Source organism: Pseudomonas sp. ANT_H4, from assembly GCF_008369295.1.
Taxonomy (GTDB): domain Bacteria; phylum Pseudomonadota; class Gammaproteobacteria; order Pseudomonadales; family Pseudomonadaceae; genus Aquipseudomonas.
Genome location: NZ_VOBG01000008.1, coordinates 113,332 through 222,242, shown reverse-complemented (window position 1 = coordinate 222,242; position 108,911 = coordinate 113,332). Strand labels below are relative to the sequence as shown.

Below are 108,911 nucleotides of genomic sequence, written 5' to 3'. Positions count from 1 at the left end.
TCAACGCATAACCGACCATGGCCGGATTGAAAGGGTTCTGGCTGGCGCCATACACGTGTTTGCCCAACAGTAATGCACTGCTCACAGCCGCTACACATAGCCACCACGGACAATAAGGCGGTAGCGCCAGGGCCAGCAAGGTTGCGCTCACCAAGCCGCTGAGATCGCTGGCGGGAATGCCGAGGCGGCGACCGCGTAGGCGATGGACCCCGGCTTCTACCGTCAACGCACAAATGCAGGCCAGCAGCAGATTGATCAACACCCCCCAGCCGTACAGCCAGAACAGCACCAGCAAGCCGGGTACCGTTGCCAGCAGCACGCGTTTCATCGCTTGTTGCTGGCGGTCGTCGACGGTTTCAAGTGCTGACATGGGCGTCCACCAGCCGTTGGGCTTCGTCGAGGTGTTGCCGGGCGACCGCCAGCTCGGTTTCGCTGGTGGCAGGTTGGCGCTCCAGTTTGCTCAGGTCCGCACGGGCATAGGCCAGAGCGGTTTTCAACTGGCGAAGCTGGCTGTCGATAGGGCGCTTTTCGATCCGTTGCAAATCGGGTCGTGGCTGTTCGCTGCCTTCCTCTGCGTGGTGCAAGGCCTGTTCGGCGGCCGTCAGCGCGGCACTCAATGCGGCCAGCTGCTGGGCGTCGGCGTGGTTGTCCTGGGCCTTTTTCAATTCTGCGCGGCGCATTGCGAACTGGATTTTGGCGCGCTTGAGGTCTGGGTCCTTATGCGTTGCAGGTGCCGCAACGACTGGGATACTGACTTCGAGCGAGGACAATTCCTGTTCGGCGACTTCAAATTGCTGCTGCAGGATGATCAGTTGCGACTGCTGCTCAAATGTCGGCGGATGACCAAAGGCTTTCAGGGACTTGTTGAGCTGGGACCGGCTCATGGCCAGGTTGATCTTGGCCTTTTTCACCGCCGCGTCCATCGCCGCGGCTTTTTGTGCGCGAACCCGCTCAATGGCCGCCTGGACAGGGTTGCTGCTCACTTCATCCACAGGTGCAGGGCGTTTGGTGCGAGCCAGACGTTCAGCAAGCTTGTGCTCTTCTTCGCGCTGCAGGCGTGCATTGCGCTGTTCGAAGCGGCGTCGGGTGTGGTCGCGCTTGGTGCTTCGGGCCTGACGCTCCTCGGCGGTGGTCGCCAGGTCGCCGACAACCGGCAGTACCGTGGCCAGGTGCAGCGGCTGCATTTCGATACAGTCAACCGGGCAGGGCGCGACACACAGGTCGCAGCCGGTGCACTCGTCGATGATCACCGTATGCATCAGCTTGGCGGCGCCGACGATGGCATCTATCGGGCAGGCCTGGATGCACTTGGTGCAGCCGATACACTCCGCTTCGCGGATAAAGGCGATCTGCGCCGGCGCTTGGCCTCGGGAACTGTCCAGTTCCAGCACGGCCACGTTTAACAACTGCGCCAGCCCTGCGATGGTTTCCTGTCCACCTGGCGGGCACTTGTTGATGGCTTCGCCCTGGGCGATGCCTTCGGCGTAGGGTTTGCAGCCGGGGTGTCCGCATTTGCCGCACTGGGTCTGCGGCAGCAAAGCGTCGATACGTTGGATCAGGCTCATGGTTTGATCATTGCGTTGAAACCCAGAAAGGCCACGGCCATCAGCCCCGCGCTGATCAGTTCGACCGGCAAGCCCCGAAAGGGCAGCGGGATATCGTTGCTGACTATGCGCTGGCGCAGGTCATTGAACAGGCTCAGCACCAGCCAGAAACCCAGGCCGGCGCCCAGGCTCAGGGCGCTCATGTGCGCCAGGCCTTTATCGTCCTCGGTACCCAGCAACACCACGCCCAATACCCCGGCATTCCCCAGCAGCAACGGCCACAGGCCATCGAACGACAGCTTGGGTAGCTGGTGGGATAGCACGCTCAGCAGCGGCTTGATCAACAACACCGTGACCGGTAAAAAAATAAACAGTCGCAGGGATGTCAGCGCCAGTGGCTGCAAAAGATAGTGATCAAGCAGATAGCCCAGAATGCCACTTAGCAGCATCAGCACGGTCGTGGCCACGCCCAGGGCATGCACTCGCTTGAGTGAATCCGCACTGGAGGCCAGCACCGGATCGACAGCCAGCGGCATCTGCAACACGAAGTTGCTGATCAGGGCCGTGCTGACAAGGGTGAGAAGCATATCGGTCATGGTCATGCCGGGCTAAGCAAGCAGAATCCGATTATCCGGCAAGCGAGAAGGGGGCACTAGCCCTGTGGCGAGCGGGCTTGCCCGCTCGCCACAGATGGTTTTACTTGATGCGTTGGCCAGGCTTGGCGCCACTGTCCGGGCTGAGCAGGTAGATTTCTTCACCACCAGGGCCGGCCGCCATCACCATGCCTTCGGAAATGCCGAAGCGCATTTTCCGTGGCTTGAGGTTGGCGATCATCATGGTCAGGCGACCTTCCAGCCTGGCCGGGTCCGGGTAGGCACTCTTGATTCCGGAGAATACATTGCGCTGCTCGTCACCGATGTCCAGGGTTAGGCGCAGCAGCTTGTCTGCGCCTTCAACGGCTTCGGCCTTGAGGATCAGCGCGACGCGCAGGTCGACGGCGGCAAAGGCGTCGAAGTCGATCTCTGCCGACAGCGGATCTTTCGCCAGCTCACCGTTGCCTTTTGGGGCTGTCTCGCCGGTATCGGTCTGGCTGGCCGCAAGGTCTTCTTTCGAAGCGTCGGACATGGCCTGGACCTTGACCGGATCGATGCGGGTCATCAGCGGCTTGAACTCATTTAGCTGATGGTCGCTGAGCAGGGTGGCGTGGTCATTCCAGGTCAGCGGCGCGACGTTGAGGAACGCCTCGGCATCGGCAGCCAGCAACGGCAGCACCGGCTTGAGGAAGATCACCAGTTGGCGGAACAGGTTGACGCCTGTGGCGCAGATCGCCTGGACTTCAGCCTGCTTACCTTCCTGTTTGTTCAGCGACCACGGCGCCTTGTCGGCGATCCAGGCGTTGGCGCGGTCGGCCAGTCCCATGATCTCGCGCATGGCGCGGGCAAAGTCACGGGCTTCATAGGCTTCAGCGATGCTCGGTGCGGCGGCCAGGAATGCATCGGTCAGTTCTGGTGCGGCATTCTCTGCCACCAGCACACCGGCATTGCCCTTGTGGATAAAACCGGCGCAACGGCTGGCGATATTGACAACCTTGCCCACCAGGTCCGAGTTGACCTTCTGTACGAAGTCTTCCAGGTTCAGGTCCAGGTCATCGACGCCACGGCCCAGCTTGGAGGCGTAGTAATAGCGCAGGTATTCCGGCGACAGGTGGTCCAGGTAGGTCCGTGCCTTGATAAAGGTGCCACGGGACTTGGACATCTTCTGGCCGTTGACCGTCAGGTAGCCGTGGACATTGATGGCGGTCGGCTTGCGGTAGCCCGAGCCTTCGAGCATCGCCGGCCAGAACAGGGCGTGGAAGTTGATGATGTCCTTGCCGATGAAGTGATACAGCTCGGCGGTGGAGTCCTTGCCCCAGAACGCGTCGAAATCCAGTTCAGGACGACGGGCGCAGAGGTTCTTGAAGCTAGCCATGTAGCCGATGGGTGCGTCCAGCCAGACGTAGAAGTATTTACCGGGCTCATCGGGGATTTCGAAACCGAAGTACGGCGCATCGCGGGAGATGTCCCACTGTTGCAGGCCGGCATCCAGCCATTCGGCGATCTTGTTGGCCACGGCGTCCTGCAAGGTGCCGCTGCGGGTCCAGGTTTGCAGCATTTGCTGGAAATCCGGGAGCTTGAAGAAGAAGTGCTGGGAATCCTTGAGCACCGGAGTGGCGCCAGAGATCGCCGACTTCGGATCTTTCAGGTCGGTAGGCGCGTAGGTGGCGCCACATTTTTCGCAGTTGTCGCCGTACTGGTCTTCGGTGCCGCACTTCGGGCAGGTGCCCTTGATGAAGCGGTCGGCCAGGAACATTTTCTTTTCCGGGTCGAAATACTGGGTAATCGAGCGCGTGGCAATGTGCCCGGCGTCCCGCAACCGCAGGTAGATCTGGCTCGACAACTCACGGTTTTCTTCGGCGTGGGTCGAGTGGAAGTTGTCGAAGTCCACCAGGAACTCGGCAAAGTCGGCGCTGTGTTCAGCCTGCACATTGGCGATCAGTTGTTCCGGGGTAATGCCTTCCTTCTCGGCGCGCAACATGATGGCCGAACCGTGGGCGTCGTCCGCGCAGACATAAATGCATTCATTACCGCGATGCTTCTGGAAGCGCACCCACATATCGGTCTGGATGTACTCAAGCATATGGCCAAGATGGATAGAACCATTGGCATAGGGCAGGGCGCTGGTGACGAGGATCTTGCGTGGCTCGGACATGGGGCTCGGCTATTTGATGAAACGGAGGTCGGCCACTATAAAGCGCTGGGCAATTTATTTCACCCCGTGGCGTTGTTTCAGCGTTTTCCATCACCGCGAAAGCAACCCGCTCAAGGGGTAGAACGGTTAGGATAACCACCTGTTTTAGTCTGTCTTTTTCGGGAGTAGCTCATGAGCGCCGTCAATCGCGCAGCGGTGGAAGCCGTTCTTCGCCTGTACACCGACCCCTACCTGAACCAGGACCCGGTCAGCGCCGGCTGTGTCCGCGCCATCGACGTCCAGGGCGATCAGGTCACGGTCCAGCTTGAGCTGGGTTACGCCGCAGGCCTATTCAAGAGTGGCTGGGCGCAGATGCTGCAAATGGCTATTGAAGGCATGGACGGTGTTCGCACGGCCAGGGTCGATATCCAGTGCGTGATCGCCCCGCACAAGGCCCAGGCGCAGATTCCGGGCCTGGCCAACGTCAAGAACGTGGTGGCCGTGGCTTCCGGCAAGGGTGGTGTGGGCAAATCCACCACGGCCGCCAACCTGGCCCTGGCCCTGGCCCGTGAAGGCGCACGGGTGGGGATTCTCGACGCCGATATCTATGGGCCCAGCCAGGGCGTGATGTTCGGCATCGCCGAAGGCACCCGGCCGAAGATCAAGGACCAGAAGTGGTTCGTGCCGATCGAGTCCCACGGTGTGGAAGTGATGTCCATGGCTTTCTTGACCGACGACAACACGCCGATGGTCTGGCGCGGGCCGATGGTGTCCGGCGCCCTGTTGCAACTGGTCACGCAGACCGCCTGGGGCGACCTGGACTACCTGGTGGTCGACATGCCGCCGGGTACCGGTGATATCCAGCTGACCCTGGCGCAAAAGGTGCCTGTTGCCGGTTCGGTGATCGTTACCACGCCCCAGGACCTGGCGTTGCTGGATGCCAGGAAAGGCGTGGAAATGTTCCGCAAGGTCAACATTCCGGTGCTCGGCGTTGTGGAGAACATGGCGGTGCACATCTGCTCCAACTGCGGCCATGCCGAACATCTGTTCGGTGAAGGCGGCGGTGAAAAGCTCGCCACCCAGTATGGTGTTGAGCTGCTGGCCTCGCTGCCGCTGTCCATGGGCATTCGTGAGCAGGCCGATGGCGGTAAGCCTACCGTGGTTGCCGAACCGGATGGCCCGATCGCCATGGTTTATCAGGAACTGGCCCGGCACGTGGGCGCGCGGATCGTCTTGCAGGAAGCAGGCGCCCAAGCGATGCCGACCATCACTGTCAGCGACGACTGATTCACATGAAGGTAAAAAAGCCTCGACTGTGTCGGGGCTTTTTCTTGCCTGTGTCATGCACTGGGTGGAGTTTGCATAGTTGTTGGTGTAAGCATTCACTTACTTTTTCGTAAGCGTTTGGTTTTTTTACCAGGGATGGATGGCTTTAATGATTTTGTTTGGTTTTTATCTTGTTGAAAAATAACAACTATTTATTCTGATCTTGATCGGCTGGCCGGTAGTTCAGCCGGTTGCATACCGTTGAACTTCATCGGGAACTCTCTAATATCAGCCCTGTGTCCACGGATTGACACGGTCATCAAGGAATGATGATTCAAGGAACATCGCAGGATGCGATTCATCAGGATGATGAAAAGGAACACAGGGACTAGGGAAAAAATGTGGGCGGGTCAAACCGCCCCTTTTTTTTGCCCGCAGAAAAGTAACAGCCTGTTCCTGAAATGCAAAAAGGCCCGCAAGGGGCCTTTTGGGGGGCTGCGACGCTATCAGCGTTCGAGATCTTTGATCTTGCCTTTCACGCCATCCCACTCTTCTGCATCGGGCAGGGATTCTTTCTTTTCAGTGATGTTCGGCCAGACTTCCGCCAACTCGACGTTCAACTGAATAAATTCCTGCATGCTTTCCGGGACTTCGTCCTCGGAGAAAATCGCGACGGCCGGGCATTCTGGTTCACACAGGGCGCAGTCAATGCACTCATCCGGGTGGATTACCAGGAAGTTCGGGCCTTCGTAAAAGCAGTCCACCGGACAGACTTCTACGCAGTCGGTGTACTTGCATTTGATGCAGTTGTCGGTGACGACGAAGGTCATTTCTAATTTTCTCCTCAGGCGGCGGCAGCGAAGCCCCTTGCAGCAGGGCTCGCGAGGTTTGAGAGCGATAGTCTGCAGACCAGGCTAAAAGCCCGCAGCATCCCAAACCGCGCGAGATTCTATCAGTTTGCAAGCGTCTGCGTTAGACCCGTGTCTTCAGTGCATAGAGCATTTCCAGTGCTTTTCGCGGACTCAAGTCATCTAGATCAAGCTTTGCCAGCTCATCCAACACCGGATGGGGCAGGCTGGCGAACATGTCGCTCTGTTGCGGAATCCCAGGCTTGTTTGCCGCCTTTGTCGGACTGGCCACGGCAATCTCGTGGGGTAGGGCGGCGGCTTCCAGGCGGCTCAAGTGCTCGCGGGCACGGGTGATGACTTCGCTCGGCACCCCGGCCAGTTGAGCTACCGCCAGGCCGTAACTCTGGCTCGCCGGCCCTGGCAATACATGGTGCAGGAACACGATGCGCTCGTTGTGCTCGGTCGCATTGAGGTGCACGTTGGCCACCAGTGGTTCGTTTTCCGGCAGCACCGTCAGTTCGAAGTAATGGGTGGCAAACAACGTATAAGCCCGTAAATGTGCCAGCCGCTCGGCCGCTGCCCACGCCAGGGACAAGCCGTCGAAGGTGCTGGTGCCGCGCCCCACTTCGTCCATCAGCACCAGGCTGCGGTCGGTGGCGTTGTGCAGGATGTTGGCGGTTTCGCTCATTTCCACCATAAAGGTCGAACGGCCACCGGCCAGGTCATCGCTGGAACCGATCCGGGTGAAGATCCGGTCTACCAGAGACAACTCGCAACTGGCCGCCGGCACGAAGCTGCCGATATGGGCCAGCAACACGATCAATGCGGTCTGGCGCATGTAGGTGGATTTACCGCCCATGTTCGGACCTGTGATCACCAGCATGCGGGTATCGTCGTCCAGCGACAGGTCGTTGGCGACGAACGGCGTGGTCAGCACTTGCTCAACCACCGGGTGACGCCCCTGGACAATGCGCATGCACGGCTCGCTGACAAAACGCGGGCAGTTCAGGTCTAGGTTCAGCGCACGCTCGGCCAGGTTGCTCAGCACATCCAGTTCCGCTAGGGCGGCGGCGGTGTCCTGCAGCGGTGGCAGCCGGCCAATCATGTCTTCGAGCAACGCTTCATAGAGCATCTTTTCCCGGGCCAGGGCGCGGCTCTTGGCCGACAGCGCCTTGTCTTCAAAGGCCTTGAGTTCCGGGGTGATGAAGCGCTCTGCACCTTTAAGGGTCTGGCGCCGGATATAGTCAGCCGGGGCCTGCTCGGCCTGTTTGCTGGGCAACTCGATAAAATAGCCGTGGATGCGGTTGTAGCCGACCTTCAGATTGGCCAGGCCGGTGCGGGCTTTTTCGCGCGTTTCCAGGTCGATCAGGAACTGCCCGGCGTTTTCGCTTAGCGATTGCAGTTCGTCCAGCTCGCTGTCGTAACCGGTTTTCAGCACTCCACCGTCGCGGATCACTGCGGGCGGGTTGTCGTTGATGGCGGTTTCCAGCAGTGCAGCCAGCTCCGGATAAGTGCTGGTGGTCACGGCCAGTTGCCTGAGGTGCGGCGCGTCCAGGTCTGTCATCGCCACTTGCAGCTCAGGCAGGGCGCCAAGGGCGTCACGCAGGCGTGCCAAGTCACGAGGGCGGGCGTTACGCAAGCCAATCCGTGCCAGGATTCGTTCGATATCGCCGATTTCCTTGAGCTGCGGTTGCAGCTTTTCAAAACCATAGCCGTCCAGCAGGCAGGTAATGGAGGACTGGCGCGCTTGCAGCACGGTCAAATCCCGCAGCGGACGGTTCAACCAGCGGGTCAGCAGACGGCTGCCCATGGCGGTCTGGCAACGGTCGACGACCGATTGCAGCGTGTTATCACGACCACCGGCCAGGTTGGTGTCCAGTTCCAGGTTGCGACGGCTGGCGCCATCGAGCACAACGGTCTCGTCCAGGCGCTCATGGCGCAGCCTGCGCAGGTGCGGCAGGGCGGTACGCTGGGTTTCCTTGGCATAGCTGAGCAGGCAACCTGCGGCACCGATGGCCAGGGTCAGGTTTTCGCAACCAAAGCCCTTGAGGTCTTGCACGGAGAACTGCTGGCACAGACTTTTCAATGCTGAGTCGCGCTCAAAATCCCACGGCGCACGACGCTTGGTCCCACGGCGTTTTTCCGCCGGCAGGTCTTTGGGCCAGTCATCCGGAATCATCAGTTCCACCGGGTTGACGCGCTCCAACTCCGCCAGCAGGTTTTCCCAGCCCTTGATCTCCAGTACGGTGAAGTTGCCGCTGGTGATATCCAGCACGGCCAGACCGAACAGCCGCTCGTCCCCTAGCACCGCTGCGATCAGGTTGTCCCGGCGCTCATCCAGCAGCGCCTCATCGCTCACCGTCCCCGGTGTAATGATGCGCACCACCTGACGATCCACCGGCCCCTTGCTGGTCGCCGGGTCGCCGACCTGCTCACAGATCACCACCGACTCACCCAGCTTGACCAACTTCGCCAGGTAGCCTTCCGCGGCATGGTAAGGAATCCCACACATCGGAATCGCTTGCCCGGCCGACTGCCCGCGCGCCGTCAGGGTAATGTCCAGCAACTTGGCGGCCTTCTTCGCGTCTTCGTAGAAGATCTCGTAGAAATCGCCCATGCGATAGAACATCAACTGATCAGGGTGCTGGTTTTTCAGGCGCCAGTACTGCTGCATCATTGGGGTGTGGCTGGAGAGGTCGGTCATACGGGGCTTTCAGCTCTGCCTGTCTATTTGACGATTAACATCTGTCTAATACTACAGGGATTTTTTCGGCATTGTCGGCGGTAGCCCGACGTTGACTTTCCTCAAGCGAAGATAACGTTGAGTCATCTTGGCGTCTGTGTGTCCACCCAGTTTTTGTGCGTCGTTCCCCTGGTCATCGGTGTCCGAAAGGGACTTTGCTCGCAGGTCGTGAAGGCTCGCATCCTCGACGCCAGCCTTCCTACAGCTGATGGCGAACGCATCCTTGACTGAGCTGTAGTTCACCGGCTTGCCGCCGCGCGGAGAACAGAAGAGGGTGAGCCCGCGAATCTTCCGAGGCAGGGCCTTGACCCTTGCAATCAGCGCCTCCAAGTCTGGCGTCATCTGCACCAACAACCTGGCACTGGTCTTTTCCTGCTTGAAAGCGATCCCTTCGGCGCCGATGTCTGCCAGGCGGATAGCCAAAACATCACCGATGCGCTGACCGGTTAGGTAGCACATCTCATAGATCACTCGCATATTGTCGCTTGAGTTGGCACAGATCGCCTGGAACTCGCCGTGGGTGATGTAGCGGTCTCGCTTGTGCTCCAGATGACGGCGTACGCCAATGCATGGGTTTGAATCCACGATCTGCTGCTCTAGCGCGTAGGTAAACACCGCGCGCAGAACAGAAATGATCCGATTCGACATGTTCGGTGTGTCGGCCATGTGTAGCTTTAGTGCTACAACGTGACGCTGTAGCACCTCTCTCGGCTCAAAGTCAGCGAAGTTTTCCTTCAGTCGCTCGCATGCAGACTCGTATTGCTTGAGTGTGTTGGGCTTGAGCGGCGGCTTGGTTCTGGTGCGCATATACTCAAGCGCATCGTCTATCAACTTTGGCATACCGCCCTGACTGCCCTTGTCCAGCAGCTTGGCGTACTCAGCCAGAGACGCCTGAAAGTCTGTGCCTAGGCGCTTCCACTTGCCCTTTCGGACAAGGTAGTAAGCGCCATGTTTCTCGTACATACAGGCTGGTAGGTGCCGGTCTTTTTTGCGAGGACGCATTGCTTTTCACCTCATGCCAGCCGCAGTTCCGGCCCCTTCCTTGATTGAATACCGCCCAGCCTTCCAATGACAACCTGGCGTAACACCTTCGGTTGCCCATCACCACCTACCGCGAATCCATATTTTTCAGCGGTCAGCCACTTTATCTGCGCCCCTGGCTTTTTGTAACCAGTCAGGTCGGCGACTTCCTCTGCTGTTAGAAACATGCCTACCTCCCGCCGCCCTATGGCCGCGCTGTCTTGATGATGTGAACGATCGTGCTGAAGGTCAGGCACAGCCAGGTGATGCAGCCGGCAAAGGCTCCCACCAGTGTCTGGACGCTACCGATGAGAATCAGCTCCGGTGCCAGCCAAAGGAACCAAGCGCCGGTAAATGCCAGGTACAGCGCTACCCCCATGAGGAGCAGGAAGAGTTTCGTTGCGAACATGTGGTGTCCTTGCCGCGCTGGGCGGCAGAAGGTGGGTTAGCGGGTGGCTTTGGCGATTACCGCTTCGGCGTGGGCAAGGGCTGCGTGGTACTTGTCGAGCCTGGCGGCCCCGAGTTTCGCCAGTCCGACCAAGTTGGATAGGCTTTCGAGCAGCTCTTCCTGCATCGCACGTTCCTCCCGGCCGATGTCCCAGAAGCGCTGGCCCCAGTGATCTGCCGGTGGCGGGTTGGTGTTTTGTGCGCCGAAGGCCAGGGCCCCGAAAATCGAGTCGCACAGATCGCGCTTGTAGGCGTTGTCGCCGTGTATGCTCAAGCCGCGGCGACGCAGGACACTGAGCACCTCGTTTGTATCCAGGCCCTGATCCTCGAAGACAATGTCCATTTCCGGCTTGCCCGGGGTGCAGATCACCAAGACGAGCTTGCTGCCTGGTGGGCAGTGCTCGCTGAGGTTGACCAGGGCATCGTTGGCGGTCTGGTGGAAGCGCTGAAGAATTGCAGACATAGGAATACCTCGCCCGCCGCTCACCGGCAGGCATGTAGGGGGATTGGGGTTAGGCTGCTGGGTGTTGCACTGTGTCGCGGAAGACATCCATCTGCGCCGCGCCGTCGAGCCAGGCGGCCGCGATCCGGCGTTCAGCCATTGCGGCATATTCCGGGTTCAGTTCGCACAGGATCGATTTTCGGCCTTCTTGCATGGCGACCACCGCCGTCGTACCGGCACCGCCGAACGGGTCAAGCACGACGCCGCCCAGTGGTGCGCCGGCCAGAATGCAAGGTCTGATCAGGTCAGGCGGGAAAGTGGCGAAGTGCGCACCCTTGAAACCTTGCGTCGGCACCGTCCACACACTGCGCTTGTTTCGAGTGTCCAAGGGCCAGGCGCTTTCCTCTCGATCTGGCCGGTGTGTTCCCAGTGATTGCCCAGGGATAGCTTGCTCTCGCTTTGAATCATCGCGCTTGAAACTATCCCGCTTGCTGCGCACAGCTTTCATTGGGCCGTTCGACTTTCCGGGCACTCGATCACTGCCTCGCTGTTGCTCGATATCCTGAGCCATTCGTGTGATCGAACTCAGCGCTACAGGCTCCTTGATCGCATCCTGGTCATAGTAATAGCGTGGTGACTTGCTCAAGAGAAACAGGTACTCGTGCGCCTTTGTGCACCGGTCCCTGATGGATTCAGGCATCGGATTCGGCTTGTGCCAAATGATGTCTTGGCGCAGGTACCAGCCATCATCTTGAAGGGCGAAGGCGAGGCGCCAGGGGATGCCCATGAGGTCTTTCGGCTTGATGCCGGCCGGATCTCGAGGGCGAACGCTCATTGTGCGAGCGTCCAGCTTTTCATCTGCGCCGCGAGTAGTCCTGCCCCCATTGGCATAGCTATCGCCCATGTTCACCCATGCCGTGCCATCATCGCGCAACACCCGTCGGACCTCCCGAAATACGTCCACCAGGCGCGCCACGAATTCCGCAGGAGTTTCCTCAAGGCCGATCTGACCGGCCATGCCGTAATCGCGCAGGCCGTAGTAGGGCGGAGACGTGACACAGGTGCTCACTGATTGGTCTGGCAGCGTCCGCATCGACTCAATGCAGTCGCCGATCAAAACGCGATGCTGTTTCATGGCCTTGGCCCCTTGTAGATGAACACGTAGGCGAACCAGAGGGTGGCGATCATGGCGTCACCGCCTGCCAGTAGGTCGTTTGCGTCTCTGAAGTTTTCACGAGGCCTTTGCGCTTTAGGCGCTGGCACGCTTTGCTGACCTCCTCGCGGGTTGCACCTACTGAGCCGTGCATAGCCCAGGCTGTAGAGCCTTGATGAGCGCGCAGGTAGTTCAGTACCCGCGTATCAAGCGCGATTCGACCGTTCATTACTCCGCTTGGGCCCTTCATGGTGTCACCTCGCGGCGTGCCCACCAGCAGACCGGGCCATCGTCAGTGTCACCAATCGAAAGGCAGAACCAGCCGTCACCATCAGGCTTTGCCGGTTCCCAGTAACTGCAATCAGGGTCGCCCGATTCAAAATAACGATCAGCGATCGCCTCTTCGGCGTACTCGATGCTCGCAGTCTTCACGACCAGACCCTGATCAGCGATCCACTGCTTGCTCTTTTCTCCGTCTCCCTCTTCGAACGATGGGAGATTGGGGTGCCAGAACATGCCCTCGGCATTGCGAACGACTGGGACAGGCTGGATCAGTTTGATTTCTTCAGGCATGACTTCGTCCTTGCCGCTATAGCGGCTGACTTTGAAGGGGGAGGGGTTACAGAGAGGGGTTGAGGCGTTTCAGCTCGTCGAGGCAGGCGTTCCAGCCATCTGCATGGCCTTCAGCGTAGTTTCCGCCCATGTCATGACCCCATGCGCGGGCCTCTGGCTTTTCGCCTGGCAGCACCACCGCTACCGGCGCGGGCTGCTCGGCCAGTTTGGCCCGTGCGTGCCATGCTTCAATTGCTGCTGCCTGCCCATCCATGCGGCCTACCGCTTCGCCTTCTTTGTTCCAGGCCCAGTCATTGAATGCCTGCTGCTCTTTGTAGTCTGCTGCTCGGCTCTGAGCGTTGGTGATCTGAGCGGCCGGCTTGCAGTCTGGGCAGTTCATGGCCTGCGTGCCGACAGGCCTGAGATTGTCGATCCATCCGCTGCCATTGCAGGCGCCGCACACAGGCGCATCCATCAGGGCGCGCAGCTTTTCAACGGCAGTAAGCCGTCCACCCCTTTCGATATCAGAGATAATTTCTTGAATGCGCGCACGCGGCACGCCGTCAATCGTTTGGTTGGTGGTCATGGCTTCACCGATTTCAGTTCAAGGCGCGCAAGACGCTCACGCAGGCTATTGATCTCGTCCTGGTACTGGTCGGCCAAGGCTGTCAGGTCGTTGAAGCTGACCCAGTTGCCATGCTTTTCCGGCACGCGGATTACACTGCCTTTTTCATCCTCACCGCCCCGCCAGAAGTTGAAGCGTGGCAGTTCGTGTACTTTGTCCCACAGGTCATAGCCTTCGCGGGTTTGGATGTTCCGCATAAATCACCTCAGCAAATCAGTTGTGCCAGTGCCAGCAGGCACCAGCAGTAGGCGGGGAGTTGGGATTTCATTGCTGGTCATCCGATGGCTCTTTTCCCGTGCCGTTGCACGCGCCACATCCTTCGTCGGCGCCATCTGGATTGGAACGAAACCCCCAGCCCTTGCAGAACTCGCAGGAGTCGGCGCCGACCTCTGCTGGCTTGAGTGCGGCGCGCATACGGGCACGCAACCTCAGTACAGCGTCCAAGTCCAGGGGCTCACGCCCCACAGCGTCTAGCACTTCGCCAATCAACCCATCCAGCACATCCACCCGCTCATCCGCTGCGGTCAGGCGCTGTTGCAGGGCAAGTGCAATCTTGTCGGTCTTGTCGAGATTGAATGTCACTGCGCCGAGCGACGTTTTCAGGGCGTCACGCTCGACGGTGACCTGGTCGAAGTCTTCCGCCGGAACAACCCAAGGCTGGAACAGTGCTTTCGAAACGCCTTCTACTCCCGGAATAAAGCCTTTCAGCTTCCATCGCATTACTTCGGACACAGTTATTTCCTTGCCGGGCCATGCCCGGCGGTGGAGTGCTAGGATGGCCCCTTCCTATAAATAGGCAGGACCATGACCAAGCACGATATTTATGACGAAATTGAAGGGTTTCAGGTCTGGAACTACATGGAGTGCGACAAGGACGAGGAAGGCCGGGAGACCTGGCGCATCAACGTCGAGATAAAGCGTGGTGGTGAGGTCGTGGTGCCGGTGGTTGCTGGAGATCGCACGTATGTCGATCGCGCCCTGGCGCAGAAGGCTGGGCGTGAAGTTGGAGCCGTGCTTATTGCTGGGCGCTCAGCTTAGTTACCGCGACAGCTCCTTGGCCTGCTTCTTTGACCAACTCAGCACATCCGCAATGACGTTCTTCTTGAACATGCTTCGCTGTCGGTAGTAATCAACGGCGTTGCGGGAGACCGAGAAGCAGATACCGGCTTGGAATCCCTGCTTTATCAGCTCCTCATGGACGTTCTTTTCAATGAACTCATGAGGGGTCATAGGGCCACCCATTCGTTCTTGTCGTCGTAGTAGCCGCGCCATTGGCCCAGGCTGAACGTCAGGGTTCCAGGCGTGCATAGCCAGGCCCTGGTGATCGGCCCGCCAGTTAGGTGATAGCTCTTTTTCAGGGCTCGCAGTACGCGCCGACGAATGCGTGGGCGCGACAGGTCGATCCGCTTGATGCGGGGGGGGTAGACATTTCATGCCTCCAGGTGCGCGCCTGCCTCGCCGGCTGGCGTGATTCGTTGATTTGGGGTATTACGGGTGACCGGCATGGAGCTGGATCAGGCGTTGTCGCCGTCGTCTTCGGCGTTCATTTGGAGCGATTCGGCAAATCCTGCTTGCCGTAATTTGCGCGCCACGTTTTCAGTTATCTCAAAACCGTGGCGCTTAATTTCGAAGAGCGGGGCGGACTTCTCGGCGCCCAGCGAGTGGGCGTGCGCGATCAGCCGCCGGATGGTCGCCCGGTCCTTCGTCTCGCCCAGTTCGGCGGTGAGCGCTTCCAGCCGGTCACGCATTCCCTGGCGGAAGTAGTGGCGGATGATGTCGGACGGTCCTTTGACCTTCGGCGGGGCTGGCGGCAGATCCTCGGCATTGCCATTGATCACCAGCAGCTGCACCGCCTCGCCAATTTCTCGAATCTCATGCCAGAGCATCAGCTCTGCAAGCATCAGCTGGGTTCCGTACGGGACCGTGTGCCGCAATTCCTGCTCGCCCAGTTCTTGCCGTTTCTCGGCAAGCTTGGCTGTGCGCTCCTTCTGTTCGGCAGCCATGGCCTACCTCTTCTATTCCGCTGGCCTGCAGTGCCAGCCAGGTTTGACGTTTGCGTTGCTGGATGCGGGCTATGCGACGCATCGAGCTGCTCTCCGAACCAGCTTTGGATAGTCGATCCCGTGCGCCGCGATAATCCTCTCGAAGGCCTTATAGCCGATTGCGAGCTTGCCGCAGCACTGCCGGCGGGTAATACCCAACTCCATGAATGCCCTGATCCGTTCGGCGAGTTGCGTATCCTTGGCTTCATCCACCTGTTTTGGCACCAGATTCCCGGTGCCGCCACGAGTTGGAGCTCTGAAGGTGATCCCGAACTCTTTGCCGATCTTGGAGACCGTTCGCCGGTCGATGCCGAGTTCTGCCGCGACCTCAACCTTTGGGTGATTGGCGGCCAGGCTCCGAACGCGTTCAACCAGCTTCAGGCGCTCCTGGTCACGGACATCGGATCTCGCCAAGGGCAGCGGAGCCGCCTCAACCTTCCGCCGAACAAACGGCTTGGGCGTCGGCGGCATCTGGTTGCTGTAGGTGATGGGCTTGGGCTTATAGCCGATGGGCGCCGCTTCTTCGATCTGGCCGCCATGGGCCAGGTACTTGGCGACCTGGGCCGCCAGTGCATCCGAGGCCGGGCGCAGTGCCTCGACCATGCTGAGGTGGTTGCTGATCATGCTGCGATCCCCAGGACTTGGTTCATGCGCTCATCGAGGATTTCGTAGAAGGTCTTAACCCGCTCAGTCAGCTTGCGGATCATTGCCTCGTCGCGATATGCACGCTTGATGAAAAGCGGCATTCCTGGCCAGTAGCAAACAAAGTCGATCCACTCGCGCTCGGAGACCCACAGACCGCCCTGGCACTGAGCTACGTGCTCCTTGGGGATTTCGCCTGAAAGGATCACTTCGACCTGGAATTTCGGGAGCTTGGTTTTGATTTCCGTCAGACCTTTCGCCCCCACAAGCGAGTCTGGCGAGTAGCCGGCGCCGTGGTTTAGGATGATTGCCACCTGGGTCGTTTCAACCTCCTCGCGCTCCTCGTAGAGCTTGCGGGCGACGGCTTCCAGCTCATGGCCGCGCTCAGTGTGTCGATTACCCTGGAATGGGTCGGCCGCCTCGCCGGTGATGCGCTCACCGATTAGTGTGTTCATGTAGGTGAAGGCGCCGACGCCGAAGCCTGACTCGCCCTTACCGTTTACCAGCAGGCATTCCAGTTCGGAGCAGGTGACGATGCCCAGGCGCAGGGCCAGCCACTCAGGCGATCCCTGTTCAATCTCAGTGATGATTTGCATAACTTACTCCTGAGGGCGATTGGCAGACTTGGTGATGCGGGCCGACACCGCGTCAAACTCAGACTTGTAAACGTTGGCTGCGCAGCCGTATTTGGCGGTGAAGTTCTCTTGTAGCGCCGGAGTACATTTTTTCAGAAGTGCGTCGAGTTGGGCTGCCTGGCCTGCGGTTATGACTGGCTCTGGCGGAGGATCTTGAGGGCTGTTCGCACCTTGTCCGTCGTCGTCTTCATTGGTCATTACCACGTTGAAGATCATCATCGTCAGGTAGCGGCGGGCGTAGCTGAAGGTCGATCCGCTTGCGTGGACACCTGTTTTATTCACGCTGCCCTTGATGCCGACGGAGTCAATGGGAAGGTCGATGTGATACTGCTTGGTGTGGCCGCCTTCGTGCATGCAGTCGCAAACGGTGCGGATGTGGCCTACCAACGAGCTATCGGCGGTTCCGAACGATAAGGAAAAGCCGTAGGCGGTGTAAACCGGGGATATCTTCTTATCGATCGATTCAAGTGCCGCGTAGGAGCTGCTGGTTTGCGTATTGATTTTGTCGCGGAATACCGGACCAATCTGAGCCTGGGCGCGGACCATTGCGGCATTGAAAGCTGCTGCTGCCGTGCGATCCGTATGGCGCTCGTACATCTCCATCATCTTCTGCATCTTGTCGGCATCAAATGCCGGGTCAGTCGCCGCGCGCTGAATCATTGTCAGCATCGCAGTAGATTCATTAGTGGCCACAGGGTTGGCTACCTGCTGGGTTTCGGCCTGTTCGGCCAACGCTAAATTGCTCATGGCGACCTCAGTATTGGATAGACATGGAAGGGATGAGACCGCTCGCAACCAGCTTCACAGCGAGTCGCGCGCATTCTTCCGTCATGCCGTGCTGGATGAATGCTTCCTTGGCGGCTTTGTAGATCGCGCCCTTGTGGGCCTTGTCCGCCTCGCGCGCCTGTTGCTGGCGCAGGATTTCGTCTGCCGCTGCGTTGGCTCGGGCGACCTCATCCAGTCGAGCCCGCTCTACGGCTTCTTCCTGGCGGCGTATGGAGGCAAGACGCTCCTGCTCGGCGCGCTGCTCGGCTGCCAACTGGTCGGCCTTGGCCTGGGCGGCATGGCGCTCTGCCTGTTCCGCCTGCAGCTCCAGTTGCAGGCGCTGGCGTTCGGCGGCGGCCTCTGCATCACGGGCGGCCTGTTCGGTTGCCCGCTGCGCTGCTGCGGCCTGGTCCAGCAACTCCTGTTCGCGGCGCGCCGCTGCGTCACGCTCGGCCTGGGCCCGTTGCTCGGCTTGAATTCGTGCCTGCTCAGCCGCTACCCGGGCAATCTCTGCATCGCGGTCTCGCTGGGCCTGCGCTTCTGCTTCGGCGCGCTGCCTGACCAGTTCGGCCTGCTCAGCCTCGTACTGGGTGCGCTCGGCCAGAATTCCGCGCAGCTTGGCCAGGGTCTGATCCTTCACCTGGGCGGCCTCGGCCAAGAACTCTTCCCAGGTGTCGTTGATCGCTATCAGCTCCAAGTCGGCGATGATCTGGGCGACCTGGGCGGCGCTCGGGGCAGCTTCGAAAATCAAAAAGTCTTTCATGGCCTGGATGCCATCGACGTGCTTGTCTTTGCGGGCCTGTTCAGCCTCTTCCCACTCCGTCAGCGGCTGGCGGGTGGTATCGCGCAGGTTGTCCATTTTGGTCACGAAGTCGAGCAGCTCAGCTTCCACCACCTTTGGCATTTCCTTGAGGCGGCGCAGGTAGTCACGCCCGGGCTTCTCAACAGCTGCTTTCGATTTGCTGACAGTGGCGGCCAGGGAGGCGATACGCTCGCGACCCTTACGGGTGGTCAGGTCGGGCACTTCGCCGGTAACTTCGGCCTTCACCGCGTCGAAGAACTGGCCCAGGCCACCGGCAACGTAAATGGCCGGCGCGTTGTCGGCGCTGATGTCGTCGATGGTGATTACTTGCTGTTCTGCGAGCATGAGGATTCCTTGCCGCGATGCACGCAGCGTTCGAAATTGGTTGAGTTACTTCGGTGCGATCAGATCGGCCAGGGCTATCAGAGCCAGCCAGCCGGACCAGCCGAGGAGGGAGGTTGCGGCGCCGCGCCAAATGAGGTGGCGGCGTTTGAGTTGGCGGGTGGTCATGGCGATTCATCTTCAAGGTAGAAGCTGTCCCAGTCATGAATCACCTGGGCGTCGTCACGCACATAGGACCAATCATCGAAGTGGCAGCGCTGCTGCTGGCCGCACACGTCAATTCGCATCAGGCCGGTTTGTACGTCGATTTCGATCACCGGCCACCACCAGTCCTTGCCGTCTTCGCTTACCCACAATGGCTGGGGCAGCGAGTTGATTAACTCCATGTTGAGTAGATCGCTCACGGCGCCACCTGTTTGCGGTAGCCGGCGTCGTAAAGCACTCCAGCTTTTTCACGCAGAAGCGGTCGACTTGGGTCCTTGTCCATGACCACGCAAATGTCCGTGATCGCAAGCTCCCGCTCATCCGCAGCGATCTGCTCTGGCGTGCGGATTGGTCGGAATTGCATATCGCCCAGGTAGTAATGTTGCTCACCATCACTGGCTTTCAAGATCACGTATACGCTGCCGATGTAGAGTGCCATCCCGACCTTCCAGGCGTGATCGTCATATCTCCATTCAAGCTCAATACCAACAGGCGGCAGGCCTTCGCCGGTCCAGGGGTCTGGCTGGGCAATCTCAAGGTAAGAGTTGCTCATGCACCCGAAACCCATTTCCCACTCACCATCCTTGAAGAACTGATAGCTTCCAGAGTTTCCGCCGAAGCACTTAACCCAAAGGCCAGAATGCGGATTGATGTGGGTGGCGCCATCAGGTTTTTTGGTCAGATCAATCTTCATACGCTCACCTTGCAAGTCCAGCGGCCCGCACACTTGCAAGGCTGCTCGATCCATTTCACGTCTACCAGAAACAAGAAACCCTGATTTCTCAGGGCTTCGGCGATGCCTTTGAATGATCCGGCGGTGATGGTCATGCAGCCTCCTTGCGCCTGGAGACGATCTTGTTGAGGCGCCCGCAGTAGTGGTTGAACTCTTCGATGGTGATCACATTGCCCTTGAGCATGTTGATGATCATCCGCTGTACGACTGCCTCGGCGCCGGGCTCGCTGGCAGGATGCGCCAGGGCCTCCAGCGCCTCATCGATCAGGATGTGCGGGCTCATAGGTCGGTATCCACATCGTCTTCGGCCTCTTCCCGTTCTGCTGCCACTGCATCGGCGGCGTAGGGCCTCAACAGATCAATGGCGACCTTCTCGGCGGCTTCGATGGGGCGGGGCTGGCCGATCAGGTCAGCAGCGTGACCGCGCGAGTCGGCCTGGCTGCCCAGGATCGAAGACAGGAACAGCCTGGCGAATGAATCGCGCTGGTCCAGGTCGTCGATCTGGCGCTGGTTCAGGTGGCCTTGCAACACCGTACAGAACCGGTCGAACGTCACCACCTGCGGCTGGCCGAAGCGGCGCTTCCACTTGATGTCCATGCCGCACACCAACTGTTCCGCCGAGTGTTCCAGCCACTCCTGTTCCGGGTTCGCCTCGCTGACCTCTGGAGGCAACTGAGCGTCGAAACGCTCCTGGCATATCTTCAATGCTGCGTTCATAGTCGCCTCCAGGGTGGCGGGTTAGTCGTAGTAGTCCTGATCGGCCAGGTACTCGGAATGCTCATTCACAAGCCACTCTTCCATCGAGGCGATCTCAGATTCAGTCATGAAGCTGGTGTCGTCTTTCGATTCCCACTCGATTTCGCAGTGCCCGTGATACTCATCGGGATCAGCGGCCTGCGAGCTGAAGTTGCCTTTCGAGGCCGAGAAAGAGATAACGGTCAGGTTGACGGCAATGTCCTCGCCATCCTTGACCGTCCAATATTCGTAAGTGCGGGCCATAGATGCCTCCACAGTGGCGTTATTCGGTGGGCGGGGCGGGGAGTGGCTGCCAGTGGGTTACTTTTTTAATGCATTCCCGGATAGCGAACTTTTGAACCTGTCCAAGCTGGTAGAACACACCAGCGCCGCGCCAGATTCCGTCCGGGTGAAGAATTGCCAAGCCCGTATCCAGGCATGGCTCGCCATCAGCGTCGGAGTGGTAAGCCACGATTACCTCAATCGGGAAACCCGGCAGCCTGTCACTGCATTTGATCCAGCCAGAAACAGGCTTTACTGAATCGCGGACCACGGCCGCGAGTTCGTCCAGCTTGCGCTGTGATTCGCGCAATGCTTTGAGGGTTGCCATGGCGACCTCCAGTGTTTGGGGTTAGGCGGAACGGGCGGCGAGCATGGCGTCGGCTTGGCGATATGCCCATTCAGCAACGTTTTTAATCGACGAATCATTAGGCAGCGGGTTTGCCGTCCACCCCTGCATTGCCTTGGCAGCGAAGTAGTCGCGCAGGCTCATCCCGGACAGATCACGCTTCGTTTCGGAAACAGTCGCTGGCTGAAAAACCATGTGGTCGTATTCAGCGACCGGGAAGGCTGGGCCTCCGTCTTGAATGCTCATGACTCTCTCCATTCGTTGGTTCACCCGGTTAGGCGGTGGCTATGACGGCTTCACGAAAGCGCGAAGGGCTCCAGTCGCAAACCTCATCAGCAGGGATATGGCCGAACATCAACGTGCAGCGTCGGCAATGCACGCAGTCGCCGCAGGTTTTGCCCTCGGGCAGGTTCATCTGGTCAGAGTTGTCCGCCGACCGTGGATATGGCTTTCGTTGCTCGCTCATGAATGACTCCGTTCGTTGGTTCGCCCGGTTAGGCGGCGACAGGCTGATTCATCAGTTCGGCGTAGGCGCTGAGTGCTTCTTCGCGGGTATCGCCGAATGCGTAATTTGCGGACGACTGCAGGTCTTCAAACCCTTCGCCGGTAACGCACCACGCGCTGCCGTCTTTCATCACGCGGATGGCCCACCACGGTTTCTGGAATCCGTCAGTGCGGCAGGTGTTGCAGGCCCAGGTGCCGCCGTAGACGAAGCCGCTTTGCTTGCAGTGGCCGTGCGGGAACGGGTGGATGAAGTAGATCTGACCGGTGCGCACCAGCTCGTCCGCTTTGTCCCAGCCCTGCCCACGCTCAAAGCGCGACGGGCCATCAGCCGCGGCATGGCGCTCAACACCATGCACTCGGGAATTGAAACCGCCGAGGAAGTTGCCACTGAGCATGCTTGCGTCGAAAATTTCATTAGCCATACGGATACGGTTCGTTTGCTGTTTCATGGTCAACTCCGATTTTTGGTTCACCTGTATTCGTCAATACTCATGCCTCCCGCTGGTTGCCGATGGGCGCGGGGGAGGAGTGCTGACGGGTAGAGGCGGGGGAAAGGTGCCGGTTACGCTGTCCGGCTCCAGCGCTGACGTCGCGATAAACGACCTGGCCAACTGGACGAGGTGATGCAGAAGGCCGGACGCTACCCCGACAGCTGGCTTGGCGTGGACCCATCCAGCGGCGCAATTCGTTTACCCCCTGTATCGAGGGAAGGGACGGCCACAGGTACTTCGTTAACCGCGCCCATTGAAGCTGGGCGCCACTTCTGTATCGGTCTGCACTCAGGTCGGGATTCGAACCCGGCATGGCTCCCACTCAAGGCGCTCTTCCTTGCTGAGCTATCGCTGAGTGCAGACCGATACAGCCTGCGCTTCGGCACGCAGGTGACCGGGCAGTTAGCGACAGGCTGTCGTTGGCGTTGGTTGTCACATCAAGCGTTCAAGGTTTTCAGCTATTTGCTGCTCAACCATGTCGCCAATCTTGAATGTGTCGTCTATTGAGAAGTGCGGGTTGCATTCTGAGCAGTGCCCGGCAACCTCGATCTCGACGGCGTGCCGGACAAGTTCTTGATCTCGGAAGCAGGAAGGGCAGCGAACGGTTTCAATACCGCGCGCCTTGACCTTCCCGATGCAGCATTTTTCAGCGTCTTCCTCGTCATCGTGCGATTCCTCACAAACGTCGCAGAGCCAGACCTCGTTGACCTGGGGCCTACAACAGTCTTCCGCCGATGATTCGTACTCGTGAACCTCGTTGCAGGCATCGCACTCATAGGCCCGTTTCGGCATATCAAGCACCTCTTGGTTGTCATCCCAAAGCCCACTCAATGAATGGGCTTCAGTGATGCTTTCCGCCGTGACCCGCGAGATAAGCGGCGTCGGTCACTGGCTTGAATCAAATGTCGTGTTGACCGATGCGTCGGCATGCCGGGCGTATCAGTTCAAAGGGGAGGGGCTGTAGGGGAGGTAAGAGTGAGGAAAATCTACATCTGGTCTTCGGCATAAATGGCGGCACTGATGATCGCCCCGCCAACCCGACGCTTGCCGTAGCAGAGCGGTACCGGGTTACCGGATGCCGTGGTGTTCTTGGCGCTACCAAAGGCGTAGCCGGGGGTGTTCTCCGGTGCGGCGCTGGTCTTGAGTCCGCTGGCCTGAGGGCTCAGCATTTGGATTACGCCGCCGGCGACAAGGCCGATACCCACAGGCATTAACACTTGAAACCCAGGGATGAATGACACAGCAATCAAAATTGCCCCGACGATGGTCTGTAAAAGACCAGCTCTCTTGCTTCCGGTTACCACCGGAACGACTCTGATGACGCCCCGGCCTTGAAACCCCAGCTCGCCCTCACCAATATTTTTCTTTCCGCGAAAGACTGCGAACTCAAGTCCTCGCGACTTCGCGTTCGACAGAAAGCGCTCGAAGCCTGGGATCTGAACGCAGAGTGCTTTAATGGCCTCTGCCGGACTACGAATGGAAAGCCTGTATTCTTTTCCAAATTGCCGCAGCAGGCCGCCTAGCCGTATTGTTTCGAGCGGCGAATATTCAATAGTCAATGCTGACATTGCTTTTCTCCAGATGTAAAAAAACCGCCCGTAGGCGGCTCTGTGCCGTTAAGCAATTTACAAGCAACTATTAAACGATCGCCTCAAGTCGCCGCGCCCGACCTGTTGCCACGCCATGCGCTGATAGAGCTTTACGGCGCTGCCGGTGGAGCTCAGCTTGATATCAAGCACGTCGTCTGTCTGACCATTCATTTCGCTCCCCGCAACGACTCGATAGCCGTCGGCCGTCTCGCTCATGATTGAGCTGGAGCGATAATCCTGCCATGCAGGGAACACACATAATGCATAGGCCTTCGGGCTCTTCTTGGTAGTCGCCGAAAGCTCTGGCGCGCCACTCAAAAGATCAGAAGGCGTTGTGCATCCCGATAACAATGCTACTGCCAATCCTAAAGCCGCGATCCTCATAGCAATCCCTCCATGTCAAAGGAGGGATCGTATCATTGACAGCTTGCAGCATTAAGCAGTCATGGCTCCAGGGGCAAACCCGAGCGCCGTCATGACATCTCTTTTTATGTTGAAGGTTCGACAGATGAACAGCATGTTGTTTCCATGCTTGGAATCATCAAGCATTTCCTTCACCTCTTTAGCTACGACAGATCTAGAGACAATCAGGTTGATTTGAACATCGCAGCCTTCAACGGTCGAAGCATCATCCCATCCGGCCCCGCCGTGGTCCTGGGTCACCGTAGCCCTCATCTGCTTGCCTTGATAATCAACAACGAGAACTTCGGTCCCATTGCGATGCGGAGACTTTGCGCGACTACTTACTGGTTTCATTGCTTTCTCCTGTGGATCATCAGATTCGCTGCTTTCCGCAAAACCCTTCTCAAGGCTTTCTGGAGAGCGTCCTGCCCATTGGTAACGGGCAGGCAATCTCTACTCCTTGCACAGGCCAACGGTCGCTTTCCCGTTGATGTCTTTCGGCGCGACAAGGGGTCAAGGCCCCATAAGCCATACGCCTACTCACCACCACGCAGCTTCACCAGCTACGCCCTCCGAATGAGGTCTCCTATGCCCAGCGCCGACATGAGGTCGAATCGCTGCGTACCGTTGCGCGGTACGTCCGCTGGCTATGCATCGGCCAGCTCGGCGTCCATCAAGTTTTTAAAGAGCGGGTCGCAGTAGTGGTTCGCTGCGATGGGTCAAATATAGGGCAGCCTTTATTTATAGTCAACAGGAATACCTTTATTTTTGAGTTTAAGTGCGCAAATAAAGGCATGGCATCTTCTCGCGTAAATGAGGCGCAAAAAAACCCGCACTAGGCGGGCTTCGGTGGCGACGGATGGATTAGTTAGAAAACTTCACCTCAGTGGCCAGGGCTTCTTTCGCTGCTTGGTATGCAGATTTGGCTTGCTGGTCTGTGGTGCGATAGGGGCTCATGGTGGTTAGGTAAGCCGACCATTTCGCATACAGGTCCTTGCTCAACTCCGCTTGCTTGGCCGGCACCTTAGCTGCCTTGAGGCGATTCACAGCATCGTCGCCCTGCGCTCTGGCATGCTTGAAGCATTCGATTAGCGAGTTACTGTACTCGGCAATCATTGGGCGATTGCTATACCGAACCGCATAGCTACCGGTCGTTGCCTCAAGGTCACATTGCCACGCCGGAAGATCTAACTGGCGAGAGAAGTTGATGGCCTCCGGAGACTTCGGGTCATACTTGAAATCAATGGGCTTGAACGCGTGGGGCGCCTTGGCAGCGGTCGCAGCGGTCGGCGTCTTTTGTTGTGGTGCTACGCAGCCTGCCAAAGTCAACGTCAAAGCAGCAAGCAGAGTGCAGGTTTTCAAGCGCATGGTATCCCTCCCGTAATTGAGTCCGCACTTTACCATTCGTGGCGTACAGCCACCATTGGCGGGGTAGGGAAGGGCAGAAACAAGAAGCCCGGCGCTGGGCCGGGCTTCTTGTGATGGTTGGTTTTTTAAGCCGCCATCGCTACTGATTCTTTCCAGGTATCGCCATCTTTCTCAAAGGCTGCGCCTTCGTGTGCCTCGGCATTTGGCTCGAACAGAATCGGTCCGAAGTTAGCGTGAATGAATGCCGAGTAAAAGGCTCGCATTGCCACATCGGGAGGTCCGGGGATCTCCTCCACGCCACGCTTCTCCCAGTTAGCAATCGTCTGAACGTCCACCCGAAAAATTGCTGCGGCTTCTTCTTGGATCAGGTCTTGTTCTTTTCGCAAAAAGCGAAATTGGTGGCCCGTCATTGGGGTTCTTTGGCGAATGACGTCCCGCGCAATGGCGCGGTGTAGTCCGTCTACGTCATCGATTCGCACGCCTGGACCGTACGACGTCTGAACAATCGTATATCCATTTTTCAGGAAGATGCCATCCAGGCCGCTACCTGTGTACTTGTACATTTTCATACCTCCCATACCGTGATAGCGAACAGCTCGCCAGGCTCAGGACTTGGATTTACGGCCACAACCATGCAGACGATATCGCGCGGAGGCGGCTCGCTCATCCTAAACTCAAAATTCTTGTGTTTTTTGTCATACGTGGGACCCCTGGTAATGGATCCTCGACGCAAGCAGCGCAATGCTTCAGTGACAGTGACGCCGCGCTGGGAAAGTCGTTCCATGCAATGCTCACGAAACACCACCCTGTTCGAATCCTGCGCCAAGACGTGCACAAGATCTTCTAGCTGCTGCCTTGTCCATAGCGGCTTTTTACTCATCATGAATACCTATAAATCTTATAGGTGACACCATAGTATGGTGCCAACGCAGCGACGTAAATAACGATTATTTATTTGAATCTTGCAAGCGGCTATTTCCGCGGCCCCTAATGCGAGCCGTCCGACCGGCGGCATCATAATCAGGTTGACGAGCCTCTACAAACTCTAAAATTGCCGCGCATTCATTGAATTATGGTGATTGCCCAGTAAAATTTCTGCGGCGCCTGCACGACCGCAGCGGCACGGCTTTCCCTACCGGGCGTACATGCCCCACCAGAAAACGTGCCCAAGGATGGCTATCTGCTGATCCTGCATCTGCTGGAAGCTGTAATCCTCATCTGGATGCTCATCGCGATTGAAGCTGCGCAGTCTGATCCCGGTAGGTAGCCTAAATAGCTGCTTAACCCGCAACTGCCCGTTGTGGTTTATTGCGTACAGATCGCCGTCAATGATGTCGCCGAGGCCCGTCTTGCCGAGATCTACGCCCACGGTTGCGCCGTCGCGTAGCACGGGAGTCATGCTGTTGCCGCGAACGGTTACGCACTTCGCCTGATTAAATTGAACGTTGTTATCTCTAAGGTTCTTCTTGCGAAAGCGAAGGCTTTCGCCCTCATCCTCCCGAATAACGAACCGTCCAGATCCGGCGTCCAGCTCCACCTCCCGAAGAAACGGAACCTCTACCTCATCGTCATCGAGGGGCGTTTTTTCGTCCCATCCATCAATTGACCTAAGGGCGCTGGCGTTTGACTCTATGCCGGGAGGTTTTTCCAGTTGTGGCTGCACTCCTCCCGTCACCGCCTTCCATTGCGCATCAGGAAAGCGAGTGCCCTCCGACAGCCACACAGGGTCGACATTGCATATCTGAGCCAATCGAACCAGGTGACTGCTCGACCTGGTCAGCCCTCGTTCAATTTCGGAAATAGAGGCTTGCTTTATACCGGCGCGCTCGGCCAGCTCAGCCTGGGTAAGGCCAGCATGCTTTCGTGCTTGCTTGAGACGATCTTTTAATTCCATAGGTAGATAAGTTAAAGGTTGTCCTTTGAAGTTGCAAAAAGGTATACCTTTGCCATAAGATAAAGGCATCCCTTTATATGGGCGGAGAATCATGAAAAAACCTTTTGAGAAGCTCGTCGAGCATTTCGGCTCGCAATCCGCGACCGCGGCTGCGCTTGGCGTAAAGCAGGGCACTGTCAGCGGGTGGGTTCGCGGCCTTCACGGCTGCGCAGCCGAAGTCGCAATGCGCGCCGAGATCATCACGCATGGGGCAATCAAGGCTCGTGATCTGCGTCCAACCATACCCCTGGCAGCCGCCTGACACCCCAGTCCGCCGATCCATTGAAGCCATCTTGAACGCAACCGAGCCAAGGAAAAACTAGACGATGAAGTCGCCAGTGCTAGAAACCCGCAGGGCAGCAGTGATTGCTGCCGCCAATGCCGTCTCAGGCGGTCTTCCTTGCGCCGCAGCATTTCTTGGCGAGGAAGATTTCAAGCGTTTCAAGAATCGGATTTATGAGTCGGCAGGGGTCAAGCGGCTGACTGATGACGAAGTCTGCGTGCTCGAAACCCAAGCCCAAACCACATTCCTCCCCGACTACATCTGCGCCATGTACGGCGGCGTGTTCGTGAAGATCCCGGAAGCGGGGGAGCTGGACAACGTCGATCTATATCAGCGCTCGCTGGCTGCATCGGCGCAGCGTGGTGCCCTTGACCAGATGGTCGCTTCCGCCCTGGAAGACGGCGAGATCAACGCGACCGAAGCAAAGAAAATCCGCGCCCTGCACGCCAAGTACATGTCGGCGAGCCTTGAGGCTGTGGCGGCGGTGATTGAGTTGCACAAGGCAAGAGCTTGAAACCATGCCGCGCCACGTTTTCACGCTTTACAAAACGTGGCGCAAAACCCCAACCGCAAATTGCGGGCGCAAAAAAAGCCAGGTTCGTGGCCTGGCTGATTGCGTAACGAAAGGAAAATCTACATGAGCAATTTAACCCAAAACGCCATCAACGTAAACGGTCCAGCAATTACCGTCGAGCAGGTGACGCCCGAGATCGCCCGCGCCTGGCTTGAGCGGAACACCGGGAACCGGGCGGCAAGCATGGCGCACGTCGCGAAGCTCGAAAAAGCGATCCGAGAGGGCGGATGGAAGATGACCGGCGACCCCATCCGCTTCTCAAAGGGGGGCAGCTTGTTGGATGGTCAGCACCGCCTACATGCCATTCTTCAATCTGGTATCACCGTCACTTGCGTCGTAATGCGAGGCTTTGACGAAAGCATTTTCGACGTACTCGACAGCGGCAAAGGTCGCCAGAAGTCGGATGTGTTGTTTGTCCAGCTAGGCCTCCCTGTTGAGACCTGCAAGATGCTGGCGACCGCCACCACCTGGGTGATTGATTACGAGAAGGAGCAATTTGGATTTCCCGGCAAAGCCGAGAAGACCGATGTCCTGGAATTCGTGAAACGCAACCCGCTGCTGATCGCCGCCGCCGAGTACGGCCAAACCCTACCTCGGCAATCGCCCGTTCCGCGCTCAATCGCTGCAATGTTTTACTTCTACGCAAGTCAGCGCAACCAAGCTTTGGCTGAGCGATTCCTAGAGCGCTTCATGGTAGGCGCCGTCGAAGGGGTCAACGACAACCTTCTGTACCTGCGTAATCGCTGCTTTGCCGCATCAGTGGATCGTCGCCCGATCCACCGCAGCCAAGTCATCGGCGCGCTGATTCGCACATGGAACGCAGAGCTGCGTGGCAAGCCTATTAAGCACGCGACCAACGTTATGCGAGTCGACGACACCTTCCCGACCTTCATCTAAATAGGATGGGGGCGGGAAACCGTCCCCTGTCAAAAAATGGCCGATCAAATCATTCAGTGCCAGGCATCCCTGATCAAGGTCGCGAATCGATTCCGCAAGGACTTCGGCGACATTGAAAGCCTGGCCGCAAGCATTTCAGAGATTGGGCTCTTGCAGCCAATCGGCATCGACTCCGGGTATCGCCTCGTTTTTGGTGAGCGCCGCCTGCGCGCCTGCCTGTCCATCGGTTGGGAAAAGATTCCAGTCCGCACCGTTCACCTCGATTCAATCTTGCAAGGCGAACTGGCCGAGAATGAATTCCGCAAGGACTTCACGCCGTCCGAGCGCGTTGCCATTGGCGAGGCCATTGAGCGCGAGCTTGGTGATCGGGTTGGTCGTCCATCCGACAAAACGGTGGAAAATTTTCCACCATTGTCAGAATCCGGAAAGACTCGTGACATTGCAGCAAAAGCTGCAGGATTCGGTAACGGCAAAACCTACGAGCAAGCAAAGCGTGTCGCTAACGAAGCGGCTCCTGAGCTTGTCCAGGCAATGGATGAAGGGCGCGCCTCGGTATCGGGCGCCTTGGCGTTGCTGGTGCTGCCAAAGGATCAGCAGGCATCTGTTGCGGCCGGAGACAAGAAGTCTATTCAGCAGGCCTCTAAGGCGGCCAAGGCACCTCCTAAGGAGCAAGCTCGCGCATCTGACCTAATCCTTAGCGTCATCACTCAGGTAGAGCTGATAGGGCGCTACGTGGAGCGTAGCGAGGTTGGCGTGCCTAGCTTTGCTGGTCAGTTTCTTTCTGACCTGATCGAGGCAGACGCGACCATTCAGGCGCGACTTTCCGCCATTCTCCCAGTACTGCAAGGCCTCTCAGATATCGCTAGCGCGGTGGAGGCCTAACATGCAGTTCACGCTATCTATCAACCAAGTGAAGTCTCTTGAGTGGGGTCTGAACTCGCAGCAAGCGCTCTTGTTCGCTTTCATCTACTCATGCCCAAGCTGGACGACTCCAGTAAAGACAGAGAACGGCATCTTCTTTGCGCTCAGTAAAGCGAAGATCGTAGAAGAGTTGCCTCTGCTAACCGACAAGCCTGACACCGCTTACCGCATGCTGAAAGCGCTTGAGGAGGCCGGTTTAATTGACCTGTCCAGCACAGCAAACATCACGCTTTTCCGTCTGACCAAAAAGGCAGCCGAGTGGAACAAGAAAGAAGACGGGTCGGAAAAATATCCGACCCCGCCAGCCTCAAAGGTTCGGAAAAATATCCGATCTACCTCGGAGAAATCTCCGAGCAAGGTCGGAAAAAAATCCGAGCAAGGGTCGGATAAATCTCCGACAAATCAAGATACCAGTAATCAGGATACCAATCAGGGTACCAGTCACAGCTTGCCGGAAGGCTCGGACAAGCCGACCCAGCCCGGTGTGTTGGTGCTGGTGGCTGATCAACCCGAAGCGCCCCGCGTTGAAATCCCAGCCGACATGCCAGGGCCGAAAGACCAAACGTGCAAAACGTTCAAGGCCTGGGCGAACTACGCCATGGCCTACAGCAAGCGCTACCAGTGCTGGCCGGTGTGGAACGCAGCAGCCGGTGGAATCCTCGGCAAGCTGGTTGACCGCCTGGGTGTCGAAGTCGCCCATAGCGTGGCTGCGTACTACCTCACGATCAACGACGCCCGCATTGTCAACGACTGCCACAGCCTGAACAACCTGATTGCCAAAGCCGAGGCATACCACACCCAGTGGGCCACCGGCCGCCAGATGAATTCTCGCACTGCCCGCCAGATCGAAGACACCCAAGCCAACATGAACGCCGCGCAGGAAGCCGCCCGGCTCATTCTCGATGGGGAGAAACGCAATGCTTTCCTCTGAAAACCTTGCCGAGTTGGCGGCAGGCATCTGCGCCACCGCCGAAACTCTGGGCCAGACCATCAGCGCCACCGCCGCCCGGTTGATGGCCGAAGACTTGGCTGCATTCCCGCCGCAGGACATCCGCAAGGCCCTGCAATCCTGCCGCCGGGAGCTGACCGGAAAGTTCACCCTTGGCGCGATCATGCAGCGTATCCAGGCCGAGGACGGTCGCCCAGGCAAGGATGAAGCATGGGCGATCGCCATGACCACCAACGACGAATTCGAAACCGTGGTGCTGACCGACGAAATCCAGATCGCCTTGGGCGCGGCAAAGCCGGTTCTCGATGCCGGCGACAAGGTCGGTGCGCGAATGGCCTTCATCAGCACTTACGAGCGACTGGTTTCCCAGGCTCGGGATGATGTGAAGCCGGTGAACTGGCACGTCTCGGTGGGCTTCGATGCCAATCGCCGTGTCGAGGCCATCACCAAGGCTGTGCAGATGCAGCGAATCCCACAAGAGCACGGGCAGAGGTACCTGGCTGATCTGCGGGTAGTGCCGGTTACCGAAGACGGTCGCGCCTTGGCGGGACTGATTACCGGCGAAGTGACCCGGCAAACACCAGCAGTGCGCGAAAAGCTCAAGGGCGTGAAGGACTCGATGATGGAGATGCGAACGGCCTCTGCCGCAAGGAAGGACGAGATGCGTATCGACGCTGCCAATGAATTGGCTGAGCGCCGGGCGCTGCTGATCAAGCAGGCCGAAGAATTGGAATTGAAGAGGGCGGCGCAATGACCGAATTCGTGGAAGTGAAGACAAGCGATCTGACTGGTGCGGCGCTGGATTGGGCTGTGGCAAAGGCTGAGGGTTTGCCAGCGCTTATTTACCCGAGCGAGCCGCCATACATCTACATCGATCTGCCTGGCCGTGGCTGCGGGCCTTATCACCCTTCGCACAACTGGAGCCAGGGCGGCCCACTGATCGAATCCGAAGAGCTAACCGTTGAGCCGAGCGCTTGGGACTGGAATGGCGCTTGTGTTCTTTGGCGTGCGCATCAGGAAGGCGAGAGTGCCTATTTCGAGCATACAAACCTTCTCGTTGCGGCCATGCGTGCAATTGCTCACGCCAAGCTTGGCGACACCGTAAGCGTGCCAAAGGAGCTGCTGTCATGACTGACATGATCTGCCGAAAATCAATGTCCCGCTGCCAGACGCCGGGCATGTGCTCGCCGCATGGCGGCTGCCAACCAGAAGACTCGCACATGCGCGCCATCCGCTCGCTTCGCGGTGACTGCGCAGACCTGATTGCCGAGCGCGACCGGCTCAAGGCCGAGAACGAGCGCCTGAAGACGTTGCGAAGCAAAACCGAACGTGAGCTTGCGCAAGAGCTTGAGGTTTGGCGGCACGGCCCGTCCTGCTGGAATTGCGGAGATACCGGTGACGTGCATGACATGCTCGGCGAATGGCGCGGCCAATGCGATTGCAATGCAGCCAAGTTGATTGATGTTGCCAGCGAGCGTGACGCCCTCAAAGCCGAAATCGCCGGCCTCAAGACCGGCTACGCAGCCTACGAGCGGGTGAATGAAGAGCTGAAGGTTGAGGTATCAAAGTGGAAGAGCGAGAGCGTGGGTGACAGCCAGGAAATCTACAGCCTGTCCTGCGCCCTCGCTCAGCGTACCGGCGAAGTGCGGGAGCTGGCTGCGATAGTGGACGACTTGTGCGCACTGACGAAGCAATTCGCCCAGAGCCTCCGCAAAGCCGCTCCGGGCAACGACCTACCAGAAAAAGCACTGGACTACTTGAGGCGTAAAGGCTTGCAAGGTAGCCCGATGCGCAATCGCGTAGCCGCTGCTGACACTCCTGTCGACGCTGCCATTGGCAAGGGAGAGCAGTCATGAGCGCTGAAAAACTTATGTGCTGGCTGTTCGGGATAGGTTTTTGGGGGATGTTTGTGTTGATGAACGTGGCGATCAGTCAGCGTGATGATGCCGGTGAATTCAAAACCACGATCGGCGGCTCTGAACTGGTATGCAGGGTGGTGAAGCCATGACCAGCCTCCAGATCCGCAATGAATCAGACCGCAACAAGGCCATTGGCTACATCGCTGGCATGGACATCACCAAGCCCAAGAAGCTGGCCATCACCGAAGTGGATCGCAGCGGCGAGCAGAACAAGGCCCTGCACGCGGCGCTGGCCGATATCGCCGCCCAAGTCGATCACGCCGGTCGCAAGTGGGACGTCCTGATCTGGAAGCGCCTGCTGACGGCTGCCTGGCTGCGCGAGACCGGCGACAAGCCGCAGATGATCCCTGCGGTAGACGGCAACGGCTTCGACGTCATCTACGAGCGCACAAGCAAGCTCACCGTGAAGCAATGCGCCGAGTTGATTGAGTGGGTTTTCGCGTTCGGCGCCGAGCACCAGGTGCGGTGGACGCAGAAGGACAACTGGGGAGGGCGTTATTGATGAGCCACGACAACGGACACGGAAAGCCTTGCCCTGACTGCGGCGAGCCAATGACCAACCTACCCAGCCTAAACATGCGTCAGTGCGCTACAGGCTGCAAAGAGAAGTTCGACTGGAAGCTGGCCGAGGGTCAGACGCCATTGCTCACGGATAGCCGGGATAGGGGGATGCAGGCATGAGTGCAGCAGAACAGTTCTGGGTCGTGATTTTCCTCGCGCTCGTTACCGTCCTGATCGCAGGCCACTTCATTGATCGGCGCCGCAAGCGCTCCATCGAGGAGTTCGAGCAGAAGCGCCGCGAACGGAAGACAGAAGTAGAGCGGGCAGCGAGAAAAGCGCTATGACGATCGAGCGCAAACAACCCAAGCCAAAGACCTGCAAGAACCCAGCATGCAGGGCCACATTCGTCCCGCAGCGCCTCGGGCAGGCCGTGTGCAGTCCGAAGTGCGGCCTGGCCATCAAGGACGTTAACCAAACCAAAGCCCGCAAGGCCCTGGCGGATGTTGGGCGCCGGGACATCGAGGTTCGTAAGGAAGCCCTCAAGACCAGGTCGGACCACATGAAGGACGCAGAGAAGGCCGTGCGCGACTACCGGCGCACCTACGAGCTGAGCATCGGCAGCGGCTGCATCAGTTGCGGCGAATCGCAGGAATCGATCATTGCGGCCCAAGGCTGGAAGACCGGCGGCGCATTTGATGCAGGGCACTTCATGGGGAAGGGCGCCCGGCCAGAGTTAAGGCTGGTGCCCAGCAATATTTGGTTGCAGTGCAAGAGCTGTAATGCCGGTTCGTCCAAGTACGCCCGAAAGGGCCAAACGGTTTCGCAGGCGTTCCGGGAAGGGCTGATCGGCCGCATCGGCCTGGAGGCTGTAGAGGCGCTGGAAGCCGACCACGCGCCGCGCAAGGAGACCATAGAGCAACTGAAAACCATCACCGCCGAGTGCCGGGCAAAGACCAGAGAACTGAAAAAGGGGCAGGTAGCATGATTTATTCGAGCGTATCAGGAGCGGTCGTTGCAGCGCTTGCCGCTGGTGAGAAGGGCGCATCTAAGGGGCAGGCATGGCAGAAGCTCTACAACCCCAGCGAAGCGGATGGCGGCTGCCTTGCATCACTCTCTTCTGGTAGCGGTGATTTGGACCGAGCCCAGGTTGACTATTGGCTGGCTGCTCGACTGCACCACATGCTCAAGCCTCGCCACTGGGACGTGCTGGGGGCTAAGTACAGCACTGGCCGTGCCAGGCGGTTGCAGGCGATCACCGGCATCATCCCTCTGGTGCCTAGCCCCGCACCAGCGCTGTTCGTACATAAGGCCGTCACCACTTGGTCGATCCCGAAGATGAAAGGAGCAAAGCGGAAAGGGCCAACATCGGTAACGGTGGAAATCCCTCTTGAGGTCGATGACTCTCGCCGCGATAAATTGATCGGCGCAGCGATTGCAGCCGGGAAGTCGGAGCGCGCAAGGCTTGAGGCGCTGGATCAGGATCTGATCGTCCTGCCTGACAGCTTTTACGACATGAATACTTGGGATATCGATGCGGCGCCCGAGTCAACCCGATATCGCTGGAGAGACGGAATCAAGAAAGAGCTCAACTTGATGGTCAAGGAAGCGCTCGCAGAGGTTCGGTTGATTCTTGAAGAGGAAGGCCTTTTAGTTCAGGACGCGGCATAGCTATTGACAACAGTGAGAAAGTGAGAGAAATTATACCCATCCTGTCATTCCTGCGTGTGTAGGACTGACTAAAAAGAAACCGGCCACTGCGCCGGGTTTTTATTGCCTTGAATCCAACCTTCTGGAGGTGTACGTGAAGCTGAAAGCCAAAGGCAATCTGCTGGAGCGCGCCAGAACGGCTTGGGAGGCGGTAGCACGCCAGGTTGGTGAGACCGACTTCTCGCGTAACCCACAAACTGGCGAATACCTACATCCTGGTGTAGCCATGGGCTGGCGCATCCACAAGAAGAATCTGTAGATTTACCTGCAGCCAGGGCAGCCCTCGGGAGGCCTGGACGCTGATAAGCCGGTAGTGCAGCGCTACGGAAAAACACCGGCAGCCCGCGCGCCCTGACCTCACTGTGCTTCCAGGGTGGCGCGAGACAGGAGCAGCGAGATCGATGCACTTGGGTGTCGACGCCGGGAAGGTCTTTGGCTGGCAGCGTGGGAAGACACGCGCACCTATTCAGGGCCTCGACATTGATCGGGGCCTTCTTGTTTTCGGCCCCGCCACACCCTTCGCTCTGAGCTGGGAGTGCCGCCGGGGCTGATCTATTCATGATGGAGTATCCAATGGCAGAACCAACGAGCACTGCCGCCGGCGTATTGCTGGTGAAGTACGGCATGGTCATGGCTGCTTTCATCGGTTCCATCCTGTCCCTTGGTTTTCTGAAAGACCTTACCCGGGGCCAGGCGGCAACCGCTGTAGCCACTGGCTTCGGGTTTTCGGTATACCTGACGCAGCCAGTGACGTTATGGCTTGCCCCCAAGCTCGACCTTGCTGTGAATGATGACCTGTTGTGTGGCGTGGCATTCGTGCTCGGCCTGACAGCGATGAACATCATTCCAGCCATGAAGGCAGCAATGGGCGCGTTCGTAACGGCGCGAGGTGCATAACATGAACAGCATTCTTGTATCTGCGCTGGGCTTGCTTGATGCGGCTCTGTGCCTCGTCGTCGCTCTTGCCGCCTGCGACTACCTGCGGCGGTTGCGACCGATCGATCAGCCATTGCTCAGTGCTGCGTTCTACCTGGTCGCCATCGGCGCCTTCGGTTCATTCGTCACCTCCATGCAAGGCCACTGGGTAAGCCCCATGAGCGCGATGCTCCACGCCGGGATGGTGGCTTATGCCTGGGCTCGTCGTGGGCATGTGTGTGAGATCAGGCCGTAACGCGCGACACGTTTCGCGCATCAGCAAATTGTGTCGCGACACTGGAGCCAGAATGACGACCATTGCCTACAAAGACGGCGTGATCGCCTATGACTCTCGGATCACTCGCGATACCGAAATTGTGTACGACGATTTCCAGAAGTGCCACGAAGAGAAGGGGGTTAAGTTCATCTTCGCCGGCAAGACGAGTCACTACCCGAGATTGGTTGCCGCTTACTTCGGGGCCCCTGAGTCGCGCGATCTGCAGTGCTCGGCCATCGTCGTTGACGCGGACGGGTTGTGGTACGCAGGTAACGATGCAGATGACGGATTCTGGAAAAGCCAGCTGATTGGTGGAAAACCTTACGCAATCGGCAGTGGAGGTCTTCATGCACTCACTGCGATGGACATGGGCGCAACTGCTGCTGAAGCCGTAGAGATGGCAAAGAAGCGGGATACTTGCACCGGCGGACTGGTGAGGACGCTGATCATCAACGAGGGGATGGCTGATGCAAAGACCAATGCCTCAGGCGTCACTGCTTGAGCTGTCAGACCTCTCCGACTTCGGTATCCGCCTGACCCCGGCTCCCGAAGTGTGGGAATGGCTTCAAGCCGAGATCCTTGCCGACACCGGCAGCATTCACAACGAAGACCATGCCCATCTACTGGATGCAGACATCCGGGTCATGTGGGCCTCGTCGAGCTTCGAGAAGCAGGGCCGCACAGTCCTGGGCCAGGCCGAACAGGTAGCGTTCCGCGCTGGCGGCTGGCAGAAAGCACGGATGGAGCAGCAGATGCGTGATTGGTTCGGCGATGTGCCGGCCTTTATCATCACTCTGGCTGCCGACTACTGCGCCCAGTGCAGTGATCTTGAGTTCTGCGCCCTGATCGAACACGAGCTGTATCACCTGGCTCATGCGACCGACAAGTTCGGTCAACCAGCATTCACCCAAGACGGGGCACCGAAGATCAAGCTGCAGGGTCACGACGTCGAAGAGTTCGTCGGTGTGGTCCGCCGCTACGGTGCAAGCCCTGACGTTCAAGCGTTGGTGGATGCTGCAAACAGTCCTGCCGAGGTGGGAAAATTGAACATTGCGAGGGCCTGCGGAACCTGTCTGCTCAGATCGGCCTGATTCTTGACAGGCTCTAGACGGATGAGAATTTATGGCAGTCCTGAAAAATGAGGTGAAGAGCTTCATCGTTCAGGCGCTGGCGTGCTTTGACACCCCCTCCCAAGTGGTGGAAGCCGTCAAGAACGAATACGGGGTTGTGGTAAGTCGCCAGCAGGTCGAGACGCATGACCCGACAAAGTCGGCCGGAAAGGGGCTTGCTGTGAAGTGGGCGACCCTGTTTCACGATACCCGCAAGCGATTCCGAGAAGAGACCGCTGAGATTCCGATCGCCAACCGCGCCTATCGGCTTCGTGGCCTGGGGCGAATGGCTGAGAAGGCCGAGAGCATGCGCAACCTGGCGCTGACCGCTCAGTTGTACGAGCAGGCCGCCAAAGAGGTGGGCGATGTCTACGTGAATCGCCGCCTCGAACCTGAGAAACCTCTGGGCTCCCAAGCGGACCAGCAGCACGCCGTTGCTGAGTACACCCTGGAGCCTGATGAGAATGTCCCCGCTACCCCGTACCTTTGACCCGCCGGTAAAGCTGACGCCCAAGCAGGCCAACATTTACTGCTGGGGGTTCCAGCCTGAGGCCCGTTTCCGCGATGCGGTGTGTGGCCGCCGGTTCGGCAAGACGTTCCTGGGCAAGGCCGAAATGCGCCGTGCTGCCCGTCTGGCTGCTGAGTGGGGCGTGAGTGTTGAGGACGAGATCTGGTATGGCGCACCGACGTTCAAACAGGCCAAGCGCGTGTTCTGGCGTCGACTCAAACAAGCCATCCCTGAGGCGTGGCGTGCGCACCGCCCGAACGAGACGGAATGCTCAATCACGCTCAAATCAGGCCACGTCATGCGCGTGGTGGGGCTCGACAACTACGACAACCTGCGTGGTTCCGGCCTGTTCTTCGTCTTGGTGGATGAATGGGCAGACTGCCCGTGGGCGGCGTGGGAAGAAGTTCTTCGCCCGATGCTCTCGACCTGTCAGTACCAGATCCCTGGCGTCGGGATGCGCAAGGGCGGCCATGCGCTGCGAATTGGCACGCCGAAAGGCTTCAACCACTGCTACGACACTTATCTGGACGGCAAGCCAGGCGGCGAGCCTGATCACAAGAGTTGGCAGTACACATCTTTGCAGGGCGGCAACGTTCCCCCTGAAGAGCTGGAGGCTGCTCGCAGGAAGATGGACCCACGCACCTTCCGGCAAGAGTACGAGGCTGGCTTCGAAAACTACGCCGGTGTCGTTTACTACACGTTCAATCGTGACGAATGCCGAACCAGCGAACGAATCAAACCGGGCGAAGCGCTTCACATCGGCATGGACTTCAACGTCATGAAGATGGCAGCCGTCGTCTATGTAGTGCGTGACAACCTTCCGATGGCCCTGGATGAGTTTCACGGCGTGCGGGACACGCCTGAAATGATCGAGAAGATCCAGGCCCGGTTCCCTGGTCACTCGGTGGCGGTATATCCCGACGCCAGCGGGCAGAACACCAGCAGCAAAAACGCGAGCGAGTCCGACCTTTCGTTACTGAAGAAAGCGAAGTTCACAGTGATCGTCGACTCTACAAACCCGGGCGTGAAAGACCGTGTGAACTCGGTGAACGCTATGTTCCTGAACGCCTACGGCGAGCGTCGCCTGAAGGTCAACATCGATCAATGCCCTCAGCTCACCCTGTGTCTTGAGCGACAGACCTACACCGACAAGGGTGAGCCGGACAAAGATCCGAAAAAGGGTCACGACCACATGAACGACGCTGCTGGTTATTTCATTGCCAAGCGTTATCCGATCAAAGCGATCGTCACCTCTATCAAAATGGGATACGCCCGATGAGCAACGACGTCTCCTTCAAGCGGGCGGAATACATCGAAGCGCTGGGCCGTTGGGCTACCGTTCGCGACGTCTGTGCCGGTCAGCACCGGGTTGTCGATCGGCTCCCGTACATCAACGCGCACGATAAGTCGCCGGAGAACGAAGACAGGAACCGGGCTTACCGCGAGCGGGCGGTGTTCAAGAACGCTACCGGGCACACCCGAAACGGGTTGCTGGGCCTAGCCTTCCACAAAGATCCGACGCTCACGGCGCCGAAGAAACTGGAATACCTGCAGGACAACGCCAACGGTTCTGGCGTCAGCATCTACCAGCACTCCCAGGGCACGCTTGAAAAGGTGCTTGAGGCTGGTCGGCATGGTCTGTACGTCGACTATCACCAGGACGACAGCATCGGCGGGCACTCGGTGATCCTGTCCTACTGTGCCGATGACATCATCAACTGGCGCACGGGAATGGTTAACGGCCATAGCGTGTTGACCCTGGTGGTGCTGCGCGAGTCGCCCGAGATACCTGAAGGCTTTGGTTTCAAGACGGTTGAGCAGTACCGGGAACTGGCGCTGGAAGACGACGGTTTCGTTTGCCGCGTTTGGCGCCGGTCTGGGCCGAAAGGTGGTGGGCCACTGGCAGTCATCGACGAGTTCAAGCCCGAGGGTATAACCGGTCGCCTCAAGGAGATCCCGTTCACCTTCGTCGGCGCACAGAACAACGATCCAAGCATCGACGAGTCGCCGCTCTACGACATCGCCATGATCAACCTGGGCCATTACCGGAACAGTGCCGACTACGAAGATAGCGTTTTCTGGTGTGGGCAGGCCCAGCCGTGGATCAGTGGCTTGGATGAGCAGTGGCGCGACTGGATGGAGAAGAACGGCGTCTATGTCGGCTCCAGGGCGCCAATGATGCTGCCGGCCGGTGGTCAGTTCGGCTACGCGCAGCCATTGCCCAACACACTGGTCAAGGAGGCCATGGCCGACAAAAACCAGATGATGATCGAACTGGGCGCCCGGATGGTGGTGGCGTCTCTTGCTACCAAGACTGCTACGGAGTCCCGCGGCGATCAGTCTGCTTCCACTTCGGTGCTGGCCGGCTGCGTGGCAAACGTCAGCGAGGCTTACACCCGAGCAATCATGTGGTGTTGCGCTTACATGGGCATCGCTGACAAGAAGGTTGCCTACCAGGTGAATCAGGAGTTCGTCGAGCTGACTGCTGATCCGCAGATGATCACGGCCCTGGTCGGCTTGTGGCAGAACGGCGGATTCGCGAAGGCTGACCTTCGGGCCTACCTGCGGAAGCTGGGCCTGATCGCGCCAGAGCGCACTGACCTGCAGATCGACGGCGAATTGCAGGAGCAGGGCGACGGCCTGGGCCTGGACAACGAGGACACACCAAATGGCGGCAAACCAAGCAATCCATGACGCCACCATCCGGCACGCGGTCTTCCTCGAAAAGCTGAAGGCGGGGGAGGTGGGCAAGTTCGCCCCCTTCCTCAAGGAGATCGATCGCTCGATCCGCGACCGGCTGACCCAGTCGGACCTGACCGAGTACAACGTCAAACGCCTTGAGGCGCTGCTGAAAGAGGTGGATAGCCTGCTGCTGGGGATATTCGACCGCTACAGCGCTCAACTCAACCTCGACCTGGTGGACATTGCCAATTACGAGGCTGAGTTCGAGGCGACCAGTCTTGCCAGGTCAGCACCGGTTGGGGTTTCGCTGGACGTGGTCGCCCCGGCGGCTGCGACAATCCGAACCGCAGTGCTGACGAATCCACTCAGCGTGCGCGGCACCGGCGGCGGGAAGCTGCTGAAGTCCTTCATCAAGGGTTGGACCGGCGCCGAGCGAGAGCGCGTCACCGGCACGATTCGGCAGGGTTTCTTCGAGGGGCAGACGAACTTCCAGATCATCCGCAACATTCGCGGCACTAAGGCGGCAGGCTACAAAGACGGCATCCTGGCGACCACCAATCGCAACGCCAGCACTGTCGTGCACACCGCGATTCAGCATGTGTCGTCCCAGGCGCGCATGGAGGTGGCCAAGGCCAACACTGACATCGTGGAAGAAATCCAGATGGTGGCCACGCTGGACAGCAAAACCAGTCAGCTTTGCCGCTCTATGGACAAGCGCAAGTTTCCGGTGGATTCCGGCCCAAGGCCGCCATTCCACCCGAACTGCCGCACTACCTTCATTCTCCTGACCAAGCTCAGCGCGATGTTCGCCAAGGGCGCAACGCGTGCCTCGGTGGGCGCAGACGGCGGCCAGCAGGTCAGTGCTGACATCGATTACTACCACTGGCTCCAGCAGCAGCCGGCTGCGTTCCAGGACGTTGCTATCGGCCCAGTCCGGGCCAAGCTGTTCCGGGAGGGTGGGCTGACCATGGAGCGATTTGCAGAGCTGCAGCTTGATCGCAACTTCGCGCCGCTGACCTTGGTGCAGATGAAAGGACTAGAGCCGCTGGCTTTTGAGCGAGCAGGCATAAATTAACCAGGAGATACCCATGACTCAGCTCTTTATCGGAACCAAAATTATTCTGGCCTTGGCGATGACTCGTCTCGCTTACAACGAGTATCGAGGCTGGACATTGCCTGCTGACGAGAACGGCGCAGACGACGGCTATCTGGTTGAGTACACCGACGGTGGCGCATCCAACCACCCAGACCATGCGGGTTACATCAGTTGGTCACCCAAGGCTCAGTTCGATAACGCCTATCGTCCGACTGCCGGCATGAGCTTCGGTCTTGCGGTTGAAGCCTTGAAGCTGGGCAAGCGCGTTTCGCGTGTCGGCTGGAATGGCAAGGGCATGTGGTTGAAACTTGTTCCGGCAGACCTTGCTGACACAGTTTCGTTTCAGCATGAAGCGCTGCGCCCTCTCCCGTGGATTGGCATGAAAACAGCCGATCAGTGCTTTGTTCCATGGCTTGCCTCGCAAACCGATGTGCTCGCCGATGACTGGCAATTGATCGACTGATTGAACTGAATTCACCAAGCCGGCCCTGAGCCGGTTTTTTATTGCCTGCAAAGCGGGCGAAACATACCCAAGGGGTGCATCAACGTGGCAGAAGAAAACGAAATCGACCTGGAAAACCCGGCAATCAAGGCCGCTATCGCGACTGCCGTTGAAGCATCCGTTTCCGGACTGAAAACCAAGAACTCGGAACTGCTGGGCAAGCTGAAGGAAACCTCCGGCAAGCTGACCCAGTTCGAAACCCAGTTCGAAGGCATCGACATCGACGCCGTCAAAGGCCTGCTCAGCCGCGCCGGACAGGATGAAGAAACCAAGCTGCTGACCGAGGGCAAGGTTGACGAGGTGTTCAATAAGCGCACCGAGCGCTTGCGTGGTGAGCACGACAAGCAACTGAAGACGCTCGCCGGTCGCGCTGAGAAGGCTGAAGCCTTCGCCGCCAAGTTCCAGGGCAAAGTCCTGGGCGACTCGGTGCGTGGTGCAGCACTGAAGGCCGGCGCACTGCCGGAAGCCACCGACGACATCATCTTGCGCGCCAAAGGCGTGTTCTCTCTGAACGAAGAGGGCGAAGCGGTCGCTGTCGATGAGCATGGCCAGACCATCCTCGGCAAAGACGGCAAGACCCCTCTGACTCCGCTCGAATGGGCCGAGTCTCTGCGCGAAAGCGCACCCCACCTGTGGCCAAGGGCTTCAGGGACACATGCCCCGGGCGGGGGCGGCGGCCAGGCTGCATCCAAGCGCTCCGAAATGACCTCCGAGCAGAAGCGCGATTTCCAGCGCAAGCACGGCCAAACCGCATATCTCGCATTGCCCAAGTAAGGGGAAATACCCATGGCTACAACTGTCAACAGCGACCTGATCATCTACAACGATGAGGCGCAAACTGCATACCTGGAGCGCATTCAGGACAACTTGGACGTGTTTAACGCTTCGTCCAACGGCGCAATCGTCCTCGACAACGAACTGATCCAAGGCGACTTCCGCAAGCGCGCGTTCTACAAGCTCGGGGGTGGCCTGGAACACCGCGATGTGAACTCCGACGGCAAGGTCACCGCCAAGAAAATCGGCGCTGGCGAAGCTGTAGGCGTCAAGGCTCCATGGAAATACGGCCCGTACCAAACCACCGAAGAGGCGTTCAAGCGTCGCGGTCGTGCGGTAGATGAGTTCTCCCAAATCATCGGCGCCGACGTCGCTGACGCTACCATCGAAGGCTTCATTGAGTACGCCACCGGCGCGCTCAAGGCTGCCATCGGTTCCAACGCCGCAATGGTGGTGTCTGCCAACATCGAAACCGACGGCAAGAAGACGCTGACCCGTGGCATGCGCAAATTCGGTGACAAGTTCGGTCGCATCGCGCTGTGGGTCATGCACTCGTCGGCCTACTTCGACATCGTTGATGAAGCGATTGCGAACAAAGTCTACGAAGAAGCGGGCGTCGTTATCTACGGCGGCCTGCCTGGCACCCTGGGTAAGCCGGTGCTGGTGACCGACAAGGCGCCAGTGGATGCGATCTTCGGCCTGCTGCCGAATGCCGTGGTCATCACCGAATCACAGGCCCCGGGTTTCCGCTCGTACGACGTGAACGACGAGGAAAACCTGGCTATCGGTTACCGCGCCGAGGGTACCGTCAACATCGATGTGTTGGGTTACAGCTGGAAGGAAACCACCGGCGGCACCAACCCAACCCTGGCGGCCGTCGGCTCCGCGGCGAACTGGGTCAAGCACTCGGACAGCAACAAGGTCACCGCCGGCGTGATGATCAACCTCACCACCACGCCACCAGTCGGCGTCTGATAACCACCCCAGGAAGCGGCCAGCGATGGCCGCCACGGAGATTCCGATGGAACTCGTTTATACAAACCAGCTTGACGGCTTTGAGCCTGGCAAGCGTTACCGCGTCCCGGGCCTATTCCGCAGTATTGAGCGCAATGCAACGGCAGTGACCGTGGTAGGTGACTATCCCGAAATCGTCACGGCATACGAAGATGCTGGCGTCGATGTTGGGGTGGTTGCGTTGCCAGAGCCTGTTGTTGTCGGCACGCAGGCGGCGGTATCTGGAGGACTGTCTAAGTTGCTTGCCGCTCTGCAAGACGAGAGTGGCGCAATGGTTCTGCTGGTCGACGGCCTGGAGGCTGGCGAAATCCACCGTCCAGAGTCTGGGGAACTGGCGTTACGCCTGTTTGATGTGCTGGGCACCATTCATGCTTCGGTTGGTGAGTTGACCACTGAACGTGACGGCCTGGCCTTGACTGTCGACGCGCTGCGCGCCGAGGTTGAAGCGCTGAAGAAGTCTGCTCTCACGCCGCCAGCTGATGAGGCCGGTGAAATCTCGGCGCTGAAAGCAAAGCTCGACGAAGCCAAGATTCAGTATCGGGGCAACGCCTCCAAAGAATCCCTGGAAAAGCTCGTCGCCGAGCTGACCAAGGAGTAATACTGCTGGCTGTCGGTCACCCGGCGGCCAATCTACAAACCATTCCAGCGAGTTGACGCATGACACTCATCATCGAGGACGGTACCGGCAAGCCTGACGCCGAAAGCTACGCGAGCGCCGAGGACCTGGCCCTGTATGCCGTGAAATTCGGCACGGTCATCCCCGCAAGTGTTCCCGAGCAGGAAGCGCTGCTGCGCCGGGCTGCCTTGGCGATGGATGGCAAGACTTGGAAAGGCCGCAAGATGAGCAGCGAGCAAGCCCTGTCCTGGCCGCGTCGGGGGGTTGAGCTGGACTGCCAGATCAAGCCAGACAACTACCTGCCGGCGCGAATCCAGTACGGCCAGATGGCCCTGGCCGCAGAGATCCATCAGGACGACATCGACCCAATCGACAAGCGCAAAGGTGCTGTAACGCTGGAGCGTGTCGAAGGCGCGGTAACACGCGAGTACGCCACGATTTCCAACACCAGCGGTCGACTGTTGCCGGCGGCGCCGGATCGACCGAGCGCTACCCAGTTTGCCGACTACCTACAAAAGCGCGGGCTGTTCGCAATCCGCGCATAGCAGCAACGGAGACCACTATGGCCACCTTCTACGACGAAATGGCCGTGATGGCTCTGGAGATGATCACAGAGTTCGGCCAGCCCGTGACCATCAGCAAGACGGAGTCGGGCGAGTACGACCCTGAGACGGGCGGGGATGCGCCGGGGGCAACTGTCGAACAGATCGCCCAAGGCATCCTGCTCGACTTCACCGGCCAAGAATTCCAGAACAACAGCCTCATCAAACAGGGCGACAAGAAGCTCAAGATCGCCGCGCAGGGATTGGCGTGGGTGCCTGGCCTGCTCGACAAAGTGGTTGCTCAGGGTCGTACCTGGTCAATCGTGCCGCCGCTGAAAGAGGTCAACCCTGCCGGTACGCCGATCCTGTATGAGTTGCAGGTGCGGTCATGACGAACAAGTACGCGAGCATGAACGGTAGCTTCGCCGAGAACATTCGCGACTTCGCCGAGCGCGCGAAGGGTGGTATCGACGCGACCATCCGAGAGATCGTCATCGAGATCGGCAGCAGCGTTATCCGCATGTCACCGGTGGGCAATCCTGAAATATGGGCCGCGAACGTAGCTCACCGCGAGACCAACGCCCGCGCAGCCGACGACTACGACTTCAAGGTCGCAGTCCGCAACACGATCATCAACCTCAACGAGTCGAATTTCACGAAGGCAGGCAAACTGCGGCGCGGCGTGAAATATGCCAAACCCCTGACAAAGACAGAGCGCGACCAGAACTTCAATGTGAATGGCCTGGTAGCGGGCAAGGATTACGTCGGCGGGAGGTTTCGCGGGAATTGGCAGTTTTCCATCGGCACACCCGCAGAAGGCACGATTGATCAGGTCGACCCTGCCGGCGGTGTAACGCTGGCCAAGCTTAAGCTGCAGGTGGAGTCGCTCACAGCAGGACAAACTGCCTATATCGTGAACAACTTGCCCTACGCGATCCCGCTGGAGTTCGGCCATTCAACCCAGGCCCCCGGCGGCATGGTTCGGGTAACCGTGGCTCGCTTTCAGCAGATCGTGCTGGAGGCCATCAGGAACAACCAGGTATGAAGTTCGAAGACGTGCCGGTTCGCCCGGTGATGCGCTACACGCTATGCGAGTGCGGCGGAAGGCTGGTGCAAGTCGAAAGCGCCCCGGTACTGCTGTCGTTTCCTGCGCAGTATCTGCACCAGTGCGCCCTCTGCGGTCGACAGCAAAGCTTGCGTGGCGTATCGCCTGCGCTTGTGTACGAGGTGGCCTGATGTCGCACGCAATCATAGCCTCGATCTACGAGGCCAAGCTCATCGCCTGGAACGCTGCCAGGTCGGACAAGCTCAAGATAGTTTTCGAGAACACGGCCTACTCGCCAGCGGCAGGCGAGACCTACCTGCGGGCTTTCACTATCCCGGGCGACACCGCGAGCAACACGCTCGGCGGCGATCACCGGCTGTTCACCGGCGTGTTCCAGGTCAGCATCATCGCGCCGGCGGGCACCGGCAAGACCAAGACGAATCCGATAGCAGCAGAGTTGATCGCACTGTTTCCGCTGTACGCCAGAGACACGAAGGGGGCGCTCACCGTGGTGACCATGTTGCCTGTTGACCCAGGACCGGGCATTACCGGTGATTCCACGTACACCGTACCGGTTTCGTTCTCGTACCGATCCGACACCGACTGATCCCGCCCATTGGGCAAAACCACGAACCCGCCATCGAGCGGGTTTTTTCATATCTGCAAAGAGGAAATACCAATGGCTGGCATTCAAATGCCCAACGGCGCAACGTTCGAAATTGCTTCCGCTTACGGTACGGCAATCCCGTTCACCACGCTGAGCAACGCGAACCCGGCGGTGGCCTCAGCTTTGGCGCATGGCCTGGCCGAAGGTGACATCATCGCCGTGAACTCCGGCTGGACCCGTCTCGACGGTCGCGCTGTTCGGGTGGCGGACATTGCCAGCGGCACTTTCGCACTGGGCGGCGTGAACACCACCAACGTGCAGCAATACCCAGCAGGCTCAGGCGTCGGTTCTGCGCGCGAAGTGACCTCGTTCACCGAGATCTCGCAGATCACCGAACTGAACTCCACCGGTGGCGATCAGCAGTTCCTGACTTACGGTTTCATGGCTGACGATGATGATCGGCAGATGCCGACCACCAAGAACCCGATCACGCTTTCCATCACGGTCGCGGACGATCCTTCCAAGCCCTATGTCGATGCCTGCGAAGCTGCGGACGATGATAAACAGCCCCGCGTTCTGCGCCTGAACCTGCCGGGCGGCAGCAGCATCGTTTACAACGGATACGTGTCGATTACGTCGACTCCGACCATGTCGCGTAACAACTTGATGACTCGCGTTATCAGCATTGCACTGACCGGTCGTCCAGCCCGCTACGCAGCGGTGGTGTAACCCATGGCCAAGTTCAAAATCGCCCAAAACCCCACGTTCAAAGCAGTCGTAGATATTCCGCGTGTCGGCGGCGCGGTGATCCAGGTGCCGTTTGAGTTCAAGTACCGGAACCGCAAGGAGTTGGCAGCTCTGTTTGCTGGCTGGCAGGAGAAAGTTAAGGAAGATCAGGAGGCTTTCAAAGCAAAAGCGGACGACCTGACGCTGATCGACATCACCGATGCCGACATTGAGCGACAAGTAGAGCAGGTCGAAGCGCTTGTTGAGAGCTGGGGGTTTGACGACAAGCTTTCTCAAGACTCCATTCGTGCATTGGTGCAGACATCGGCCGGTGCCGGGGAGGCAATTGTGGCCGCTTATCAAGCTGCTTACGCGCCGGTCCGCTCGGGAAACTGACCAGGGTCGCACGCCTGATGTATCAGCGAGGACCGTCAGATGCAGATCTCGCGGTCTTCGGCTTGATGGCTTCCGACATTCCTGAAGAGGACTGCGATGTGCTGGCTGACAACTGGCCATCCTTCGTTCTCTTCAATGCCATGTACACCCAATGGCGCACCGGAATGGGTGGGGCGTGCGGCCTCGACTACACGGCGCTACAAGACGTTGCCGAGCTCATCGGCATGAAGAAAAAACAACTCAGAGAGATCTTCCCCGACCTTCAAGTAATGGAGGCCGAGGCGTTGCTCGTCATGTCTGAGCAATCGAAATAATGGAGCACTCATGTCTACGATCGCTGAGCTTGGCATTGCGGTAAATTCAGGCGAAGCGGTCAAGGCCACCTCCGACCTGGAGAATCTCGCGCAGGCCGGCGCCAAGGCTGAGAAAGCGGCTGATGGTGTGTCTGCCGGCTTCGACAAGGCCGCGACCGCAACGGCGGACTTGTCGGCGTCTGAGCGCAAGCTTTCCGAGACGCTCGACGAGGCCAAGGCTCGCCTTCTGGCAACGGCGAAGGCCTCCCTGGAGTCGAGCGAGTATTACCAGCGCCTGACCACCAGCGTAAATACCAATGCTTCCGCTATGGAGTCGTCGGGATCGTCGGTAAGCAGCCTGGCAGCGCTTCAGAGGCGCTTGCAGGCTGAATCGGATGCGCTTGTCGGCTCGACTGATCGTCAGGCCGAAGCAACAAGGGGTGCAGCGGCGGCAACGGGCGTTCAAGCCGAGGGCTTGCAAGCGCTCCTCGCCAAGATCAATCCGACCGTAGCTGCTTACGAAAAGCTCGATCAGCAGCAGGAACTTCTAAAGCAGCACTTGAAAGCTGGGAACATCGATTCCGACCAGTTCAAGTCTTACTCGCGAGACATTGAGACTACTCGTAATAGCCTCAAGGGGTTCGACGACGGGCTAGGCAAGACGGGCGCTTCCGCGAAGCAGACCCGGGAAGCACTGCGTCAGCTCCCTTCGCAGTTCACCGACATCTTCACCAGCCTGGCCGCCGGCCAGAACCCGCTGTTGGTGCTGATCCAGCAAGGCGGGCAGATCAAGGATTCGTTCGGCGGCATTGGCCCGACGATGGATGCGCTCAAGGACAAGTTCCGTTCTTTGTTCTCCGGTGGTGCTGGTGCGGCCGTGCTGGGGGAATCCCTGGCGGGTATTGCCTCTGGTGCGAAAGACACGGCTGAAAGTGCAGGTGAGGCGAGCGAAAGCCTGTCTGATCTGGCTGAAAGCTCGAACACAGCAGCGGAGGCCGCTGAGAACGCACAGAAAGCATATGGTGCACTCCCGCCGTCCGTTACCGGTGCATCCATAAGCATCATGGGCATGGTCGCGGCAGTTGCTGCGGCCGCTGCTGTCGTAGGCGTTCTGATTTATGGCTACAACAAAGGCAGCCAGGAGGCTGATGAATTCAATAAGGCGCTGATCCTGACCGGCAACTATGCCGGCACATCAGCCAGCCAGCTGGCGAATCTAGCCCAGCAAGTCGCGGCAACGAATGGCACCACTGGCGAGGCTGCCGCATCTCTGGCCAAGCTTGCCGGGAGCGGTGTAATCGCCGGTGAAAGCTTTGGAACTATCGCCGAAGCCGCGGCTGCCATGGAGGACGCCACCGGTAAATCGGTCGATGCCACTATTGCTGAGTTCGTCAAGATCGCCAAGGATCCGGTGGCGGCCGCAAAGGAACTGAACAATCAGTACCACTTTCTGACGGCTTCGGTTTACGAGCAGATTGTTGCACTGAAGGATCAGGGCAACGAGATCGGCGCGACCAAGTTACTCACCGACACCTATGCGGAAACAGTTAAAAACCGCTCAGCCGAAATAACGCAGAACTTGGGCTACATAGAGCGCGCATGGAGGGGGGTAAAGGACGGGGCTGCCGGCGCGCTGGATGCAACACTGAGCATAGGGCGCCAGATCACTCTCGCGCAGCAGGCTCAGAATCTCGAAAGGAAGCTTGCAAACCCCAGTTCGTACTCCTCGCTCCCGATTATGGGAGAAGACAATCCAGACATGATGGAGGTCGGCAATACCCGCGAGGAGGATGAGAAAAGGCTAGAGCTTCTCAAGACCTACATGGAGATCGAGAAGAGGCAAGGTGCTTACCTCAGTGATATCCGGAAGTCAGAAGAAGCTGCTGCGGATGGTATGGACCTTATCCGCCGCGAGTCATTGTCTGCTCAGTCTCAAGTTGAGAAGCTTCAGAAAAAACTGGTGGATCTCGACAAGGCCCGCCAAAAGAATATCGACAACAACAGTTATTCGCCTGAGCTTCAAAAACAGTATGAAAGCGCAACTACTGGCGTTAACAAGCAAATTGCTGACGCCAAGAAAAAGGCGGGCGGTTCCGCCGGCGCAGTAGATCTAACCGCCTTCAATGATGCCCAAAACGCGCTTAAGGGTATTCAGGGCGAGTACGCCAACACCTTCAAGCAGTTGGACGCGGCGCAGAAGGCCGGACTGATTTCGCAGGCTGATTACGCTACACAGCGTGCAGTTCTGATCAGAGCTGAAAAGGACGAGGTAACCTCTGCCTACGAGGCCGAGATTTCCGCACTGGAGGCGGCCAAGTCCAAGAAAAGCACCACGGGCGAGCAGCAGATCCAGCTGGACCAGAAGATCGCTGATGCGCGTACCAATATGGTCAAGGCGCAGAAGGATGCCGACAGTCAGCTTGAGGTGCTGGCAATCGCCGAGAAAGGGCGAGTCGACAAGCAAACGTTAAACATCAATCGGTATATCGAGGCGCTCGGCGAGCAACAGAAAGCCTTGGCGCTTGCCGGTCAGCGTGCAGTTGTCGGTGTAGGGCAGGGGGATCGACAGAACGCGCTGTATGGCGAACTGAACGGCCAGCAGGACAACTATGCCAAGCAGGTTCGCGAGCTTGAAAGCCAGCAGTCTGACCCATCACGGAAGATGGACCCCGAAGAGTTCAATCGAAAATCTCAGGCCCTCGCAGACGCGAACAAAAAGGCCACCGACCAGATCCGGCAGAACTACGCGGACGTGGAAGCGGCGCAGGGTGATTGGACGAAAGGTGCTACATCGGCCTGGGCCAACTATCTGGATTCGGCGCAGAACGTTGCCGGCCAGACCAAGGCCTTGTTCGGCAACGCCTTCAGCTCTATGGAGGATGCGGTCGTCAACTTCGCCATGACTGGAAAGCTGTCGTTTGCTGACTTCACCAAGTCGATCCTGGCAGACATGGCGCGCATTGCTACTCGGCAGGCAGCCTCCGGGATTCTCAGCTCCCTGGTCGGGCTCGGAGTTTCGGCGGCGGGGGCGTACTTCGGAAGCGCGCCCACGTCAGCTGGCTCAACATCGGCGGGCTACAGTCCCGAAGCTTTGGCCGGTTGGTCTGGTGTTACCCAGGCCAAAGGTGGCGCCTGGTCTGGTGGTGTGCAGATGTTCGCCGACGGCGGCGCCTTCACCAATTCGGTTGTGAGCAAGCCCACTGCATTCGGTATTGCTAATGGCAAGACCGGCGTTATGGGCGAGGCAGGGGATGAGGCAATCATGCCGCTGACCCGCACCGCCAACGGCAAGCTGGGCGTCATGTCCGTCGGCGGCGCCGGTGGCGGGACTTCGGTAAGCCTCAGCATGCCGATCATGGTTATGACGGACGAAGAATCGGGCAAGCCAGACGGCGCCGAACTCGACACGGAGCTCTTCCAGCGAAACATGCAAGAGCGGATGCGCACCGTTGCAAAAGAAGAGATCGCCAAGTCTTGGCGCCAAGGCGGCGTGAGCAGCCGAAACGTAAAAGGATGATTTATGGCAATCGAGCGATTTACCTGGGCCACTGAAAAGGGCGTCGAGGGTGATATCAAGCAGCGTGTGCGCACCAAGCAGTTTGCCGACGGCTACGCGCAGTCGACCGAGGACGGGATCAACAACAAGTCCCAGTCCTGGCCGGTCACCTTCACCGGCATGAAGGATCGGATCAAGGAGATCATGGGCTTCATCGACCGGCACAAGGGTGCAAAGGGCTTCCTCTGGGAGCCCCCCCTGGGCGACCTGGGCCTCTACAAGTGCAACGGCTACAAGCCAGTTCACCGTGGCGGCTCGGTCTACGCCATCACCGCGACCTTCGAACAAACCTTTCACCCCTGAGATAACCCCATATGGCACTGATCGCGGACATCCAGAAACTGGAGCCCGGCGCCGAGATTCGCCTGTTCGAAATTGACGGGACCGAGTACGGCGCGGATTACCTGCGCTTCCACGGACACGCCATTCCGCATACGCCGGAAGAACTGCTGGCCTACGAGCATTCGGAAGAGGATCTGCCGGCCAAGTCGATTTGGTGGCAGGGCGAGGAATACGCGGCTTGGCCCGTACAGATCGAAGGTATCGCCTCTGGCAGCGACGGTACGGCCACGAGACCGACGTTCGCCGCCGGCAACATCAATGGGCGCGTCACGGCGCTGTGCCTGGCCTTTGAGGACATGCTCAAGTTCAAGCTGACGGTTCGCGAGACCCTGGCCCAGTACCTGGACGCGGCCAACTTCCCCGACGGCAACCCGACTGCAGACCCGACGCAGGAAGCGCTGGAGATCTGGTACATCGACCAGAAAACCAGTGAGGACAGTGAGTCTGTGGTTTGGGAGCTGTCTTCCCCGGGCGAGATCGACAACCACGGGTTGCCCGGCCGCCAAATGACGACGTTTTGCCACTGGAGCATGACAAACGGCTACCGGGGGCCGGACTGTGGCTATACCGGCGCGGCCATGTTCGATGACGAGGACAACCCCACGGATGACCCTGCCAAGGATCAGTGCAAAGGCTGCCTGTCGTCCTGCAAGTTGCGCTTCGGCGAGAACGAAGAATTGGGATTCGGGGGATTTCCTGCAGTGAGCCTCGTGTCCAGATCGTAGTAGAATATCCTTGTGGCTAGGGCATGCAACCCGAAAAGTCGGCACCTAACCGACCTGCCACTCCTATCCAGTTAGGTCTCACGCTTTAGGGGTGTGATTTGAAGATGAAATACCCAAAAAATTTGGTAGGCTTGCAGTTCGGCAGGCTCACGGTGATCAGCGAAGCGCCAAATGATAGGCCCTATAGGGTCAGTCTTTGGAACTGCCAGTGTGTATGCGGCAATTCTCGAGTCGTCCAAAGATCTGCGCTCGTATGTGGCGTGCAGGTGTCTTGCGGCTGCTTCATGAGGATGCGCGTAAAGGAAACACACACCACCCACGGGCTACATAGGCACTCCGCCTACGGCACATGGAAGGCGATGATTGATCGCTGCTACAACTCCAACTCCAAAGATTTCAAGGATTATGGAGGCCGGGGCATTCAAGTCTGTGATGAATGGCGAGACTTGGCTGGTTTCGTTGCAGGTATGGGGCCGAAGGCAAAAGGCCAGAGCATCGACCGGCTTGATGAGAATGGCGATTACGAGCCAGGAAACTGCCGATGGACTGATGCGCTCGGCCAGGGCGAGCACAAGCGGAATAATGCCATTGTCACGCGCCTTGGTAGTCAGAGGCATATCGCTAGTGTTTGGCGTGAGGCCGGCATAAAAGAATCAACGTTCTACAACCGCCTCAATGCCGGAATGACGCCTGATGAGGCTGCCTCAAAGCCAGTTCGCGCACATAACGCAACGCTGTTTATCGATGGCGAAGAGAGAACTCTAGTTGAGTGGGCGAAGATCGCCGGCGTGACGCAGGCGACGATGCGCAACAGGGTGAAGTCTGGAGTTGTTGGTGGTGCGCTACTGGCACCTCCTCGATCCAGAAAATTATCAGCTTAACCAAGGGCGCCACGGCGCCCTTTTTAGTGGGCGCGAATAATGCGAAAACACATCATCACTGCCATCCAGGCGCACGCGGCAGCGGATTATCCCCGTGAGTGCTGCGGGCTGTTGTTGGCCACAGGGCGCGCGCAGAAGTACTTCCCATGCCGGAACATCGCCACGGAGCCAAACGAAGAGTTTCGGCTCGATCCCGAGGATTACGCTGCGGCGGAAGATTTGGGCGAGGTGATCGGGATCGTTCACTCGCACCCTGACGCCACCAGCAGGCCATCGCCGCATGACTTGGCGATGTGCGAGGCCACGGCCTTGCCCTGGCACATTCTGTCCTGGCCCGAGGGCGACATGCGCACGATCACGCCAACTGGCAGCACGCCGCTGCTCAATCGCCCATTTGTTCATGGGGTTTGGGACTGTTGGGGTATTTGTGCCGAGTGGTACCAGCGCGAATGGGGTCTGGAATTCGAAGCCTTCCAGCGCACAGATGGCTGGTGGGAGAGTGCCGAGAACGCCAGCCTGTACGAGGCGAACTACGAGGCTGCCGGCTTTGTACGCGTCGACCGACCGCAGCGCGGCGATCTGATCGTTATGCATGTGGGCCGGACAGTTCACCCGAACCACGCTGGGGTTTACCTCGGCACAGATCCGGCATTGCCTGGTGAAGATTCGGGCGCTTTCGGCCCCGGCCCGTTCCTGCTGCACCACCTTTACGGCAGGCCGTCGGAAATCATTGTCTTCGGCGGGCCTTGGGCACTGCGCACCAGATACATATTGCGCCATGAAAAGGCTGTATAATTATCCAGGTGGCTAGACTGGCCAGTCGAAAAGCACTTACCTCCGTGCCTGCCGCGCTTCCATACGGGGGGATCGGATAGAGGTGTTCGATATGCCAGCAAAACTTGATTTGTCCGGTCATAGATTTGGCCGGCTAGTGGTAACAACAGAGGCGGCACGTACTGGTGCGTCTAGCAAGTGGTCTTGTGTATGCGATTGTGGTGGCGTGGTCGATGTGATCACCCCCAGCCTTAGGAATGGCAACACATCCTCATGCGGATGTATCAAGCGCGAGATGTTGGCCGCCAGAAACGCTGATGCCGCGCCACACAAGGTCAAGAAAAATCCCCTGTACAAGACTTGGTCGTCCATGAAGGCTAGATGTCTAAATCCTGCTGACGTCGAATATTCAAACTACGGCGGTCGCGGAATTCGGTTTTGCGATAGATGGTCTGACTTTTTGAATTTTATTGAGGATATGGGTGAGCGGCCGGCTGGAACTACGCTTGATCGGCGAGATGTTGATGGCGACTACTGCAAGGATAATTGTCGCTGGGCTACACCGCTTGAGCAGGCAAGAAATAAGCGCACAAACAGAGTGATGACACACCTTGGAGAATCGCTCTGTATCTCCGAATGGGCAGAGCGCACGGGCATCAACAAAACGACGCTTCTGGACAGAGTTAATGCTGGGTGGTCGCCACAAGAAGCGCTGATGGTTACGCCAGGCGCGAAAAGAGCCTGATTATTCGCTGCCATGATGCAGGGTGATACAGTCGCCACTTTCAGGACGAGGATCGATCATGCGGATTTTGATAGCGGCGGTAGCGGTGGCGATGCTGGCGGGGTGTGCCTCATCTGCGATTTCAGTGAGGGATGCGAAGCCGGTGCCGTCGGATGAGGTTTATGCCTTCCAGACAAAGCCGGCCGGTGAAAGCGGGAAGGTCACGGTTGTGCGCGACTCCGGTGCTGTTGGTTCAGGCTGCGATATCGTCGTCTATGTAGACGGGCGCAAGGCTGCGAAAATTGGCCCCGGTCAGCGGGCTACCTTTTACCTTCCGCCAGGCTCACCAAGCCTCGGCGCCGGCCTTGCCGGATCAGGTCTGTGCGCAGGCGCTGCAATTCGCACCATCGCAGCCGCGGTGCAGCCCGGCAAAGAAAGCCTATACCGCATCAGCGGCGACATGGCCGGCTTCTACATTGGTCCCTACGTCGACTACAACTGAAAAACGAAAATCATAAAGCCGCCTCCGGGCGGCTTTTTCATGCCAGGAGAAAATGATGCAGGCTTCAGCGATCAACTACCAACCGATGACAACGATTCGCCTGTATGGGCAACTCCGCCAGTTCGGGAAAACTTTCAGGCTTGCGGTGAATTCACCGGCTGAGGCCATCAAGGCGCTCTGCGTCCAGATCCCGGGCTTCGAGCGCTTCCTTTCGAACGCTAAGTCACGAGGGCTTGAATTCGCAGTTTTTCGCGATAAGCGCAACATCGGCGAGAAGGAACTGACCTACAACGGTGCCGGTGATATTCGCATTGCGCCAGTGGTGGTGGGCAGCAAGCGGGGGGGAGTCCTTCAAACGATCGTCGGCGCGATCCTGATAGTCGTCGGTGTCATTTTTTCAGCAACGCCGTTCGGCACTCCGCTCATTGGCGCCGGTATTGGCCTTGTCGCCGGCGGCGTCATCCAGATGCTCAGCCCCCAAGCTGGCGGCCTCAAAACCAGTGCCGCGCCAGAGAACACGCCTGGCTATGCCTTCGGCAGCGCTAAGAACACCACGGCATCCGGTAACCCGGTACCGCTCTGCTACGGCAAGCGGCGGGTGGGTGGGGCGATCATCAGTGCCGCCATCTATGCCGAAGACCAGATGTAACCCAACTAAATCAGCGGCATTGCCGCAGGAGACACAAATGACCAAAGTTATCAAAGTTACGCATTTCCGCACCGAGCGCTTTTCACTCACCAAGGATGAGCTGATCGCGGCCCTGCGCAATAAATATGGAGACGAGACGATCTTCGACGCTGGTGCAATCGACATGGTTTGCCATCAAGGCGTGATCGGTGCCACAGATGAGACTCAGATTTACTTCAAGGTTGACCAGGCCTAGACCTGGTCGCGCCATTTACTGCGGAATGTCGATATTGGCTGTCCGCAGCGCCTGCTCTAACTTCTTCACGCGCTGCTCAAGATTGTTGAGCACGATCTTGAACGATTGAGTCACATCGTACAGTTCGTGAGGGAGTTTTCCGCTTGGCGTTTTGTCGGCGATGCTTTGCAGGTGCCTGCCGAGATCCGCCCAGGCTTTTTCATCGTTCAAAATTAACCTCCTGTTTCATTTACGCCCAAGTCCATGGGCTTGCGGTCAACGGACTGCGGCAGTTCGTTGGAGGCGCAACGCTACTACTCCGGCATCCAATGGCGCTACTGGAGTTTCATCCACGCTGTACAGATACCCATACCGTCCACGAGGCGGTTTTTTATTGCCTGGAGGAAAGCATGGGCGCAGCACGCAAAATCGACATCCACGGTGCCAAGGGCGGCGAAGAGAAACCAAAAACGCCAACGGAAGCCCCCGACAGCCTGCGCTCGGTCGCTATCGCCAAGATGCTGATCGCCATCGGGGAGGGTGAGTTCGAAGGCACGCCCACCGCGCGCGACATCTACCTCGACAACACCCCCCTGCAAGACCCCCAGGGCAATATGAACTTCCCGAACGTGAAGTGGGAGTGGCGCACCGGGGCGGTAGATCAGACCTATATCCAGGGCATCCCCTCGATCGAGAACGAAACCACCATCAGTACCGAGCTGCGCAGCGGCACACCGTGGGTTCGGGCAATCACCAACATCCAGCTTTCGGCTGTGCGCGTGCGTTTTGCTTGGCCGGCGCTCCAGTCTGTGGATGCCAGCGGCAACATCAACGGTTACCGGATCGTGTACAAAGTTGAGCTAGCCACTGACGGCGGTGCCTACCAGCAGGTGTTGAGTGAGGCGGTCGACGGCAAGACCACCAGCCTTTACGAGCGCACCCGCCGTATCGATTTGCCCAGGGCCACCACCGGCTGGCTGATGCGTATTACCCGGGTGACCATAAACCAGAACAACAACAAAATCTCGGACACGATGCAGATCGCTGGCTTCACTGAGGTGATTGACGCCAAGATCCGCTATCCGAACACCGCGCTGCTCTACATCGAATTTTCGGCCGAGCAGTTCCGCAGCATTCCGGCCGTGACTGTCGAGACTAAGCTGAAGAAGATGCAGGTGCCGAGCAACTACGACCCTGTGTCGCGCTCGTATACCGGGATCTGGGACGGCACCTTCAAACAGGCTTGGACTGACAACGCTGTTTGGATGACCTACGACATCACCACGGCCGACCGCTTCGGCCTGGGCCGTCGCATCAAACCGTGGATGGTAGACAAGTGGGAGCTCTACAGGATCTCTCAGTACTGCGACCAACTGGTGCCGGACGGGAAGGGCGGCCAGGAGCCGCGCTTTATCTGCAACCTGAACCTGCAGAGCAAGGCTGATGCCTGGTCGCTGCTACGCGACATCTCGGCGATCTACCGGGGCATGACCTACTGGGCCCAGGGCCAGGTGTTCACGCTGTCGGACATGCCGCGCGCCACTGATTTCGACTTCGCCTACACCCGGGCGAACGTGATCGACGGCAAGTTCACCTACTCGAGTGCGTCGGAGCGCACCCGGTACAGCCGCGCGCTGATCAGCTACGACAACCCGGCGAACAACTACGACACCGACGTCACTGCCGTTACGGATGCCAAGCTTCAGCGCCGCTACGGCGACAACCCGCTGGAAATCAGCGCCATCGGCTGCACCCGAGAATCCGAGGCGCAGCGCCGCGGTAAGTGGGCACTGCTCACCAACTCCAAGGACCGGGCCGTTACCTTCAAGGTCGGCCTCGACGGGCGTATCCCGCTGCCTGGCTACGTGATCCCGATCGCCGACGAACTCCTGGCCGGTCGGCCGGTGGGCGGGCGTATCTCGGCGGTGAACGGCAAGGTCATCACACTGGACCGTGATACCCAGGCCAAGCCCGGCGACCGGCTGATCCTCAATCTGCCCGACGGCAAGTGTGAGGGGCGCACCGTGCAATTGGTCAGCGGCCGCCAGGTCACCGTGACCGTTGCCTATTCGGTTATGCCCGAACCAGAACTGGTGTGGGCATTGGATGCCGACGATCTGGCGATCCCGCTGTACCGCGTGGTAAGCGTGGCCCGGCCGGAGCCTGGCGTGTTCGAGATCTCGGCCGTGCAGTACGACCCAAGCAAATTCGCGCACATCGACACCGGCGCGCGCCTGGAAGAACGCCCAATCAGCGTTGTGCCGATCACCGTCGTACCGGCGCCGGCGAGCGTAGACATTACGTCGAATTACTCCGTGGACCAGGGGCTGGCGATCAGCACCATGAACATCTCGTGGCCCGCTGTGACCGGCGCGGTCGCCTATGACGTGGAGTGGCGTAAGGACAGTGGCAACTGGATCAAGGTGCAGCGCACCGGTTCGACCAGCGTCGACGTCACTGGCATTTACTCGGGCGCCTACGTGGCCCGGGTTCGGTCAGTGAGCGCCTTCGAGATCTCGTCGATCTGGAAGAGCTCCAACCTGACCAATCTTGAAGGGAAGGTCGGCCTGCCGCCGGCGGTGGCGTTCCTGACCACCAGCAGCGAGCTGTTCGGCATCGGCATCAAGTGGGGCTTTCCACCAGGTGCAGAGGATACCCAGCGCACCGAGCTTTGGTATGGCCCGGCGAACGATCTGGGGGCGGCGACCAAGCTGGCCGACCTGGCGTATCCGCAAGCTGACTACCGCATGCAGTCGCTCTCGGCGGGCGCTCAGTTCTTCTTCTGGGCGCGCCTGGTGGATCGTACCGGCAACGTTGGGCCTTTCTTCCCCATTCCTGGGGCAGTCAATGGCCGGGCGAGTTCGGATCAGACCGAGTACGACAAGTACTTTGCGGACAAAATCGGGAAGGGGGCGCTGTACCAAAGCCTGCGCGAAGAGATCGACCTGATCACCGGCGACGGTCCTGGCTCGGTTAACGATCGTCTGGAACAGGCCAAGCAGGAGCTGGAAGACCTGATCTCGGAAGTAGTCGACGCTCTGGAGTATGTGCCCACAAAGACCTACGCCAAGGGCGACATGGTGCGAGTAGGGCAGCAACTGTTCCAGGCCACCACCGCGGTACCGATCAACACCACACCGCCAAATGCCAACTACTGGTTCAACTTGGGCACCATCGCCGAAACCAACGCGGCCATGGCTCTGGAGATCAGCAAGAACAAGGCCTCTATCGAGGAAGTGGATGGCAAGGTCACGGCTACCGCTGAGAAGCTGGACGGGGTTTATGCGTTGGTGAAATCTGACTCTGCGGGTTCAGAGGAGGGCAGCGCGGGCGACAGCACTTCATCTGCAGGAGCCTGGTCTTTGATGTCTGCTATTGCAGAGCGCGACTTTGCACAGTCCGTCAGGTCCGACGGGCTGGAAGCCAAGGTAGGGCAGAACGCCGCGAGCATTCTCGACGTGTCCACGGCCTCTGCAACAGCCACCTCGGCCTTGGCTGAAAGGGTCACGACGATGGGGGCCAAGGTTACCAGCAATGAAGCGGCCTTCAAGTCTGAAACGACTGCGTTGGCCAATGCGGATAAGGCTTTGGCTGAAAAGGTTGAAACTGTTCAGGCAACCTCAGGCCAAAACACGGCAGCGATCCAGGAGACCAACCGAGTCCTGACCGAGACCGACGGCAAGGTCACGGCCATGAAAACGCTCAAAGTCGAAACCACTTCCGGCGGCAAGAAGGTGATGGCTGGGCTTTCTCTGGGCTCCGACGGCGACACATCGGAGATCATCGCGTTCGCTCAACGCTTCGCCATTGTCGATGAGGTGAGCGGCCAACTGATCACCCCGTTTGTGGTAAGCGGCGGACAGGTCTTCATCAATCAGGCAGTGATCAACACGGCGTTCATTCAGGAAATAATCCTGGGGATGACGTTGCGGTCTGAGGCCGTGGATTCAAAAGGCCGCCCTCTGCTGGAGATCAACGTGAAGGCAGGCACATTCACGCTTCGCAGTGCTGGTACCGGCGGGTCGTCACTACTCAACAACGATGGTCTTGCCGTGTACGACGGCAATGAAGTTAGGCGAGTCCTGGTGGGGAGACTTTCGTAATGATCTATGGCGCAAGAACATGGAGCCCAGCAGCGGCTCTACAGCTGGATACAGATAGTTTTACTTACCAGGTTATGCATAACGCGCTGTACCAGCTTTCGGCCGGGAGCGTCATAACCGTCCCAATTGCGGGTTTCAATCCATCTAATTGCGTGGCTGTGATTCTTCCCACTCAACCTGCTGCCAATAATTACGCCAACAGCGCAATGCCTTTTCAGTCTGTCGCAGTAGGCTCCGTTACGGTTAGATCAAGAAATCCGAGAGAGGCAGATAATATCGGCTCGACCATACAGTTTCGGCTGTTGGTGATGAGGTATAAAAATTGACATATGGTCTTATCGCTAATAATGATAATTCGTACGTTCAAATCGACTCGGACACGCCCAGGCTCTGCGCTATTTATAGCGGGAGTTATACGCCGTCGGGAAGATTTGCTTACGTTAATTTCCCGGCGCCGATAACAACGGCTGAGCCACCCTGTATTTTCATCAGGAACTCACCTGATAGGCCTAATGATTTATATGACAGCGCTACAATAAATGGCTCTGCCGGCAACTGGACAGGGTTTTCACTCAGCGTAAATAATGTGAGTGATAGGCCTACAGGAAAGTGGTTTGCGGCTGTATTCGCAGCGAAGACGAGCGAGGATTATGGAATAAGAATGTGGGATGGGAGTAGTGCTGTAATTTATGACTCCGGCACTGTTCCTGTGTTGTTCACGAAAGCTAGCCATAGTTGGTCGTATCAGGGCCAGGTAATTGTTAATGGTACTGCGCAGGCATATTACTGGCGCAACGCATTAACCGCGACATTGCTTATTGATGAATACTTCATGATCAACCCATTTTCCCGAGGCTTGCTGCAGTCACACTTGAACTGGATGACATCAGGTGTCAGGTTTAACTACGCGCAGAACTGTCTTCAGGTCTACGGCATTTCCGCTATATCTGCGTGGATAGACATCGGCTCGATGGGCGCAGTTTTCGCACGGTTGCCTGGCACTTAAGGCATCCCTCGACATTTTTAACCCCGCCCTGAGCGGTTTTTTTCGTCTGGAGAACAGCATGGCAAGACAAGAAATTATACTGGGTACTCCACCGCTGGGCCTTGGTGGTGATCCGCCGCGTACGGCAAGCATGAAGATCAATGCGATGACGACTGAGCTTTATGCTGCGACAGAGGGGCTGGTTAAAGTTACTTCCACCAACGACAACGTACCAGGCCGGGTAATGGTGACCGGGTACTTGGGGCTGGGTGTAGGCTTAAGTGCCCGGTCAGTATCCTCTCTTGAAACTCCCGTTGACCGTAACACCGGAGTGTCCTTCGATTTTCTCCAAGGAGCTGGAGCCCCCGCTGGGGTTAGTGATGGGGCGTTAATGTCCCTCTCGCACTCTAACGAATACTCCTTTCAGATGATGGGGGATTGGCGTACTGGGGATATATGGTCAAACCCTAAAGCCCGTGCGGGCGAGGGGCAAGGACGTGGATGGATACGACATTACAACTCTAGGAACGCTACGCTAGACCCCCAGTATATGGGAGGACTACTATTTCGCACTATTGTCGGTAACTTTGCCATTAGTAAGTTTGCGAATGGGTTGATGATAGTAAACGGTAGTGTCACCACCCCTACCGCTGTTCTAGCGGCAGACTCTTGGTCTGAGATAAACTTCACATTACCAGTGGGGTTTCCCGACGCATCCTTTACATCCGCTACTATTAACATTCTGGAGCCCGCCACAACTCACCACTACTTTGGGTTTACTACTGCGGTCATGAGTACTGATACCAACCTAGTAACCTTTTTCCGCAATGGACCAACAGCACAAACTCTCAATAACATGCGAATCTGCGTCTTGGGGCATTGGAAATGAAAATTAAACTATCCCCGTTCCTGACTGACTGGCCGCTTGAAGCCTCAGTCAACGGTGACATTCTCACCCTCAACGGTGAAGTAATTGACCTGTCCCTGTTACCAGAGGGTCACCGTCTGCCCGGTTCAGCTGTATGCAATCCGTTCTTTGTCGAGACCGAGTACGTGGAGCGTAAAGACGGGGTTCTACACCTCACCCTGCGCCTGCCTGTTGATTGGGATAGTCCAGAGGAATACCGCAACCCGCCCGAGCCAATCATCCTTGATGTGAGTGCCGGGCTAGTCAACTTCCCGGACACTACCCCGCCTGCACCCCCGGTGGTTGAGCTTCCCGTAATTGAAGAACCTACCCAGGAGGAACCAGAAAATGGTGGACTGGAGCAAGCTTGAAAAGATCAAAACGCCCCGGGATCTGACCGATCAGATTAACTTGGGCCAGGCCCGCGCATACTTGAGGGAAACCGACTGGTACGCCTTTGCTCTACTGGAAGACGAGACGCCCATCCCCTCGGATATCAAGGTAGCGCGCACCGCCGCACGGGTAACTATCAGCCAACTGGCCCCGCCGCCCGCATCCTGAGCTCTTCCCGAACACCTACACCCGCCATGAGCGGGTTTATTTTTGCCTGGAGAAAAGCATGACTGAATCCGAAAAAGACCGGGACATCCTGGCGCGCACGCTGTGGGGCGAGGCAAGGGGTGAGGGCCTACTCGGCCAGATCGCCGTCGCCTGGGCCATCCGCAACCGTGTGTTTGATGGCAAGGCCAAGTCCTGGTGGGGCGAAGGCTATGCTGGTGTGTGCCTGAAGCCCTGGCAGTTCAGCTGCTGGAACCAGAACGACCCGAACTACGCCTACCTCAGCGGCGCCAAGGCGATCCCTGCCGCACAGTTTGCCCAGGCTCAGCGCGCGGCTGACCAGGTGATCGCCGGTACAGTGCCTGACCCTACCGGGGGTGCCACGCACTACTACGCAACCACGATGCCCAAGGCCCCTGCCTGGGCGGCTAAGGCCAAGGAGACACTGCGCCTGGGTCACCATGTGTTCTTCAAGGATGTGCCGTGATGACGCCAATGCAGAAGCTGGTCGTGGTTCTGCTGGCGATGGCCATTGCTTGTTTTTCCACATGGAGAGTGGATGCCTGGCGCTACGGAAAGCAGCTGAGTGACCAGGCCCTGGCGCACCAGTCCGATATGACAACCATCAGCAATGCGGCAAACGCCCAAACCACTCAGGCACTGGAAAAGCAGAAGGCCGCCGAGCAAGCCCGCGCCGACCTCGATGCCAGGGCAACCAAGGAGAAAACGAATGATCTCGCTGAAAATGAAAGGCTGCGCCGTGCTGCTGACGACTCTGCTCGCCGGCTGCGCATCGCGGGCAGTTGTCGTGCCGATAGCGGCGACGTGCCCAGCTCCACCAGCACCGCCAGCCTGGGCAATGCAGGAACCGTCGAACTCACTTCAATTGCTGGACGAACTGTTTTCGATATCAGGGCCGGGATCATCGCTGATCAAGCAGCCTTGAGGGTGTTGCAGAAGCATGTGAGAGAGGCGTGTCAGTAGGGATTGTGTTCAGTCGGCAGGACGCCGGGGGAGGGGGATTTTGTTGTCTAATACTACCTTGGCCTACCGCGCATTCATTGGCCAAAAACCCAGCCAAATGACGGTAGAGTTTTAGACAGCGGATCGCTGAAAGCCGCGCAGTACGTGGCCTATGCACTTCTCCAGCCCATACTGCTGCATCATTGGGGTGTGGGAGGACAGGTCGGAAGTGTTTTTACTCATCGGATACTTAGCGAGTTCGTTGAAAGTGATGGGGCAAAGGGGGCGCTTGGCCCAGCATTTTTTGCGATGGGCGCAAGGTTAACACGCAAGGTCAGGGGTCTGCAGTTCACAAGCGGCCAGGTATAAATGCATTTTTTATGCATTAAATATGCTAGATAGCATTTGCCATCCACCAAAACTACCTTCAGTATCCGCTTTATGCAAAAACGCAACGTTTCCATTGTCTTAAGAGAGCTGCTGGATCGCGACGGGATCTCCCCCACGGAGCTTCACCGGCGTACTGGCGTGCCTCAATCCACACTGTCACGGATTCTCAGCGGCAAGATCGTTGACCCGTCGGACAAGCACATCTCCCGCATCGCCGAGTACTTTCGCGTCAGCACTGACCAACTGCGCGGGCGCGCAACGTTGGCGCCTGCGCGGGGAGACGAGCGTGACCCGATGCATTCGGAACTCAAGGACATAAGCCTGTGGGACGACGATACCCCCATCAACGATGACGAGGTGTCGATCCCCTTTCTGCGCGAGGTTGAATTGGCTGCTGGATCAGGAAGATTCGTCATCGAGGAAAGCGAGAAGGCCAGCCTGCGTTTTGGCAAACGCAGCCTGCGCCACAATGGTGTGCAGTTCGACCAGGCTAAATGCGTGACGGTACGCGGCAACAGCATGCTGCCGGTGTTGCGAGACGGCGCGACGGTGGGGGTCAATGCCGGCAAGTGCGGGATTGGTGACATCGTTGATGGTGACTTGTATGCCATCAATCACAACGGTCAATTGCGGGTCAAACAGCTCTATCGCTTGCCTTCGGGGATTCGCCTGCGCAGCTTCAATCGCGACGAGCATCCGGACGAGGACTACAGCTTCCAGGAAATCCAGGAAGAACAGATCAGCATCCTCGGCCACGTTTTCTGGTGGGGCATGTACGCTCGTTAACCCTCTTCTGTAAGACAAAACCCGCCACCGAGCGGGTTTTTTTCACCTGCGCAAAACTGCCAATCCCCTTGCTTGCGGGCCTTAATACATCTGCGCATTAAATTTTGGAAATAAATGCATTTGTGCACTGACTGTATATGCATACATGCATATTCTTTGTCTCAAGCCAGCCAACAAGGCTTGGTGGAGGTGGCAAGGAAGCCGCCAAGGAAGACAGGGAAAGCACGTAATACCGGCATGGACGCCACCGAGCGGTGGCACGGATGCCAGGCAACACCGGCAAGGAAGCCGACGCTCTTTAGTTTCACGGTTTTACAACAGGCAGCGATGAATCGGCCTTAACGGTTCAGAGGGTTGGCAACTGACCCGGGTGTGCAGCGTAAAGCACCAAAAGCAGTTATCCGGCAGACAGGGATCGTGGTCGGAAAAACATTCAGGAAAGATCCGTACCGCGCCAGTAGCGCCCAAGGACCGCATTACTGAAAAGCCCGGGTAACCGGGCTTTTCAGTAATGCCTACCTACATATGCACACCGATTTATCAAACAACCGGCGACCTGCTGGTATCACTCATTCCAGGAGGCGTGACATGACAAGCGAGCAGCAAGTGTTAGCGGAAATGCCTATCTGGCTGGTCGTTGTATTGGCGGTAATAGGCGGCGTTTCCGGAGAAATGTGGCGCGCCGATAAAGAAGGCGCCCGCGGTTGGGCACTGGTCCGACGCCTGGCCCTGCGCTCCGGGGCCTGCATGGTCTGCGGGGTTTCGGCATTGATGTTGTTGTACGCCGCCGGCATGTCGATCTGGACCGCTGGTGCCATTGGTTGCCTGACGGCCATGGCCGGTGCGGACGTGGCTATCGGGCTTTATGAGCGTTGGGCGGCCAAGCGGATCGGGGTGAATGAGCCACCCAACCGCCATCCGGACCAGCAGTGATCGTTGCAAGAAGCTACTTGATGACACGTATCGAAAAACCTTCACAACTACTGTTCGCTGCTCAGTGCCTACCACCACCATCCCCGGCGGGGTGGTTCATGGAGCCCCGCGGCCCGACTTGCCCCGGCGCATGCTCAACGAGTTATCAGCAGCACCGCTGCCGGCGATAACGGACTGATTGCACTGCGGGCCTGCCAGGCTTATGGGCGGACCATCGTTCGTTAGCATCTTGTTCCAGTCTGCATCTTGCATGGGCGATACGCTCCTGTAGGGTAGGCATTCGCCCGCCCGCTCCTGGAGACGATCGTGAAGGAAATTACCCAACTTGCCGCTGAACTGGGCCGATGTTTGCAGGTGCTCAATGCCTATGTCACCACTGCCGAGTCCTGCACCGGCGGCGGTATTGCCGAAGCGATCACGCGTATTCCAGGAAGCTCGGCCTGGTTCGAAGCGGGGTATGTCACCTACTCCAATCGACAAAAAAACCGCCAGCTGAATGTGCCGCAAGCACTGTTCCCCAAAGTCGGCGCCGTCAGCCGTGAAGTGGTTGAGGCCATGGTCAAGGGCGCCCAGGAGAAAAGCCTGTCGCGTTTTGCTGTAGCCGTCAGCGGCGTGGCGGGGCCCGATGGCGGTTCGCTGGACAAACCGGTGGGCACCGTATGGCTGGCCTGGGGTGTTGGCGAGGACGTCACGGCCGAGTGCCAGCATTTTCCTGGCAACCGCGATGAGGTTCGCCGACAAACGGTAAAGGCCGCTTTAGAGGGGTTGTTGCGACGAGCTGCAGTAGAAATAGAAAATCAGGGGTAGGCGATCCCGGATCTTTGTGGAACAATACTGTCTACTTATACAGGTGTTGGCCGCCAGGCCTTATTGATTACGTGAGGACTTTAATGGACGACAACAAGAAGAAAGCCTTGGCTGCGGCCCTGGGTCAGATCGAACGTCAATTCGGCAAGGGTGCCGTAATGCGTATGGGCGATCATGACCGTCAGGCGATCCCGGCTATTTCCACTGGCTCTCTAGGTCTGGACATTGCGCTCGGCATTGGCGGCCTGCCAAAAGGCCGTATCGTTGAAATCTACGGTCCTGAATCTTCCGGTAAAACCACTCTGACGCTGTCGGTGATTGCCCAGGCGCAAAAGATGGGCGCCACCTGCGCGTTCGTCGATGCCGAGCACGCCCTGGACCCTGAATACGCTGGAAAACTGGGCGTCAACGTTGACGACCTGTTGGTATCTCAACCGGATACCGGTGAGCAGGCCCTGGAAATCACCGACATGCTGGTGCGTTCCAATGCTGTCGACGTGATCGTTATCGACTCCGTGGCGGCCCTGGTACCAAAAGCTGAGATCGAAGGCGAAATGGGCGACATGCACGTCGGCCTGCAAGCCCGTCTGATGTCCCAGGCCCTGCGTAAAATCACCGGTAACATCAAGAACGCCAACTGCCTGGTGATCTTTATCAACCAGATTCGGATGAAGATCGGCGTGATGTTCGGCAGCCCGGAAACCACCACCGGTGGTAACGCACTGAAGTTCTACGCTTCGGTCCGTCTAGACATCCGCCGTACTGGCGCGGTGAAGGACGGCGACGAAGTGGTCGGTAGTGAGACCCGCGTCAAAGTCGTGAAGAACAAGGTGGCTCCGCCGTTCCGTCAGGCCGAGTTCCAGATTCTCTACGGCAAGGGTATCTACCTGAACGGCGAAATGATCGACCTGGGCGTGCTGCACGGCTTCGTTGAAAAATCCGGTGCATGGTATGCCTACAACGGTAGCAAGATCGGTCAGGGTAAGGCCAACTCGGCCAAGTTCCTGGCAGACAACCCGGATATCGCTGCGACTCTTGAGAAGCAGATCCGCGACAAGCTGCTGACTCCGCCAGCCGATGTCAAAGCAAACTCGACCAGAGAAACCGCTGACGACCTGGCCGACGCTGACATCTGAGCTAAACGATGACCGTCGTACTGGATACACTTGTCGCCGTTCGGCGCACTGCAATGGACCTGCTCGCGCGACGTGAGCACGGTCGAGTCGAGCTGACGCGTAAACTGCGTCAGCGCGGCGCTTCTCCCGAGATGATCGACACAGCTCTTGACCGTTTGACGGAAGAGGGACTGCTTTCGGAAGCCCGTTATCTTGAGAGTTTTGTTTCCTATCGAGCCCGTTCTGGTTACGGCCCTGCGCGGATTCGCGAGGAGCTGAGCCAGCGTGGCCTGCAACGTGCTGATATCGATCTCGCCTTGCGTGAGTGCGGTATCAGTTGGCAGGCACAACTGGAAGACACTTGGCGGCGCAAGTTTGCCGGACATCTGCCGATTGATGTCCGCGAGCGTGCGAAACAGGGACGTTTTCTGAGTTATCGTGGATTTTCGATGGAGATGATCAGCCGCCTATTGAGTGGTCGGGAGATGGACGACTGAGTGTTGATAGATGCATATAAAAATGGCTCGCTATGAAAATAGCGGGCCATTTTTTGCTTCTGATTTTACGCGGGCTCTTGTACCCGTTGTTGCGTCTTCCCCTGAGCCTCGGCCCAGTTCTCCGGTAAGTTGATGTAGTCCACCAACTCCCGCAGTCGACCCTGGTAGCGGCCATTAAAATTGAATGCCAATCGCGTCAGGTGGCTGAAGTGCGATTCATCGTGTTCCTCGCCCGCGTAGGCGTGCTGATGGAAGTCATCACTGAGTCGCAGGTCCGCAAAGGCTTCTTGGATATGCGCTAATGCGCGATCACTCAGGGGATGATTCATTCGGATCACAAACTGACGCTTCAGCCAGCGGGTGGAGTGGAAGTTGGCGTAGAACTGGTTGATTTCATTTACCGCCTCCTCGGCGCTGTACACCAGGCGAACCAGTTTGAGATCGGTGGGCAAGATATAGCGATTGGCTTCCAACTGGCTGCGGATAAAGTCCAGGGCGCCTTGCCAGAAACCGCCACCCGGTGCATCCAGCAGCACCACGGGAACCAGCGGGCTCTTGCCGGTCTGGATCAGGGTCAAGACTTCCAGTGCTTCATCAAGGGTGCCGAAACCACCTGGGCACAGCACCAACCCATCGGCCTCCTTGACGAAGAACAGCTTGCGGGTAAAGAAGAAGTGGAAGGACAGCAGGTTTTCCGTGCCATCAATGGTCGGGTTGGCATGCTGTTCGAAGGGCAGGGTGATATTGAATCCCAGGCTGTGCTCCAGGCCGGCGCCTTCGTGGGCGGCGGCCATGATGCCGCCACCGCCGCCGGTGATGACCATCAGGTCTGAGCGTGCGAGGGCCGCGCCAACTTCGCGAGCCAATGCATAGAGCGGGCTTTCCACAGGTGTGCGCGCCGAGCCGAACACAGTGACCTTGCGCCGGCCCTTGAACTGTTCCAACACCCGAAAGGCGTGGTCCAGTTCGCGGATTGCCTTCAAGGTAATCTTGGCATTCCAGCGGTTGCGGTCATCCTGCGCCATGCGCAGCACGGTAAGGATCATGTCGCGATAAAGAGGAATGTTCGGGCTGCTGGGGGCAATCAGGTTGAGTTGCGCTTCGACCTGCTGCGTGAGGTCGGTCCCGTTGTCTTGAAAATGGCGGATCAGAAGGTCATTCGGTTCGTAAGGCATTCAACTTATCCTTCTTCACAGAACCCTGGGTGCCTACGAGAAATTCGTTGGCGCCACGACACTTGCATGTGTCGCTGCCTGCCTCGGCGGCGTTGCCGGGCACTACACGGGGTTCGTCGGGCCTCTGGTAGCGGAGGTGGGCGAAACCGGCTCTGTATATTCCCTGTGATTAAAAACCTTTGCACTGCAAGTCATGCGAGGGCAACCCTCTTTTGCCCTGGAAATGCTACAGGGTGGAGTGTAAACCGGACGGTGCAGGTCATCAGTCTGATTTGATCATGAGCCCATAAAGTCTTGGCTGGCAATAGCTTATTGGGTATTGGTCAGGGAAACGGGGGGCATTACAGGAGGGTGTATTGCGCGCCGCTGATCAGCCGCGCGCGACAGTAGAGCGTCTTACTTTTTCTTCTTTGCAGCGGCCGGTGCCGGGCAGTCAGCCTCTTGGAACTTCACCGAAGCCACCGGGCGATTGGACTTGTTCTCGGTAATTTCGTAGCGCATCACGGCGCCCTTGGCCATCAGCTCGCGATAACCCTTGTTCAAGCACACGCTTTGGCCCAGCTGGAAATACACTGCCTTGGGGTTGGCGCGCATTTGCTCAGCACGGTCAGGCATTACGCTGAGATGATCAATCAGTTGTAGCCCTTCTACGGTGTAGGCCACTTCCAGGGTTTTCTCATCAATCTCCCTTGGCAGGTCTTTGTTACTTTCCGCCGCGACGCTTTGTAGCTTCTTGTTCAGTTGAGCCTCCAGCAAGGACGCAGCTTGGGCGCCTACAGGCAAAACCAGCGCGAGGGCGATGGACGGGGCAACAAAACGCGACATAAGACGCAGCATCAAACTCTCCTGATTCGGTTACTGGTGCTATGACCAGCCACTGCGCTATGCGTTCAGTGGCGCGCGATTATAGGGGCGCCTTGGGGCCACGGCCAGGCGTATTGAACGGGCAAGGCTCTGGTAAACTGCGGCGACTTTCGCCTTCCTGAGTTCTATTCGTGTCGATTTTTTCATGTTTACGGCGCCGCACCCGATGAGTCATGCCGTCTCCCGCTTGCGCGCCCAGCGCCTGGCTCGCGCCATCAAACCGTTTGTCGCCCGGGGTTCACGTGCCGAGCGGTGTCCCGGCTGCAGGGTGATTCCAGAATATTGCCTGTGCGCCTGGCGCCCGAAAGTGAACGCCAAATCCGCCATGTGCCTGCTGATGCATGATGTGGAGCCGCTCAAACCCAGCAATACTGGCTGGCTGATTGCCGATGTGATTGACGACACCAGCGCATTTCCCTGGTCGCGCACCGAAGTTGAGCCGCAGTTGCTGAGTTTGTTGGCTGATCCGCAGTGGCAGCCTTACATCGTTTTCCCTGGCGAATTTGTCGCCCCGGAGCGTGTGGTTAACCAGGTCAAGCTGGAGCAAGGCAAGCGCCCGCTTTTCATTCTGTTGGATGGCACGTGGAGTGAAGCCCGCAAGATGTTTCGCAAGAGCCCTTACCTTGAACACTTGCCGGTACTGAGCCTGGAGCCTGAGCAACTGTCGCGCTACAAGCTGCGTCGCTCCAAGCGGGATGACCATTTCTGTACAGCCGAGGTGGCCGCCTTGTGTCTGGAACTGGCCGACGATCAGTTGGCCGGCGAAGTACTGGACGCCTACCTGGATGTTTTTAGTACCCACTATCTGGCGGCCAAGTATCAATTGGCACTGGACCCGACAGACATCGTCCATACTCGCTTGACACCTTATCTATAGCCGTCATGGCCAGACGACATTTGCATGATGGCACTGTGAATGGCGCGCCCGTTAAAGTGCCCTCAGGCGTAGTGCTTGACCACCCAGGCTACGCTGGGCATGCTTGGCGCCGATTAGGGCGCCGCCGTGGATTTGAGACGTCGCTTTTTTGCGTTTTTGACGTTGAACGCGCTCTGTGGTGACCGCTGCCTGGCGGTCACCTTGTGTTGCGTTGGCGAGCACTGAACCCATCGGTGTTCCCATAAAAAACAGGATCATTTAAAAAATGGCCACATACGAAATCCTGATTGCCGATGACCACCCTCTCTTTCGCAGCGCGTTGCACCAAGCCGTCACGCTGGGCCTGGGGCCCGATGTGCGATTGGTCGAGGTCGCCAGCATTGCTGAACTGGAAACCCGCCTCAGCGAAAAGTCTGATTGGGACCTGGTGCTGCTGGACCTGAACATGCCCGGTGCGTATGGTTTTTCAGGGCTTGTGCTCTTGAGAGGGCAATACCCGCAGATTCCCGTGGTGATGGTCTCGGCCCAGGAAGAGGCGGCAGTGGTGGTGCGTTCCAAGGAATTTGGTGCCAGCGGTTTCATTCCCAAATCCAGCTCCATGGAAGACATTCAGAAAGCTGTACGCAGCGTGCTGGACGGTAATGTCTCGTGGCCGCCGCAGGCATTCGAAGAGGTCAATATTTCCGATGCAGCCAAGGCCGCTCGCGATGGCCTGGCCAGCCTGACGCCCCAGCAGTTTCGGGTGCTGACCATGGTCTGTGAAGGCCTGTTGAACAAGCAGATTGCCTATGAGCTGAGCGTGTCCGAAGCGACCATCAAGGCTCATGTGACGGCTATTTTCCGCAAGCTTGGGGTGCGTACGCGGACCCAGGCGGCTTTACTCTTGCAACAACTTGAGTCAATTTCGAAAGATTGAGGCTTGATCCGTTCACGTTTTTTTGACTTTGCGTGCTCTAGCTTCCCCACTCCTTTTTGTTCAGTTGCCTACTCTATGTCGCCTTTCAAAGGTCAAACCGGTCTAAAACGTATCCTTAACGCCAGCGGTTACTCGTTCGATGGCCTGCGTGCGGCGTTCACCGGCGAGGCGGCGTTTCGTCAGTTGGTGCTGCTCAACGTCATCCTGATTCCGTTGAGTTTCTTTCTGAATGTCAGTCGTGTAGAGCGTGCGCTGCTAATTGCGGTCTGCCTGTTGGCGCTGATCGTCGAATTGCTCAACTCGGCAGTAGAGGCGGCGATTGATCGGATTTCCCTGGATCGCCACCCCTTGTCGAAGAACGCCAAGGACATGGGCAGCGCGGCGCAGTTCGTGGCGTTGACCATGATCACGGCCGTGTGGGCCGTGATTCTGATCTGACAAAAGTCAGGCAATACTCGGCAGCACGATCTCGTCGCTGCGCTGAATCCCGGCGGTGAAGGCGCGGCACAGTTCCAGAAACTCACGCATTGCTGAGGTCTGGTACTTCTGCTTGTGCCAGATGAAGTAGAACTGCCGCGCCAGGTCCAGGTCCGGGGTTTCCACTGGTACCAGGCTTCCGCGGCGAAATGCATCGCGCAGCGCCAGCCGGGAAATGCAGCCAATCCCCAGTCCCGACTCCACTGCGCGCTTTATGGCCTCGGTGTGTTCCAGTTCCAGGCGAATATTCAAGGCGCTGCGGTGATGACGCATGGCCTGGTCGAAGGTCAGGCGGGTACCGGAGCCTTGTTCGCGCAGGATCCAGGCCTCCTGAGTCAACTCTTTCATGCTCGCCTGGCCGCGCAGGGCCAAGTGATGCTGTGGGGCGCAGAACACCACTAGTTCGTCTTCGACCCAGGTTTGCACCTCGATGTCCGGGTGGCTGCAATCACCTTCGATTAGACCCAGATCAATTTCGTAATGCGCAACCTGATGCACAATATGTGCAGTGTTCTGCACATGCAGCTTCACCTGACTCTCGGGGTGCTGCTGCATGAAGCTACCGATCAGCAGCGTGGCGAGATAATTGCCGATGGTCAGCGTGGCGCCGACAGCCAGGGAGCCAACGCCGGACTTGCCGTTGAGCAGGTCTTCGATCTCCTTGGCCTGGTCCAGAAGGGCCACGGCCTGAGGCAGAAGCTGGTGCCCGAGGGCATTGAGGCTCAGGCGTTTGCCGGCGCGATCGAACAATTGGCAGCTGGATTGACGCTCCAGCTCGGTGATTGAGGTGCTGGCGGCGGATTGGGATAAGGCCAGAAGGCCAGCAGCGCGCGAGACGCTTTCCTGCTGGGCGACGGCGACGAAGACTTGCAGTTGACGTAGAGTAAATCGCATATCTATATAACCGATAACCCTTATCTTAATAATCCAGTTAACAGATATTGTCACCGCCATTAGAATGCTGTGCAATTGCGCATCTATTGGTGCAGACAAATTTCCAGGAGTCCCCCGTACATGAGCAACATGAACCACGAGCGTGTCCTCAGTGTTCATCACTGGAACGACACTCTGTTCAGCTTCAAGTGCACCCGTGATCCGGGCCTGCGCTTCGAGAACGGTCAGTTCGTGATGATCGGCCTGCAACAACCCAACGGCCGCCCGCTCATGCGCGCTTACTCCATTGCCAGCCCGAACTGGGAAGAGCATCTGGAGTTCTTCAGCATCAAGGTCCCGGATGGCCCGCTGACTTCCCAATTGCAGCATTTGAAGGAAGGCGACGAGATCATCGTCAGCAAAAAACCGACTGGCACCCTGGTGCTGGACGATTTGAAGCCGGGCAAACATTTGTACCTGCTCAGCACTGGTACCGGCCTGGCACCGTTCATGAGCGTGATCCAGGACCCGGAAACCTACGAGCGCTTTGAAAAAGTGATCCTGTGCCACGGCGTACGTTACGTCAACGAAGTCGCTTACCGTGAATTCATCACCGAGCACCTGCCGCAGAACGAATTCTTCGGCGAGGCTCTGCGTGACAAGTTGATCTACTACCCAACCGTGACTCGCGAGCCGTTCGAGAACGAAGGCCGCCTGACCGACCTGATGCGCAGCGGCAAGCTGTTCAGAGACATTGGCCTGCCTCCGATCAACCCCCAGGACGACCGCGCCATGCTGTGCGGTAGCCCGAGCATGCTTGATGAGACCAGCGAAGTATTGAACAGCTTCGGCCTGAAAGTTTCGCCACGGATGCGTGATCCGGGTGACTACTTGATCGAGCGTGCATTCGTCGAGAAGTGACTTCGGGTCACTTGTAGGCGCGAGAGTCGTACATGAAAAAGCCCGCGTTGCCTTCCCAGGCAACGCGGGCTTTTTCGTTTCCGGGGTTTACTCGGCCGCGACCACTTCCAACACACAAATCATCCCAGCCTCTGGATAGTGCCAACGCACATCCACATCCCAGAACTGCGCGCCATACTCCCGCTCTGACGTGGGAACCTGGTACGCCGGCCGTGGGTCTTGCGCCAGACACTGTTCAATCAACGCCACCAATGGCTCGTCAAGGCGCTGAGCATGGTCGTGTGCCTGTTGCAGGGCAGACTTCAGCCATTGCACGGGAATCAGCTGCGGCGCAGCGCTGGCGATGCTATTGGTCGCTGTATCGATAATGTCGGCGTAGGGCACATAAGGCTTGATGTCGAGAACCGGCGTACCATCCAGCAGGTCGATGCCGGATATCCACAGGCGATTGGCTTCCACCTTGTCCAGTTTGACCACCGATTGCCCAATACCGTTGGGCCGATGGGTAGCGCGGGTAGCAAATACCCCCATGGACTTGTTGCCGCCCAGGCGCGGCGGGCGGACTTTCAGCCGGGGTTTGTCTTCCAGCGCCTGGTGGAACAGGAACAGCAACCACACATGACTGACCTGCTCCAGGCCTTGTACCGCTTGCCCCTGATCGAACGGCGCCACCAGCTCCAGAACGCCACGGGCGGCGGGGGCCAGTTGCGGTTGGCGGGGAATGGCGAACTTCTCCTTAAAGCAGGAACGGACGAAGCCGACGGGCGAAACACTGTAGGTCATGGTCTGGGGTCGAAGCGGGGTGAGGCGGGCATGATAACCCGAGCCGCCGGCTTCAGAGACTGAACCCGCCATCCAGCGGAATAATATTGCCGGTCATATAGGCACCGGCCGTGCTCGCCAGACTGATCGCCAGCGCCGCCATCTCTTCCTCACGGCCCCAGCGCTTCATTGGGATCAGCGCCGTGTCTTCAGCCAGGGCCTGCTCATCGTTGCCGATATGCTGAGTCATCTTGCTCGGAAAACGCCCTGGGGCGATCACATTGACGTTGATGTGCTGGCTCACCAACTCCCGCGCCAGAATCCGCGACAGCTGGTGTAGGGCAGCCTTACTTGGCCCATAGGCATATGCCTGCTCGCCAAACGAGGAGATCCCGGCGACCGAGCCGATATTGATGATCCGCGCCGGGTTGGCCGCCGACCCCGCCTTGCGCAGCAGTGGCAGCAATTGCTGGATGCAGTTGAACACCGAAGTCACGTTCAATTGCATTACCTTTTCCCAACCCTTTACCGGGTAGCTTTCCAGCGGTGCGCCCCAGGTGGTGCCGGCGTTATTGACCAGAATATCCAACTGGCCGATTCGCTCGCCCAGGTGCGCTGCCAATCGTTCGACACCTTCTTCATGGGCCAGGTTGGCGGCCAAACCATGGCACTCACCAAAAGTACTCAACTCGATTGCGGTTTGCTCGCAGGCCTCGGCGTCACGGGCGCAGACGTAGACAATGGCGCCGGCATCGACAAAGGCCTTGGCGATCATCTTGCCGATACCACGGGTGCCGCCGGTCACCAGGGCGGTGCGGCCTTGCAGGGAGAAGTAAGGGTGCATGGGCGATCCTGAGCGAAAGGGGAGAGGACTCACCCTAGTCGCCAGCCGCTGGAAGCGGAGCCACTATTTTTTAACGGAATGGAGGGTCATGCCTGCCTGCGGGGCCCGAAGGCCGCCGCAAGCCCATCAATCAGGTGCGCACGCGCAGCGTCAGGCCCTTGAGGAAGTTGCGCAGTAACTGATCGCCACAGGTGCGGTAGTTGGTGTGGCCGAACTTGCGAAACAGCGCGCTCAGCTCAGGCTTGGACACCGGGAACTCGGAGGCCTTGAGGATCGCGTGCATGTCGTCTTCCTTCAGTTCGAAGGCCACACGCAGTTTCTTCAGGATAATGTTGTTGGTTATCGGCAGGTCGATTGGCTGCGGTGGACGGCTTTCATCCTTGCCACGCTTGAAGATCACCAGGCCATCGAGGAAATGGGCCATGACTTCGTCCGGGCAGAACACGAAGCCTTCTTCCTCGTCCTTTTTGAGGTAGGTGAGCAGGTCTTCCTTGGTAACGTCCATGCCGCCGAGTTTGATGATCTCGACAACTTTGTTGTCGTTGATGTCGAGCATGTAGCGCACGCTGCGCAGTACGTCGTTGTGAATCATGTGGGCAATCCTGGTCATTCAACTGTGAACACCGCCCAGGAAGGCGGTGTCGAGAGGTTCGGAGGCAAAAAAGAGAGGGGTTAAAACTTCTCTTTGCCGGACAGATAGCGCCATTGGCCCACCGGCACCTTGCCGATGGAGACTCCGCCAATGCGGATGCGTCGAATGGCGACGACCTTCAGGCCAACGGCTTCGCAGAACAAGGCAATCACACCCGGTTGCGGATTTTTCAACGCAAAGCGCAGGCGGTTCTCGTTCTGCCAACTGGCTTTCACCGCTGGCAACTCCTTGCCTTTGTAAGTCATGCCATGGTTTAGGCGGTTCAGGCCATGGGCAACCATGTCGCCGGACACTTCCACCACGTATTCCTGTTCGATCTTGTTGGCATCGGCCGTCAGTTTGCGCAGGATTTTCCAGTCCTGGGTAAACACCAGCAGGCCGCTGGCATTGGCTTGCAGGTCGGAACTGGCGCTCAGGCGCAGAAAGTGCCCCTTGAGCGGCCGTTTACCGTAGCGGTGTTCTTCGGAGAGGGTCTCGGCGCTGATGGTCTGCATCGCGCTTTCGGCATCTACACCCGTCGGTGCATGCAGCAGGATCGTCACCGGTTCAGGGGCCGTGGCCTTGGCTTCTGGATCAAGCTCGATCTTTTGCGTCGTGACTTTGAACTGCGGCTCGTCGATCACTTCGCCATCCACCGAGACCCAGCCGCCTTCGATAAACAGCTCAGCCTCCCGACGGGAGCAGCCGACCAGTTCGATGAGGCGTTTGGAGAGGCGTGTGGGGTCAGTCATGACATGGGCCGTAGCAAAAGGGGGCAGCTATTGTACCTGTGTGGCGCCGGTTAATCCCGGCTCCATTTCATTTAGCCTCGGCGGGCCTGTTGCTGATCCTGGCGCAAACGCATGTGCAACAACGGATAAGGTTGCCCCATACCGTCATGCTCCGTACGTCCGATCACTTCGAAACCCTGTTTGAAGTAGAAACCCAGGGCTTGCGGGTTCTGTTCGTTGACGTCCAGTTCCTCGGCATTCATTGACTCAATGGCATAGCGCAGCAACTGTCGGCCCAGGCCTTGCCCGCGGTGTTGCGGATCAATGAACAGCATCTCGACCTTGCCCACCGCCACTCCGGCGAAACCGGTGATGCGCTGGCGCGAGTCCTTGGTGCAGATCAGCATCACTGCATCCAGGTAGCGGGTCAGCACCAGGTTTTTCAGCAGCTCGATGTAACTGTCCGGCAGAAAGTCATGGGTAGCGCGCACCGATGCCTCCCAGATGCGGGTCAACTCCTGATAATCGCTGGATTTAGGTGTATGGATAACCGAATGCTGACGCATGCCCGCAGCCCCTTGCCAATGATTGGCACTGATGGCAATACGATAGACCTAAAAAAGCCCCGCATCTTGTCAAAGAGCAGGGCTTTTCAATTTTTCACACCATGCTTGCAAAATTAGCCGCGCTTTTCAGCCCACAAGTCGTACTCGTCGGCATCGGTGACCGTGCACCAGACCTTGTCACCGGGCTTGAGGCCGCTGGCATCATTGATAAATACGTTACCGTCGATTTCCGGGGCATCGAAGAAGCAGCGGCCGACTGCGCCTTGTTCGTCGACTTCGTCGATCAGCACTTCGATTTCCTTGCCAATGCGCAGTTGCAGGCGCGCCGAGCTGATGGCCTGTTGATGGGCCATGAAACGCTCCCAACGGTCTTGCTTGACCTCATCCGGAACAATCGCCGCGTCCAGCAGGTTGGCCGGGGCGCCTTCCACCGGCGAGTACTGGAAGCAACCAACGCGGTCCAGTTGGGCTTCGGTCAGCCAGTTCAACAGGTACTGGAAGTCTTCTTCGGTCTCGCCGGGGAAGCCGACGATGAAGGTGGAGCGAATGATCAGTTCCGGGCAGATTACGCGCCAGTTCTTGATCCGCGCCAGGGTCTTGTCTTCGAAGGCCGGGCGTTTCATGGCCTTGAGGATTTTCGGGCTGGCGTGCTGGAACGGGATGTCCAGGTACGGCAGGATCTTGCCGGCGGCCATCAGCGGGATCAGTTCGTCAACGTGTGGGTACGGGTAGACGTAATGCAGGCGCACCCACACGCCTAGGCTGCTCAAGGCTTCACACAGTTCGGTCATGCGGGTTTTCACCGGCGCGCCGTTCCAGAAACCGGTGCGATACTTGACGTCGACGCCGTAGGCGCTAGTGTCCTGGGAGATCACCAGCAACTCTTTGACGCCAGACTTGACCAGACGCTGGGCCTCGTCCAACACGTCGCCCACTGGGCGGCTGACCAGCTTGCCGCGCATCGACGGGATGATGCAGAAGCTGCAGCTGTGGTTGCAGCCTTCGGAAATCTTCAGGTATGCGTAGTGGCGCGGGGTCAGCTTGATGCCTTGAGGCGGTACCAGGTCGATCAACGGGTTGTGATCCTGGCGCGGCGGCACTACTTGGTGCACGGCGTTGACCACTTGCTCGTACTGCTGCGGGCCGGTTACGGCCAACACGCTGGGGTGTATGTTGCGAATGTTGCCTTCTTCCACGCCCATGCAGCCGGTGACGATGACCTTGCCGTTTTCCTTGATGGCTTCACCGATCACTTCCAAAGACTCAGCCTTGGCCGAGTCGATAAAGCCGCAGGTGTTGACCACCACCACGTCGGCGTCCTGGTAGGTGGACACGATGTCATAACCTTCCATGCGCAGTTGCGTGAGAATGCGCTCGGAGTCGACCAGGGCCTTTGGGCAACCCAGGGATACAAAGCCAACCTTGGGGTTGGCCTTTGCGATGGTGGTGGACATGTCTAACCTCGGTATTGAATGACGCTGCCAGTCGTGCACGACAAGGCGGCGGACGGGCGCTTGATGCGCCTCTGATCAAAAAGTGCGCAATTCTAGCGACGGGCAACGCACTTGACCAGCTTTATGCAGGGAAATGCGACGAGTGCTGCGCTATGCTTCGCGCCGTTGCACTTGGATGAATCTGGGTGGTCAACAAATCGTCTGTAACTAGAAGTAAAACAGCGCATTCTGTGGACAGCTTAGGTGCCCGTACATAGGCGCGCTGTTTATAAAAGGCCTTAGGTCAAGGGCAGGAGTGATTGATGGGTCAGGCAAGTAGTCAGGCAGCAGGTGCCGAGCAATCCAACGCAAAGCCGATCGGTATGCTGGTGGCGGCAGTCGGGGTGGTCTACGGGGATATCGGCACCAGCCCGCTCTACACCCTTAAAGAGGTGTTTTCCGGGGCGTACGGGGTTCAGGTTAATCATGACGGTGTCTTCGGGATTCTGGCGCTGATTTTCTGGTCGCTGATCTGGGTCGTTTCGATCAAGTACGTATTGTTTATCCTGCGGGCCGACAACCAGGGCGAGGGCGGTATCATGGCCCTGACGGCGCTGGCCCGGCGGGCAGCGGCACCTTATCCGCGATTGCGTTCGGTGCTGGTGATTCTCGGCCTGATTGGTGCAGCGCTGTTTTACGGCGACAGCATGATCACCCCGGCAATCTCGGTGCTGTCAGCGGTAGAAGGCCTGGAGCTGGCCTTTGACGGTATTGAGCGTTGGGTGGTGCCGTTGTCGCTGGTGGTACTGGTCGGGCTGTTCCTGATCCAGAAACATGGCACCGACCGCATCGGCAAGCTGTTTGGGCCGGTGATGGTGCTGTGGTTTCTGGTGCTGGCCGGCTTGGGCATTCATGGGATCGTCCAACACCCCGAGGTGCTCAATGCGCTGAACCCGGTATGGGGGGTGCGTTTCTTTATCGTCCATCCGGGCATGGGCGTGGCGATCCTCGGTGCTGTGGTGCTGGCGCTGACCGGCGCTGAAGCCTTGTACGCCGACATGGGCCACTTCGGCCGCAAGCCGATTGCTCGGGCCTGGTTCGCGCTGGTGCTGCCGGCATTGGTGCTCAACTACTTTGGCCAGGGCGCGTTGTTACTGGAAAACCCTGAAGCGGCACGCAACCCGTTCTATATGCTGGCGCCAAGTTGGGCGCTGATTCCGCTGGTGGGCCTGTCGACACTGGCTACGGTGATCGCATCTCAGGCAGTGATTTCCGGTGCATTCTCCCTGACCCGTCAGGCGATTCAGTTGGGTTACATTCCGCGTATGCATATCCAGCACACGTCCAGCGCCGAACAGGGCCAGATCTATATTGGCGCGGTGAACTGGTCGCTGATGGTCGGGGTGATCCTGCTGGTGCTGGGCTTCGAGTCGTCTACCGCGTTGGCATCGGCGTACGGTGTGGCGGTGACCGGCACCATGTTGATCACTAGCATTCTGGTGTCGGCGGTGATGCTGCTGCTGTGGAAATGGCCACCGGTCCTGGCAATCCCTGTATTGGTCGGTTTCCTGCTGGTAGACGGGCTGTTCTTTGCCGCCAACGTGCCGAAGGTCCTCCAGGGTGGTGCCTTCCCTGTTCTTGCGGGGATTGTGCTGTTTATCCTGATGACCACCTGGAAGCGCGGCAAAGAGCTGTTGGTGGACCGTCTGGATGAAGGCGGGCTACCGCTGCCGATCTTTATCAGCAGTATCCAGGTACAGCCTCCTCATCGAGTGCAGGGCACCGCGGTGTTCCTGACGGCGCGACCTGATGCCGTGCCTCACGCCTTGCTGCATAACCTGCTGCATAATCAGGTGCTGCATGAGCAGGTGGTGTTATTGACGGTGGTCTACGAAGACATCCCGCGTGTGCCGGCCCAGCGCCGCTTTGAAGTCGACTCCTACGGCGAGGGCTTCTTCCGGGTGATCCTGCACTTTGGTTTCGTCGATGAGCCGGACGTGCCCGAGGCGCTGAAACTGTGCCATCTGGACGACCTGGACTTCAGTCCGATGCGCACCACCTACTTCCTCAGCCGCGAGACGGTCATCGCCTCCAAGCTTGAAGGCATGGCCCGTTGGCGCGAAGGGCTGTTCGCCTTCATGCTCAAGAACGCCAACGGCAACCTGCGCTTCTTCAAGCTACCGGTGAACCGGGTGATCGAGTTGGGTACCCAGGTAGAAATGTAAGCCCAACAAAAAGCCCCCGTTGCCTTGCGGCAGCGGGGGCTTTTTTGTGGGGCTGCGAGTGCATTCCCGGTTTCGGGTTACTCGGTCTTGCCCTGGCGCTTCTCTATGATATCCACCAGGCGCTGGGCCAGAGCCGGGTAGTTCTCGTCGAAGTGATGGCCGCCCGGCAGCTTCATGGCTTCGCCCACGGCGGTCTTGTCGGTGCAGCCGCTCTCGTCGACTTCTTCGGCGCCGTAGATGCACACCACCTTGGCTGCCGGCAGCTTGGCCATTTCCGGGCCGGTGGCTGCTTCTTTGCCGGCATTGCCCAACCAGCCTTCGACTTCGATTTCGAAGCTGCCGGTACGGGCAAAGGCCAGCAGGATGATTGCGTCGACCCGCTGCTGCTCGGCTTGCGGCAGGCGGTTGTAGATGGCCGGCAAGACGTCGGCGCCGAATGAGTAGCCGGTCAGCACGAAGCGCTTGGTGCCCCATTTCTGCCGGTAGTGCTGCATCAGTTCGCTGAGGTCTTTGGCGCTCTGTTCCGGGGTTTTGTGCTGCCAGTAGTAACGCAAGGTGTCGATGCCAACCACTGGGTAGCCGATCTTGGCCATTTCCCCGGCCACGTCGCGGTCCAGGTCGCGCCAGCCGCCATCGCCAGACAGGAACAGCGTGACGGTGTCCTTGGTCTGGCCGGCAGGTACTTCCACCACCGGGATCGCCAGACCGCCGTTGTCCGAACCGACCAATTGCTTGCGCAGTTCGTTGTTCAGTACTTGCGGGTAGTGAATGTCGTAGTCGCTGATACTGGTGGTGGCACGCGGTGTATCGCGTACGAAACTGGCGCTTTCATCGTCAGGGTTGTCGTTCCACGCCACCAGCCAGCTGCCGTGGGCGGCAGTCTTGGGTAGCGGGTCCTTGCAGCCTTCCTGGACCAGGGCGAAGCCGACGGAGATGGCATTGGCCTTGTCGTCGTTCTGCACGGCCAGCCAGCGCCAGGCTAGCGCTGCGCCAGGGCCGATGCCGCTGACGAGTGTCGCCGGGCCCTTGAGCTGGCTCAGGGCGGTTTGCAGGGCTTGTTCCTGCAGCTTGCAGTCGTCCTTGGGCAGGATCACCTGGACGATCTGTGCGGCGCCGCCCTGGCTGAGAGCGATCAGTTGATTGTCGGTAAGGGTTTCGTCGGCCATCACCGCGACGGCTACCCGTGCTTTCGGTGTGGTGCTCGGTGTTACGCGGGTCATGACCGAACCGTCGGCCTGGGGCAACTGCTCCAGGGTCGGCTGCGGGGCAGGGCGGTTCCAGAACCAATAGCCGCCACCCAAGACTAGGGCGAGCAGCACTACAAAGGCCAATACATACCGCCAGGAGCGTCGAATCATCAGCGTTTCACCAATCCAGTCAAGCCACCCGCAATCAGGGCGGCGGTATCGGCCAGTGCCACCAGCGGATCAAGTCCTGCGGGCACGGCCATGTAACGGGGTTCCCAGTCGGGCTGGAACTTGTCTTTGAAGCGGCGTAAACCTTGGAAGTTATACAGTTGCTCGCCACGGCGGAACACCATCGAGCCCAGGCGTTGGGTCAGGGGCGCGCCACGACGTGGTTGCAGGCCCGACAACGGCACCATGCCGAGGCTGAAGCGGCCGTAGCCATGGTTCTTATAATGCTGAATCAGGCCGACCATCATGAACTCCATGGTCAGTTTCGGCGCGTCGGGGTGGGCGCGCATCAGGTCGAGGCTGGCCAGGTCATGGCTATACGTCTCAAGCAAGTTGGCGAAGGCCACCGGGTGCCCTTCGAAGCGAATGATCGCGATGCGAAAGTGCTTGAGATAGTCGTTACTGAATCGTCCCAGGGAAAAGCCTTTTTCCCGCACGTTCTTGCCGGTCAGCCAAGCGTCGGAGATGACTTTCAGCTCATCCATCGGCGCCTGGCCCGGATCAAAGATCTCCAGGGACAGGCCGTCCCGGGTCCCTCGGTTCCAGGTGTAGCGCAGGTCTTTCATCTCTTTGCCCTTGGCTTCCAGGTCAAAGCGTTTCAGGTCGACCCGGGCTTCTTCGCCCAGCTTGATCGCGGTCAGACCGATGTCCATGTAGTAAGGCAGGTTCTCGGCACGGACCTGATAGAACACCGGGCGCGCGTGGTGAATGTCACACAGGTCGCGGAACTGCCAGATCATCTCGGCCCGTGGCTGGGTGGGGCCGATCGGATCATAGAGGGCCACCAGGCTGCGGCCGCGACGGGCGTACATCAGGAACGCCTCGTCATTGGGGTGAAACAGCAGCGCCTTGTCACCGGTCAGCGCCAGGCCACCGTCGGGTTGCGCCGAAGCCATCAGGATTTTGGTGGCGCGCTCCAGTTCGTCGGGTGTCGGCAGGTGGATCACCGGGCGTGCGGTGCGCAGCAGCCAGGTCAACGAAACAATCACCAGTACTACGGCGGCGCCCAGCAGCGAGCGCAGGCCACGCGGGGCGTTGGCGTCGAGGGTGAACTGCCACCACAGCTGATGGCTGTAAGGTACGTCCTGATAAGCAAACAGCAATAGCCAGATAGAAGCACCGAGCACGCAGACGCTGGCCACCAGGTACAACGGCGAGAACGGTAGTTCGGTCAGGCGGCTGGCGCGATAGAAGGAGCGTCGAAAGATGGCCAGCAGCACGGCGGTCATGGTCATCAGACTGGCTTCTTCCCAATCGAAGCCCTTGAGCAGGGAGAGCAGGGCGCCCACCAGCAACAGCACCATGGTCAGCATCCAGGCCGCCGACAAACGTCGACGCAGGCCCTGGGCCAGCAACAGACAGAGCACGCCGATCAGGCTGGCGCCGAAGTGCGAGGCGTCAATCAGACGGTGGGGAATCAGGAAGCCGATGTTTTCCAGGCGTGAGTCGATTTCCGGGGTGGCGCCGGAGAACAGCAGTACCACGCCGGACAAAAAAACCAGTACCGCCAAAACCGGTGCGGCCAGGCCCGAAGCGACCCGCAGGCTTTGTTGCGTCTGGAATAGGCGCTGGGCTTCATTGACCAGCAGGAATACGCAGGCGATCAACAGCGGCAGCACCACATAGATCATCCGGTACAGCAGCAGGGCGGCGGCCAATGGCGCTGCACCGAGCTTGTCGGCGAAGGCCGCCAGCAGAATCGCTTCAAAAACCCCTACACCACCCGGTACATGGCTAAGTACGCCGGCGGCGAGGGCCAGCAGGTAAACCAGCAGGAACGGACCAAAGGGTGGTGCTTCCGGCAGCAACAGATACAACACGGTGGCGGCAGCGGCGACGTCCAGGGCGGTGATGATCAATTGCAGGAAAGTCAGGCGGCGGCCGGGCAGGCGCAGGGTGCGGCGTCCGACCTTGACCAGCAGGTTGTCTGGATAAGGTTGCTCCGCCAGCCGGCGGCGATAAATACCGATGCACAGCGCTACCGACAACAGCAGAACGGCGCCGGCAATACCGCCGAGCAGGCTGGCGGGTAAATGAAGCGCATTAGAGGCGGCGGGCAAGTTGCTCAGGGTGGCCAGGGCGGCCAGCGGGGGCAGGGCGCAACCCAGGGCCAGGCTGGCGAACACCGTCATACGGGCAACTTCTGAAGCGCCGATGCCGTGCCGCGCATACAGCCGGTAACGCACCGAACCACCCGACAACATCGACAGGCCAATGGCATTGCCGATGGCGAATGCGGTAAAGCCGCCGTAGGCCAATGTTTTAGCGGGCAGCTTCACACCGGCATAGCGGGCGCCGGAAAACTCGTAGCCCAATAGAATAATAAAGCCGGCGATAGCGGCGGCGAATGCACCCAGCAGGGAAGGCTTGGGCACTTGCAGGATTGAGTCATGCAGTGCGTACAGGTCCAGCTCAAGCAGCAGGTGGCGACAGGCAATCAAGGCAATCGTGAACAGCAACAGCGTGACAGCCAATCCTATGGGGTGGCGGTACTTGCTCAACAGATCCAGCCAGCGCAAACGGGTGGGGGGGATCGGTTGTGTCGCTGTGACAGTGTCTTGTGGTTCAGACGAGTTGGCGCGCATCAATCACCTCGTGGATTGTGCGCGACAGGATGGGGGTATCCAGCCAAGTTACCAATCCCTATGGACAAAATAATTACAAATATTAACGCGGTTCACCGGGTCCGGCGACAGCGCGCATTAGTCTTAGAGAGTAGTCAGCATAGCTTGCTATGGAATGGACTCCACAAACCGCATCCGGTTTCATGAAGGATGCCATGCCATTGTTTCAAAAGAACTTTTTCACCGGATACAAAAAAGGCCACTCTTTCGAGTAGCCTTTTTTGATGTTTGGTTGCGGGAGCCGGATTTGAACCGACGACCTTCGGGTTATGAGCCCGACGAGCTACCAGACTGCTCCATCCCGCGTCTGTGTGGCGGCATTCTACAGAGCAGCGGCGAGGTGTCAACCGTTAATTGGTGGATGGGTCAAATAAGTGCGAATTAGTCGGTGATTGTCATCTACGAGCGGTAAGTGCTCGATGGGTAAGGTTTTTTGTAGGACAAGAAGGGAGGGGGCGACTGCGAAGGTAAAGTAGATGCGCACAAAAAAGGCCACTCTTTCGAGTAGCCTTTTTCGATGTTTGGTTGCGGGAGCCGGATTTGAACCGACGACCTTCGGGTTATGAGCCCGACGAGCTACCAGACTGCTCCATCCCGCGTCTGTGTGTCGGCATTCTACAGCGATACGTAGGTGTGTCAACCGCTAATTCAAAGAAAAGCGCTTGTGGTTCAATCGCTTAGCTCTCCAAGGCAACACATGAAAGGGCTCTGGCCCAGTATGGCCGAGGCTTTTAGCTCTATTGGGGTGTCTGTTTCGATTGAGAAAATAAATGCATGAGGCTTTTTTCCTGCCGGCTAGTCAGAAGATTCACAGTACTGGTGCTATATACAGGTGTGAGTGAGATACTGGCGATCCGTTGACCATTCCCTCCTTATATATGACGCAGCGCAAAATCATCCACGTCGACTGTGACTGTTTCTACGCCGCCATCGAGATGCGTGACGACCCGACCCTGGCGCAAAAGCCGCTGGCCGTCGGCGGTTCGGCGGACCGCCGCGGCGTGATCGCTACCTGCAACTATGAGGCGCGGGCCTACGGTGTGCGCTCGGCTATGTCGTCCCGCCACGCGCTGAAGCTCTGCCCGGACCTGACCATCGTCAAGCCGCGCATGGATGCCTATAAAGAAGCGTCGAAGGAAATCCAGACGATCTTTCGTGATTACACCGACCTGATTGAGCCACTGTCGCTGGATGAGGCCTACCTGGATGTCTCCGACAGCCCGCTCTTTGGCGGCAGTGCCACGCGCATCGCCCAGGACATCCGGCGCCGGGTCTCCAATCAACTGCATATCACCGTCTCTGCTGGTGTGGCACCGAACAAATTCCTCGCCAAAATCGCCAGCGACTGGAAAAAGCCCAATGGGTTGTTTGTGATAACGCCGGATCAAGTCGAGGATTTTGTTTCTGTGTTGCCGGTTAATAAGCTGCATGGCGTGGGCAAGGTCACGGCGGACAAGCTGGCGCGGCTGGGGATTGAAGACTGTCTGCAACTGCGGGACTGGAACAAGCTGGCGCTGGTGCGCGAATTTGGCAGTTTCGGCGAGCGGCTGTGGAGCCTGGCCCGTGGGATTGATGAGCGCATTGTGCAGAACGACAGTCGTCGGCAATCAATCAGTGTGGAAAACACCTACGACGTCGATTTGCCGGACCTGTCCAGTTGCCTGGAAAAACTCCCCGAGTTGATCGACACCCTGGCTGGGCGCATGGCTCGTATCGACAGTAGCTATCGACCGGGCAAACCTTTCGTCAAAGTGAAATTCCATGACTTCACTCAGACTACTTTGGAACAGGCAGGGGCAGGGCGGGATCTTGAGAGTTATCAGCAGTTGCTGGCCCAGGCGTTCAAGCGCGGTGGGAAACCGGTGCGGTTGCTGGGAATTGGTGTGCGCTTGCTGGATTTGAACAATGGGAATGAGCAGTTGGAATTGCCGTGGTAGGAGCGAGCTTGCTCGCTCCTACAGAAAAACAATGTCAGTTCGCCCCAGGGTCCGCCACCAACCGTCCGCCATCCTGGGTCAAGGCCTTGAGGAATTCCTGCTGCAATTGAGGATCATTGCGGGTCAGTTCGATCAGGCTTTGTTCCAGTTCGCTGGCTTCTTCTTCCAGGCCAAGCTCCGACAAGCGCTTGACTCGGTGTACCCATTGGCTGACTTCGTCATCTTCTAGGTCGTCGTAGATCAAACCATGGGCTTCGAGCAGTTTTCCCCGCAAGGTGCTGCTGATGGCCAGCGATGAGTCCGAATGCACGTCATCCTGGGCATCTTCAATGCTGATCTGCAACGTGCTGACGTGGTTCAGGTCCTGCTCGGCAAACGGGCTATCCAACAGGTTCAGGCGCAGTACGCCGTTGCGGTCGGTGGTCAGATCAAAGGTTTGCTTGCCGGCTTTCACCTGGACCGGGCGTTCGCTCCACGGCAGGCTGGTGTATTCCAGGCGCCTGTCGCGCTGGATTTCATTAATGCCCGCCAGGTTCTGTTGCGCGCGGCCGTGGGACTGTACGTTCATGAACGGGTTGAGCCCGGCCACTCCATAGCTGATCCAGTCGCGGGTCACGCTGTCCGGCAGGTTGCCTAGGGCGAAGACATTGACCACATTGGCGCCGACGCCTGCCACCACCGCCACCGCGCCAAGGGGGATCTCATAGAGTTCCCGCCAAGGCTGGTACGGCGTGTAGCGATCATAATGACGGGTGACTTCAAATTCAGTGACCTCGAAGGTCCTCTGTTCATGAATGCGCACCCGACGTTGCGGCAGCTCAAGCACCTTGGGCTCGCCAACATCGATCTGTAGGCTATGGTCGAGCAATTTGCGCTCGATGCGTTCCTCGTGCTCGCTGCGTTGCGACATTTGATTGGCGCAGCCGCTGACCAGTAGGGCGCCACATAAAGTGGCGCCCCCGAGGGCTAAGGTGTTTCGCTTGAGCATGACTTCTCTTGATCTGGTTTTCAGCGACGAATACGCGCCTGAAGGAAAGACAGTACGTCAGCCACTGGCAACGGCTGGGCTTGGGCTTCGGTCCGGCTCTTGTATTCCAGATTGCCATCGGCCAGACCACGGTCACTGACCACGATCCGGTGCGGGATACCAATCAGTTCCATGTCGGCGAACTTGATACCTGGGCTGGTTTTCTTGTCGCGATCATCCAGCAGCACTTCAAAACCGGCGGCCGTCAGTTCGGCATACAGTTTGTCGGTGGCTTCGCGTACTTGCTCGGTTTCGTAGCGCAGCGGTACCAGGGCGATCTGGAACGGTGCCAGGGCGTCGCTCCAGATGATGCCTTTTTCGTCGTTGTTCTGCTCGATGGCGGCGGCAACCACGCGGGAAACGCCGATGCCGTAGCAGCCCATTTCCAGGGTGATAGGCTTGCCGTTTTCACCCAGCACTTCGCACTTCATCGCCTTGCTGTACTTGTTGCCCAGCTGGAAGATGTGTCCGACTTCGATGCCACGCTTGATTTCCAGGGTGCCCTTGCCATCCGGGCTCGGGTCGCCGGCCACCACGTTGCGCAGGTCGGCCACGGTCGGAACCGGCAGGTCACGCTCCCAGTTGACGCCAAAGTAGTGCTTGTCATCGATGTTCGCGCCGATACCGAAGTCGCTCATCAGCTCAACCGAACGGTCGATGATGATTGGCAGCGGCAGGTTCAGCGGGCCCAGGGAGCCGGCGCCGGCGCCAATGGCGTCACGCAGTTCGGCATCGCTGGCCATGACCAGCGGGCTGGCAACGCCTGGCTGCTGGGAGGCTTTGATTTCGTTGAGTTCGTGGTCACCACGAATCACCAGGGCGATCAGCTTGCCTTCTTCTTCGGCATGCACGATCAGGGTCTTGATGGTCTTTTCAATCGGCAGATTGAATTTTTCCACCAGGGCCGCGATGGTTTTGGTCTCGGGAGTATCCACCAGGCGCAGCTCTTCGCTTGGCGCAGGACGGGAGGTTTCCCGTGGCACGGCTTCGGCTTTCTCGATGTTCGCCGCGTAGTCGGAACCGTTGCTGAAGGCGATATCGTCTTCGCCGGAATCGGCCAGTACGTGGAATTCGTGGGAGCCAGCGCCGCCGATGGAGCCGTTGTCCGCTTCAACCGGGCGGAATTTCAGGCCCAGGCGAGTGAATACGTTGCAGTAGGCCTGGTGCATGCGGTCATAGGTGACCTGCAGGGATGGCAGGTCAGCGTGGAACGAATAGGCGTCCTTCATGATGAATTCACGGCCGCGCATCAAACCGAAGCGCGGGCGGATTTCGTCACGGAATTTGGTCTGGATCTGGTACAGGTTGAGGGGCAGTTGTTTGTAGCTGCTCAACTCGTTGCGCATCAGGTCGGTGATCACTTCTTCATGGGTCGGGCCGGCGCAGAAATCGCGGCCATGACGGTCCTTGAAGCGCAGCAATTCAGGGCCGTACTCTTCCCAACGCCCGGATTCCTGCCACAGCTCAGCCGGTTGGGTGCTCGGCATCAACACTTCTAGAGAGCCGGCGGCGTTCATTTCTTCACGAACGATCGCTTCGACCTTGCGCATCACCTTCAAGCCCATGGGCAGCCAGGTGTACAGGCCCGAGGCCAGTTTGCGGATCATGCCGGCGCGCAGCATCAGCTGGTGGCTGATCACGACCGCGTCGGAAGGCGTTTCTTTCTGTGTGGCGAGCAAATATTGACTGGTGCGCATGGTAGGCCGTTGTCGGTTGCTTGGACTTGAAATGACTTGGGATTGTACGGGCGCTTGCGGCCGACGTACAGGCATCTGGTTGTTGGAGCCGGGCTTGTGTGAGAGCTGGCTTGCCTGCGATACAGGCGGCGCGGTGTGTCAGTTACCCCGCGGTGATGCCATCGCAGGCAAGCCAGTTCCCATATTGACCGCGTTGCGTCACTCTTCTTTTGGAGGGTTCAACCGAATTCGCCGGCTTTCCTGGAACCAGTGCAAGGCAATCAGGATCAGCGTCGGCACACCCAGCAAGCAGGTGATCAGGAAGAAGTTGTGATAGCCGAACTTCTCCACCATCACCCCCGAGTAACCGCCGATCAATCGCGGCAGCAGCAACATGATCGAGCTGAGCAGCGCATATTGCGTCGCCGAGAACTTCAGGTTGGTCAGGCTCGACAGATAGGCCACAAACGCCGACGTCGCCAGGCCCGAGCTGAAGTTATCCAGGGAAATGGTGAAGATCAGCATCTGCAGATCGGCGCCCATGTCCGCCAGCATCAGGAACAACAGGTTAGTGCCGGCTGAGGTGATACCGCCGATAAACAGGATCGGCAGGATGCCGAAACGCACGATCAACAGGCCGCCCATGCCAGCACCCAGCAGGGTCATGATCAGGCCGAAGATCTTGCTGACGCTGGCAATCTGATCCTTGGTAAAGCCTTGGTCGATATAAAACACGTTGGCCATCACGCCCATCACGGTGTCCGACATGCGATAGGTGGCAATCAGCCCCAGCAGCAGCAGGGCTTGCCAGCGATAACGCAGGATAAAGTCGTTGACCGGAGTCAGCACCGGCGCGAGGCCGCGGCGGCCCATCGCCGAGAGGCACAGTGCGGTCAGGGAGACATAGAGGATGGCCCGCAGAAATGCGCGGTCCTCCAGCAGCAGGTCAAGCAGGCTGACGCCGTCGAACAGCACGCTGGCGAAGTCGGTGTTGTACAACTGGGTGAACATGGCCGGCACGGACACCAGCAACACGATCAACACGAACACAGACATCAGTTGGTGGGCAAAACTATAGCGCCCGGCCTGCAACTGGGTGCGCAATGGCACGTCCGGCTCGCGTATAAAAAACGTGGTCAGCAGGGCAGGGACCATTAATATGCCGAATAGCACATAGGTGCCGGTCCAAGCCGAATGCTTATAGTTGAAACCAGTGGAGCCGAAGCCCTCGGCAAAAAACAGCGCACCGGCGGTGGCTAGCAGTGCGGCGATGCGGTAACCGGACATATAGCAGGCGGCCAGCGCGGCTTGGCGGCTGTCGTCGGCGATTTCCAGGCGATAGGCATCCACCGCGATGTCCTGGGTGGCCGAGGCGAAGGCGACAATAACGGCAATGGCTATCAGCCAGGACAGGTGTTTCTGCGGGTCGCAGAAACCCATGCCGATTAATCCGAGGATCACCAGCGCTTGGGACAGTACCAACCAGGAACGACGACGTCCGAGTTTGCCCAGCAGTGGCAGGCGCCATTGGTCGAGCAGCGGCGACCAGACCCACTTGAAGGCATACGCCAGGCCGATCAGGCTCGCATAGCCGATGGTTTCACGGGCCACACCGGCCTCACGCAACCAGACCGAGAGCGTCGAGAACACCAACATGTAAGGCAGACCGGCGGCAAAGCCGAGCAGTAACAGCACTAACGTCGAGGGGCTGGCATAGGCGGCGAGCGCGGCGCGCCAGGTTTTACGGGGCATGGGCTGGAGTCTGCCTCAAATTACGGAAACAAAGCGCGCACTCTAACCGCTGTGCTCTACCGGGCGCCAGCCATGACGCTGAATATCAACGCGATTGTTCAGGATACTGACCCCTTCGCTGCGTAATCGCACACGTTGCTCGTCTCCTGATGCGCTGCCCACCGGGAGACTTATCCGACCGCCGGCAGCGACGACCCGGTGCCAGGGTAACTTGGTGTCGTCGGGCAGTTGGCTGAGGGTGCGGCCAACCCAGCGCGCCGCACGGCCCAGCCCGGCCAGGTGCGCCAACTCACCGTAACTGACCACGCAACCTTTGGGCACCTGTGCAAGGGTTAGGTAAAGCGCAATGCGGCGAATCTCTGCGGGGCTTTGCGGGGTTTCGGCGGGTTCGTTCACGTTGGGCGTATCCGGTTGAAATTATCAGTCTCTTTGTAAGAAACGTCTGTAAAGATGGCGTTGAGAATTGAACTCAATACAGATACCTGAGTCTGTCCTTGCTAAGACTTTATCTAACACGATATTGCCCTTTTTTCGCCAAATTTGAGCCCAGCATCCGCTTATGTTGTCCAGAACCCTGCTTTGCCTCGCTGTTTTCAGCGCCTCCACGCCCTTGCTCGCCGATACCGTCTGGTTGAAAAATGGTGATCGCCTGACCGGCAAAATCAAGGTTTTCGACGGTGGCAAGCTCCTGATCCAGACCGAATACGCCGGCGCCATCCCGGTGGACTGGAAACAGGTGAAAACCCTGGAAAGCGACCAGGAGTTGCTGGTCAAGCAGGACGCCTACACCGGCGAGAAAGCCAAGTCCCTACACGCGGCCGACGATGGCAAGGTCATCCTGGCCAATGGCGAGGTGCCGAAAACCGTCGAGTTGGCGAGTATTCAGCAAATCATCAAGCCCAAGCCTGTGATCGAAGATCTAGTGTGGAAAGGCAACGTCGATGTGGCGCTGGACTACCAGCGCGCGGAAAAAGACACCGATGACTATGACGTGGGCTTCAAGACCACAGCCCGCCATGGCAAATGGCGGCATATTGCCGAAGGCGAGTACAACCGCGTATTCCAGAATGACGTGGTCACCACCGATAACTGGAGCGCCGAGTACGCCCTGGACCGTTTTATCACCGACCAGTGGTTCTGGCAGGGTCGCCTGACCTACAAACGCGACAAGGTCGAAGACCTCACTCGTCAGCGCACCGTCGGTACCGGTCCCGGCTATCAGTTCTGGGATGACGAACTGGGCGCCTTCTCTCTTGGCTCGCTGCTTAACCGCACCGACTATGAATACCAGGATGGCGGCAAGGACAACTTCTATTCCTTGGCCATGAAGTGGGACTACAACCGCTACCTGGTAGGCAAGACGGTCGAGTTTTTCACCAGCGGCGAACTGGGCAAGCCCCTGGCAGGACCTGCCGATTACTCTCTCGATGCAGAAATGGGCCTGCGCTACAGAGTCACCGAATGGGCTTCGCTTAACCTCAAGGCTGAGCGCGACATTATCAGTGGCGGTTCGGACAGCGACTTGAGCAAGACTCGCTATACCGCAGGCTTTGGCGTGACCTGGTAAATGTGGAAGCGGCCTTACAACCGCAACCCACCATCCAATTCCAGAATCCGTCCGGTGTAATAGTCATTTTCGAAGATATACGCTGCCGAATGGGCAATCTCCTCAGGCTGACCCATACGCTTGAGGGGAATACCTGAGGTCATCTTCTCCAGCGCCTCGGGCTTCATGCCCAGGGTCATCTCGGTTTCGATAAAGCCCGGTGCAATCCCCGCCACGCGGATGCCGTAGCGCGCCAGTTCCCTGGCCCAGGTCACGGTGGCTGCAGCGACACCGGCCTTGGCGGCGGAGTAGTTGGTCTGGCCAACGTTGCCGGCGCGTGAAATCGACGAAATGTTGATGATGGCGCCCTGGCTCTTCAACTCGACCATCTTCGCCGCCACCTCGCGGGTACACAGGAATACACCGGTCAGGTTGACATCAATGACCGCCTGCCACTGGGCCAGGCTCATCTTGATCATCTCGCGGTCCTTGACCTTTAGCAGCAGCCCATCGCGCAGGATCCCTGCGTTGTTGATCAAACCGTGGATCGCGCCAAAATCGTCAGCGATTTTTGCCACCGTGTGGGTGACCTGCTCTTCATCGGCCACGTTGCACAGATAGGCACGCGCCTTGACGCCATGAGCCTCGCAGGCAGTGACCGCCGCATCGAGTTTTTCCGGGTTAAGGTCCACCAGCGCCAGGTGGGCACCTTTGCTCGCAAAATACTCGGCCATGGAACGGCCCAAACCCTGGCAACCGCCGGTGATAATGATTACTTTGTCGTTGAGATGCATTCGCAAGTCCTGTGAGCAGAATTAAGCGGTTGCCCAAGTCTGGTTTTGACGAAATTTACCGAGGGAGTCATAAGTTGAGCGCGCACGTTGCCAAGAATGCCCGAGAACTACTGCTCAAGGAATACCGAGGAGCACTCGCCACCCTATCCAAAGCCATGCCGGGCTTCCCTTTTGGTTCGGTGGTGCCTTATTGCCTGGACGAAGAGGGCCGGCCGCTGATCTTGATCAGCCGGATCGCCCAGCACACCCATAACCTGCAAAAAGATCCCAAGTGTTCGCTGCTCGTGGGTGAGCGCGAGGCCGAGGATGTCCAGGCTGTTGGCCGCCTGACGTACCTGGCCGAGGCCGAGAAACTTGAGGATGAAGCATCCATTGCGGCGGCGGCCGAGCGTTATTACCGCTATTTCCCCGACTCGGCTAACTACCACAAGGCCCATGATTTTGATTTTTGGGTACTCAAACCGGTGCGTCACCGTTATATTGGCGGTTTCGGCGCGATCCACTGGGTGGATCAACTGACCCTAGCCAACCCGTTTGCCGGCAAAGCCGAGCTGAGCATGATTGAACACATGAACAGCGATCACACCAAAGCCATTGCCCACTATGTCGAGCTAGCCGGTTTGCCGACATCGGAGCCTGCGCAACTGGCCGGTATCGACAGCGAGGGCATGCACTTGCGCATTGGTCAGGGCGTCTACTGGCTACCGTTTGCCGAGATGTGCAACACGCCGACACAAGTGCGCGAGGCCTTGGTTTTCCTGGCTCACGCCGAAGAATGGCCGAAAAAAACGGCCGCCGACGCTTGAATTCACGAAACGACGACGTCATCTAAGGTGGAGTAGCAAGGCATTCTTGCGTTGAGGAACCATTTGATGCGCCCTTTTTTATTGCTCTTTCTGCTGTTCCCGGTGTTGGAGCTGTTCGTCTTCGTCAAGGTCAGCGGGGCTATCGGGTTTTTCCCGGCCCTGCTGCTGATTATTCTCGGCTCGATGCTTGGCGTACTTGTGCTGCGCATCGCCGGGCTGGCCACCGCACTGCGTGCCCGTGAAAGCTTGAATCGCGGCGAACTGCCAGCCCAGACCATGCTCGAAGGCCTGATGATGGCCTTGGGTGGCGGCCTGCTGATCCTGCCAGGTTTTGTCAGCGACGTGGTTGGCCTGATCATGCTGTTGCCGATCACCCGTCGACTGCTGGCAGGCAAGATGCGCCAGCGTGCCGAAGAAGCTGCAATCCGCCAGCGCGCCTTTGCTGATGACCTGCAATCCCGTGGCGGCCCGGTGCCGCGCCAGCCGCTGGGGCGCGAGGGTGATGTGATCGAAGGCGAGTTCGAACACCGCGACTCCAAGTAACTGCGTGATTGGCACGGCGCCTTCGGGGGCCGTGTTGTTTTTAAGTGCATGGCAATCACGAAAATTTTCGTCGCCAAGCCTTGTAATAAGCTTATGCGCCCTTATGTAACGGTCACCGCAAGGTTTCTGGTGGCGACACCAGACAGACTTCCGCGATTCGCCCAGCGAGCCGCGACCGGCACCGCCGGAATTTAACCTGCCGGTATTGACACCGGCCGATGAAAAACACAATTAGGAGAGATCGACAATGAGCAAGCTTCGTCCTCTGCATGACCGCGTCGTCATCCGTCGCAGTGAAGAAGAAAAGAAAACCGCTGGCGGCATCGTTCTGCCAGGTTCGGCTGCTGAAAAAGCCAACCACGGTGTGATTCTCGCTGCTGGTCCAGGCAAGCAGCTGGAAAACGGTGAAGTACGTGCGCTGGCCGTGAAAGTGGGTGACAAGGTTGTATTCGGCCCTTACTCCGGCAGCAACACTGTGAAAATCGACGGCGAAGACCTGCTGGTAATGGCTGAGAACGAGATTCTCGCTGTTCTGGAAGACTGATTCCCCGCTCATTTTCCCGTTACTACAAAGTATTTAAGGAATATCGATCATGGCTGCTAAAGAAGTTAAATTCGGCGATTCCGCCCGTAAGAAAATGCTCGCCGGTGTCAACGTCCTGGCTGACGCAGTAAAAGCGACCCTGGGCCCTAAAGGCCGTAACGTGATCATCGAGAAGAGCTTCGGCGCTCCGACCATCACCAAGGACGGCGTTTCCGTTGCCAAGGAAATCGAGCTGAAAGATCGCTTCGAAAACATGGGAGCTCAACTGGTCAAAGACGTTGCCTCCCGTGCCAACGATGACGCAGGCGACGGCACCACCACCGCTACTGTCCTGGCTCAATCGATCGTCAACGAAGGCCTGAAAGCCGTCGCTGCCGGCATGAACCCGATGGACCTCAAGCGCGGCATCGACAAGGCGACCATCGCCATTGTCAAAGAGCTGAAGTCCCTGTCCAAGCCATGCGCTGACACCAAGGCTATCGCTCAGGTCGGCACCATCTCGGCCAACTCCGACAGCTCCATCGGCGACATCATTGCCGAAGCCATGGAAAAAGTCGGTAAAGAAGGCGTGATCACCGTTGAAGAAGGCTCGGGCCTGGAAAACGAACTGTCGGTTGTTGAAGGCATGCAGTTCGACCGTGGCTACCTGTCCCCGTACTTCATCAACAAGCCGGACACCATGGTTGCCGAGCTCGACGGTCCGCTGATCCTGCTGGTCGACAAAAAGATCTCGAACATCCGCGAAATGCTGCCAGTGCTGGAAGCCGTTGCCAAAGCCGGCCGTCCACTGCTGATCGTGGCCGAAGACGTTGAAGGCGAAGCCCTGGCGACTCTGGTTGTGAACAACATGCGCGGCATCGTTAAAGTTGCTGCCGTCAAAGCCCCAGGCTTTGGCGACCGTCGCAAGGCCATGCTGCAGGACATCGCTGTCCTGACTGGCGGTACCGTTATCTCCGAAGAGATCGGCCTGAGCCTGGAAAGCACTACCCTGGAACACCTGGGTAATGCCAAGCGTGTGATCCTGTCCAAGGAAAACACCACCATCATCGACGGCGCTGGTGTTGAAGCTGACATCCAGGCCCGTGTGACCCAGATCCGTTCGCAAGTGGCTGATACCACTTCCGACTACGACCGTGAAAAACTGCAAGAACGTCTGGCCAAACTGTCCGGCGGCGTTGCAGTGATCAAGGTTGGCGCTGGTTCCGAAGTCGAAATGAAAGAGAAGAAAGCCCGCGTTGAAGACGCCCTGCACGCTACCCGTGCAGCCGTTGAAGAAGGCGTGGTACCTGGCGGTGGCGTAGCGCTGATTCGCGCTCTGCAAGCTATCAGCGATCTGAAAGGCGAGAACGCTGATCAGGACGTAGGTATTGCTGTACTGCGTCGCGCAATCGAATCTCCACTGCGTCAGATCGTTGCCAACTCCGGTGACGAGCCAAGCGTAGTAGTGGACAAGGTCAAGCAGGGTTCGGGTAACTTCGGTTACAACGCTGCGACCGGTGAATACGGCGACATGATCGAGATGGGCATCCTTGACCCTACCAAAGTGACTCGCTCTGCTCTGCAGGCTGCGGCGTCCATTGGCGGCTTGATGCTGACCACCGAAGCCATGATTGCTGAAGCTCCGAATGACCAACCAGCTGGCGGCGGTATGCCAGACATGGGCGGTATGGGTGGCATGGGCGGCATGATGTAAGCCAGCCTTACCCCGATACTGAAAAGCCCCGCCTGCAGTGATGCAGGCGGGGCTTTTTTATGGCTGAGGGTTTAATGGCCCGTTATGTGGACGTCAGCAGGACGACATATCGACGATCTGTTGGCCTCAAGTCGTTCTCACGACCTTTCCCTGAATCACTTGCTCGGCCTTTTCTCCACGCTGATACAGCAAGAAGTAATACGTCCCCAAGCAGATCAGCCAGCAAAAGATCGCTGTCCAGACGTTATGGGAAAAGAAGTGCGCCCCTTGCATCATTCGACTGATGGAGAGCACTGCCCCCAACCCGAATGCCAGGATAAGCGCCTTGCGTGCCAGGCGTGGTCGGCGATCGCGTAACACAAAGAACAGGGCAAACAAGGTAAACCCCGTGGCCGCGTGACCTCCAGGCCAGCAGCGCCCGGGCTTGTCGGTTTGCGGTCGGGCGCTCAGCAGTGCGCTGTAGGTTTCCTTGCCGCCAAACTCCTGGAGGCTCCAGGGGCACTGCACTGCGGTGACCACTTTCAGCGGGGAAACGAATGAGGTGGACAGGCCCAGAGACAGTACCAGGCAGCCTAGTTCGCGTCGGTAGGGTTTTAGTCGCTCAAGAATGAGCGCGCCAACAAAGCCCAGAATGGCCAGCACCGAGAACAGGATGACCAGTTGTTTGGCGCGGTCGTGGAGGATGTCTTCAAGGAAAAAACTGTACCGGCCAATAAAACCGCCGTCTGCTGCGCTGTAAAACAGTTTGGCCAGGCTCATGTCCAGTGACGTCAGTTCCAGCAGCAGCAAAATCACCGCCGCAGCGGCGGGCACTCCCAGGTACAGCCAAAAATTGAGAGGCTTGGAAGCTGGGCGCAAAACGGTTGAAGACATAGCAAACCCTGGTATTGAAAGCTCCGGGCTGACCTGCCCGGAGCATTTTGGTTAGCGTGTGCTTAACTGGGGGTCCGCGTCCTTGGGGCCCTTCCAGCTTAGTAATTGATGTTTGAAGTCATAACTGGCGGCCTGGTAGTAGGTGATGGCCCGCTGAATCAGCGGGTCATCGCTGCCCACGCGTGATTCTTGGCTCTCACCCAGGGCCTGGTCATGGCGACGCAGGCCTTGGCGGGGGCTGAGAATCGCCAGGTCCTTGCCGTCAAACAAGCCCAGGTGCTGATAGTTGCCCACCACCACGCGGGGCGGCAGCGGGTTGTCTTGCAGCAGGTTGCGGCCAAAGAATGTCGACTCGTAACTCAGGTTAAGCAGGCCCAGCAATGTCGGTGCGATGTCGATCTGGCTGGCCAGTTGCGCACTTTCACGGGCCTCGATCAGTTTCGGTGCATAGATGAACAGCGGTATCTGGTAGTTGCTGATAGGCAAGTCTTCCTTGCCCGCGCTGCCGGCGGTGTGGTCAGCGACAAAGATAAAGATCGTGTTGTCGAACCACGGTTTCTGGCGTGCGGCCTCCAGGAACTGGCCGATGGCGTAGTCGGTGTACTTCACTGCTCCGTCGCGACCGTTGCCCGATTTGATGTCGATGCGCCCGTCCGGGTAGGTATAAGGACGGTGGTTGGAAGTGGTCATCAGTTGCAGCAGAAATGGTTGCTGCTTGGCGTAATTGGCGTCTGCCAGTTTCAACGTCTGTTTATAGAGGTCTTCGTCGGCCATGCCCCAGGCATTCTTGAAGGAGATTTGCGCTTCGTCGACGCTGCTCTGGTCTACCACCCGATAACCATTACCGCTGAAAAACGCGTTCATGTTGTCGAAGTAGCCGCGCCCGCCGTAAACAAACACGCTGTCGTAACCAATGGCGTTGAGTTGCTGGCCAAGGCTGGCAAAGCCGCTCTCCCGGCCGATGCGCTTGACGATCGAGCGCCCTGGCGTAGGTGGAATGGCCAAGGTAATGGCCTCGAGGCCGCGATCGGTACGTGTGCCGGTGGCGTAGAAATTGTTGAAATACAGGCTTTGCTGGCGCAGGGTGTCCAGGTTAGGCGTCAGGTTGCGCCCGTCGCCGTTGCTGCCCATGTATTTGGCACTGAAGCTTTCGATGGTCACCAGTACGATATTGGGTTTGCGCAATGTGCCAGGGTTGTCGATGGCGCGGCGGATATCCAGTGGATCGCTGCCGATAAAGCGTGCATTGGGTTCGCTGAGTTCTGCGCGCAATTGCTTGGCGACGACATCGGACGGCAGGCTCTTATAGAACTGCGTGTAATCGAGCTCGTTGTTACGGAACGCGGCGAAAAACTGATACGGGCCGTTGCTTGCCAGTTCGTTATTGTAAGCGTTGCCACCCTGTGCACGCGGGTTGTCTTGGCTGATCAGTTGCAGGCTCAGGCCGGCGATAACCAGTAAACCCAGCGCATTGAGCAAGCGGCCACGCATCGCAGGAAGGGGAGAGTCGAGTGCTGTATTGAACGGTTTTCGTAACGCCAGGCTCAACACAATTGCCAGCATCGCCAGAAGGCTCAGCAGTTTGCCGATCGGGTACGACTCCAGCAGGTTGTTCAGTACCTCATTGGAGTACACCAGGTAGTCGACGGCGATAAAGTTGAAGCGAACACCGAACTCGTCCCAGAACAGCCATTCCGCCACCGACGTGAACAGCATGGCGAACAAACTGACCGTCAGCACGCCTTGCAGAAACCAGCGATGGCCGCGGCGGCGCCATAACGCCGGTGGGCACAGCAGCAGATACAGCCCCAGAGGCAGGGCGGCGTAGGCCAGAAAGCCCAGGTCGTAAAGCAGGCCCACGCCAAACACCGGCAGCAGGTTGCCGCCGACTTCATCCGGGTGGCTGATGAGAAGCACGCCGCGCGTCAGTAGAAAAATGACCAGCCAGGCGCCGGTCACCAATAACAAATAGCGCATTGGCGCTGTCTTTGGAAAGCCCATGTCCATGTTCCTTATATCGATGGGCCGCGATCTTCCGCCTGATACTGTGGTCGGTTTGTGAACCTATAGTGAAAAACTCGTTAATCCATTCAATTGGTTGAAACCCTTAATCAGTTGCTCGTTCAGGTCTAGCCGTGGGCCATACTTGGCCTTAAGCTGCGCGAGCCAACACGGCCGTTACCGCGTACGGAGACACTGCCCATGCGAATTTTATTGGTTGAAGACAACCGCGATATTCTGGCCAACCTGGCCGATTACCTGGGGCTAAAGGGCTACACCGTAGACTGTGCGCAGGACGGTTTGTCGGGCCTGCACCTGGCCGCTACCGAGCATTACGACTTGATCGTCCTCGACATCATGCTGCCAGGCATTGATGGCTACACCCTGTGCAAACGCCTGCGCGAAGACGCCCGTCGCGACACGCCGGTGATCATGTTGACGGCCCGCGACCAGTTGGATGACCGGCTTCAAGGCTTCAAGTCTGGTGCCGATGACTACCTGCTCAAACCGTTCGCCCTGTCGGAGCTGGCGGCACGTATCGAGGCGGTGCTACGCCGAGCCCAAGGTGGCGGTCGTCGCGCCCTGCAAGTGGGCGACCTGGCCTACGACCTCGACACACTGGAGGTAACCCGCGAAGGGCGACTGCTCAAGCTCAACCCGGTGGGCCTGAAGTTACTGGCGGTGTTGATGCAGAAAAGCCCTCATGTGTTGCGTCGAGAAATTCTCGAAGAAGCCTTGTGGGGCGACGATTGCCCAGACAGCGACAGCTTGCGCAGCCATGTTCACCAATTGCGTCAGGTTATCGACAAACCGTTCGCCAAACCGCTGCTGCAAACGGTGCACGGTGTGGGTTATCGCCTGGTTGAGGGCCGAGATGGAGTTTAAGCAAAGCCTTTCTCAGCGGATCATCATTGCCTTTGCGCTGATGAGCGCGCTGGTGGCAGGGGCCTTCGCCATGGGCATCATCGCCACCGTGCACCTGGTGGAAGAAAAGCTGATTTCAGCGGGGTTGGGTGGCGATCTGCAACGGCTGCTGCTGATGGACAGCCTTGAAGATTGGCGGCATCGGCCCGAGCCGGACCAGTTGTTCTATTTCAGCGGTGGGCACGGGGATTTTGAACTGCCCAAGGATTTGCGTCACCTGGACTCGGGTTTTCATGAGGTGTTTCGCGAACAGCTGTCGTATCACGCCATGGTCGAGATCGTTGACGGCCGCCGTTATGTCCTGCTGCAAGACCAGAGCGACTTCGAAGAGCGTGAGCGCGTGCTGTTTGCCGTGGTGCTGGTAGGCTTTGTTCTCAGCCTGGCGCTGGCCGTGTTTCTTGGCTGGGTCCTGGCACGCAAGGTGATGGCACCGGTGGTGCGCCTGGCTCGCCAGGTTCGTCATCGTGACCAATTGCTTGGCTTGGCGCCGCCATTGGCCCCGGATTATGCCGCTGATGAAGTGGGGGAGTTGGCAGTGGCGTTTGACGCCACCCTCGGCCGCCTGCGGCAGGCGCTCACCCGGGAGCGGATGTTTACCAGCGATGTCAGCCACGAATTGCGCACGCCATTGATGGTGCTGGCCAGTTCCTGTGAGTTGCTATTGGAGAACCCGGCCATTGATTCCCGCGCTCGCAATCAGGTCGAGCGTATTGCCCGTGCCTGTGAAGATATGAGCGAACTGGTGCAGACGTTCCTGATGCTGGCCCGTGCCCAACGGGAAGACGCCAGCATGTCGCCCCAAGTCGGCCTCACGCAGGTGGCCGAGGATCTGTTGGGAATCTGGCGCGATCCCATCGAGGGCAAAGGCATTGAATTGTTCTACCTGCCGGGCAATCCCCTAAGTACTCGCTACAACGCCACGTTCCTGCATGCGGTCATGGGCAACCTACTGCGCAATGCCCTGCATTACACCGAACAGGGTTTTATCCGCCTGACCCTGGAACCCACAGGGTTCGTAGTGGAAGACACTGGCGTGGGTATTCCTGAAGACAAGCGCGAAGCGATGTTTGAGCCCTTTGTGCGCGGTAACGAGAAGCGCGGCGAAGGCCTCGGGCTGGGCTTGTCGCTGGTTCAGCGGATCTGCGAAAACCAGGGTTGGACCGTCAGCCTCAGCACCATGGAACCCAATGGCTGCCGGTTCCACGTTGAGTTGAGTTCGGTCAAATCCTGATCCCTTTCCTGCCCCTATTCTCAGGGGCAGATTTCAGCCTGTTCGGCGAAGATGGCCCCATGCCATGGCTTTTACCTGTAAAACTTTGTAATGTTTTACCGTTAGACGGAACGTTTTTTTCACAAAGGGTTGACCTGAGGATGACACGCCGCCGCTTAAGGTCGTAGGCATCAGTACAGGAGACCCGTTGATGGTTACCCCAATCAAGCTTGAATTTTCCGAAAAGTACGATGAGCAGCATGCGCAGAATTATTTGCTCAAGCATCAGGACAATCTGGCTCGTCGACTGTCCCACAAACGCGATGAGCAATTGGCACGCGGTGCGCTGGCCATGGCGGGCGAGCCTGGCCTGGTGCTGGACCTGCCGTGTGGCGCCGGGCGTTTCTGGCCATTGTTGGCGGAAAAACCCAATCGCGTGATTATCGGTGCCGACAATTCTGAAGCGATGTTGAAGATTGCCGCAGTGGCCCAACCGGCCGAGGTGGTGAAACGGGTACGGCCCTTGCAGACATCTGCCTTTGATATTGATTTGCCAGACAACGCCGTCGACAGCATTTTTTGCATGCGCCTGATGCACCACATTGGTGATCCCGAGCACCGGATGGCGATATTGCGGGAGTTTCAGCGTGTTACCCGTGACAGCGTGATTATTTCGCTGTGGGTGGATGGCAACTTCAAGGCCTGGAAGCGCAAGCGTTCCGAGGTACGGCGTCGCAATAAGGGTGAGCAGGAAGGTTACCAAAATCGGTTTGTGTTACCGGCTGCTACTGTTGAGGCTGAGTTCGAACAAGCCGGTTTCCGGGTTCAGGAACATTTGGACTTCATTCCGCTCTACGCCATGTGGCGAGTGTATGTATTGCGTAAGAGGTAACAGGATGGCAGTTGAGTGTGTAGCAGGTAGTGAAGTAGCTCCCGAGGAGCGATTTGATTATTTCTGGCGCCAGAAGGGTGAATGGGTCGAGGAACCCAATCGTCGCCGTGGCGGTGAAAGTGGCGTGCAACGCGTGGTTGGGACCAATGGCCGTTTGCTGTATAGCAAGCGCCAGACCGGTCATATCTACCGCAGCTGGCTGCATCCTTTTGGACGCCCTACCGTGTTACGCGAGCGTGATGCCCTCAAGGGTCTGCGTTTGCTGGATGTGCGGGTGCCGGAGCTGGTGTTCTGCGAAGCACGCCGTGATCCAAAGCATCAATGGAAGGCCTTGTTGGTGACGGCAGCCCTGGAGGGTTTCGACGAAATCGAAAACTGGTACGCCGCTGGTGGCCGCGAACAGTACGGCGAGTTGGTGCATGAGCGCCTGCTTCAGGAGCTCGCTTGCACCTTGGTACGTATGCACAAAGGCCGCTGGCAGCATGGGTGCCTCTACATCAAGCACATTTTTGTCAAGGTCACGGGTGAGGGCGACGCGGCCAATGTCGAAGTGGCGTTGCTGGATTTCGAGAAATGCCGCCAGCGTATGACCGCTCGGCAGGCGGCCTCCCATGACATGCTGCAATTACGTCGCCATTCGTCGTGGAACGCTTCCGACTGGCAAAAACTCAGCTACTTTTACGAGACGGCGTTTGGCAGCGCTATCAAAGGTTTAACGTAATGAAGCTAGAAATAGCACGAGGTTTATTTCTGTTGGGGGCGTTGGGGATTGCATCCCTGGCCCTGGCTTCCTGGGAGATGCCGCGTACAGAGATCCTCAGTGCGGTGCAGGGTGGCGGGCAGTGCCCGTTGCCGCGGATCGCCAAGGTGAATGCCGTGGTTCAGCCTGATCATCAGTTGTTGCTGTTTATGTTCGGGCTTTCACAAGGGATGAGGCCATAGCGTTGAATTCATTGAAACCCATATGAAAGGTCTCGTTTTGCGAGGCCTTTTTTTTCGGGTTGCGGTTGGGGTTTGGGGTATATATCCATTTTTTGGGTGACGGCGGCTTAGGGTTACGCCCTTACGGCGTGTCACTTTGAAAAGCCCAAAGTAACCAAAGGCTCTTGCCCCACCACTTGGTGCCTCGCTGTGGCTCGGCATGCCTTCACTCCGGCATTGCTCCGTGGGCCGCCGCGATGGGCCATCCTTGGCCCAGCGCGGCTAAACTGGCGTCCTGCCGGTTTACCCACGGATCAATGCCTGCGTTCAGCCATCGTGGTTAACGGGGCGCCTTAGATCAAGATCAAAAGCAAAAGCACGGCGGCCTGGTAGCCGACCTGAGTGGTGAAAAGCAAACGCGGATCCCTGTAGGTGCTGGCTTGCCTGCGATGGCCGTTAACGATGACGCGGGTTTTCTGGATGAACGTGGTGCCTGTAAACCCATCGCAGGCAAGCCTACAGAAAGCGGATTGGCCCCCAAAAAGGGCGGCGTCTCAGACCTCATCCGCCTTAGCCAGCAACGTATAAACACACGGCAACACAAACAACGTAAACAACGTCCCAATCGACATCCCCGTCGCAATTACCATCCCGATGTCATACCGGCTTACCGCCCCCGCCCCGGTGGCGAAGATCAGCGGCACCATGCCAAACACCATCGCCGCCGTAGTCATCAATACCGGCCGCAAGCGAATCGCCGCGGCTTCTTCCACCGCTTCCCGTGCTGTAAGCCCCTTGTCCTTGCGTAACTGGTTGGCGAATTCGACGATCAAAATCCCGTGCTTGCTGATCAACCCGATCAAGGTCACCAACCCCACCTGGGTATAGATATTCATGCTCGACCAGCCAAGGAACAGCGGAATCAATGCCCCACAAATCGACAGCGGCACCGTCACCAGAATCACCAGAGGATCGCGGAAGCTCTCGAACTGCGCCGCCAGCACCAGGAAGATGATCGCCAGCGCTAGGGCGAAGGTGACCCAAAGGGCGCTGCCTTCCTGGATGAACTGGCGTGAGGCACCGCTGTAGTCGAAGGCGTATCCGGGCGGGGTTTCTTCAATGGCAATCTGGCGTACGGTCTCAATGGCCTCACCCATGCTGACAATGGGGAAACCGGAGATCAGTGCCGAGTTGAGCTGCTGGAACTGGTTCAGTTGGCGCGGTCGCGCCCGGTCCGTGATGGTAATCAGGGTCGACAGTGGCAACAGTTCGCCTTGGGTGTTTTTTACGTAGTAGTTGCTCAGCCACTGCGGGTTGTCCCGATAAGCCCGCTCTACCTGAGCAATCACCTTGTAACTACGGCCGTCGATGGTGAAACGGTTGATTTCCGCCTCTGCCAGCAATGTCGCCAGGGTGCCGCCCAGGTCCTGCATCGATACACCCATTTGCGCCGCCTTGGCGCGGTCGATATCCACCACCACTTCCGGTTTGTCGAAGGCCAGGTCGATGTCGACAAAGGCAAACTTGCCCGACTCCATGGCGCGTTTTTTCACCCTGTCGGCCACTTGCAGCAGGGATTCATAGTCGTTGGGCGTGTTGATGATGAAACCGAAGGGCAAGCCTTCGCCGGTGCCGGGGAGGGAGGGCAGGTTGAAGCCGAATACTTGTAGGCCGGGAATGTCTGCCAGGCGTTTCTGCACTTCGGGCAGGATTTGCATTTGGGTGCGGCTGCGCTCGTTCCACGGTTTGAGCAGGAAGCCGCCGATGCCTGATTGCACGCCGTTGAAGCCGTTGATCTGGAACGAGGAGTAGTACTCCGGGAATTCCTTGAAGATCTTGATGAACTCATCGGTGTAAGTGTTGAGGTAATCGAGGTTGGTCGGCTGCGGGGCGCTGGCTATCATGAAAATGATGCCCTGGTCCTCGTCGGGGGCCAGTTGCGACTGGGTGAACTTGAGGAACACCGGAATCAGGCAGAGCACGATCAGCGCGAACACTACCACCACTGGCCGGGTGTTCAAGGTGCCGTGCAGGGCACTCTGGTAGCGCCGTTTGAGGCTTTCGAAGGTGCGGTCCAAGCGATGGGCCAGTCCCGTGGGGTTTTCATCATGGCGCAACAGCAGCGCGCACATCATCGGCGACAGGGTCAGTGCAACAATGCCGGAAATCACCACCGCACCGGCCAGGGTCAGGGCGAACTCCTTGAACAGCGCTCCGGTCAGCCCCTCCAGAAAGCCAATCGGCGCATAGACCGCCGCCAGAGTGATGGTCATCGACACCACCGGCAGGGCAATTTCCCGGGCGCCCTCTAGTGCAGCATCCAGCGGTGTCTTGCCTTCTTCTATATGCCGATGGATGTTCTCCACCACCACGATCGCATCGTCCACCACCAGGCCGATGGCCAATACCATTGCCAGCAGCGTCAGCAGGTTGATCGAGTAGCCCATCAGTTGCATGAAAAACAGTACGCCAATCATCGACAACGGAATGGTGATCACCGGAATCACCACCGAACGCAGCGCGCCGAGGAACAGGAAAACCACGACGATTACGATAAGCACTGCTTCGAACAGGGTTTTCACCACCTCATTGATCGACGCCTGAATAAACAGCGTGGCGTCGTAGGCGATTTCCGCCTTGAGGTTGGGCGGTAGCTGAGACTCCAGCTCCGGCATGATCTTGCGCACTTCCTTGATCACGTCCAGCGGGTTGGCACTGGGGGTGGCCTTGATGCCGATGTACACCGACGGGGTGCCGCCAAAGGAACTGATGGCGTTGTAGTTCTCCGCGCCCATCTCCACCCGCGCCACGTCGCTGAGCAGCACGCGGCTGTCACCGTCGGTTTTCAGGGTGATGGCGGCGAAGGCTTCGGCGGACTTGAGGTCGGTGTTGGCGTTGATGCTGGTGACCACATACTCGCCCTTCACCTCGCCGGCAGCGGAGAGGAAGTTGTAGCGGCGCACCGCATCGGTGACGTCGCTGGCGCTCAAGCCGAAGCCTGCGAGCTTGACTGGGTCTAGCCACAGGCGCATGGCGAACACCTGGTTGCCGAGGATCTCGGCTTCGGCCATGCCGGGCAGGGTGGCGAGTTTGGGCTGGATCACCCGCGACAGGTAATCGGTAATCTGCGGGTTGCTCAGTTCCTGGCTGGAGAAGCTGATGTACATCAGCGCCGAAGCGTCGGCGGCTTCCTTGCTCAGCACCGGGTCTTCGGCGTCCTGGGGTAGTTTATTCTTGACCTCATTGGCCTTGGCCAGCAACTCGGTGAACAGCCGGTCGCTGTTGGAGCCGATGCGGGCATAAATGGAGATCACCGAGAAGTTCTGGCGACTGACCGACGTCATGTAGTCAATGCCTTCGGCGCTCGCCAGGCTTTGCTGCAACGGTTGCGTGATATAGCCCTGGATGGTTTCGGCATTGGCGCCGGGATACGCCGTGGTCACGGTGATCAGGGCGTTTTCCATGGACGGGTACTGGCGCAGCGGCAGCTTGCTGTAGGCCTGGAAACCCAGCAGTACAATCAGCAGGCTGACCACCATGGCCAACACGGGGCGACGGATGAACGTGTCGGTGAACTTCATGGCTCAGTTCCTTGCACCGTCGGCGCGTGGAGACTGGCCAGGATCGGCCGGCAGGTTTTTGTCCGGGCTGATGGCTATGTGGGTGCCGGCGTCCAGTTTGATCTGGCCGGCGCTGACCACTTGCTCGCCATCCTTGAGCCCCTTGGCCACCAGGGCCAGGCCACCGCGACGCTCACCGGTCTCGACAAACCGCCGCTCGGCGATCAGCACTGGCTGGCCATTGGCATCCTTCTCCAGCGTGCCGTCTTCGGCCTTTTTCTGGGCTACGACGTACACCGAGTTGCCGTAAAGGGTGTAGGTAATCGCACTCTCCGGCACCACGATCTGCGGCGCGGGGTCCTGCAGCAGTACCTGCAGGCTGGTGAACATGCCCGGCAGCAATTTGCTATCGGGATTGGCCAGGGTGGCGCG

General features: G+C 58.3%; 130 protein-coding genes, 3 tRNA genes and 1 pseudogene (2 of these 134 only partly in view). 72 read left to right on the top strand and 62 right to left on the bottom strand.

Annotated features, from left to right (window positions below; genetic code table 11):
* The 4 genes from FQ182_RS13400 to metG all read right to left on the bottom strand — a co-directional run.
* A protein-coding gene (locus FQ182_RS13400; protein ID WP_149411810.1) for an RnfABCDGE type electron transport complex subunit D crosses the window boundary here: on the bottom strand, nt 1–370 show its 5' end (the start). Its footprint begins 617 nt before the window's first position; 370 of the gene's 987 nt are visible here — the first part of the coding sequence; the start codon lies at nt 368–370; its stop codon lies off the left edge, out of view.
* Nucleotides 357–1,565, bottom strand: coding sequence for an electron transport complex subunit RsxB (gene rsxB, locus FQ182_RS13395; protein ID WP_149411811.1), 1,209 nt, complete (start codon nt 1,563–1,565; stop codon nt 357–359). The genes FQ182_RS13400 and rsxB overlap by 14 nt, the downstream gene beginning before the upstream one ends.
* Nucleotides 1,562–2,140 carry an Rnf-Nqr domain containing protein gene (locus FQ182_RS13390; protein ID WP_149411812.1) on the bottom strand — a complete coding sequence of 193 codons (579 nt, stop codon included), beginning with the start codon at nt 2,138–2,140 and terminating at the stop codon, nt 1,562–1,564. Before FQ182_RS13390 ends, rsxB begins: the two co-directional genes overlap by 4 nt.
* 100 nt (nt 2,141–2,240) lie before the next feature.
* Nucleotides 2,241–4,292, bottom strand: coding sequence for a methionine--tRNA ligase (gene metG / locus FQ182_RS13385; RefSeq protein ID WP_149411813.1), 2,052 nt, complete (start codon nt 4,290–4,292; stop codon nt 2,241–2,243).
* Between the two features lie 171 nt (nt 4,293–4,463).
* Here metG and apbC point away from each other — a divergent pair, with 171 nt between their 5' ends.
* On the top strand, nt 4,464–5,558 hold the full coding sequence (gene apbC / locus FQ182_RS13380) for an iron-sulfur cluster carrier protein ApbC (RefSeq protein WP_149411814.1): 1,095 nt from the start codon (nt 4,464–4,466) through the stop codon (nt 5,556–5,558).
* Between the two features lie 485 nt (nt 5,559–6,043).
* Here apbC and fdxA read toward each other — a convergent pair whose 3' ends face one another.
* From fdxA to FQ182_RS13320, 11 genes are all read right to left on the bottom strand, one after another.
* The gene (fdxA, locus tag FQ182_RS13370; RefSeq protein WP_149411816.1) at nt 6,044–6,367 is read right to left on the bottom strand and encodes a ferredoxin FdxA; all 324 of its coding nucleotides are present in this window, start codon (nt 6,365–6,367) and stop codon (nt 6,044–6,046) included.
* 142 nt (nt 6,368–6,509) lie between these two features.
* The gene (gene mutS, locus FQ182_RS13365) at nt 6,510–9,089 is read right to left on the bottom strand and encodes a DNA mismatch repair protein MutS (RefSeq protein WP_149411817.1); all 2,580 of its coding nucleotides are present in this window, start codon (nt 9,087–9,089) and stop codon (nt 6,510–6,512) included.
* Nucleotides 9,090–9,140: 51 nt separating this feature from the next.
* The gene (locus FQ182_RS13360; protein WP_149411818.1) at nt 9,141–10,130 is read right to left on the bottom strand and encodes a tyrosine-type recombinase/integrase; all 990 of its coding nucleotides are present in this window, start codon (nt 10,128–10,130) and stop codon (nt 9,141–9,143) included.
* 11 nt (nt 10,131–10,141) lie between these two features.
* A complete protein-coding gene (locus FQ182_RS13355; protein ID WP_149411819.1) occupies nt 10,142–10,336 on the bottom strand; it encodes a DUF4224 domain-containing protein in 195 nt (64 codons plus the stop codon).
* A 17-nt stretch (nt 10,337–10,353) separates the two neighbouring features.
* On the bottom strand, nt 10,354–10,557 hold the full coding sequence (locus FQ182_RS13350) for a hypothetical protein (RefSeq protein WP_149411820.1): 204 nt from the start codon (nt 10,555–10,557) through the stop codon (nt 10,354–10,356).
* 36 nt (nt 10,558–10,593) lie between these two features.
* Complete coding sequence (locus FQ182_RS13345) at nt 10,594–11,058, bottom strand: hypothetical protein (protein ID WP_149411821.1); 465 nt, start codon at nt 11,056–11,058, stop codon at nt 10,594–10,596.
* Between the two features lie 49 nt (nt 11,059–11,107).
* A complete protein-coding gene (locus FQ182_RS13340) occupies nt 11,108–12,172 on the bottom strand; it encodes a site-specific DNA-methyltransferase (protein WP_149411822.1) in 1,065 nt (354 codons plus the stop codon).
* Nucleotides 12,173–12,436: 264 nt separating this feature from the next.
* Complete coding sequence (locus FQ182_RS13335; RefSeq protein WP_149411823.1) at nt 12,437–12,763, bottom strand: hypothetical protein; 327 nt, start codon at nt 12,761–12,763, stop codon at nt 12,437–12,439.
* Between the two features lie 46 nt (nt 12,764–12,809).
* A complete protein-coding gene (locus FQ182_RS13330; RefSeq protein WP_149411824.1) occupies nt 12,810–13,328 on the bottom strand; it encodes a hypothetical protein in 519 nt (172 codons plus the stop codon).
* Nucleotides 13,325–13,564, bottom strand: a complete 240-nt coding sequence (locus FQ182_RS13325) for a hypothetical protein (RefSeq protein ID WP_149411825.1) — start codon at nt 13,562–13,564, stop codon at nt 13,325–13,327. The genes FQ182_RS13330 and FQ182_RS13325 overlap by 4 nt, the downstream gene beginning before the upstream one ends.
* Before the next feature lie 67 nt (nt 13,565–13,631).
* Nucleotides 13,632–14,099 (bottom strand): hypothetical protein, encoded by a 468-nt coding sequence (locus tag FQ182_RS13320; RefSeq protein ID WP_149411826.1) that lies wholly within the window; start codon nt 14,097–14,099, stop codon nt 13,632–13,634.
* A gap of 72 nt (nt 14,100–14,171) precedes the next feature.
* On the opposite strand from FQ182_RS13320, the gene FQ182_RS13315 reads away from it, so the two are divergent.
* Nucleotides 14,172–14,405, top strand: a complete 234-nt coding sequence (locus FQ182_RS13315) for a hypothetical protein (protein WP_149411827.1) — start codon at nt 14,172–14,174, stop codon at nt 14,403–14,405.
* Here FQ182_RS13315 and FQ182_RS13310 read toward each other — a convergent pair whose 3' ends face one another.
* From FQ182_RS13310 to FQ182_RS13190, 24 genes are all read right to left on the bottom strand, one after another.
* The gene (locus FQ182_RS13310; RefSeq protein ID WP_149411828.1) at nt 14,406–14,597 is read right to left on the bottom strand and encodes a hypothetical protein; all 192 of its coding nucleotides are present in this window, start codon (nt 14,595–14,597) and stop codon (nt 14,406–14,408) included.
* Nucleotides 14,598–14,881: 284 nt separating this feature from the next.
* The gene (locus tag FQ182_RS13300) at nt 14,882–15,370 is read right to left on the bottom strand and encodes a YbjQ family protein (protein ID WP_149411829.1); all 489 of its coding nucleotides are present in this window, start codon (nt 15,368–15,370) and stop codon (nt 14,882–14,884) included.
* A 69-nt stretch (nt 15,371–15,439) separates the two neighbouring features.
* The gene (locus FQ182_RS13295; protein ID WP_149411830.1) at nt 15,440–16,033 is read right to left on the bottom strand and encodes a hypothetical protein; all 594 of its coding nucleotides are present in this window, start codon (nt 16,031–16,033) and stop codon (nt 15,440–15,442) included.
* Entirely contained in the window at nt 16,030–16,647 is a 618-nt protein-coding gene (locus FQ182_RS13290) for a lambda exonuclease family protein (RefSeq protein ID WP_149411831.1), read from the bottom strand. Before FQ182_RS13290 ends, FQ182_RS13295 begins: the two co-directional genes overlap by 4 nt.
* Before the next feature lie 3 nt (nt 16,648–16,650).
* Nucleotides 16,651–17,433 carry an ERF family protein gene (locus tag FQ182_RS29755; protein ID WP_256666155.1) on the bottom strand — a complete coding sequence of 261 codons (783 nt, stop codon included), beginning with the start codon at nt 17,431–17,433 and terminating at the stop codon, nt 16,651–16,653.
* 7 nt (nt 17,434–17,440) lie between these two features.
* Entirely contained in the window at nt 17,441–18,598 is a 1,158-nt protein-coding gene (locus FQ182_RS13280; RefSeq protein ID WP_149411832.1) for a hypothetical protein, read from the bottom strand.
* Between the two features lie 161 nt (nt 18,599–18,759).
* Nucleotides 18,760–18,999 (bottom strand): hypothetical protein, encoded by a 240-nt coding sequence (locus FQ182_RS13275; protein ID WP_149411833.1) that lies wholly within the window; start codon nt 18,997–18,999, stop codon nt 18,760–18,762.
* Entirely contained in the window at nt 18,996–19,493 is a 498-nt protein-coding gene (locus FQ182_RS13270; protein WP_149411834.1) for a hypothetical protein, read from the bottom strand. Before FQ182_RS13270 ends, FQ182_RS13275 begins: the two co-directional genes overlap by 4 nt.
* A complete protein-coding gene (locus tag FQ182_RS29750) occupies nt 19,490–19,627 on the bottom strand; it encodes a hypothetical protein (protein WP_178114446.1) in 138 nt (45 codons plus the stop codon). Before FQ182_RS29750 ends, FQ182_RS13270 begins: the two co-directional genes overlap by 4 nt.
* The gene (locus FQ182_RS13265) at nt 19,624–19,815 is read right to left on the bottom strand and encodes a hypothetical protein (RefSeq protein ID WP_149411835.1); all 192 of its coding nucleotides are present in this window, start codon (nt 19,813–19,815) and stop codon (nt 19,624–19,626) included. Before FQ182_RS13265 ends, FQ182_RS29750 begins: the two co-directional genes overlap by 4 nt.
* Nucleotides 19,812–20,249, bottom strand: a complete 438-nt coding sequence (locus FQ182_RS13260; protein WP_149411836.1) for a hypothetical protein — start codon at nt 20,247–20,249, stop codon at nt 19,812–19,814. The genes FQ182_RS13265 and FQ182_RS13260 overlap by 4 nt, the downstream gene beginning before the upstream one ends.
* A 21-nt stretch (nt 20,250–20,270) precedes the next feature.
* Nucleotides 20,271–20,531 carry a hypothetical protein gene (locus tag FQ182_RS13255; RefSeq protein WP_149411837.1) on the bottom strand — a complete coding sequence of 87 codons (261 nt, stop codon included), beginning with the start codon at nt 20,529–20,531 and terminating at the stop codon, nt 20,271–20,273.
* A gap of 19 nt (nt 20,532–20,550) precedes the next feature.
* A complete protein-coding gene (locus FQ182_RS13250) occupies nt 20,551–20,877 on the bottom strand; it encodes a DUF551 domain-containing protein (protein WP_149411838.1) in 327 nt (108 codons plus the stop codon).
* Between the two features lie 21 nt (nt 20,878–20,898).
* Entirely contained in the window at nt 20,899–21,141 is a 243-nt protein-coding gene (locus FQ182_RS13245; RefSeq protein ID WP_149411839.1) for a hypothetical protein, read from the bottom strand.
* Between the two features lie 28 nt (nt 21,142–21,169).
* The gene (locus tag FQ182_RS13240; protein ID WP_149411840.1) at nt 21,170–21,361 is read right to left on the bottom strand and encodes a hypothetical protein; all 192 of its coding nucleotides are present in this window, start codon (nt 21,359–21,361) and stop codon (nt 21,170–21,172) included.
* A 28-nt stretch (nt 21,362–21,389) separates the two neighbouring features.
* A complete protein-coding gene (locus FQ182_RS13235; RefSeq protein WP_149411841.1) occupies nt 21,390–21,848 on the bottom strand; it encodes a hypothetical protein in 459 nt (152 codons plus the stop codon).
* A 325-nt stretch (nt 21,849–22,173) separates the two neighbouring features.
* A tRNA-OTHER gene (locus FQ182_RS13230) sits at nt 22,174–22,249 on the bottom strand.
* 73 nt (nt 22,250–22,322) lie between these two features.
* Nucleotides 22,323–22,682 (bottom strand): hypothetical protein, encoded by a 360-nt coding sequence (locus FQ182_RS13225; RefSeq protein ID WP_149411842.1) that lies wholly within the window; start codon nt 22,680–22,682, stop codon nt 22,323–22,325.
* 194 nt (nt 22,683–22,876) lie between these two features.
* Complete coding sequence (locus FQ182_RS13220; protein ID WP_149411843.1) at nt 22,877–23,458, bottom strand: tail assembly protein; 582 nt, start codon at nt 23,456–23,458, stop codon at nt 22,877–22,879.
* Between the two features lie 57 nt (nt 23,459–23,515).
* Nucleotides 23,516–23,863, bottom strand: a complete 348-nt coding sequence (locus FQ182_RS13215) for a hypothetical protein (protein WP_149411844.1) — start codon at nt 23,861–23,863, stop codon at nt 23,516–23,518.
* A gap of 51 nt (nt 23,864–23,914) precedes the next feature.
* Entirely contained in the window at nt 23,915–24,331 is a 417-nt protein-coding gene (locus FQ182_RS13210) for a hypothetical protein (RefSeq protein WP_149411845.1), read from the bottom strand.
* Nucleotides 24,332–24,745: 414 nt separating this feature from the next.
* A complete protein-coding gene (locus FQ182_RS13205; protein ID WP_149411846.1) occupies nt 24,746–25,249 on the bottom strand; it encodes a hypothetical protein in 504 nt (167 codons plus the stop codon).
* Between the two features lie 125 nt (nt 25,250–25,374).
* Entirely contained in the window at nt 25,375–25,818 is a 444-nt protein-coding gene (locus tag FQ182_RS13200) for a DNA-binding transcriptional regulator (RefSeq protein WP_149411847.1), read from the bottom strand.
* Nucleotides 25,819–26,381: 563 nt separating this feature from the next.
* On the bottom strand, nt 26,382–27,143 hold the full coding sequence (locus FQ182_RS13190; protein WP_149412013.1) for a helix-turn-helix transcriptional regulator: 762 nt from the start codon (nt 27,141–27,143) through the stop codon (nt 26,382–26,384).
* Nucleotides 27,144–27,234: 91 nt separating this feature from the next.
* Here FQ182_RS13190 and FQ182_RS13185 point away from each other — a divergent pair, with 91 nt between their 5' ends.
* From FQ182_RS13185 to FQ182_RS12990, 43 genes are all read left to right on the top strand, one after another.
* Nucleotides 27,235–27,444 (top strand): Cro/CI family transcriptional regulator, encoded by a 210-nt coding sequence (locus FQ182_RS13185; RefSeq protein WP_149411849.1) that lies wholly within the window; start codon nt 27,235–27,237, stop codon nt 27,442–27,444.
* Between the two features lie 64 nt (nt 27,445–27,508).
* Nucleotides 27,509–27,979 (top strand): YmfL family putative regulatory protein, encoded by a 471-nt coding sequence (locus FQ182_RS13180; RefSeq protein WP_149411850.1) that lies wholly within the window; start codon nt 27,509–27,511, stop codon nt 27,977–27,979.
* 123 nt (nt 27,980–28,102) lie between these two features.
* Complete coding sequence (locus FQ182_RS13175) at nt 28,103–28,936, top strand: hypothetical protein (protein WP_149411851.1); 834 nt, start codon at nt 28,103–28,105, stop codon at nt 28,934–28,936.
* A 36-nt stretch (nt 28,937–28,972) separates the two neighbouring features.
* Entirely contained in the window at nt 28,973–29,818 is an 846-nt protein-coding gene (locus tag FQ182_RS13170; protein ID WP_149411852.1) for a ParB/RepB/Spo0J family partition protein, read from the top strand.
* 1 nt (nt 29,819) lies between these two features.
* On the top strand, nt 29,820–30,788 hold the full coding sequence (locus FQ182_RS13165; RefSeq protein ID WP_149411853.1) for a phage replication protein: 969 nt from the start codon (nt 29,820–29,822) through the stop codon (nt 30,786–30,788).
* Nucleotides 30,775–31,560, top strand: coding sequence for a hypothetical protein (locus FQ182_RS13160; RefSeq protein ID WP_149411854.1), 786 nt, complete (start codon nt 30,775–30,777; stop codon nt 31,558–31,560). The genes FQ182_RS13165 and FQ182_RS13160 overlap by 14 nt, the downstream gene beginning before the upstream one ends.
* A complete protein-coding gene (locus FQ182_RS13155; RefSeq protein ID WP_149411855.1) occupies nt 31,557–31,937 on the top strand; it encodes a phage protein NinX family protein in 381 nt (126 codons plus the stop codon). The genes FQ182_RS13160 and FQ182_RS13155 overlap by 4 nt, the downstream gene beginning before the upstream one ends.
* Nucleotides 31,934–32,662 carry a hypothetical protein gene (locus tag FQ182_RS13150; RefSeq protein ID WP_149411856.1) on the top strand — a complete coding sequence of 243 codons (729 nt, stop codon included), beginning with the start codon at nt 31,934–31,936 and terminating at the stop codon, nt 32,660–32,662. Before FQ182_RS13155 ends, FQ182_RS13150 begins: the two co-directional genes overlap by 4 nt.
* Entirely contained in the window at nt 32,659–32,814 is a 156-nt protein-coding gene (locus tag FQ182_RS29745) for a hypothetical protein (RefSeq protein ID WP_178114445.1), read from the top strand. The genes FQ182_RS13150 and FQ182_RS29745 overlap by 4 nt, the downstream gene beginning before the upstream one ends.
* On the top strand, nt 32,811–33,227 hold the full coding sequence (locus FQ182_RS13145; protein ID WP_149411857.1) for a recombination protein NinB: 417 nt from the start codon (nt 32,811–32,813) through the stop codon (nt 33,225–33,227). The genes FQ182_RS29745 and FQ182_RS13145 overlap by 4 nt, the downstream gene beginning before the upstream one ends.
* Nucleotides 33,228–33,402: 175 nt before the next feature.
* Nucleotides 33,403–33,570: a hypothetical protein gene (locus tag FQ182_RS29740; protein ID WP_178114444.1), complete on the top strand. Its 168-nt coding sequence runs from the start codon at nt 33,403–33,405 to the stop codon at nt 33,568–33,570.
* On the top strand, nt 33,567–34,211 hold the full coding sequence (locus tag FQ182_RS13140; protein ID WP_149411858.1) for a recombination protein NinG: 645 nt from the start codon (nt 33,567–33,569) through the stop codon (nt 34,209–34,211). Before FQ182_RS29740 ends, FQ182_RS13140 begins: the two co-directional genes overlap by 4 nt.
* A complete protein-coding gene (locus tag FQ182_RS13135) occupies nt 34,208–34,894 on the top strand; it encodes a hypothetical protein (protein WP_149411859.1) in 687 nt (228 codons plus the stop codon). The genes FQ182_RS13140 and FQ182_RS13135 overlap by 4 nt, the downstream gene beginning before the upstream one ends.
* 133 nt (nt 34,895–35,027) lie before the next feature.
* Entirely contained in the window at nt 35,028–35,192 is a 165-nt protein-coding gene (locus FQ182_RS29735) for a hypothetical protein (RefSeq protein ID WP_178114443.1), read from the top strand.
* A gap of 314 nt (nt 35,193–35,506) precedes the next feature.
* Nucleotides 35,507–35,830 carry a peptidase M48, Ste24p gene (locus FQ182_RS13130; RefSeq protein WP_149411860.1) on the top strand — a complete coding sequence of 108 codons (324 nt, stop codon included), beginning with the start codon at nt 35,507–35,509 and terminating at the stop codon, nt 35,828–35,830.
* Nucleotide 35,831: 1 nt separating this feature from the next.
* Entirely contained in the window at nt 35,832–36,104 is a 273-nt protein-coding gene (locus FQ182_RS13125; RefSeq protein ID WP_149411861.1) for a hypothetical protein, read from the top strand.
* Nucleotides 36,105–36,156: 52 nt separating this feature from the next.
* Nucleotides 36,157–36,627 (top strand): proteasome subunit beta, encoded by a 471-nt coding sequence (locus FQ182_RS13120; RefSeq protein ID WP_149411862.1) that lies wholly within the window; start codon nt 36,157–36,159, stop codon nt 36,625–36,627.
* Complete coding sequence (locus FQ182_RS13115) at nt 36,593–37,216, top strand: putative metallopeptidase (protein WP_149411863.1); 624 nt, start codon at nt 36,593–36,595, stop codon at nt 37,214–37,216. Before FQ182_RS13120 ends, FQ182_RS13115 begins: the two co-directional genes overlap by 35 nt.
* 31 nt (nt 37,217–37,247) lie before the next feature.
* Nucleotides 37,248–37,724, top strand: coding sequence for a DUF2280 domain-containing protein (locus FQ182_RS13110; RefSeq protein ID WP_149411864.1), 477 nt, complete (start codon nt 37,248–37,250; stop codon nt 37,722–37,724).
* A complete protein-coding gene (locus tag FQ182_RS13105) occupies nt 37,699–39,021 on the top strand; it encodes a terminase (RefSeq protein WP_149411865.1) in 1,323 nt (440 codons plus the stop codon). The genes FQ182_RS13110 and FQ182_RS13105 overlap by 26 nt, the downstream gene beginning before the upstream one ends.
* On the top strand, nt 39,018–40,436 hold the full coding sequence (locus FQ182_RS13100) for a DUF4055 domain-containing protein (RefSeq protein WP_149411866.1): 1,419 nt from the start codon (nt 39,018–39,020) through the stop codon (nt 40,434–40,436). The genes FQ182_RS13105 and FQ182_RS13100 overlap by 4 nt, the downstream gene beginning before the upstream one ends.
* Nucleotides 40,411–41,499 (top strand): minor capsid protein, encoded by a 1,089-nt coding sequence (locus FQ182_RS13095; RefSeq protein ID WP_149411867.1) that lies wholly within the window; start codon nt 40,411–40,413, stop codon nt 41,497–41,499. The genes FQ182_RS13100 and FQ182_RS13095 overlap by 26 nt, the downstream gene beginning before the upstream one ends.
* 13 nt (nt 41,500–41,512) lie before the next feature.
* Nucleotides 41,513–41,983: a DUF2829 domain-containing protein gene (locus tag FQ182_RS30235; protein WP_149411868.1), complete on the top strand. Its 471-nt coding sequence runs from the start codon at nt 41,513–41,515 to the stop codon at nt 41,981–41,983.
* Nucleotides 41,984–42,067: 84 nt separating this feature from the next.
* Nucleotides 42,068–42,796, top strand: a complete 729-nt coding sequence (locus tag FQ182_RS13085; protein ID WP_048375938.1) for a hypothetical protein — start codon at nt 42,068–42,070, stop codon at nt 42,794–42,796.
* Nucleotides 42,797–42,808: 12 nt separating this feature from the next.
* Complete coding sequence (locus FQ182_RS13080) at nt 42,809–43,771, top strand: major capsid protein (protein WP_149411869.1); 963 nt, start codon at nt 42,809–42,811, stop codon at nt 43,769–43,771.
* Between the two features lie 46 nt (nt 43,772–43,817).
* Nucleotides 43,818–44,408, top strand: a complete 591-nt coding sequence (locus FQ182_RS13075; RefSeq protein ID WP_149411870.1) for a hypothetical protein — start codon at nt 43,818–43,820, stop codon at nt 44,406–44,408.
* Between the two features lie 59 nt (nt 44,409–44,467).
* Entirely contained in the window at nt 44,468–44,971 is a 504-nt protein-coding gene (locus FQ182_RS13070; RefSeq protein WP_149411871.1) for a DnaT-like ssDNA-binding protein, read from the top strand.
* A 17-nt stretch (nt 44,972–44,988) separates the two neighbouring features.
* Nucleotides 44,989–45,360 carry a hypothetical protein gene (locus FQ182_RS13065; protein ID WP_149411872.1) on the top strand — a complete coding sequence of 124 codons (372 nt, stop codon included), beginning with the start codon at nt 44,989–44,991 and terminating at the stop codon, nt 45,358–45,360.
* A complete protein-coding gene (locus FQ182_RS13060; RefSeq protein WP_149411873.1) occupies nt 45,357–46,013 on the top strand; it encodes a hypothetical protein in 657 nt (218 codons plus the stop codon). The genes FQ182_RS13065 and FQ182_RS13060 overlap by 4 nt, the downstream gene beginning before the upstream one ends.
* Nucleotides 46,010–46,204: a hypothetical protein gene (locus tag FQ182_RS13055; RefSeq protein WP_149411874.1), complete on the top strand. Its 195-nt coding sequence runs from the start codon at nt 46,010–46,012 to the stop codon at nt 46,202–46,204. Before FQ182_RS13060 ends, FQ182_RS13055 begins: the two co-directional genes overlap by 4 nt.
* Complete coding sequence (locus FQ182_RS13050) at nt 46,204–46,620, top strand: phage tail terminator-like protein (RefSeq protein ID WP_149411875.1); 417 nt, start codon at nt 46,204–46,206, stop codon at nt 46,618–46,620. The genes FQ182_RS13055 and FQ182_RS13050 overlap by 1 nt, the downstream gene beginning before the upstream one ends.
* A gap of 72 nt (nt 46,621–46,692) precedes the next feature.
* Nucleotides 46,693–47,349 carry a phage tail protein gene (locus tag FQ182_RS13045; RefSeq protein ID WP_149411876.1) on the top strand — a complete coding sequence of 219 codons (657 nt, stop codon included), beginning with the start codon at nt 46,693–46,695 and terminating at the stop codon, nt 47,347–47,349.
* Between the two features lie 3 nt (nt 47,350–47,352).
* The gene (locus FQ182_RS13040) at nt 47,353–47,742 is read left to right on the top strand and encodes a phage tail assembly chaperone (RefSeq protein ID WP_057712037.1); all 390 of its coding nucleotides are present in this window, start codon (nt 47,353–47,355) and stop codon (nt 47,740–47,742) included.
* A 17-nt stretch (nt 47,743–47,759) separates the two neighbouring features.
* Nucleotides 47,760–48,056, top strand: coding sequence for a DUF1799 domain-containing protein (locus tag FQ182_RS13035; RefSeq protein ID WP_057712036.1), 297 nt, complete (start codon nt 47,760–47,762; stop codon nt 48,054–48,056).
* A gap of 10 nt (nt 48,057–48,066) precedes the next feature.
* Nucleotides 48,067–51,552 carry a phage tail tape measure protein gene (locus FQ182_RS13030; RefSeq protein WP_149411877.1) on the top strand — a complete coding sequence of 1,162 codons (3,486 nt, stop codon included), beginning with the start codon at nt 48,067–48,069 and terminating at the stop codon, nt 51,550–51,552.
* A gap of 3 nt (nt 51,553–51,555) precedes the next feature.
* On the top strand, nt 51,556–51,894 hold the full coding sequence (locus FQ182_RS13025) for a phage tail protein (protein WP_149411878.1): 339 nt from the start codon (nt 51,556–51,558) through the stop codon (nt 51,892–51,894).
* A gap of 11 nt (nt 51,895–51,905) precedes the next feature.
* Nucleotides 51,906–52,658 (top strand): phage minor tail protein L, encoded by a 753-nt coding sequence (locus FQ182_RS13020; protein WP_149411879.1) that lies wholly within the window; start codon nt 51,906–51,908, stop codon nt 52,656–52,658.
* A 359-nt stretch (nt 52,659–53,017) separates the two neighbouring features.
* Nucleotides 53,018–53,539: a hypothetical protein gene (locus FQ182_RS13015; RefSeq protein WP_149411880.1), complete on the top strand. Its 522-nt coding sequence runs from the start codon at nt 53,018–53,020 to the stop codon at nt 53,537–53,539.
* 39 nt (nt 53,540–53,578) lie between these two features.
* On the top strand, nt 53,579–54,334 hold the full coding sequence (locus FQ182_RS13010) for a C40 family peptidase (RefSeq protein WP_149411881.1): 756 nt from the start codon (nt 53,579–53,581) through the stop codon (nt 54,332–54,334).
* A gap of 91 nt (nt 54,335–54,425) precedes the next feature.
* Complete coding sequence (locus tag FQ182_RS13005; RefSeq protein WP_149411882.1) at nt 54,426–55,058, top strand: hypothetical protein; 633 nt, start codon at nt 54,426–54,428, stop codon at nt 55,056–55,058.
* A 58-nt stretch (nt 55,059–55,116) separates the two neighbouring features.
* Nucleotides 55,117–55,539: a hypothetical protein gene (locus FQ182_RS13000; protein ID WP_149411883.1), complete on the top strand. Its 423-nt coding sequence runs from the start codon at nt 55,117–55,119 to the stop codon at nt 55,537–55,539.
* A 55-nt stretch (nt 55,540–55,594) separates the two neighbouring features.
* A complete protein-coding gene (locus FQ182_RS12995; RefSeq protein ID WP_149411884.1) occupies nt 55,595–56,188 on the top strand; it encodes a tail assembly protein in 594 nt (197 codons plus the stop codon).
* Nucleotides 56,189–56,225: 37 nt separating this feature from the next.
* The gene (locus FQ182_RS12990) at nt 56,226–56,423 is read left to right on the top strand and encodes a hypothetical protein (RefSeq protein WP_149411885.1); all 198 of its coding nucleotides are present in this window, start codon (nt 56,226–56,228) and stop codon (nt 56,421–56,423) included.
* A gap of 15 nt (nt 56,424–56,438) precedes the next feature.
* Here the strand turns inward: FQ182_RS12990 and FQ182_RS12985 are convergent, their stop codons facing one another.
* Complete coding sequence (locus tag FQ182_RS12985) at nt 56,439–56,633, bottom strand: hypothetical protein (protein ID WP_149411886.1); 195 nt, start codon at nt 56,631–56,633, stop codon at nt 56,439–56,441.
* 179 nt (nt 56,634–56,812) lie between these two features.
* Between FQ182_RS12985 and FQ182_RS12980 the strand changes: the two genes are divergently transcribed.
* The 11 genes and pseudogenes from FQ182_RS12980 (at nt 56,813) to recX (ending at nt 68,446) form a co-directional block, all read left to right on the top strand.
* Entirely contained in the window at nt 56,813–60,505 is a 3,693-nt protein-coding gene (locus FQ182_RS12980) for a phage tail protein (RefSeq protein ID WP_149411887.1), read from the top strand.
* Nucleotides 60,506–62,375: 1,870 nt separating this feature from the next.
* Nucleotides 62,376–62,768 carry a hypothetical protein gene (locus FQ182_RS12975; RefSeq protein ID WP_149411888.1) on the top strand — a complete coding sequence of 131 codons (393 nt, stop codon included), beginning with the start codon at nt 62,376–62,378 and terminating at the stop codon, nt 62,766–62,768.
* Complete coding sequence (locus FQ182_RS12970; RefSeq protein WP_149411889.1) at nt 62,746–62,958, top strand: hypothetical protein; 213 nt, start codon at nt 62,746–62,748, stop codon at nt 62,956–62,958. The genes FQ182_RS12975 and FQ182_RS12970 overlap by 23 nt, the downstream gene beginning before the upstream one ends.
* 58 nt (nt 62,959–63,016) lie before the next feature.
* On the top strand, nt 63,017–63,442 hold the full coding sequence (locus FQ182_RS12965; protein ID WP_149411890.1) for a cell wall hydrolase: 426 nt from the start codon (nt 63,017–63,019) through the stop codon (nt 63,440–63,442).
* Entirely contained in the window at nt 63,442–63,939 is a 498-nt protein-coding gene (locus FQ182_RS12960; RefSeq protein WP_149411891.1) for a lysis system i-spanin subunit Rz, read from the top strand. The genes FQ182_RS12965 and FQ182_RS12960 overlap by 1 nt, the downstream gene beginning before the upstream one ends.
* A 420-nt stretch (nt 63,940–64,359) precedes the next feature.
* Nucleotides 64,360–65,094: an XRE family transcriptional regulator gene (locus FQ182_RS12955; RefSeq protein WP_149411892.1), complete on the top strand. Its 735-nt coding sequence runs from the start codon at nt 64,360–64,362 to the stop codon at nt 65,092–65,094.
* Between the two features lie 588 nt (nt 65,095–65,682).
* Nucleotides 65,683–66,027, top strand: a complete 345-nt coding sequence (locus tag FQ182_RS12950; protein WP_149411893.1) for a phage holin family protein — start codon at nt 65,683–65,685, stop codon at nt 66,025–66,027.
* A gap of 58 nt (nt 66,028–66,085) precedes the next feature.
* Nucleotides 66,086–66,252, top strand: a pseudogene (locus tag FQ182_RS30230) (lysis protein); the annotation flags it as partial.
* Nucleotides 66,253–66,333: 81 nt separating this feature from the next.
* Nucleotides 66,334–66,834, top strand: coding sequence for a CinA family protein (locus FQ182_RS12945; RefSeq protein ID WP_149411894.1), 501 nt, complete (start codon nt 66,334–66,336; stop codon nt 66,832–66,834).
* A gap of 83 nt (nt 66,835–66,917) precedes the next feature.
* On the top strand, nt 66,918–67,970 hold the full coding sequence (gene recA / locus FQ182_RS12940; protein WP_149411895.1) for a recombinase RecA: 1,053 nt from the start codon (nt 66,918–66,920) through the stop codon (nt 67,968–67,970).
* Between the two features lie 8 nt (nt 67,971–67,978).
* The gene (gene recX, locus FQ182_RS12935; protein ID WP_149411896.1) at nt 67,979–68,446 is read left to right on the top strand and encodes a recombination regulator RecX; all 468 of its coding nucleotides are present in this window, start codon (nt 67,979–67,981) and stop codon (nt 68,444–68,446) included.
* A gap of 65 nt (nt 68,447–68,511) precedes the next feature.
* Here recX and FQ182_RS12930 read toward each other — a convergent pair whose 3' ends face one another.
* A complete protein-coding gene (locus FQ182_RS12930; protein ID WP_149411897.1) occupies nt 68,512–69,621 on the bottom strand; it encodes a TIGR00730 family Rossman fold protein in 1,110 nt (369 codons plus the stop codon).
* 396 nt (nt 69,622–70,017) lie between these two features.
* The gene (locus FQ182_RS12925) at nt 70,018–70,458 is read right to left on the bottom strand and encodes a PA3611 family quorum-sensing-regulated virulence factor (protein ID WP_149411898.1); all 441 of its coding nucleotides are present in this window, start codon (nt 70,456–70,458) and stop codon (nt 70,018–70,020) included.
* A 193-nt stretch (nt 70,459–70,651) separates the two neighbouring features.
* Between FQ182_RS12925 and FQ182_RS12920 the strand changes: the two genes are divergently transcribed.
* From FQ182_RS12920 to FQ182_RS12910, 3 genes are all read left to right on the top strand, one after another.
* Nucleotides 70,652–71,362, top strand: a complete 711-nt coding sequence (locus tag FQ182_RS12920; RefSeq protein ID WP_149411899.1) for a tRNA-uridine aminocarboxypropyltransferase — start codon at nt 70,652–70,654, stop codon at nt 71,360–71,362.
* Between the two features lie 265 nt (nt 71,363–71,627).
* A complete protein-coding gene (gene erdR / locus FQ182_RS12915; protein ID WP_149411900.1) occupies nt 71,628–72,278 on the top strand; it encodes a response regulator transcription factor ErdR in 651 nt (216 codons plus the stop codon).
* A 75-nt stretch (nt 72,279–72,353) separates the two neighbouring features.
* Complete coding sequence (locus FQ182_RS12910; protein WP_149411901.1) at nt 72,354–72,716, top strand: diacylglycerol kinase; 363 nt, start codon at nt 72,354–72,356, stop codon at nt 72,714–72,716.
* A gap of 6 nt (nt 72,717–72,722) precedes the next feature.
* Here FQ182_RS12910 and FQ182_RS12905 read toward each other — a convergent pair whose 3' ends face one another.
* Nucleotides 72,723–73,649, bottom strand: coding sequence for a LysR family transcriptional regulator (locus FQ182_RS12905; RefSeq protein ID WP_178114442.1), 927 nt, complete (start codon nt 73,647–73,649; stop codon nt 72,723–72,725).
* A gap of 120 nt (nt 73,650–73,769) precedes the next feature.
* On the opposite strand from FQ182_RS12905, the gene fpr reads away from it, so the two are divergent.
* Complete coding sequence (gene fpr, locus FQ182_RS12900) at nt 73,770–74,549, top strand: ferredoxin-NADP reductase (protein ID WP_149411902.1); 780 nt, start codon at nt 73,770–73,772, stop codon at nt 74,547–74,549.
* Nucleotides 74,550–74,636: 87 nt separating this feature from the next.
* Here the strand turns inward: fpr and tsaA are convergent, their stop codons facing one another.
* The 6 genes from tsaA to rimO all read right to left on the bottom strand — a co-directional run bounded on the left by tsaA (nt 74,637) and on the right by rimO (nt 79,537).
* Nucleotides 74,637–75,332, bottom strand: a complete 696-nt coding sequence (gene tsaA, locus FQ182_RS12895) for a tRNA (N6-threonylcarbamoyladenosine(37)-N6)-methyltransferase TrmO (protein ID WP_149411903.1) — start codon at nt 75,330–75,332, stop codon at nt 74,637–74,639.
* A gap of 52 nt (nt 75,333–75,384) precedes the next feature.
* Nucleotides 75,385–76,155: an SDR family oxidoreductase gene (locus FQ182_RS12890; protein WP_149411904.1), complete on the bottom strand. Its 771-nt coding sequence runs from the start codon at nt 76,153–76,155 to the stop codon at nt 75,385–75,387.
* A gap of 130 nt (nt 76,156–76,285) precedes the next feature.
* The gene (locus FQ182_RS12885; protein ID WP_133099659.1) at nt 76,286–76,747 is read right to left on the bottom strand and encodes a DUF1456 family protein; all 462 of its coding nucleotides are present in this window, start codon (nt 76,745–76,747) and stop codon (nt 76,286–76,288) included.
* Nucleotides 76,748–76,827: 80 nt separating this feature from the next.
* Nucleotides 76,828–77,538: an rRNA pseudouridine synthase gene (locus FQ182_RS12880; RefSeq protein WP_149411905.1), complete on the bottom strand. Its 711-nt coding sequence runs from the start codon at nt 77,536–77,538 to the stop codon at nt 76,828–76,830.
* 71 nt (nt 77,539–77,609) lie between these two features.
* Nucleotides 77,610–78,083, bottom strand: a complete 474-nt coding sequence (locus tag FQ182_RS12875) for a GNAT family N-acetyltransferase (RefSeq protein ID WP_149411906.1) — start codon at nt 78,081–78,083, stop codon at nt 77,610–77,612.
* 113 nt (nt 78,084–78,196) lie between these two features.
* A complete protein-coding gene (gene rimO, locus FQ182_RS12870) occupies nt 78,197–79,537 on the bottom strand; it encodes a 30S ribosomal protein S12 methylthiotransferase RimO (protein WP_149411907.1) in 1,341 nt (446 codons plus the stop codon).
* A 302-nt stretch (nt 79,538–79,839) separates the two neighbouring features.
* Between rimO and FQ182_RS12865 the strand changes: the two genes are divergently transcribed.
* Nucleotides 79,840–81,741, top strand: a complete 1,902-nt coding sequence (locus tag FQ182_RS12865) for a potassium transporter Kup (RefSeq protein WP_149411908.1) — start codon at nt 79,840–79,842, stop codon at nt 81,739–81,741.
* 77 nt (nt 81,742–81,818) lie between these two features.
* On the opposite strand, the gene FQ182_RS12860 is transcribed toward FQ182_RS12865, so the two are convergent.
* From FQ182_RS12860 to FQ182_RS12845, 4 genes are all read right to left on the bottom strand, one after another.
* Nucleotides 81,819–83,099 (bottom strand): virulence factor family protein, encoded by a 1,281-nt coding sequence (locus tag FQ182_RS12860; protein ID WP_149411909.1) that lies wholly within the window; start codon nt 83,097–83,099, stop codon nt 81,819–81,821.
* The gene (gene mprF, locus FQ182_RS12855) at nt 83,099–85,741 is read right to left on the bottom strand and encodes a bifunctional lysylphosphatidylglycerol flippase/synthetase MprF (protein ID WP_149411910.1); all 2,643 of its coding nucleotides are present in this window, start codon (nt 85,739–85,741) and stop codon (nt 83,099–83,101) included. The genes FQ182_RS12860 and mprF overlap by 1 nt, the downstream gene beginning before the upstream one ends.
* Before the next feature lie 268 nt (nt 85,742–86,009).
* A tRNA-Met gene (locus tag FQ182_RS12850) sits at nt 86,010–86,086 on the bottom strand.
* A 216-nt stretch (nt 86,087–86,302) separates the two neighbouring features.
* Nucleotides 86,303–86,379 (bottom strand) — tRNA-Met (locus FQ182_RS12845).
* Between the two features lie 279 nt (nt 86,380–86,658).
* Here FQ182_RS12845 and dinB point away from each other — a divergent pair.
* Nucleotides 86,659–87,717 carry a DNA polymerase IV gene (gene dinB / locus FQ182_RS12840; protein ID WP_149412014.1) on the top strand — a complete coding sequence of 353 codons (1,059 nt, stop codon included), beginning with the start codon at nt 86,659–86,661 and terminating at the stop codon, nt 87,715–87,717.
* A 34-nt stretch (nt 87,718–87,751) separates the two neighbouring features.
* Here dinB and FQ182_RS12835 read toward each other — a convergent pair whose 3' ends face one another.
* The 4 genes from FQ182_RS12835 to FQ182_RS12820 all read right to left on the bottom strand — a co-directional run bounded on the left by FQ182_RS12835 (nt 87,752) and on the right by FQ182_RS12820 (nt 92,568).
* Nucleotides 87,752–88,705 (bottom strand): hypothetical protein, encoded by a 954-nt coding sequence (locus FQ182_RS12835; RefSeq protein WP_149411911.1) that lies wholly within the window; start codon nt 88,703–88,705, stop codon nt 87,752–87,754.
* Between the two features lie 20 nt (nt 88,706–88,725).
* Nucleotides 88,726–90,441: a proline--tRNA ligase gene (locus FQ182_RS12830; RefSeq protein WP_133099651.1), complete on the bottom strand. Its 1,716-nt coding sequence runs from the start codon at nt 90,439–90,441 to the stop codon at nt 88,726–88,728.
* Between the two features lie 198 nt (nt 90,442–90,639).
* Nucleotides 90,640–92,172 carry an AmpG family muropeptide MFS transporter gene (locus tag FQ182_RS12825; RefSeq protein WP_149411912.1) on the bottom strand — a complete coding sequence of 511 codons (1,533 nt, stop codon included), beginning with the start codon at nt 92,170–92,172 and terminating at the stop codon, nt 90,640–90,642.
* A 42-nt stretch (nt 92,173–92,214) separates the two neighbouring features.
* Nucleotides 92,215–92,568 carry an MGMT family protein gene (locus tag FQ182_RS12820; protein ID WP_149411913.1) on the bottom strand — a complete coding sequence of 118 codons (354 nt, stop codon included), beginning with the start codon at nt 92,566–92,568 and terminating at the stop codon, nt 92,215–92,217.
* 163 nt (nt 92,569–92,731) lie between these two features.
* Here FQ182_RS12820 and FQ182_RS12815 point away from each other — a divergent pair, with 163 nt between their 5' ends.
* Complete coding sequence (locus FQ182_RS12815) at nt 92,732–93,739, top strand: DUF481 domain-containing protein (protein ID WP_149411914.1); 1,008 nt, start codon at nt 92,732–92,734, stop codon at nt 93,737–93,739.
* A 14-nt stretch (nt 93,740–93,753) separates the two neighbouring features.
* Here the strand turns inward: FQ182_RS12815 and FQ182_RS12810 are convergent, their stop codons facing one another.
* Nucleotides 93,754–94,512: an SDR family oxidoreductase gene (locus FQ182_RS12810; RefSeq protein ID WP_149411915.1), complete on the bottom strand. Its 759-nt coding sequence runs from the start codon at nt 94,510–94,512 to the stop codon at nt 93,754–93,756.
* 74 nt (nt 94,513–94,586) lie between these two features.
* On the opposite strand from FQ182_RS12810, the gene FQ182_RS12805 reads away from it, so the two are divergent.
* The 4 genes from FQ182_RS12805 to groL all read left to right on the top strand — a co-directional run bounded on the left by FQ182_RS12805 (nt 94,587) and on the right by groL (nt 98,098).
* Nucleotides 94,587–95,318, top strand: a complete 732-nt coding sequence (locus FQ182_RS12805; RefSeq protein WP_149411916.1) for a HugZ family protein — start codon at nt 94,587–94,589, stop codon at nt 95,316–95,318.
* Between the two features lie 66 nt (nt 95,319–95,384).
* The gene (locus tag FQ182_RS12800; protein WP_149411917.1) at nt 95,385–95,861 is read left to right on the top strand and encodes an FxsA family protein; all 477 of its coding nucleotides are present in this window, start codon (nt 95,385–95,387) and stop codon (nt 95,859–95,861) included.
* A gap of 247 nt (nt 95,862–96,108) precedes the next feature.
* Entirely contained in the window at nt 96,109–96,405 is a 297-nt protein-coding gene (gene groES, locus FQ182_RS12795; RefSeq protein ID WP_133099645.1) for a co-chaperone GroES, read from the top strand.
* A 49-nt stretch (nt 96,406–96,454) separates the two neighbouring features.
* Nucleotides 96,455–98,098, top strand: a complete 1,644-nt coding sequence (groL, locus tag FQ182_RS12790; protein ID WP_133099644.1) for a chaperonin GroEL — start codon at nt 96,455–96,457, stop codon at nt 98,096–98,098.
* A 126-nt stretch (nt 98,099–98,224) separates the two neighbouring features.
* Here the strand turns inward: groL and FQ182_RS12785 are convergent, their stop codons facing one another.
* Nucleotides 98,225–98,971, bottom strand: coding sequence for a phosphatase PAP2 family protein (locus tag FQ182_RS12785; protein ID WP_149411918.1), 747 nt, complete (start codon nt 98,969–98,971; stop codon nt 98,225–98,227).
* A gap of 51 nt (nt 98,972–99,022) precedes the next feature.
* Nucleotides 99,023–100,972, bottom strand: coding sequence for an LTA synthase family protein (locus FQ182_RS12780; protein ID WP_149411919.1), 1,950 nt, complete (start codon nt 100,970–100,972; stop codon nt 99,023–99,025).
* Nucleotides 100,973–101,173: 201 nt separating this feature from the next.
* On the opposite strand from FQ182_RS12780, the gene colR reads away from it, so the two are divergent.
* The 5 genes from colR to FQ182_RS12755 all read left to right on the top strand — a co-directional run bounded on the left by colR (nt 101,174) and on the right by FQ182_RS12755 (nt 104,940).
* The gene (colR, locus tag FQ182_RS12775; RefSeq protein WP_133099640.1) at nt 101,174–101,857 is read left to right on the top strand and encodes a two-component system response regulator ColR; all 684 of its coding nucleotides are present in this window, start codon (nt 101,174–101,176) and stop codon (nt 101,855–101,857) included.
* Complete coding sequence (locus tag FQ182_RS12770) at nt 101,847–103,127, top strand: HAMP domain-containing sensor histidine kinase (protein ID WP_149411920.1); 1,281 nt, start codon at nt 101,847–101,849, stop codon at nt 103,125–103,127. Before colR ends, FQ182_RS12770 begins: the two co-directional genes overlap by 11 nt.
* 190 nt (nt 103,128–103,317) lie before the next feature.
* Nucleotides 103,318–103,998, top strand: a complete 681-nt coding sequence (locus tag FQ182_RS12765) for a class I SAM-dependent methyltransferase (RefSeq protein ID WP_149411921.1) — start codon at nt 103,318–103,320, stop codon at nt 103,996–103,998.
* Between the two features lie 4 nt (nt 103,999–104,002).
* Nucleotides 104,003–104,719, top strand: coding sequence for a lipopolysaccharide kinase InaA family protein (locus tag FQ182_RS12760; protein WP_149411922.1), 717 nt, complete (start codon nt 104,003–104,005; stop codon nt 104,717–104,719).
* A complete protein-coding gene (locus tag FQ182_RS12755) occupies nt 104,719–104,940 on the top strand; it encodes a hypothetical protein (protein WP_149411923.1) in 222 nt (73 codons plus the stop codon). Before FQ182_RS12760 ends, FQ182_RS12755 begins: the two co-directional genes overlap by 1 nt.
* Before the next feature lie 533 nt (nt 104,941–105,473).
* Here FQ182_RS12755 and FQ182_RS12750 read toward each other — a convergent pair.
* Both FQ182_RS12750 and FQ182_RS12745 read right to left on the bottom strand, forming a co-directional pair.
* A complete protein-coding gene (locus FQ182_RS12750) occupies nt 105,474–108,500 on the bottom strand; it encodes a multidrug efflux RND transporter permease subunit (protein WP_149411924.1) in 3,027 nt (1,008 codons plus the stop codon).
* Nucleotides 108,501–108,503: 3 nt separating this feature from the next.
* Nucleotides 108,504–108,911, bottom strand: the end of a protein-coding gene (locus tag FQ182_RS12745; protein WP_149411925.1) for an efflux RND transporter periplasmic adaptor subunit. 756 nt of this gene lie beyond the right edge of the window; only the last 408 of its 1,164 coding nucleotides appear in the window; its start codon lies beyond the right edge, outside the window — the gene reads right to left on this strand; it ends in the stop codon at nt 108,504–108,506.

Bases quoted from the DNA above. Each gene is read 5' to 3' on its own strand.
- FQ182_RS13280 (WP_149411832.1), bottom strand. From the start codon at position 18,598: ATGCTCGCAGAACAGCAAGTAATCACCATCGACGACATCAGCGCCGAC.
- FQ182_RS13170 (WP_149411852.1), top strand. From the start codon at position 28,973: ATGGCCGATCAAATCATTCAGTGCCAGGCATCCCTGATCAAGGTCGCG.
- FQ182_RS30235 (WP_149411868.1), top strand. From the start codon at position 41,513: ATGACTCAGCTCTTTATCGGAACCAAAATTATTCTGGCCTTGGCGATG.
- FQ182_RS13390 (WP_149411812.1), bottom strand. From the start codon at position 2,140: ATGACCGATATGCTTCTCACCCTTGTCAGCACGGCCCTGATCAGCAAC.
- FQ182_RS12930 (WP_149411897.1), bottom strand. From the start codon at position 69,621: ATGCCTTACGAACCGAATGACCTTCTGATCCGCCATTTTCAAGACAAC.
- FQ182_RS12835 (WP_149411911.1), bottom strand. From the start codon at position 88,705: ATGCTCAAGCGAAACACCTTAGCCCTCGGGGGCGCCACTTTATGTGGC.
- FQ182_RS12750 (WP_149411924.1), bottom strand. From the start codon at position 108,500: ATGAAGTTCACCGACACGTTCATCCGTCGCCCCGTGTTGGCCATGGTG.
- FQ182_RS29750 (WP_178114446.1), bottom strand. From the start codon at position 19,627: ATGACCATCACCGCCGGATCATTCAAAGGCATCGCCGAAGCCCTGAGA.
- FQ182_RS12910 (WP_149411901.1), top strand. From the start codon at position 72,354: ATGTCGCCTTTCAAAGGTCAAACCGGTCTAAAACGTATCCTTAACGCC.
- rsxB (WP_149411811.1), bottom strand. From the start codon at position 1,565: ATGAGCCTGATCCAACGTATCGACGCTTTGCTGCCGCAGACCCAGTGC.
- FQ182_RS13180 (WP_149411850.1), top strand. From the start codon at position 27,509: ATGAAGTCGCCAGTGCTAGAAACCCGCAGGGCAGCAGTGATTGCTGCC.
- FQ182_RS13115 (WP_149411863.1), top strand. From the start codon at position 36,593: ATGCAAAGACCAATGCCTCAGGCGTCACTGCTTGAGCTGTCAGACCTC.
- FQ182_RS13080 (WP_149411869.1), top strand. From the start codon at position 42,809: ATGGCTACAACTGTCAACAGCGACCTGATCATCTACAACGATGAGGCG.
- FQ182_RS13220 (WP_149411843.1), bottom strand. From the start codon at position 23,458: ATGTCAGCATTGACTATTGAATATTCGCCGCTCGAAACAATACGGCTA.
- FQ182_RS13235 (WP_149411841.1), bottom strand. From the start codon at position 21,848: ATGAAACAGCAAACGAACCGTATCCGTATGGCTAATGAAATTTTCGAC.
- mprF (WP_149411910.1), bottom strand. From the start codon at position 85,741: ATGCGCGCCAACTCGTCTGAACCACAAGACACTGTCACAGCGACACAA.
- FQ182_RS13360 (WP_149411818.1), bottom strand. From the start codon at position 10,130: ATGCGTCCTCGCAAAAAAGACCGGCACCTACCAGCCTGTATGTACGAG.
- FQ182_RS12885 (WP_133099659.1), bottom strand. From the start codon at position 76,747: ATGATTCACAACGACGTACTGCGCAGCGTGCGCTACATGCTCGACATC.
- FQ182_RS13355 (WP_149411819.1), bottom strand. From the start codon at position 10,336: ATGTTTCTAACAGCAGAGGAAGTCGCCGACCTGACTGGTTACAAAAAG.
- fdxA (WP_149411816.1), bottom strand. From the start codon at position 6,367: ATGACCTTCGTCGTCACCGACAACTGCATCAAATGCAAGTACACCGAC.
- FQ182_RS13265 (WP_149411835.1), bottom strand. From the start codon at position 19,815: ATGAGCCCGCACATCCTGATCGATGAGGCGCTGGAGGCCCTGGCGCAT.
- FQ182_RS13295 (WP_149411830.1), bottom strand. From the start codon at position 16,033: ATGATCAGCAACCACCTCAGCATGGTCGAGGCACTGCGCCCGGCCTCG.
- recA (WP_149411895.1), top strand. From the start codon at position 66,918: ATGGACGACAACAAGAAGAAAGCCTTGGCTGCGGCCCTGGGTCAGATC.
- FQ182_RS13150 (WP_149411856.1), top strand. From the start codon at position 31,934: ATGACTGACATGATCTGCCGAAAATCAATGTCCCGCTGCCAGACGCCG.
- FQ182_RS13215 (WP_149411844.1), bottom strand. From the start codon at position 23,863: ATGAGGATCGCGGCTTTAGGATTGGCAGTAGCATTGTTATCGGGATGC.
- FQ182_RS13140 (WP_149411858.1), top strand. From the start codon at position 33,567: ATGACGATCGAGCGCAAACAACCCAAGCCAAAGACCTGCAAGAACCCA.
- FQ182_RS13245 (WP_149411839.1), bottom strand. From the start codon at position 21,141: ATGAGCATTCAAGACGGAGGCCCAGCCTTCCCGGTCGCTGAATACGAC.
- FQ182_RS12865 (WP_149411908.1), top strand. From the start codon at position 79,840: ATGGGTCAGGCAAGTAGTCAGGCAGCAGGTGCCGAGCAATCCAACGCA.
- FQ182_RS13270 (WP_149411834.1), bottom strand. From the start codon at position 19,493: ATGAAGATTGATCTGACCAAAAAACCTGATGGCGCCACCCACATCAAT.
- FQ182_RS12815 (WP_149411914.1), top strand. From the start codon at position 92,732: ATGTTGTCCAGAACCCTGCTTTGCCTCGCTGTTTTCAGCGCCTCCACG.
- FQ182_RS13075 (WP_149411870.1), top strand. From the start codon at position 43,818: ATGGAACTCGTTTATACAAACCAGCTTGACGGCTTTGAGCCTGGCAAG.
- FQ182_RS29745 (WP_178114445.1), top strand. From the start codon at position 32,659: ATGAGCGCTGAAAAACTTATGTGCTGGCTGTTCGGGATAGGTTTTTGG.
- FQ182_RS13110 (WP_149411864.1), top strand. From the start codon at position 37,248: ATGGCAGTCCTGAAAAATGAGGTGAAGAGCTTCATCGTTCAGGCGCTG.
- FQ182_RS13045 (WP_149411876.1), top strand. From the start codon at position 46,693: ATGGCTGGCATTCAAATGCCCAACGGCGCAACGTTCGAAATTGCTTCC.
- FQ182_RS13250 (WP_149411838.1), bottom strand. From the start codon at position 20,877: ATGGCAACCCTCAAAGCATTGCGCGAATCACAGCGCAAGCTGGACGAA.
- FQ182_RS13260 (WP_149411836.1), bottom strand. From the start codon at position 20,249: ATGAACGCAGCATTGAAGATATGCCAGGAGCGTTTCGACGCTCAGTTG.
- FQ182_RS12950 (WP_149411893.1), top strand. From the start codon at position 65,683: ATGACAAGCGAGCAGCAAGTGTTAGCGGAAATGCCTATCTGGCTGGTC.
- FQ182_RS13165 (WP_149411853.1), top strand. From the start codon at position 29,820: ATGCAGTTCACGCTATCTATCAACCAAGTGAAGTCTCTTGAGTGGGGT.
- FQ182_RS12825 (WP_149411912.1), bottom strand. From the start codon at position 92,172: ATGCCCCGTAAAACCTGGCGCGCCGCGCTCGCCGCCTATGCCAGCCCC.
- FQ182_RS13325 (WP_149411825.1), bottom strand. From the start codon at position 13,564: ATGCGGAACATCCAAACCCGCGAAGGCTATGACCTGTGGGACAAAGTA.
- recX (WP_149411896.1), top strand. From the start codon at position 67,979: ATGACCGTCGTACTGGATACACTTGTCGCCGTTCGGCGCACTGCAATG.
- apbC (WP_149411814.1), top strand. From the start codon at position 4,464: ATGAGCGCCGTCAATCGCGCAGCGGTGGAAGCCGTTCTTCGCCTGTAC.
- FQ182_RS13155 (WP_149411855.1), top strand. From the start codon at position 31,557: ATGACCGAATTCGTGGAAGTGAAGACAAGCGATCTGACTGGTGCGGCG.
- FQ182_RS13135 (WP_149411859.1), top strand. From the start codon at position 34,208: ATGATTTATTCGAGCGTATCAGGAGCGGTCGTTGCAGCGCTTGCCGCT.
- FQ182_RS13310 (WP_149411828.1), bottom strand. From the start codon at position 14,597: ATGACCCCTCATGAGTTCATTGAAAAGAACGTCCATGAGGAGCTGATA.
- FQ182_RS12880 (WP_149411905.1), bottom strand. From the start codon at position 77,538: ATGACTGACCCCACACGCCTCTCCAAACGCCTCATCGAACTGGTCGGC.
- FQ182_RS12920 (WP_149411899.1), top strand. From the start codon at position 70,652: ATGAGTCATGCCGTCTCCCGCTTGCGCGCCCAGCGCCTGGCTCGCGCC.
- FQ182_RS13300 (WP_149411829.1), bottom strand. From the start codon at position 15,370: ATGGCTGCCGAACAGAAGGAGCGCACAGCCAAGCTTGCCGAGAAACGG.
- FQ182_RS13095 (WP_149411867.1), top strand. From the start codon at position 40,411: ATGGCGGCAAACCAAGCAATCCATGACGCCACCATCCGGCACGCGGTC.
- FQ182_RS13105 (WP_149411865.1), top strand. From the start codon at position 37,699: ATGTCCCCGCTACCCCGTACCTTTGACCCGCCGGTAAAGCTGACGCCC.
- FQ182_RS12760 (WP_149411922.1), top strand. From the start codon at position 104,003: ATGGCAGTTGAGTGTGTAGCAGGTAGTGAAGTAGCTCCCGAGGAGCGA.
- FQ182_RS13290 (WP_149411831.1), bottom strand. From the start codon at position 16,647: ATGCAAATCATCACTGAGATTGAACAGGGATCGCCTGAGTGGCTGGCC.
- FQ182_RS13040 (WP_057712037.1), top strand. From the start codon at position 47,353: ATGGCCAAGTTCAAAATCGCCCAAAACCCCACGTTCAAAGCAGTCGTA.
- FQ182_RS12830 (WP_133099651.1), bottom strand. From the start codon at position 90,441: ATGCGCACCAGTCAATATTTGCTCGCCACACAGAAAGAAACGCCTTCC.
- FQ182_RS12890 (WP_149411904.1), bottom strand. From the start codon at position 76,155: ATGCACCCTTACTTCTCCCTGCAAGGCCGCACCGCCCTGGTGACCGGC.
- FQ182_RS13025 (WP_149411878.1), top strand. From the start codon at position 51,556: ATGGCAATCGAGCGATTTACCTGGGCCACTGAAAAGGGCGTCGAGGGT.
- FQ182_RS13205 (WP_149411846.1), bottom strand. From the start codon at position 25,249: ATGCGCTTGAAAACCTGCACTCTGCTTGCTGCTTTGACGTTGACTTTG.
- FQ182_RS12925 (WP_149411898.1), bottom strand. From the start codon at position 70,458: ATGCTGCGTCTTATGTCGCGTTTTGTTGCCCCGTCCATCGCCCTCGCG.
- FQ182_RS13100 (WP_149411866.1), top strand. From the start codon at position 39,018: ATGAGCAACGACGTCTCCTTCAAGCGGGCGGAATACATCGAAGCGCTG.
- FQ182_RS13130 (WP_149411860.1), top strand. From the start codon at position 35,507: ATGGCAGAACCAACGAGCACTGCCGCCGGCGTATTGCTGGTGAAGTAC.
- FQ182_RS13125 (WP_149411861.1), top strand. From the start codon at position 35,832: ATGAACAGCATTCTTGTATCTGCGCTGGGCTTGCTTGATGCGGCTCTG.
- FQ182_RS13000 (WP_149411883.1), top strand. From the start codon at position 55,117: ATGCGGATTTTGATAGCGGCGGTAGCGGTGGCGATGCTGGCGGGGTGT.
- rimO (WP_149411907.1), bottom strand. From the start codon at position 79,537: ATGTCCACCACCATCGCAAAGGCCAACCCCAAGGTTGGCTTTGTATCC.
- fpr (WP_149411902.1), top strand. From the start codon at position 73,770: ATGAGCAACATGAACCACGAGCGTGTCCTCAGTGTTCATCACTGGAAC.
- FQ182_RS13030 (WP_149411877.1), top strand. From the start codon at position 48,067: ATGTCTACGATCGCTGAGCTTGGCATTGCGGTAAATTCAGGCGAAGCG.
- FQ182_RS13190 (WP_149412013.1), bottom strand. From the start codon at position 27,143: ATGGAATTAAAAGATCGTCTCAAGCAAGCACGAAAGCATGCTGGCCTT.
- FQ182_RS13120 (WP_149411862.1), top strand. From the start codon at position 36,157: ATGACGACCATTGCCTACAAAGACGGCGTGATCGCCTATGACTCTCGG.
- FQ182_RS12970 (WP_149411889.1), top strand. From the start codon at position 62,746: ATGGTGGACTGGAGCAAGCTTGAAAAGATCAAAACGCCCCGGGATCTG.
- FQ182_RS13160 (WP_149411854.1), top strand. From the start codon at position 30,775: ATGCTTTCCTCTGAAAACCTTGCCGAGTTGGCGGCAGGCATCTGCGCC.
- FQ182_RS13350 (WP_149411820.1), bottom strand. From the start codon at position 10,557: ATGTTCGCAACGAAACTCTTCCTGCTCCTCATGGGGGTAGCGCTGTAC.
- FQ182_RS12780 (WP_149411919.1), bottom strand. From the start codon at position 100,972: ATGGGCTTTCCAAAGACAGCGCCAATGCGCTATTTGTTATTGGTGACC.
- FQ182_RS13005 (WP_149411882.1), top strand. From the start codon at position 54,426: ATGCCAGCAAAACTTGATTTGTCCGGTCATAGATTTGGCCGGCTAGTG.
- colR (WP_133099640.1), top strand. From the start codon at position 101,174: ATGCGAATTTTATTGGTTGAAGACAACCGCGATATTCTGGCCAACCTG.
- FQ182_RS13225 (WP_149411842.1), bottom strand. From the start codon at position 22,682: ATGCCGAAACGGGCCTATGAGTGCGATGCCTGCAACGAGGTTCACGAG.
- FQ182_RS13015 (WP_149411880.1), top strand. From the start codon at position 53,018: ATGATTGATCGCTGCTACAACTCCAACTCCAAAGATTTCAAGGATTAT.
- FQ182_RS13175 (WP_149411851.1), top strand. From the start codon at position 28,103: ATGAGCAATTTAACCCAAAACGCCATCAACGTAAACGGTCCAGCAATT.
- dinB (WP_149412014.1), top strand. From the start codon at position 86,659: ATGACGCAGCGCAAAATCATCCACGTCGACTGTGACTGTTTCTACGCC.
- metG (WP_149411813.1), bottom strand. From the start codon at position 4,292: ATGTCCGAGCCACGCAAGATCCTCGTCACCAGCGCCCTGCCCTATGCC.
- FQ182_RS12800 (WP_149411917.1), top strand. From the start codon at position 95,385: ATGCGCCCTTTTTTATTGCTCTTTCTGCTGTTCCCGGTGTTGGAGCTG.
- erdR (WP_149411900.1), top strand. From the start codon at position 71,628: ATGGCCACATACGAAATCCTGATTGCCGATGACCACCCTCTCTTTCGC.
- FQ182_RS13345 (WP_149411821.1), bottom strand. From the start codon at position 11,058: ATGTCTGCAATTCTTCAGCGCTTCCACCAGACCGCCAACGATGCCCTG.
- FQ182_RS12965 (WP_149411890.1), top strand. From the start codon at position 63,017: ATGACTGAATCCGAAAAAGACCGGGACATCCTGGCGCGCACGCTGTGG.
- FQ182_RS13035 (WP_057712036.1), top strand. From the start codon at position 47,760: ATGTATCAGCGAGGACCGTCAGATGCAGATCTCGCGGTCTTCGGCTTG.
- FQ182_RS13070 (WP_149411871.1), top strand. From the start codon at position 44,468: ATGACACTCATCATCGAGGACGGTACCGGCAAGCCTGACGCCGAAAGC.
- groES (WP_133099645.1), top strand. From the start codon at position 96,109: ATGAGCAAGCTTCGTCCTCTGCATGACCGCGTCGTCATCCGTCGCAGT.
- FQ182_RS12860 (WP_149411909.1), bottom strand. From the start codon at position 83,099: ATGATTCGACGCTCCTGGCGGTATGTATTGGCCTTTGTAGTGCTGCTC.
- FQ182_RS29740 (WP_178114444.1), top strand. From the start codon at position 33,403: ATGAGTGCAGCAGAACAGTTCTGGGTCGTGATTTTCCTCGCGCTCGTT.
- FQ182_RS13240 (WP_149411840.1), bottom strand. From the start codon at position 21,361: ATGAGCGAGCAACGAAAGCCATATCCACGGTCGGCGGACAACTCTGAC.
- FQ182_RS13060 (WP_149411873.1), top strand. From the start codon at position 45,357: ATGACGAACAAGTACGCGAGCATGAACGGTAGCTTCGCCGAGAACATT.
- FQ182_RS13055 (WP_149411874.1), top strand. From the start codon at position 46,010: ATGAAGTTCGAAGACGTGCCGGTTCGCCCGGTGATGCGCTACACGCTA.
- FQ182_RS12905 (WP_178114442.1), bottom strand. From the start codon at position 73,649: ATGCGATTTACTCTACGTCAACTGCAAGTCTTCGTCGCCGTCGCCCAG.
- FQ182_RS13315 (WP_149411827.1), top strand. From the start codon at position 14,172: ATGACCAAGCACGATATTTATGACGAAATTGAAGGGTTTCAGGTCTGG.
- FQ182_RS12755 (WP_149411923.1), top strand. From the start codon at position 104,719: ATGAAGCTAGAAATAGCACGAGGTTTATTTCTGTTGGGGGCGTTGGGG.
- mutS (WP_149411817.1), bottom strand. From the start codon at position 9,089: ATGACCGACCTCTCCAGCCACACCCCAATGATGCAGCAGTACTGGCGC.
- FQ182_RS12960 (WP_149411891.1), top strand. From the start codon at position 63,442: ATGACGCCAATGCAGAAGCTGGTCGTGGTTCTGCTGGCGATGGCCATT.
- FQ182_RS12810 (WP_149411915.1), bottom strand. From the start codon at position 94,512: ATGCATCTCAACGACAAAGTAATCATTATCACCGGCGGTTGCCAGGGT.
- groL (WP_133099644.1), top strand. From the start codon at position 96,455: ATGGCTGCTAAAGAAGTTAAATTCGGCGATTCCGCCCGTAAGAAAATG.
- FQ182_RS29755 (WP_256666155.1), bottom strand. From the start codon at position 17,433: ATGAGCAATTTAGCGTTGGCCGAACAGGCCGAAACCCAGCAGGTAGCC.
- FQ182_RS12980 (WP_149411887.1), top strand. From the start codon at position 56,813: ATGGGCGCAGCACGCAAAATCGACATCCACGGTGCCAAGGGCGGCGAA.
- FQ182_RS13255 (WP_149411837.1), bottom strand. From the start codon at position 20,531: ATGGCCCGCACTTACGAATATTGGACGGTCAAGGATGGCGAGGACATT.
- FQ182_RS13340 (WP_149411822.1), bottom strand. From the start codon at position 12,172: ATGAAACAGCATCGCGTTTTGATCGGCGACTGCATTGAGTCGATGCGG.
- FQ182_RS12770 (WP_149411920.1), top strand. From the start codon at position 101,847: ATGGAGTTTAAGCAAAGCCTTTCTCAGCGGATCATCATTGCCTTTGCG.
- FQ182_RS12955 (WP_149411892.1), top strand. From the start codon at position 64,360: ATGCAAAAACGCAACGTTTCCATTGTCTTAAGAGAGCTGCTGGATCGC.
- FQ182_RS12785 (WP_149411918.1), bottom strand. From the start codon at position 98,971: ATGTCTTCAACCGTTTTGCGCCCAGCTTCCAAGCCTCTCAATTTTTGG.
- FQ182_RS13335 (WP_149411823.1), bottom strand. From the start codon at position 12,763: ATGCCTGAAGAAATCAAACTGATCCAGCCTGTCCCAGTCGTTCGCAAT.
- tsaA (WP_149411903.1), bottom strand. From the start codon at position 75,332: ATGACCTACAGTGTTTCGCCCGTCGGCTTCGTCCGTTCCTGCTTTAAG.
- FQ182_RS13145 (WP_149411857.1), top strand. From the start codon at position 32,811: ATGACCAGCCTCCAGATCCGCAATGAATCAGACCGCAACAAGGCCATT.
- FQ182_RS12995 (WP_149411884.1), top strand. From the start codon at position 55,595: ATGCAGGCTTCAGCGATCAACTACCAACCGATGACAACGATTCGCCTG.
- FQ182_RS13050 (WP_149411875.1), top strand. From the start codon at position 46,204: ATGTCGCACGCAATCATAGCCTCGATCTACGAGGCCAAGCTCATCGCC.
- FQ182_RS13200 (WP_149411847.1), bottom strand. From the start codon at position 25,818: ATGAAAATGTACAAGTACACAGGTAGCGGCCTGGATGGCATCTTCCTG.
- FQ182_RS12975 (WP_149411888.1), top strand. From the start codon at position 62,376: ATGAAAATTAAACTATCCCCGTTCCTGACTGACTGGCCGCTTGAAGCC.
- FQ182_RS12765 (WP_149411921.1), top strand. From the start codon at position 103,318: ATGGTTACCCCAATCAAGCTTGAATTTTCCGAAAAGTACGATGAGCAG.
- FQ182_RS12990 (WP_149411885.1), top strand. From the start codon at position 56,226: ATGACCAAAGTTATCAAAGTTACGCATTTCCGCACCGAGCGCTTTTCA.
- FQ182_RS13185 (WP_149411849.1), top strand. From the start codon at position 27,235: ATGAAAAAACCTTTTGAGAAGCTCGTCGAGCATTTCGGCTCGCAATCC.
- FQ182_RS13065 (WP_149411872.1), top strand. From the start codon at position 44,989: ATGGCCACCTTCTACGACGAAATGGCCGTGATGGCTCTGGAGATGATC.
- FQ182_RS13330 (WP_149411824.1), bottom strand. From the start codon at position 13,328: ATGACCACCAACCAAACGATTGACGGCGTGCCGCGTGCGCGCATTCAA.
- FQ182_RS12875 (WP_149411906.1), bottom strand. From the start codon at position 78,083: ATGCGTCAGCATTCGGTTATCCATACACCTAAATCCAGCGATTATCAG.
- FQ182_RS13010 (WP_149411881.1), top strand. From the start codon at position 53,579: ATGCGAAAACACATCATCACTGCCATCCAGGCGCACGCGGCAGCGGAT.
- FQ182_RS13020 (WP_149411879.1), top strand. From the start codon at position 51,906: ATGGCACTGATCGCGGACATCCAGAAACTGGAGCCCGGCGCCGAGATT.